The organism is Spirillospora sp. NPDC052269, assembly GCF_040679435.1.
Taxonomy (GTDB): domain Bacteria; phylum Actinomycetota; class Actinomycetes; order Streptosporangiales; family Streptosporangiaceae; genus Spirillospora.
This window is the reverse complement of the sequence record NZ_JBFAUU010000001.1, coordinates 222,278-335,861: the sequence shown is the minus strand read 5'-3', so window position 1 is coordinate 335,861 and position 113,584 is coordinate 222,278. Positions and strand designations below refer to the sequence as shown.

General features: G+C 71.4%; 109 protein-coding genes, 2 pseudogenes and 2 CRISPR repeat arrays (2 of these 113 cut by a window edge). Of the genes and pseudogenes, 63 read left to right on the top strand and 48 right to left on the bottom strand.

Annotation, left to right across the window (positions count from 1 at the left end; translation table 11 throughout):
• Positions 1-746, top strand: the 3' portion of a protein-coding gene (locus tag AB0L06_RS01645) for an ABC1 kinase family protein (RefSeq protein ID WP_500228958.1). It extends 598 nt beyond the left edge of the window; the window shows 746 of its 1,344 coding nt (coding positions 599-1,344); its start codon lies beyond the left edge, outside the window; its stop codon occupies positions 744-746.
• A 222-nt stretch (positions 747-968) separates the two neighbouring features.
• Here AB0L06_RS01645 and AB0L06_RS01640 read toward each other — a convergent pair whose 3' ends face one another.
• From AB0L06_RS01640 to AB0L06_RS01630, 3 genes are all read right to left on the bottom strand, one after another.
• Positions 969-1,154, bottom strand: coding sequence for a hypothetical protein (locus AB0L06_RS01640; protein WP_500228957.1), 186 nt, complete (start codon positions 1,152-1,154; stop codon positions 969-971).
• 91 nt (positions 1,155-1,245) lie between these two features.
• A complete protein-coding gene (locus AB0L06_RS01635) occupies positions 1,246-1,506 on the bottom strand; it encodes a WhiB family transcriptional regulator (protein WP_500229293.1) in 261 nt (86 codons plus the stop codon).
• 143 nt (positions 1,507-1,649) lie between these two features.
• Positions 1,650-2,009, bottom strand: coding sequence for a hypothetical protein (locus tag AB0L06_RS01630; protein WP_500228956.1), 360 nt, complete (start codon positions 2,007-2,009; stop codon positions 1,650-1,652).
• Positions 2,010-2,391: 382 nt separating this feature from the next.
• Here AB0L06_RS01630 and AB0L06_RS01625 point away from each other — a divergent pair, with 382 nt between their 5' ends.
• Positions 2,392-2,934, top strand: a complete 543-nt coding sequence (locus AB0L06_RS01625) for a hypothetical protein (RefSeq protein WP_500228955.1) — start codon at positions 2,392-2,394, stop codon at positions 2,932-2,934.
• Here the strand turns inward: AB0L06_RS01625 and AB0L06_RS01620 are convergent.
• The gene (locus AB0L06_RS01620; protein WP_500228954.1) at positions 2,915-3,844 is read right to left on the bottom strand and encodes an NAD-dependent epimerase/dehydratase family protein; all 930 of its coding nucleotides are present in this window, start codon (positions 3,842-3,844) and stop codon (positions 2,915-2,917) included. The genes AB0L06_RS01625 and AB0L06_RS01620 overlap by 20 nt on opposite strands.
• Before the next feature lie 127 nt (positions 3,845-3,971).
• Between AB0L06_RS01620 and pdxR the strand changes: the two genes are divergently transcribed.
• Together pdxR and AB0L06_RS01610 are read left to right on the top strand one after the other, a co-directional pair.
• Positions 3,972-5,414, top strand: a complete 1,443-nt coding sequence (gene pdxR, locus AB0L06_RS01615; RefSeq protein ID WP_500228953.1) for a MocR-like pyridoxine biosynthesis transcription factor PdxR — start codon at positions 3,972-3,974, stop codon at positions 5,412-5,414.
• 69 nt (positions 5,415-5,483) lie between these two features.
• The gene (locus AB0L06_RS01610) at positions 5,484-5,882 is read left to right on the top strand and encodes a cupin domain-containing protein (RefSeq protein WP_500228952.1); all 399 of its coding nucleotides are present in this window, start codon (positions 5,484-5,486) and stop codon (positions 5,880-5,882) included.
• 59 nt (positions 5,883-5,941) lie between these two features.
• On the opposite strand, the pseudogene AB0L06_RS01605 reads toward AB0L06_RS01610, so the two are convergent.
• Positions 5,942-6,118 (bottom strand): annotated as a pseudogene (locus AB0L06_RS01605) (acyl-CoA thioesterase); the annotation flags it as partial.
• Positions 6,119-7,218: 1,100 nt separating this feature from the next.
• Here AB0L06_RS01605 and cas7g point away from each other — a divergent pair.
• The 5 genes from cas7g (at position 7,219) to AB0L06_RS01580 (ending at position 15,684) form a co-directional block, all read left to right on the top strand.
• Positions 7,219-8,358: a type I-G CRISPR-associated RAMP protein Csb1/Cas7g gene (gene cas7g, locus AB0L06_RS01600; RefSeq protein WP_500228951.1), complete on the top strand. Its 1,140-nt coding sequence runs from the start codon at positions 7,219-7,221 to the stop codon at positions 8,356-8,358.
• A gap of 4 nt (positions 8,359-8,362) precedes the next feature.
• Complete coding sequence (gene csb2 / locus AB0L06_RS01595) at positions 8,363-9,763, top strand: type I-G CRISPR-associated protein Csb2 (RefSeq protein ID WP_500228950.1); 1,401 nt, start codon at positions 8,363-8,365, stop codon at positions 9,761-9,763.
• A gap of 1 nt (position 9,764) precedes the next feature.
• Positions 9,765-12,545 (top strand): type I-G CRISPR-associated helicase/endonuclease Cas3g, encoded by a 2,781-nt coding sequence (cas3g, locus tag AB0L06_RS01590; protein ID WP_500228949.1) that lies wholly within the window; start codon positions 9,765-9,767, stop codon positions 12,543-12,545.
• Positions 12,532-13,500: a type I-G CRISPR-associated protein, Cas3-extension family gene (locus AB0L06_RS01585; RefSeq protein ID WP_500228948.1), complete on the top strand. Its 969-nt coding sequence runs from the start codon at positions 12,532-12,534 to the stop codon at positions 13,498-13,500. The genes cas3g and AB0L06_RS01585 overlap by 14 nt, the downstream gene beginning before the upstream one ends.
• Before the next feature lie 163 nt (positions 13,501-13,663).
• Positions 13,664-14,298: direct repeats of the CRISPR family, unit length 37 nt; unit sequence GTTTCACCGGCCCATGCGGGCCGGTCCTCATTGCGGC.
• A gap of 109 nt (positions 14,299-14,407) precedes the next feature.
• Positions 14,408-14,739: direct repeats of the CRISPR family, unit length 37 nt; unit sequence GTTTCACCGGCCCATGCGGGCCGGTCCTCATTGCGGC.
• Positions 14,740-15,171: 432 nt separating this feature from the next.
• Entirely contained in the window at positions 15,172-15,684 is a 513-nt protein-coding gene (locus tag AB0L06_RS01580; protein ID WP_500228947.1) for a DUF4760 domain-containing protein, read from the top strand.
• A 733-nt stretch (positions 15,685-16,417) separates the two neighbouring features.
• On the opposite strand, the gene AB0L06_RS01575 is transcribed toward AB0L06_RS01580, so the two are convergent.
• Together AB0L06_RS01575 and AB0L06_RS01570 are read right to left on the bottom strand one after the other, a co-directional pair.
• Entirely contained in the window at positions 16,418-17,248 is an 831-nt protein-coding gene (locus AB0L06_RS01575; protein WP_500228946.1) for a protein phosphatase 2C domain-containing protein, read from the bottom strand.
• Positions 17,241-18,080 (bottom strand): sigma-70 family RNA polymerase sigma factor, encoded by an 840-nt coding sequence (locus tag AB0L06_RS01570; protein ID WP_500228945.1) that lies wholly within the window; start codon positions 18,078-18,080, stop codon positions 17,241-17,243. The genes AB0L06_RS01575 and AB0L06_RS01570 overlap by 8 nt, the downstream gene beginning before the upstream one ends.
• 403 nt (positions 18,081-18,483) lie before the next feature.
• On the opposite strand from AB0L06_RS01570, the gene AB0L06_RS01565 reads away from it, so the two are divergent.
• The 8 genes from AB0L06_RS01565 (at position 18,484) to AB0L06_RS01530 (ending at position 22,897) form a co-directional block, all read left to right on the top strand.
• Complete coding sequence (locus AB0L06_RS01565; RefSeq protein WP_500228944.1) at positions 18,484-18,912, top strand: hypothetical protein; 429 nt, start codon at positions 18,484-18,486, stop codon at positions 18,910-18,912.
• 100 nt (positions 18,913-19,012) lie between these two features.
• Positions 19,013-19,288, top strand: coding sequence for a hypothetical protein (locus tag AB0L06_RS01560; RefSeq protein WP_500228943.1), 276 nt, complete (start codon positions 19,013-19,015; stop codon positions 19,286-19,288).
• A complete protein-coding gene (locus tag AB0L06_RS01555) occupies positions 19,288-19,641 on the top strand; it encodes a WhiB family transcriptional regulator (RefSeq protein ID WP_500228942.1) in 354 nt (117 codons plus the stop codon). Before AB0L06_RS01560 ends, AB0L06_RS01555 begins: the two co-directional genes overlap by 1 nt.
• Before the next feature lie 107 nt (positions 19,642-19,748).
• Positions 19,749-20,396 carry a hypothetical protein gene (locus AB0L06_RS01550; RefSeq protein ID WP_500228941.1) on the top strand — a complete coding sequence of 216 codons (648 nt, stop codon included), beginning with the start codon at positions 19,749-19,751 and terminating at the stop codon, positions 20,394-20,396.
• Positions 20,393-20,575: a hypothetical protein gene (locus AB0L06_RS01545; protein ID WP_500228940.1), complete on the top strand. Its 183-nt coding sequence runs from the start codon at positions 20,393-20,395 to the stop codon at positions 20,573-20,575. The genes AB0L06_RS01550 and AB0L06_RS01545 overlap by 4 nt, the downstream gene beginning before the upstream one ends.
• A 267-nt stretch (positions 20,576-20,842) precedes the next feature.
• Positions 20,843-21,178, top strand: coding sequence for a hypothetical protein (locus AB0L06_RS01540; RefSeq protein ID WP_500228939.1), 336 nt, complete (start codon positions 20,843-20,845; stop codon positions 21,176-21,178).
• 87 nt (positions 21,179-21,265) lie between these two features.
• Entirely contained in the window at positions 21,266-21,871 is a 606-nt protein-coding gene (locus AB0L06_RS01535; RefSeq protein ID WP_500228938.1) for a hypothetical protein, read from the top strand.
• Between the two features lie 264 nt (positions 21,872-22,135).
• Positions 22,136-22,897 (top strand): DUF5131 family protein, encoded by a 762-nt coding sequence (locus AB0L06_RS01530; protein WP_500228937.1) that lies wholly within the window; start codon positions 22,136-22,138, stop codon positions 22,895-22,897.
• On the opposite strand, the gene tcmP is transcribed toward AB0L06_RS01530, so the two are convergent.
• Positions 22,866-24,044 carry a three-Cys-motif partner protein TcmP gene (gene tcmP / locus AB0L06_RS01525; RefSeq protein WP_500228936.1) on the bottom strand — a complete coding sequence of 393 codons (1,179 nt, stop codon included), beginning with the start codon at positions 24,042-24,044 and terminating at the stop codon, positions 22,866-22,868. The genes AB0L06_RS01530 and tcmP overlap by 32 nt on opposite strands.
• Positions 24,045-24,173: 129 nt before the next feature.
• On the opposite strand from tcmP, the gene AB0L06_RS01520 reads away from it, so the two are divergent.
• From AB0L06_RS01520 to AB0L06_RS01455, 14 genes are all read left to right on the top strand, one after another.
• Positions 24,174-25,781, top strand: coding sequence for a hypothetical protein (locus AB0L06_RS01520; RefSeq protein WP_500228935.1), 1,608 nt, complete (start codon positions 24,174-24,176; stop codon positions 25,779-25,781).
• A gap of 35 nt (positions 25,782-25,816) precedes the next feature.
• Positions 25,817-26,170: a hypothetical protein gene (locus AB0L06_RS01515; RefSeq protein WP_500228934.1), complete on the top strand. Its 354-nt coding sequence runs from the start codon at positions 25,817-25,819 to the stop codon at positions 26,168-26,170.
• A 332-nt stretch (positions 26,171-26,502) separates the two neighbouring features.
• Positions 26,503-27,057 carry a hypothetical protein gene (locus tag AB0L06_RS01510; RefSeq protein WP_500228933.1) on the top strand — a complete coding sequence of 185 codons (555 nt, stop codon included), beginning with the start codon at positions 26,503-26,505 and terminating at the stop codon, positions 27,055-27,057.
• A gap of 78 nt (positions 27,058-27,135) precedes the next feature.
• The gene (locus AB0L06_RS01505; protein WP_500228932.1) at positions 27,136-27,318 is read left to right on the top strand and encodes a hypothetical protein; all 183 of its coding nucleotides are present in this window, start codon (positions 27,136-27,138) and stop codon (positions 27,316-27,318) included.
• A complete protein-coding gene (locus AB0L06_RS01500; RefSeq protein ID WP_500228931.1) occupies positions 27,306-27,614 on the top strand; it encodes a hypothetical protein in 309 nt (102 codons plus the stop codon). Before AB0L06_RS01505 ends, AB0L06_RS01500 begins: the two co-directional genes overlap by 13 nt.
• A complete protein-coding gene (locus AB0L06_RS01495) occupies positions 27,611-28,690 on the top strand; it encodes a hypothetical protein (RefSeq protein ID WP_500228930.1) in 1,080 nt (359 codons plus the stop codon). Before AB0L06_RS01500 ends, AB0L06_RS01495 begins: the two co-directional genes overlap by 4 nt.
• A 49-nt stretch (positions 28,691-28,739) precedes the next feature.
• A complete protein-coding gene (locus AB0L06_RS01490) occupies positions 28,740-29,090 on the top strand; it encodes a hypothetical protein (protein ID WP_500228929.1) in 351 nt (116 codons plus the stop codon).
• 77 nt (positions 29,091-29,167) lie between these two features.
• Positions 29,168-31,486: a hypothetical protein gene (locus tag AB0L06_RS01485; RefSeq protein ID WP_500228928.1), complete on the top strand. Its 2,319-nt coding sequence runs from the start codon at positions 29,168-29,170 to the stop codon at positions 31,484-31,486.
• A 265-nt stretch (positions 31,487-31,751) separates the two neighbouring features.
• Positions 31,752-32,084, top strand: coding sequence for a hypothetical protein (locus tag AB0L06_RS01480; RefSeq protein ID WP_500228927.1), 333 nt, complete (start codon positions 31,752-31,754; stop codon positions 32,082-32,084).
• Between the two features lie 681 nt (positions 32,085-32,765).
• Positions 32,766-33,743 (top strand): replication-relaxation family protein, encoded by a 978-nt coding sequence (locus AB0L06_RS01475; RefSeq protein ID WP_500228926.1) that lies wholly within the window; start codon positions 32,766-32,768, stop codon positions 33,741-33,743.
• Between the two features lie 81 nt (positions 33,744-33,824).
• The gene (locus AB0L06_RS01470) at positions 33,825-35,933 is read left to right on the top strand and encodes a DUF927 domain-containing protein (RefSeq protein ID WP_500228925.1); all 2,109 of its coding nucleotides are present in this window, start codon (positions 33,825-33,827) and stop codon (positions 35,931-35,933) included.
• 414 nt (positions 35,934-36,347) lie between these two features.
• Positions 36,348-37,412, top strand: a complete 1,065-nt coding sequence (locus AB0L06_RS01465; RefSeq protein WP_500228924.1) for a bifunctional DNA primase/polymerase — start codon at positions 36,348-36,350, stop codon at positions 37,410-37,412.
• 101 nt (positions 37,413-37,513) lie between these two features.
• Positions 37,514-37,732 (top strand): helix-turn-helix domain-containing protein, encoded by a 219-nt coding sequence (locus AB0L06_RS01460; RefSeq protein ID WP_500228923.1) that lies wholly within the window; start codon positions 37,514-37,516, stop codon positions 37,730-37,732.
• Positions 37,733-37,838: 106 nt separating this feature from the next.
• Positions 37,839-39,212, top strand: coding sequence for a tyrosine-type recombinase/integrase (locus AB0L06_RS01455; RefSeq protein ID WP_500228922.1), 1,374 nt, complete (start codon positions 37,839-37,841; stop codon positions 39,210-39,212).
• A gap of 107 nt (positions 39,213-39,319) precedes the next feature.
• Here the strand turns inward: AB0L06_RS01455 and AB0L06_RS01450 are convergent, their stop codons facing one another.
• The 5 genes from AB0L06_RS01450 to AB0L06_RS01430 all read right to left on the bottom strand — a co-directional run bounded on the left by AB0L06_RS01450 (position 39,320) and on the right by AB0L06_RS01430 (position 45,392).
• A complete protein-coding gene (locus AB0L06_RS01450; RefSeq protein ID WP_500228921.1) occupies positions 39,320-40,294 on the bottom strand; it encodes a helix-turn-helix domain-containing protein in 975 nt (324 codons plus the stop codon).
• 1 nt (position 40,295) lies between these two features.
• Positions 40,296-40,571, bottom strand: coding sequence for a hypothetical protein (locus tag AB0L06_RS01445; protein ID WP_500228920.1), 276 nt, complete (start codon positions 40,569-40,571; stop codon positions 40,296-40,298).
• A 1,141-nt stretch (positions 40,572-41,712) separates the two neighbouring features.
• Positions 41,713-42,018 carry a hypothetical protein gene (locus AB0L06_RS01440; protein WP_500228919.1) on the bottom strand — a complete coding sequence of 102 codons (306 nt, stop codon included), beginning with the start codon at positions 42,016-42,018 and terminating at the stop codon, positions 41,713-41,715.
• Between the two features lie 366 nt (positions 42,019-42,384).
• Positions 42,385-43,248, bottom strand: coding sequence for an acyl-CoA thioesterase II (gene tesB / locus AB0L06_RS01435; RefSeq protein WP_500228918.1), 864 nt, complete (start codon positions 43,246-43,248; stop codon positions 42,385-42,387).
• 56 nt (positions 43,249-43,304) lie between these two features.
• A complete protein-coding gene (locus tag AB0L06_RS01430) occupies positions 43,305-45,392 on the bottom strand; it encodes an ATP-dependent DNA helicase UvrD2 (RefSeq protein WP_500228917.1) in 2,088 nt (695 codons plus the stop codon).
• 140 nt (positions 45,393-45,532) lie between these two features.
• On the opposite strand from AB0L06_RS01430, the gene AB0L06_RS01425 reads away from it, so the two are divergent.
• Both AB0L06_RS01425 and AB0L06_RS01420 read left to right on the top strand, forming a co-directional pair.
• Entirely contained in the window at positions 45,533-45,817 is a 285-nt protein-coding gene (locus tag AB0L06_RS01425) for a glutaredoxin domain-containing protein (RefSeq protein WP_500228916.1), read from the top strand.
• Positions 45,818-45,977: 160 nt separating this feature from the next.
• Positions 45,978-46,649 carry a transmembrane-type terpene cyclase gene (locus AB0L06_RS01420; RefSeq protein WP_500229292.1) on the top strand — a complete coding sequence of 224 codons (672 nt, stop codon included), beginning with the start codon at positions 45,978-45,980 and terminating at the stop codon, positions 46,647-46,649.
• A gap of 79 nt (positions 46,650-46,728) precedes the next feature.
• Here the strand turns inward: AB0L06_RS01420 and nudC are convergent, their stop codons facing one another.
• The 3 genes from nudC to AB0L06_RS01405 all read right to left on the bottom strand — a co-directional run bounded on the left by nudC (position 46,729) and on the right by AB0L06_RS01405 (position 49,895).
• The gene (nudC, locus tag AB0L06_RS01415) at positions 46,729-47,625 is read right to left on the bottom strand and encodes an NAD(+) diphosphatase (protein ID WP_500229291.1); all 897 of its coding nucleotides are present in this window, start codon (positions 47,623-47,625) and stop codon (positions 46,729-46,731) included.
• Between the two features lie 126 nt (positions 47,626-47,751).
• Entirely contained in the window at positions 47,752-49,134 is a 1,383-nt protein-coding gene (locus tag AB0L06_RS01410) for a dipeptidase (RefSeq protein WP_500228915.1), read from the bottom strand.
• A 152-nt stretch (positions 49,135-49,286) separates the two neighbouring features.
• Positions 49,287-49,895, bottom strand: a complete 609-nt coding sequence (locus tag AB0L06_RS01405; RefSeq protein ID WP_500228914.1) for an HD domain-containing protein — start codon at positions 49,893-49,895, stop codon at positions 49,287-49,289.
• A 112-nt stretch (positions 49,896-50,007) separates the two neighbouring features.
• Here AB0L06_RS01405 and AB0L06_RS01400 point away from each other — a divergent pair, with 112 nt between their 5' ends.
• Genes AB0L06_RS01400 through AB0L06_RS01385 form a run of 4 tightly spaced genes read left to right on the top strand, consistent with a single transcriptional unit; the run spans position 50,008 to position 56,070 of the window.
• On the top strand, positions 50,008-51,204 hold the full coding sequence (locus AB0L06_RS01400) for an ATP-grasp domain-containing protein (protein WP_500228913.1): 1,197 nt from the start codon (positions 50,008-50,010) through the stop codon (positions 51,202-51,204).
• Positions 51,201-52,847 (top strand): IucA/IucC family protein, encoded by a 1,647-nt coding sequence (locus tag AB0L06_RS01395; RefSeq protein ID WP_500228912.1) that lies wholly within the window; start codon positions 51,201-51,203, stop codon positions 52,845-52,847. Before AB0L06_RS01400 ends, AB0L06_RS01395 begins: the two co-directional genes overlap by 4 nt.
• Positions 52,844-54,430 (top strand): IucA/IucC family protein, encoded by a 1,587-nt coding sequence (locus AB0L06_RS01390; RefSeq protein WP_500228911.1) that lies wholly within the window; start codon positions 52,844-52,846, stop codon positions 54,428-54,430. Before AB0L06_RS01395 ends, AB0L06_RS01390 begins: the two co-directional genes overlap by 4 nt.
• A 47-nt stretch (positions 54,431-54,477) precedes the next feature.
• The gene (locus AB0L06_RS01385; RefSeq protein WP_500228910.1) at positions 54,478-56,070 is read left to right on the top strand and encodes an AMP-binding protein; all 1,593 of its coding nucleotides are present in this window, start codon (positions 54,478-54,480) and stop codon (positions 56,068-56,070) included.
• A 4-nt stretch (positions 56,071-56,074) separates the two neighbouring features.
• Here the strand turns inward: AB0L06_RS01385 and AB0L06_RS01380 are convergent, their stop codons facing one another.
• From AB0L06_RS01380 to AB0L06_RS01365, 4 genes are all read right to left on the bottom strand, one after another.
• Positions 56,075-56,371 carry a hypothetical protein gene (locus AB0L06_RS01380; RefSeq protein WP_500228909.1) on the bottom strand — a complete coding sequence of 99 codons (297 nt, stop codon included), beginning with the start codon at positions 56,369-56,371 and terminating at the stop codon, positions 56,075-56,077.
• 63 nt (positions 56,372-56,434) lie between these two features.
• Positions 56,435-57,220: a class I SAM-dependent methyltransferase gene (locus AB0L06_RS01375; protein ID WP_500228908.1), complete on the bottom strand. Its 786-nt coding sequence runs from the start codon at positions 57,218-57,220 to the stop codon at positions 56,435-56,437.
• A 159-nt stretch (positions 57,221-57,379) separates the two neighbouring features.
• Positions 57,380-60,742 carry an ATP-dependent helicase gene (locus AB0L06_RS01370; protein ID WP_500228907.1) on the bottom strand — a complete coding sequence of 1,121 codons (3,363 nt, stop codon included), beginning with the start codon at positions 60,740-60,742 and terminating at the stop codon, positions 57,380-57,382.
• A complete protein-coding gene (locus AB0L06_RS01365) occupies positions 60,739-63,930 on the bottom strand; it encodes an ATP-dependent helicase (protein WP_500228906.1) in 3,192 nt (1,063 codons plus the stop codon). Before AB0L06_RS01365 ends, AB0L06_RS01370 begins: the two co-directional genes overlap by 4 nt.
• Before the next feature lie 339 nt (positions 63,931-64,269).
• Here AB0L06_RS01365 and AB0L06_RS01360 point away from each other — a divergent pair, with 339 nt between their 5' ends.
• A complete protein-coding gene (locus tag AB0L06_RS01360; protein ID WP_500228905.1) occupies positions 64,270-65,319 on the top strand; it encodes a polysaccharide deacetylase family protein in 1,050 nt (349 codons plus the stop codon).
• Here the strand turns inward: AB0L06_RS01360 and AB0L06_RS01355 are convergent.
• Complete coding sequence (locus tag AB0L06_RS01355) at positions 65,316-65,645, bottom strand: MGMT family protein (protein WP_500228904.1); 330 nt, start codon at positions 65,643-65,645, stop codon at positions 65,316-65,318. The two genes, AB0L06_RS01360 and AB0L06_RS01355, sit on opposite strands and share 4 nt — an antisense overlap.
• 101 nt (positions 65,646-65,746) lie before the next feature.
• Between AB0L06_RS01355 and AB0L06_RS01350 the strand changes: the two genes are divergently transcribed.
• Entirely contained in the window at positions 65,747-67,201 is a 1,455-nt protein-coding gene (locus tag AB0L06_RS01350; protein ID WP_500228903.1) for an MFS transporter, read from the top strand.
• A 22-nt stretch (positions 67,202-67,223) separates the two neighbouring features.
• Here the strand turns inward: AB0L06_RS01350 and AB0L06_RS01345 are convergent, their stop codons facing one another.
• The 7 genes from AB0L06_RS01345 to AB0L06_RS01315 form a co-directional block, all read right to left on the bottom strand.
• Positions 67,224-68,069, bottom strand: coding sequence for a helix-turn-helix transcriptional regulator (locus AB0L06_RS01345; RefSeq protein WP_500228902.1), 846 nt, complete (start codon positions 68,067-68,069; stop codon positions 67,224-67,226).
• Between the two features lie 86 nt (positions 68,070-68,155).
• Positions 68,156-69,403, bottom strand: a complete 1,248-nt coding sequence (locus AB0L06_RS01340) for a S8 family serine peptidase (protein WP_500228901.1) — start codon at positions 69,401-69,403, stop codon at positions 68,156-68,158.
• The gene (locus tag AB0L06_RS01335) at positions 69,397-70,209 is read right to left on the bottom strand and encodes a hypothetical protein (RefSeq protein WP_500228900.1); all 813 of its coding nucleotides are present in this window, start codon (positions 70,207-70,209) and stop codon (positions 69,397-69,399) included. The genes AB0L06_RS01340 and AB0L06_RS01335 overlap by 7 nt, the downstream gene beginning before the upstream one ends.
• 30 nt (positions 70,210-70,239) lie before the next feature.
• Entirely contained in the window at positions 70,240-71,430 is a 1,191-nt protein-coding gene (locus tag AB0L06_RS01330) for a S8 family serine peptidase (protein WP_500228899.1), read from the bottom strand.
• Complete coding sequence (locus AB0L06_RS01325) at positions 71,418-72,149, bottom strand: hypothetical protein (protein ID WP_500228898.1); 732 nt, start codon at positions 72,147-72,149, stop codon at positions 71,418-71,420. The genes AB0L06_RS01330 and AB0L06_RS01325 overlap by 13 nt, the downstream gene beginning before the upstream one ends.
• Before the next feature lie 49 nt (positions 72,150-72,198).
• Entirely contained in the window at positions 72,199-73,758 is a 1,560-nt protein-coding gene (locus tag AB0L06_RS01320) for a S8 family serine peptidase (RefSeq protein ID WP_500228897.1), read from the bottom strand.
• Positions 73,759-73,772: 14 nt separating this feature from the next.
• The gene (locus AB0L06_RS01315) at positions 73,773-74,585 is read right to left on the bottom strand and encodes a hypothetical protein (protein WP_500228896.1); all 813 of its coding nucleotides are present in this window, start codon (positions 74,583-74,585) and stop codon (positions 73,773-73,775) included.
• Positions 74,586-74,793: 208 nt separating this feature from the next.
• On the opposite strand from AB0L06_RS01315, the gene moeZ reads away from it, so the two are divergent.
• The 3 genes from moeZ (at position 74,794) to AB0L06_RS01300 (ending at position 77,606) form a co-directional block, all read left to right on the top strand.
• Positions 74,794-75,975, top strand: coding sequence for an adenylyltransferase/sulfurtransferase MoeZ (moeZ, locus tag AB0L06_RS01310; protein WP_500228895.1), 1,182 nt, complete (start codon positions 74,794-74,796; stop codon positions 75,973-75,975).
• Positions 75,976-76,468: 493 nt separating this feature from the next.
• A complete protein-coding gene (locus tag AB0L06_RS01305; protein WP_500228894.1) occupies positions 76,469-76,771 on the top strand; it encodes a hypothetical protein in 303 nt (100 codons plus the stop codon).
• A gap of 70 nt (positions 76,772-76,841) precedes the next feature.
• Entirely contained in the window at positions 76,842-77,606 is a 765-nt protein-coding gene (locus tag AB0L06_RS01300; RefSeq protein WP_500228893.1) for an SGNH/GDSL hydrolase family protein, read from the top strand.
• A 9-nt stretch (positions 77,607-77,615) separates the two neighbouring features.
• On the opposite strand, the gene ku is transcribed toward AB0L06_RS01300, so the two are convergent.
• Positions 77,616-78,611, bottom strand: coding sequence for a non-homologous end joining protein Ku (ku, locus tag AB0L06_RS01295; protein WP_500228892.1), 996 nt, complete (start codon positions 78,609-78,611; stop codon positions 77,616-77,618).
• Positions 78,612-78,797: 186 nt separating this feature from the next.
• On the opposite strand from ku, the gene ligD (AB0L06_RS01290) reads away from it, so the two are divergent.
• The 7 genes from ligD (AB0L06_RS01290) to AB0L06_RS01260 all read left to right on the top strand — a co-directional run bounded on the left by ligD (AB0L06_RS01290) (position 78,798) and on the right by AB0L06_RS01260 (position 84,203).
• A complete protein-coding gene (gene ligD / locus AB0L06_RS01290; RefSeq protein ID WP_500228891.1) occupies positions 78,798-79,772 on the top strand; it encodes a non-homologous end-joining DNA ligase in 975 nt (324 codons plus the stop codon).
• Positions 79,762-80,718, top strand: coding sequence for a non-homologous end-joining DNA ligase (ligD, locus tag AB0L06_RS01285; RefSeq protein WP_500228890.1), 957 nt, complete (start codon positions 79,762-79,764; stop codon positions 80,716-80,718). The genes ligD (AB0L06_RS01290) and ligD (AB0L06_RS01285) overlap by 11 nt, the downstream gene beginning before the upstream one ends.
• 69 nt (positions 80,719-80,787) lie before the next feature.
• Positions 80,788-82,296, top strand: a complete 1,509-nt coding sequence (locus AB0L06_RS01280; RefSeq protein ID WP_500228889.1) for a dihydrolipoyl dehydrogenase family protein — start codon at positions 80,788-80,790, stop codon at positions 82,294-82,296.
• A gap of 71 nt (positions 82,297-82,367) precedes the next feature.
• A complete protein-coding gene (locus AB0L06_RS01275; protein WP_500228888.1) occupies positions 82,368-82,571 on the top strand; it encodes a hypothetical protein in 204 nt (67 codons plus the stop codon).
• A gap of 185 nt (positions 82,572-82,756) precedes the next feature.
• Positions 82,757-83,380, top strand: a complete 624-nt coding sequence (locus tag AB0L06_RS01270; protein WP_500228887.1) for a TetR/AcrR family transcriptional regulator — start codon at positions 82,757-82,759, stop codon at positions 83,378-83,380.
• Between the two features lie 118 nt (positions 83,381-83,498).
• Complete coding sequence (locus AB0L06_RS01265) at positions 83,499-83,732, top strand: DUF3107 domain-containing protein (RefSeq protein WP_500228886.1); 234 nt, start codon at positions 83,499-83,501, stop codon at positions 83,730-83,732.
• 192 nt (positions 83,733-83,924) lie between these two features.
• On the top strand, positions 83,925-84,203 hold the full coding sequence (locus tag AB0L06_RS01260) for a GlsB/YeaQ/YmgE family stress response membrane protein (protein ID WP_500228885.1): 279 nt from the start codon (positions 83,925-83,927) through the stop codon (positions 84,201-84,203).
• Positions 84,204-84,348: 145 nt separating this feature from the next.
• Here the strand turns inward: AB0L06_RS01260 and AB0L06_RS01255 are convergent, their stop codons facing one another.
• Together AB0L06_RS01255 and AB0L06_RS01250 are read right to left on the bottom strand one after the other, a co-directional pair.
• On the bottom strand, positions 84,349-86,160 hold the full coding sequence (locus AB0L06_RS01255; protein WP_500228884.1) for a serine/threonine-protein kinase: 1,812 nt from the start codon (positions 86,158-86,160) through the stop codon (positions 84,349-84,351).
• Positions 86,157-86,963, bottom strand: coding sequence for a hypothetical protein (locus AB0L06_RS01250; protein ID WP_500228883.1), 807 nt, complete (start codon positions 86,961-86,963; stop codon positions 86,157-86,159). The genes AB0L06_RS01255 and AB0L06_RS01250 overlap by 4 nt, the downstream gene beginning before the upstream one ends.
• A gap of 488 nt (positions 86,964-87,451) precedes the next feature.
• Between AB0L06_RS01250 and AB0L06_RS01245 the strand changes: the two genes are divergently transcribed.
• Both AB0L06_RS01245 and AB0L06_RS01240 read left to right on the top strand, forming a co-directional pair.
• Complete coding sequence (locus tag AB0L06_RS01245; protein ID WP_500229290.1) at positions 87,452-90,685, top strand: DEAD/DEAH box helicase; 3,234 nt, start codon at positions 87,452-87,454, stop codon at positions 90,683-90,685.
• A 160-nt stretch (positions 90,686-90,845) separates the two neighbouring features.
• Positions 90,846-92,921, top strand: coding sequence for a phosphocholine-specific phospholipase C (locus AB0L06_RS01240; protein WP_500228882.1), 2,076 nt, complete (start codon positions 90,846-90,848; stop codon positions 92,919-92,921).
• A 97-nt stretch (positions 92,922-93,018) separates the two neighbouring features.
• Here the strand turns inward: AB0L06_RS01240 and AB0L06_RS01235 are convergent, their stop codons facing one another.
• On the bottom strand, positions 93,019-93,705 hold the full coding sequence (locus tag AB0L06_RS01235) for a glycerophosphodiester phosphodiesterase (protein ID WP_500228881.1): 687 nt from the start codon (positions 93,703-93,705) through the stop codon (positions 93,019-93,021).
• Positions 93,706-93,774: 69 nt separating this feature from the next.
• Between AB0L06_RS01235 and AB0L06_RS01230 the strand changes: the two genes are divergently transcribed.
• Both AB0L06_RS01230 and AB0L06_RS01225 read left to right on the top strand, forming a co-directional pair.
• Positions 93,775-94,662 (top strand): alpha/beta fold hydrolase, encoded by an 888-nt coding sequence (locus tag AB0L06_RS01230; protein WP_500228880.1) that lies wholly within the window; start codon positions 93,775-93,777, stop codon positions 94,660-94,662.
• A 152-nt stretch (positions 94,663-94,814) separates the two neighbouring features.
• Positions 94,815-95,720 (top strand): oxygenase MpaB family protein, encoded by a 906-nt coding sequence (locus AB0L06_RS01225; RefSeq protein ID WP_500228879.1) that lies wholly within the window; start codon positions 94,815-94,817, stop codon positions 95,718-95,720.
• A gap of 132 nt (positions 95,721-95,852) precedes the next feature.
• Here AB0L06_RS01225 and AB0L06_RS01220 read toward each other — a convergent pair whose 3' ends face one another.
• From AB0L06_RS01220 to AB0L06_RS01205, 4 genes are all read right to left on the bottom strand, one after another.
• Positions 95,853-96,770 carry a RecB family exonuclease gene (locus AB0L06_RS01220; RefSeq protein ID WP_500228878.1) on the bottom strand — a complete coding sequence of 306 codons (918 nt, stop codon included), beginning with the start codon at positions 96,768-96,770 and terminating at the stop codon, positions 95,853-95,855.
• A 10-nt stretch (positions 96,771-96,780) separates the two neighbouring features.
• Positions 96,781-97,491, bottom strand: coding sequence for an MBL fold metallo-hydrolase (locus AB0L06_RS01215; protein WP_500228877.1), 711 nt, complete (start codon positions 97,489-97,491; stop codon positions 96,781-96,783).
• A 10-nt stretch (positions 97,492-97,501) separates the two neighbouring features.
• On the bottom strand, positions 97,502-98,335 hold the full coding sequence (locus AB0L06_RS01210; protein WP_500228876.1) for a PHP domain-containing protein: 834 nt from the start codon (positions 98,333-98,335) through the stop codon (positions 97,502-97,504).
• Positions 98,336-98,449: 114 nt separating this feature from the next.
• Positions 98,450-99,088: a DUF6758 family protein gene (locus AB0L06_RS01205; protein WP_500228875.1), complete on the bottom strand. Its 639-nt coding sequence runs from the start codon at positions 99,086-99,088 to the stop codon at positions 98,450-98,452.
• 61 nt (positions 99,089-99,149) lie between these two features.
• Here AB0L06_RS01205 and AB0L06_RS01200 point away from each other — a divergent pair.
• Positions 99,150-99,446, top strand: a pseudogene (locus AB0L06_RS01200) (NUDIX domain-containing protein); the annotation flags it as partial.
• A 46-nt stretch (positions 99,447-99,492) separates the two neighbouring features.
• Here the strand turns inward: AB0L06_RS01200 and AB0L06_RS01195 are convergent.
• Both AB0L06_RS01195 and AB0L06_RS01190 read right to left on the bottom strand, forming a co-directional pair.
• Entirely contained in the window at positions 99,493-100,890 is a 1,398-nt protein-coding gene (locus AB0L06_RS01195) for a CPBP family glutamic-type intramembrane protease (protein ID WP_500228874.1), read from the bottom strand.
• A gap of 156 nt (positions 100,891-101,046) precedes the next feature.
• A complete protein-coding gene (locus AB0L06_RS01190; RefSeq protein ID WP_500228873.1) occupies positions 101,047-101,988 on the bottom strand; it encodes an HpcH/HpaI aldolase/citrate lyase family protein in 942 nt (313 codons plus the stop codon).
• Between the two features lie 43 nt (positions 101,989-102,031).
• Here AB0L06_RS01190 and AB0L06_RS01185 point away from each other — a divergent pair, with 43 nt between their 5' ends.
• Complete coding sequence (locus tag AB0L06_RS01185; RefSeq protein WP_500228872.1) at positions 102,032-102,547, top strand: hypothetical protein; 516 nt, start codon at positions 102,032-102,034, stop codon at positions 102,545-102,547.
• Between the two features lie 24 nt (positions 102,548-102,571).
• Here the strand turns inward: AB0L06_RS01185 and AB0L06_RS01180 are convergent, their stop codons facing one another.
• Both AB0L06_RS01180 and AB0L06_RS01175 read right to left on the bottom strand, forming a co-directional pair.
• On the bottom strand, positions 102,572-103,543 hold the full coding sequence (locus AB0L06_RS01180; protein WP_500228871.1) for an RNA polymerase sigma-70 factor: 972 nt from the start codon (positions 103,541-103,543) through the stop codon (positions 102,572-102,574).
• Positions 103,536-104,093 carry a carboxymuconolactone decarboxylase family protein gene (locus AB0L06_RS01175; protein ID WP_500228870.1) on the bottom strand — a complete coding sequence of 186 codons (558 nt, stop codon included), beginning with the start codon at positions 104,091-104,093 and terminating at the stop codon, positions 103,536-103,538. The genes AB0L06_RS01180 and AB0L06_RS01175 overlap by 8 nt, the downstream gene beginning before the upstream one ends.
• 129 nt (positions 104,094-104,222) lie before the next feature.
• Here AB0L06_RS01175 and AB0L06_RS01170 point away from each other — a divergent pair, with 129 nt between their 5' ends.
• The 4 genes from AB0L06_RS01170 to AB0L06_RS01155 all read left to right on the top strand — a co-directional run bounded on the left by AB0L06_RS01170 (position 104,223) and on the right by AB0L06_RS01155 (position 107,985).
• Positions 104,223-105,530, top strand: coding sequence for a magnesium transporter MgtE N-terminal domain-containing protein (locus AB0L06_RS01170; protein ID WP_500228869.1), 1,308 nt, complete (start codon positions 104,223-104,225; stop codon positions 105,528-105,530).
• Positions 105,527-106,015: a DUF1003 domain-containing protein gene (locus AB0L06_RS01165; protein ID WP_500228868.1), complete on the top strand. Its 489-nt coding sequence runs from the start codon at positions 105,527-105,529 to the stop codon at positions 106,013-106,015. The genes AB0L06_RS01170 and AB0L06_RS01165 overlap by 4 nt, the downstream gene beginning before the upstream one ends.
• 298 nt (positions 106,016-106,313) lie before the next feature.
• The gene (bla, locus tag AB0L06_RS01160) at positions 106,314-107,288 is read left to right on the top strand and encodes a class A beta-lactamase (RefSeq protein WP_500228867.1); all 975 of its coding nucleotides are present in this window, start codon (positions 106,314-106,316) and stop codon (positions 107,286-107,288) included.
• Positions 107,289-107,475: 187 nt separating this feature from the next.
• A complete protein-coding gene (locus AB0L06_RS01155) occupies positions 107,476-107,985 on the top strand; it encodes a DUF6879 family protein (protein WP_500228866.1) in 510 nt (169 codons plus the stop codon).
• A gap of 214 nt (positions 107,986-108,199) precedes the next feature.
• Here AB0L06_RS01155 and AB0L06_RS01150 read toward each other — a convergent pair whose 3' ends face one another.
• From AB0L06_RS01150 to AB0L06_RS01115, 8 genes are all read right to left on the bottom strand, one after another.
• Entirely contained in the window at positions 108,200-108,820 is a 621-nt protein-coding gene (locus AB0L06_RS01150) for a YrhB domain-containing protein (RefSeq protein ID WP_500228865.1), read from the bottom strand.
• Positions 108,821-109,064: 244 nt separating this feature from the next.
• Positions 109,065-109,265, bottom strand: a complete 201-nt coding sequence (locus AB0L06_RS01145; RefSeq protein WP_500228864.1) for a DUF397 domain-containing protein — start codon at positions 109,263-109,265, stop codon at positions 109,065-109,067.
• Positions 109,262-109,453 carry a DUF397 domain-containing protein gene (locus tag AB0L06_RS01140; RefSeq protein ID WP_500228863.1) on the bottom strand — a complete coding sequence of 64 codons (192 nt, stop codon included), beginning with the start codon at positions 109,451-109,453 and terminating at the stop codon, positions 109,262-109,264. Before AB0L06_RS01140 ends, AB0L06_RS01145 begins: the two co-directional genes overlap by 4 nt.
• Positions 109,446-109,643, bottom strand: a complete 198-nt coding sequence (locus AB0L06_RS01135; RefSeq protein WP_500228862.1) for a DUF397 domain-containing protein — start codon at positions 109,641-109,643, stop codon at positions 109,446-109,448. Before AB0L06_RS01135 ends, AB0L06_RS01140 begins: the two co-directional genes overlap by 8 nt.
• Positions 109,627-109,836 carry a DUF397 domain-containing protein gene (locus AB0L06_RS01130; protein WP_500228861.1) on the bottom strand — a complete coding sequence of 70 codons (210 nt, stop codon included), beginning with the start codon at positions 109,834-109,836 and terminating at the stop codon, positions 109,627-109,629. Before AB0L06_RS01130 ends, AB0L06_RS01135 begins: the two co-directional genes overlap by 17 nt.
• A gap of 13 nt (positions 109,837-109,849) precedes the next feature.
• Positions 109,850-110,035, bottom strand: a complete 186-nt coding sequence (locus AB0L06_RS01125; RefSeq protein WP_500228860.1) for a DUF397 domain-containing protein — start codon at positions 110,033-110,035, stop codon at positions 109,850-109,852.
• A gap of 4 nt (positions 110,036-110,039) precedes the next feature.
• Positions 110,040-110,228, bottom strand: a complete 189-nt coding sequence (locus AB0L06_RS01120) for a DUF397 domain-containing protein (protein WP_500228859.1) — start codon at positions 110,226-110,228, stop codon at positions 110,040-110,042.
• Positions 110,225-111,055 carry a helix-turn-helix domain-containing protein gene (locus AB0L06_RS01115; RefSeq protein ID WP_500228858.1) on the bottom strand — a complete coding sequence of 277 codons (831 nt, stop codon included), beginning with the start codon at positions 111,053-111,055 and terminating at the stop codon, positions 110,225-110,227. Before AB0L06_RS01115 ends, AB0L06_RS01120 begins: the two co-directional genes overlap by 4 nt.
• A 118-nt stretch (positions 111,056-111,173) precedes the next feature.
• Between AB0L06_RS01115 and AB0L06_RS01110 the strand changes: the two genes are divergently transcribed.
• The 4 genes from AB0L06_RS01110 to AB0L06_RS01095 all read left to right on the top strand — a co-directional run.
• Entirely contained in the window at positions 111,174-111,509 is a 336-nt protein-coding gene (locus AB0L06_RS01110; RefSeq protein ID WP_500228857.1) for a hypothetical protein, read from the top strand.
• On the top strand, positions 111,506-111,940 hold the full coding sequence (locus AB0L06_RS01105; protein WP_500228856.1) for a hypothetical protein: 435 nt from the start codon (positions 111,506-111,508) through the stop codon (positions 111,938-111,940). The genes AB0L06_RS01110 and AB0L06_RS01105 overlap by 4 nt, the downstream gene beginning before the upstream one ends.
• Before the next feature lie 21 nt (positions 111,941-111,961).
• Positions 111,962-112,264, top strand: a complete 303-nt coding sequence (locus tag AB0L06_RS01100) for a hypothetical protein (RefSeq protein WP_500228855.1) — start codon at positions 111,962-111,964, stop codon at positions 112,262-112,264.
• A 248-nt stretch (positions 112,265-112,512) separates the two neighbouring features.
• Positions 112,513-113,584: the 5' portion of a WD40 repeat domain-containing protein gene (locus AB0L06_RS01095; RefSeq protein WP_500228854.1), read on the top strand. It continues 2 nt past the right edge of the window; only the first 1,072 of its 1,074 coding nucleotides appear in the window; the start codon lies at positions 112,513-112,515; only part of the stop codon is in view: it crosses the right edge, with 1 base visible at position 113,584.

Below are 113,584 nucleotides of genomic sequence, written 5' to 3'. Positions count from 1 at the left end.
TCGAGGAGCTCGACTACTCCATCGAGGCCGAGTCGCAGACGCTCATGCGCGAGGGCTTCCCCGCGGACGACCCCGACTTCTACATCCCCGAGGTCGTCGCGCAGGCGGGGAACGTCCTGGTCACCGAGTGGATCGACGGCACACCGCTCTCGAAGATCATCAGTGAGGGCGACCAGGCCACCCGGGACCACGCCGCCCTGCTGTACTGCCGGTTCCTGCTGTCCGGGCCGAGCCGCTGCGGGCTGCTGCACGGCGACCCGCACCCGGGCAACTTCCGGTTGCTCCCGGACGGCCGGCTCGGCGTCCTCGACTTCGGCGCGGTGGACCGGATCCCCGAGGAGTTCCAGTACCGGATGGGCCGCCTGCTGCGCATCGGCACGCTGGACGACATCGACGAGATCGAGGCCGCGCTCCGCGACGAGGACTTCATCCGCGAGGGCGTCGAGATCGACATCGAGGGCCTGGAGGCGTTCCTCGCCCCGATCACCGAGCCGTTCGTCAACGAGACCTTCAAGTTCAACCGCGAGTGGCTGCGCGACATGGCCGCCCGGGTCACCGACCTCCGTCCGACCAACGTCGTCCGGCAGCTCAACCTGCCGCCGCAGTACGTGATCGTCCACCGCGTCCTGTCGGCGGGCACGGGCGTCCTCTGCCAGCTCGAATGCGAGATCCCCGCCCGCGCCGAGTCCCTGCGCTGGGTCTCCGGCTTCGCCGACGAGGAAGAGGACGTCGAACCGGTCGCCTGAGCGGCGGAAGGACGGAAAAGCAGAGCGGGGCCGCGCACCGATGTAGTGCGCGGCCCCGCCTTTTCGCGTCCGGCCAACGAGAGGGAGAGCCGGGCGCGCGGCGGCCGCATCGGGAGGCTCGCTAATCCGCCAAACCATCCAAGAAAGAACGGATCGGGCCTGCCACCGAGACGGCTGGGTTCCGGGGCCACCTCGCCTCACGAGTGAGGCGGCCGTTTTCGGTCAGTCGAGCGGACGGCGCGGAGCCGGGGCCAGCAAGGCCCGGCTCACGCGCGCGGCACGGAACTGTGCCTGGCGCTTGGCCCGGCGCATGGCCCGCATCCGGGCCGCCCGGAGCTCCGCGGCCTCGGCCGCGTCCGCCGGGGCCGGTATTCGCTCCCGCGAAAGGTCCTGGCTGAGCAAGGTCATCTTCGTCTCCTGGGGGACGGGGCGGCGCGACGCGCGGGTCGCGCCGCCCTGTGCCTCGATGTGAACGGTCGGGATCGTGGTCATCGCCGGGTCACGCGGTCACCTGGTCGGGAAGCGGGTGCTTCCGGGGACGGCCGCGCGGCCGCTTGCGCGGGACGACGACGCCGCGGACGAACAGCTCGCCTCCCCACACACCCCAGGGCTCCTTGCGCTCGAGCGCTCCGGCGAGGCATTCGCTGCGGAGCGGGCACTCCAGGCAGAGCGCCTTGGCGAGCTCGACGTCGGCGGGTGCCTCGGCGAAGAAGAGCTCCGGGTCGGTCCGGCAGGGCAGAGTGAGGTCCTCGTCGCTCATCGCGAGAGCCCCCTGCATCACGGTCACCCTGTTTCCTCTCGTTGGATCTCAACGGGTTCGTGTCGTCGGGTCTGTCTGGACAAAGAGAAAGGCCGCGGATTCCGGTGTCGGAATCCGCGGCCCGGGGGCTCGCCGGTCTGCTTCTAGACCGGTCGTAGCCTCCGGGGGTACGGACCCGACTCGTCGCCCTCCGGGGAGGTGACGTTCACGTGGGTCGTGGCCGGGGCGGTGCGCTGTGCGCCTTCCGCGGGTTCGGCTGCGAGGACACTGCGCCCCTGCTCATCACGGGACACCTGCTGCATCAGACCGCGCAGGCGCAGCCCGTTCCCGAACAGGCCGAAGCCATCGAGATCGGTCATGAACCTGTCGGTCTTCAGCTGGACGCCGCCGCCGAGTTTCGCCACGTCACCGAGAATTCGGGTGTGGACGGGGAGGGCGGTGGCGCCGGCATAGGCGGCCGAGAACGCCGGGCAGGGAGCAGTCCCGCTCTGCCACTGACTCATCGAGTTCATGTTCTTCACCGGACCACACACCACCTTCCTGGTTCTCGTGCCGACCGCCGGATCAAGATCCGCTCGTCGACCTGCCGAATGTTCACAGTGAGCGTACGGCGCTCCGCGGGAAATCAGCAAGATATTTTTGACCTGCGGTTTTGTGGCCCGTCTCACCGGAACCACCACCGCGTCCCGCGCGTCGTACGCTCACTCGACGCTGTGTCCAGAGTAGCGCTCCCCACCGACAATGATCATGTCCGCGTCCACACCCGGCCGTCCCGAATCCGACAGTCCCGGCCGGACCACACGGCGGGCATGGGCGGTCTTCAGTGGGCGGACTTCCGGCTGAAGACCGTCACGAGTGTCGGTGGGGCAGGGCAGGATGTTCGATATGTCCGACAACGAGGCCCTGCTCCGGCGGATCGAGGGCGACGAGAACATCGCCGACATGCTCGTCTGGCCTGGCGACTTCGACATCCGGCGCCGTCGGCCGATCGAGGACGTCTTCCTCGCGTCCGGGACGTCCCTGAACGTGATCGCGGGGGACGGAGCGGGCGGCTCGTTCTTCCTCTGCGGCGGCGTGGACGGCCCCGTGCTCTACGCCGATTCGGAGGGTCAGGCCTCGCTCATCGCCGCCGACCTCGTCCATGCCGTCACCCTCATCGCGGTCCTGCCGTACTGGCGCGACCTCGGCCACGGCTGGTCGGTCGAGGAGGCCGAGAAGGACCTCCTCGAGGAGGAACCGGACCACCCCGAACGCCGCGCCGAGCTCCTCGCCCTCCTCGACCTCACCCCGCCGTCGAACGAGCGGCTCGTCGAGCGCTTCCGCAGCGCCGCGCGGCTCACCGTCCCGGACTTCCAGCCGAAATGCCTGCATGGCGACGGCGACGGCGCCTACGAGGCGACCTACGGATTCATGTTCGAGAGGTTCTGACGCTCTGGCACGTCCAGGGGCAGAACCTCTTCATCTCGGCGAAGCCGGTCCGCCAGCTCGGGTACGCCGGGCGCCAGCCCAGAGCGCCACGGGCGTGGGTGTTGGACGCGCCGCGCTGCCAGCCCGCCCGACCGTCCGCCGGCTCCGGCGGCGGAACGACGAGCGCGTCGGCCAGCACCGGGAGCCACTCGCGGGCCGGCGCGGGCTCGTCGTCGACGATGTTCACCACGCCGCTCGGCCAGTCGAGAGCGTCGACGGCGGCGCAGGCCGCGTCCTCGATGTGGACGAAGGAACCGACCGCGTCGTCGGCCCGCAGCGGCCCCAGGAAGACGGCGGCCTTCTCGTCCTCCGCGCGCCCCGCCAGGCGCTCGGAGACCAGGCCGCCGGGGGCGTACCAGGTCCCGGGGCCGTAGAGGGTGCCGTAACGCAGGACGACGTACTCGTCCATCTCGGCGACCGTCTCCTCCAGGGCCGTGATCCCGGCGATCGTGCTCGACCTCGGCGCCGGCGCGGTCACGTCCAGTGGCGTGTTCTCGTCCGCGGGGGTGTCGCCCGGCTCGTAGGCCCAGGCGATCGACTGCGCGATGACCTTCCTGACGCCCGCCCGCCGTGCGGCGTCGACCAGGACGCGGGTGCCCTCGCGGCGGATCCGCACGTTCTCTGCGGGTGCGCCGCCGGACAGGGCCGTGAGCTGGTGGATCACGACGTCCGGCGCCGCGGCCGCGACCGCCTCGCGCATGCCGTCGGCGTCGAAGGCGTCGACCCGCACGGCGGACGCCCCCTGCGCCCACAGCCGGTCGCGCTGCTTGAGATCGCGCACGACACCGGTCACGTCGTGCTCGGCGTCGACGAGCAGTGGAACCAGGGAACTCCCCACGGCGCCGGTGGCACCGGCGACGAAAATACGCACAACGAGCTCCTCACGATGTTCCTCGAAAGCGCCGCCCGGGCCAGGAGCAGGCGGTGCGGCCGCTCGCCGGGCCAGGGCGACACCAGCCACGTTAGGGAGCGAACGACCGCCTACGATGGGCCATTCAATGAGCAAGACATTGGGCCGTTCTGGCACGTCCTCCCGTCCTGACGCCGCCGCGGTCGGTCCTGAGCTGCTGCTGGAGATCCCGAAGCGCGGCGGCCGGCGCCGGGCGGTGGAGGAGTCACTGCGCGCCGCCGTCCGCGAGGGGCGCCTCGCCGCCGGCGTCCGCCTGCCGTCGAGCAGGGATCTGGCCGCGCAGCTCGGACTGTCCCGCGGCACCGTGGCCGGGGCGTACGAGCAGCTCGTCGCCGAAGGCTGGCTGACCGCGCAGTCGGGCTCCGGAACGCGCGTCGCCGCGGGCGCCGCCGCTCCGGCCTCGCCCGTCCGAGGCCGTGCCGCGGCCCCGGCCGTCCGCCACGACCTGGTCCCCGGACGGCCCGACGCCCGGGCCTTCCCCCGCGACGCCTGGTCCGCCGCGATGCGGCACGTCCTCCGGGAGGCCCCGGCGGACGCGTTCGGCTTCGGCGACACCCGGGGCCGCATCGAGCTGAGGACGACGCTGGCCGCCTACCTCGGCCGGGTCCGGGGCGTCCGCGTCGACCCCGCGCACCTGGTGATCTGCTCGGGGTACACGCAGGCGCTCGACCTGCTCGCCGACGCGTTCGCCGGACTCGGGGTCCGCACGATCGGCATGGAGACGCCCGCGACCGGCGACCACGTCGCCATCGTGGCCGCGAAACTACGCGTCGCGGACATCCCCGTCGACGCGGACGGCCTCTCCCTCACCGCGCTGGAAGCCTCGGGCGCCGAGGCGGCCGTGTGCACCCCGGCCCACCAGTTCCCCCTCGGGATGAGCATGTCGCCCGCCCGCCGGTCCGAGCTGCTGGCCTGGGCGGACGAGACGCTCGGCTGGATCGTCGAGGACGACTACGACGGCGAGTTCCGCTACGACCGCCGCCCCATCGGCGCGCTGCAGTCACGGCGTCCGTCCCGCACGGTCTACGTCGGCTCCACCAGCAAGACCCTGGGTCCGACCGTCCGGCTGGGCTGGATCGCCTGTCCCCCGCACCTCCTCGAACCCCTTGTCGAGGCCAAACGCCGGGCACGCTCGAACGGCCCCCTCGACCAGCTCGCGCTCGCCCGGCTGATCGACACCGGCGCGTACGACCGGTACCTGCGGACCGTCCGCCGCGCCTACCGGACGCGCCGCGACCGGCTCGCCGAGGCCGTCCGGACCGGCCTGCCCGGCGCGCGGCTCCTCGGCATCGAGGCGGGCCTGCACGCGCTCCTGGAACTCCCCGCCGGCTCCCCGGACGAGACGACGATCGCCGCCGCCCTCCGGGACGCGTCGGTCCACGTCCACCCGCTGGGCGCCTACGAGCGTCCCGCACCCCGTCGCGACCGTCCGCCCACCCTCATCGTCGGCTACGGAACCCCGTCGTCCCACGCCTACGAGGCCGCGATCACCGCGTTCACGAACCGCCTCCGGCCACTCATCCCGTCCTGAGAAACGGCCCAATCCAGCGGCCTGGGAACGGCCCAACCGAAGGTTCCATCACGACCTAGGTTCCAGGGCATGGAGAGCGACGAGCAACCGAACACCGTCATCTCGGTCCTTCAGGAAGAGGTCCCCGACATCCCCGACGCACCCCGCGTCATGACCGTCCTGATCGAGCTGCCCCCGGGAACCCCGGGCAGCCCCCCGCACCGCCACCCCGGCCCGGTCTTCGGATACATGATCGAAGGCGAGATGCTCTTCGAGGTGGAGGGCGAACCCGAACGCGTGATCCGCGCCGGAGAGTCCCTCCAGGAAGCGGGCGGCGACCTCATCCACTACCAGGCCGCCAACAACCTCACCGACCGCTGGTCCCGCTTCGTCGTCTTCATGCTGGTCCCCCAGGGCGAACCCTTCTTCACCCTCGTCGACCAGGACGAACTGGACCGCCGCCAACACCTCCGAGCCCCCCGCCCCTGACCCCCAAGACGACGGCCTACGCCGCCCACCGACGCCCCAGGCCCACCGCCTCGCGCAGGTCAGGCGTCGGTTACGCGGATTAGGCCTTCCTGCATGACGGAGGCGACGAGGTCGCCGTCTCGGGTGAAGATTTGGCCTCGGGCCAGGCCTCGGGCGCCGCCGGCGAAGGGGGTGTCTTGGTAGTAGAGGAGCCAGTCGTCGGTTCTGAAGGGCTTGTGGAACCACATGGCGTGATCACCTACTTGATCATCAATCCCCACGATGACCTGCACATACGCGCCACCCTGCCTTCAACGTGCCGCAATCGGCACACCATACGCACAGACATCGCTGTCAGCGGCCCGGAAGGCCGGCCACCCGTCCCACCGGGTGGCCGGCCTTTTTGCGTTTCCGCCCGGGCGCGCTTCAGCGCATCCATCCCCATCGAAGGGCTCGTCGAGCCAACCTCCTCCCGCATGTCTCAGCCTTCAGGCAAGCTGCTCTTCGGAACCCCTAGTGACCATCAGATCCCCAGGAGGTTCCGAAGGACAAACAAGTCAACAGTGGAACGAAGCGGACAGCATGTGCGCGATGAAGCGCTCACGTGCAGCGATATTGCCAGCTCATCTAGCCCGTCCCCGACCCTCAGCGGTCGGCCCTCATTGCGGCCCCGCACGGCTCACATGCAGGTCCACCCGACGATCCGTCACCGACCCTCAGCGGTCGGCCCTCATTGCGGCAGCACGACCGTGCCGCAGTGCGTCGTCACCGTGTCCGGCCCGTCACCGACCCTCAGCGGTCGGCCCTCATTGCGGCTTGCTGACGCCAGTCTCGTTGTTGGTGAGGCGAGACCCCCGTCACCGACCCTCAGCGGTCGGCCCTCATTGCGGCGTCCTGAACACCCATCCGTCGCTGACCATGATCGGTGCGTCCGTCACCGATCCTCAGCGGTCGGCCCTCATTGCGGCTGGATCACCTGGAGGTTCTCGTGATCGCCATGCCCATCCCGTCACCGATCCTCAGCGGTCGGCCCTCATTGCGGCGGCGTGGCCCGGATGACCGTCCAGCATGCGGTCCGGCCGTCATCGACCGTCTGCGGTCGGTCCTCATTTGCTGCTTCTCCCGCCGGTGCGCGTCGGCGAACGTCGCCGCCGTCGGCATCGACCGTCCGCGGTCGGTCCCCATTGCGGCAAGAACGTCCTCTATCAACACCGCGTGAGCGGATCCAGACCGGGCTGGATTCGCTGTGGCGCTGTGCTCGCGACAGGGCAATTTACTGATCTGGGGGTGGTCTGTCGGGGGTGTGTCGTAGCGTCTGCGTTGCGTGTTCGGCGTCACTTCGGATGGGGATGGTCGGATGGTTGCGCGGGTGGTGGAGCGGCTATTGGCCGCTGTGGGTGAGGATCGGGTGGACGCGGGGGTCGCGGTCCATGGGGTGTATCGGCCGGCGGCCGATGACAAGGTGATGCCGCCGACGTTCCCCGGTGGCCCCTACCTGTTGGAGTCGCGGCGCGTGGAGGGTGAGGCGCGGGCGACGGTGGTGCTGGATCAGGTGCCGTCGCAGGCCAACCGGATCGAAGAGGCGCTGCTGGCAGCGCGGGACAAGGGCCGGATCGAGCTGCCGCTGTTCGAGCTGCTGACCGAGACCGAGCGGGGGCGGGTGCGACTGACGTCGCTGGAGTTCCCGCACCGGTATGCCGATGCGTATCTGCGGGACAGCCTGGTGGACGGGGAGCGGTTCGACCGCAGTCCGGTGGGTCAGCGGCTGCGGCAGGTGAGTGCCGAGGATGTGCGTCCGCTGTTCGAGCGCGACCCGGGGTCGTTGATCTTCGGTGCGTGGGACTCGCATCGCAAGGGCCGCTGGCCGAAGTTCGCGCGGTTCTACTCCTCGTCGATGTTCGGCCTGGATCCCCAGGAGGGCGAGCGGCGCAGCATGCGCAAGGACCCGCTGAACCTGTCGGGGGCGATCGACGACAAGACCAAGGCCGAGGGCGACTGGAAGTTCGTCGCGGTCGGGGACAAGGCCAAGGGCAAGCGGCTCAGCGAGATCGGGCACGGTCATGCGTTGAGCGAGAAGACTCCGCCCGGCGGGATGGTGATCAGCGAGGGCCGGCGGGACGCGTGGATCTCGCTGGGTGGGCTGGAGCGGCTGCGGTTCGGGGATGCCTCCGAGGAGGCTGCGCGGTTGGCGCGGGCGACGTTGTTGGCGTTGGCGCTGGCCGGGGACCGGTTGGCGTTCGATCGGCCGTCGGTGTGGTTGCGGTCGGGGTGTGATCTGGTGCGGATGCGCGAGACGTTGGCGTTCGAGCGTGACGGCGGCGAGGTCGAGGAGTTCTCCCTGTCGGCGGCCGAGGCGATCGCGGTGTTCCACGAGTTGCGGGACCGGACGGCCGAGGCGGGGTTGGTGATGGCGTCCGACACGATCGAGGTGACGCCGATGCCGAGTCTGGCCGAGGCGATTCGGTATTCCGTGATGGCGGCTGTCGGCGAGGAGTGAGCCGGTGGCGGTGTCGATCGTGGTGCGGCTGCGTGATGGCCGGTACGACGCGGCGGGGCGTCGGGCCGATGTAGCTGAGTGGCCGCCGCATCCGGCGCGGGTGTTCTGTGCGCTGGTCGCGTCGGCGACCGGTGAGGAGCACTGGGATGCGTTGCGGTGGCTGGAGGCGGCCGGGACGCCGGAGGTGTGGGCGTGTGAGGAGTTCACGCAGGTCCGGCGTGAGGGTTTTGTGGTGGCCAATGCCACCGACAAGAAGGCCAGCAGCCAGCACCGGTTGGGCCGTTCTGGCCGGAAGAAGACGCGGCTGAGCGCCGAGCCTGCGTGTCCGGAGTTCGCTGTGGTGTGGCCGCACGCCTCACCGTCCTCGGATGTGTTGAGGACGTTGGTGCGGTTGGCGCGTGGCGTGCCGTATCTGGGGCGTTCGACCTCGCCGGTGACGCTGAGTGTGGTGGATGAGGTGGTGCCCGAGCGGGCGGAGTGGACGCGGTTCACGCCGGTGCGGCTGGGTGATCCGACTGAGTTCGCTCGGCTGCGGGTGCCTTATGGCGGGTACACCGATCAGTTGCGCAAGCTGTATGCGCAGGGTGAGCGGTCGTGGAACGCCGACCAGGAGATCCCCTATGCCCGTCCGGGTGTTTCGCCGCCGGAGCCGCCTGCGGCGTCGGTGTTCAACGAGTTGCTGGTGTTCGGGTTCGCGTCCGGAATGGTGAAGCCGCCGGGTGATGCGGTGGTGGCGGTGTCGTCGGTGCTGCGGGCGGCGGTGATGGATCGGATCGGCACCGACATCCCGCCCGAGATCAGCGGGCACGGGGCTGACGAGTCCGCGCATGTGGCGTATCTGGCGTTGCCGAACGTCGACAACCCGCATGCTGATGGCCGGCTGCTGGGTGTGGGAGTCGCGATCCCCGAGACGCTGCCGCGGAACGCCTATGCCCGGTTGTGGGGGGCGCTGGTGGAGCGTCCGCTGGAGTACCTGACCTACGGCAACGGCGGCAGGTTGCCGGTGGAGTTCCAGCCGAGTGCGCCGGGTTGGGGGTTGCGGCCGGAGCGGTGGACGGCCGGTCAGCGTCGTGGTGCGCGGACCTGGGTGACGGCGACGCCGATGATGCTGGACCGGTTCCCCAAGCGCCGGCGCGGCGATGACGGGATCCTCAAGGAGATCCAGCGTTCGCTCGAGGTCGCCGGGTATCCGCCGGTGCGGGAGTTGGAGTTCTCGCCCGCGTCGTTGACCCGGGGCGCGGTGCATCGGCCCCGGCGCGGAACGGTGCCGTCCAACCGTCCGCTGCGGCCGTTGGTGCATGTGAAGGTGACCTTCGAGCGGCCCGTGGTCGGGCCGGTACTGCTGGGCTCGATGCGGTACCTGGGCTTGGGGTTGTTCGCGCCGCAGGGAGGCGGACGTGAGTGAGTTGACCGCCGACGACTTCGACGCGTTCGTCCGCGAGGTCCACGGGCACGGACCGTTCCCCTGGCAGCAGGCGCTGGTGGCCGACATCCTCCAGACCGGGTGCTGGCCCGACATGCTGGATGTGCCGACCGGGCTGGGCAAGACCTCGCTGATCGATGTGTTCGCGTTCGTCGCCGCCGCCCGGACGAGCCTGGCGCGGCGCCGATTGTTCTTCGTGGTCGACCGTCGGCTGATCGTGGACGAGGCGTACCGGCACGCCGACCGCCTCGCCCAAGCCCTGGCCGACCCGCCGGGCCCGTATGCGCAACGCGTCGCCCAAGCGCTGCTTCAGACCGGCGACCAGACGCCGCTTCAGGTGACGCGGATGCGCGGCGGGGTGACGTGGTCGTGGCGGTGGCTGGACCGTCCCGACAGGTTCGCCGTAGTGGTCGGCACCATCGACCAAGTCGGCAGCCGCCTGCTGTTCCGCGGATACGGAGTGGGCGAGCACCTGCGGTCCATCGACGCAGCGCTCGTCGGAGCCGACAGCCTGATCGTCCTCGACGAAGCCCACCTGGCCGAACCGTTCCGCCAAACGCTACGCACCATCCAGGAGTTGGAACCGGGCGAGCACGCCCCGCTCCTGGTGACGATGTCGGCCACACCCCCGGACGAGGACGAGGCCAAGGTGCACCGGATCAGTGACGCCGATGAGCGGCATCCGGTCGCTCGGCGCCGGTTGAACGCCGAACGTCGAATGCATCTGCTGGCGCCCAAGGTGACCAAGAAGTCCGCTCCCACGGTGCTGCCGCAGGTCATGGCCCAGTGGGCCACCAGGTTGGCCGGGGCTGAGGGCTCGGGGCGGGTGGTGGCGGTGGTCTGCAACACCGTGGCACGCGCCCGCGCGGTGTTCGACCAGCTCGACGGCGCGGTGATGCTGACCGGGCGCATCCGGCCCGTCGACCGCGACTACCTGCTGCACCGCTACTACGACCGGCTCCGCGCCGGACGCACCCGCGCCCCCGGGCCGCCGCTGATCCTGGTCGCCACCCAGACGATCGAGGTCGGCGCCAACCTAGACGTGGACGCGATGGTGACCGAATCGGCCGATTTGTCAGCCCTGGTCCAGCGGCTCGGACGCCTCAACCGACTCGGCGACCTGCCGACCAGCCACGCCCTAGTCGTCCACGACACCAGCGTCGGCGACGACGACCCCGTCTACGGATCCGCCCGCCAGGCGACCTGGGACTGGCTGTCCGACCATGCCCCCGCCCTGCCCGCAAAGGCAACCGACCTGGGCGACGGGCTGCTGGTGTCACCTACCGCATTGCGGCAGCTCACCGCCGAGATCACTCCAGAGCAGCGCACCCACATGCGGCCGCCTGCGCCCTACACCCCGCAGCTGACCGCCGGAATCCTGGACGCCTGGACCAGGACGTCCCCACCACCTCACCCAGATACGCCCGTCGCGCCGTTCCTGCACGGACTCCAGCGTGGGCAGGCGGACGTGTCGATCGTGTGGCGTGCTGGCCTCCCCAGCGACCCCGCCGCATGGGAAGACTCGCTGCGAACAGTGCCGCCCGCCACCGAAGAGATGCTCCAGGTCCCCCTCGCCGCCGCACGCCGCTGGCTCGCCGGACTGGTCGACGACACCGTCTCCGACCTTGAAGGACAACTCGAAGCTCTCGACGACGCTGAACCCAGCGGGTACGTCGCCGTCCGGTACACGGCCCCGGACAAGTCCACCGCTCCCATCACCGCCGCAGACATCAAACCGGGAGACCTGATCGTGGTCGCCGCCGAACGTGGTGGCTGCGATCAGTACGGATGGAACCCCGCCTCATCCGCCCCAGTGTCCGACGTCGCCGACCTCGCTGAACGCCGTGGACGACCGATCCTGCGCCTGCGTCGTGAGCTGACAGCAGTGCTGGAGCTCTACCATCCCGAACTGATGGAAGGGTTCGCACTGCTGCTGGCGTTGGTGAACGAGCCGGAAGACCCGCCCTCCTCGGCCGTCGTCCGAAGCCAGTTGCCACTGCCGGACACCGATCAGCTTCCGCTTCAGCGGAATTTGCAGCGTCTGCGGCAACGCTGCACCGTCCTCGCCGCTCCCGCCGATGCTGGGCCAGCACTAGTGTTGGCTTCCCGCGGTGGCGGGTTGCGTGGCGACGAAGGTGCTCTCGAGTCCTCCGCTGGCATGCGTCGTGCCGTCCTGTTGGACGACCATCAACGAGAGGTCGCTGAACAAGCTGCCGCGTTCGCCGCCAACCTGGGGCTCACCGAACCGCTCAGTCAAGCCGTCAGCCTGGCCGCGTTGTTGCATGACGAGGGCAAACGCGACCCGCGCTTCCAGGCGATGCTCTATCAGCGGCCCCTGCGGACCCTCCCCAGCGATGTCGCGGCCCGCGCCAAGTCAGGGATGGATCCCGCCGATCGCGCCGCGTTCCGCCGCGCCCGAATCCAGGCTGGGTACCCCGATGGACTGCGCCACGAAGCTCTCTCAGCTCGAATAGCCCAACAGACCCACGTCCTTGACGATGCGGTCGTCCACCTGATCGCCAGTCATCATGGCCGTTCCCGCCCCCTCCTGCCTCCAACGCTCGATCCTGATCCGCAGCCCTTGGCCATCGGCTCTCTGCAGGTCACCGACCACAGCGTCGACTGGAAGGCCCCCGAACGCCTCAATCGCCTCAATCGGCAGCACGGGCGTTGGCAACTCGCGTTACTGGAGGCCATCGTCCGGCTGGCTGACATCTGGTGCTCCGAGCACGACGAGGAAGGACCTGCACTTGAGCAGCGTTGAACTCCCCGCCCTCAACGGGACCGACCCGTTGGGATTCCTCGCCGCGCTCGGTCTGCTGCGCGCCCTGACCGGTGAGCAGTCCACTCCTGTGGAGCTGTCGTTCTCCGACTTCACCGGTCGCGCCGTCCTCCACAGCGACCTGAATTCCACCGACCAGATCGCCAAGGCATTGGAGAAGGTCGTCCAGCAGGCCGGGCCGGACACCGCCATCGTTGGCGTCGACGACCGCTTCCCGCTACGCCGCCCCAGCCAAAACGCCGTCCGCGCCAACAAGCAGGCCGGCGGCGAGAAGGACCCCATGCGTGTCCCCCGCGACCAGTACCCCCAACTGGCCGCCAAGGTCGCCGAACTCGGGGACGAGGCCAGTCGCTGGCTCACCCACCTGGTCACCGACCTCGCGGTCGACGGCAAGGGTCAAGCCGCCCTCACCCCCTACTGCGCCCCCGCAGGCAAACAAAGCCTGCGTTCCTTCTTCGCCACCCCGCTCCAACGGGTACGCACCGAACCCGCATACCTCCACGAGGCACTCACCGCTTGGCGCCGCGTCGACAACTTCACCGGCGAATACCTCGACTACCGCGTCATCCGCGACGCCGCCGACCATCCCCACGGCAAATCCACCGAAGCAGGCGTCCCCGGAGCCACCTGGCTCGCCACTCAAGCCCTCCGCCTCCTCCGCCTCACCGGCGACGGCGACCGCGTCGCCGCCACCCTCTGGCACCGCCACGGCCGCCGCCCCGTCATGATCTGGCCCCTCTGGGCCCAACCCCTCAGCCAGCTCGCCACCCAAACCCTCCTCGAACACCCCGCACTCACCCCCACCTCCGCGCCCGCCCTCACCGTCCCTAGGCGCCCGCTCCAGCAGATGAGCGTGTTCACTGTCGCCGCCGCAGAACGCAGACCTCTCCGCGACACCAAGTCCGCTGGCGTCCTCCTCCCCCTCGCCGTCAGCTGACGACCTGGGGCTTTGTCTCCGGTCCTGTATCCGCTTCGGAACCTCAAGTGCCCACGGATTCCCAGGGAGGTTCCGAAGCACAAACGGGGCTACTAAACCCCAAAGCGGACACAGATAGGGTCGCATGTCAATCACTGAATGTGATAACACCTGCTCATCTACCGTTTCACCGGCCCATGCGGGCCGGTCCTCATTGCGGCACGTCCGGCGACACGGGCATGCTCGCGATCCAGTTGCGTTTCACCGGCCCATGCGGGCCGGTCCTCATTGCGGCTGGATGGACAGGACCCTGCTGGTCCCGTTGTCGTGCGGGTTTCACCGGCCCATGCGGGCCGGTCCTCATTGCGGCGTCACGAACGTGACCGTCTACGGCCCGGAGGGTCCCAGCGTTTCACCGGCCCATGCGGGCCGGTCCTCATTGCGGCTCCTTCGACGCCGTCCGCTCGGCGTGGGCCTGGCGGACGTTTCACCGGCCCATGCGGGCCGGTCCTCATTGCGGCGTCCGGGCGGGCGCGGACCCGGAACGGCTGGCGCAGGCGTTTCACCGGCCCATGCGGGCCGGTCCTCATTGCGGCTTTACCGGCAAGCCGCGAGGCGACGTGGGTGAGGGGTTTCACCGGCCCATGCGGGCCGGTCCTCATTGCGGCGCGCCGACCGCGATGTTCGCGATGCGCAACGTCTTGGGTTTCACCGGCCCATGCGGGCCGGTCCTCATTGCGGCTTCGATTGGGACCACGACGGCGAGGCCGATCACGTGGGCTGTTTCACCGGCCCATGCAGGCCGGTCCTCATTGCGGCTATAGCGGTCTACTCTCGAACCATGACCCCTGAGGACCAGTTTCACCGGCCCATGCGGCCGGTCCTCATTGCGGCCGGACGGACGCCATGTACCTGACCGCGGATCCGGGGTTTCACCGGCCCATGCGGGCCGGTCCTCATTGCGGCGACCCGGCCAAGCTGACCTCGTAGCGCGCGACCACGCTGTTTCACTGGCCCATGCGGGCCGGTCCTCATTGCGGCTGGTCAATCGCCGCCCACAATTGCGGCCGCCCGGCCGAGTTTCACCGGCCCATGCGGGCCGGTCCTCATTGCGGCGGCATGGTGACGGTGGTCGACGAGCCGAGGACGCGGGTTTCGCCGGCCCATGCGGGCCGGTCCTCATTGCGGCCAGGAGTCGCGTGACGGCGGCGCGCCGTTCCGGGGCTTCACCGGCCCATGCGGGCCGGTCCTCATTTCGGCCGGCGTCGTTGAGCCAACGCAGCCACACTGGCTCGATGCGTTTCACCGGCCCATGCGGCCGGTCCTCATTGCGGCGGGGTCCGCGACGTGCTCGGGAGAGCGCGAACCCATGGAAGCCGAGCGCCGAGAATCACCAAGTTGACCAAGGAGCCTGCGATGACCTGCACAGGCCCGTTGCCTGGCCCTCAACTCACCGAGATCGACACCCAAGGCACGATCTGAGGCCGGTTACCAACTCCCCCAGGTGACGGCCATTCCGCTGTCAGGCGAAGCTTCGCCTGCCAACGACGCTGACATGTTCATCGCGCACCGTTCGCAGCAGTCTGTGTCACGTGCATCAGTTTCCTGGCACTCCAAAGGAGATCCTGAAGGAGCGGACCCCTGCTGACAACAGCCGCGCTTGCACCATTGCATATCAGATAGGAGGAGGCCATGAGCCTCTCCTCGCTATTGAGCATAGTCAGTCTGGCCCTGTCCACCTTTTCCGTGATCACTTCTGTTGTTCTTCTGAGTCGACAAACGACCTTCATTCGCCAATCCAACCATCTTCCAGTTTCGGTCGACCTCGCACGCGAGTTTAGATCAGATGATTTTCTGGAGGCTCAAAACTATGTCGTGAATACCTTGAAAACCGAGCACAGTCCCGATGCGGGCGTTTCGGAATTGCCACTGGAGGCCAGGAAGGCAATCGACAAGGTTACTTCATATTTCACCGGCCTGGGCGCGATGGTGGCCCAGGGAATCCTTGACGAGCCGTTTGCCACCAACTTCATGGGGTACCGAGCGAATCTGATTTGGATTGCACTGGAACCATATATTCTCCGTGAGCGATCACTGAGAAATGATAGTGACTATTTGATCTTCTATGAAGACCTGATATGCCGGATCAGGGAAAATTGGCCTCCGAGCGCCGGGCGATTCGACTTGCGTAGCCTTCAAAGGTAGCGCCAGGTCTGCGCATGAGAAGCCTCGTCAATGGCCGATGACGGATGCCTCTGCCAGAACGATTCTGAATGGAGAGAACTGCCACTCCAGTTCAGGGCAGCACGTCATCCTCTGGGCCTACACCGAAGAAGAACTCCGCAAGCCTGGCTCAAGGTCTCAATGCGGCGCCGATAGCGCGCCGAGCCGTACGGTTTGCCAGCTTCTTCGCTTCGCGTACCCGCTGAGCCGCTTCGCCGGGAGGCAGCGACTGGGCCGCTGCGGCCAAAATGCTGCGAAGACGGCCCCAGACATCTTGACCGAGGACGCCCCGACCTCACCGGCGACAGTGTCCTCACTATCAGTACGCAGGCCGCTCCCGCTGAAACCTACCCTGAACCCTGGAGGCTACAAGCAGTGGCCTCACTCAGGATCGGCTGTCACTACTGACGTTCCCGCCCTCGGAACGGTAGCGGCACCAGGATTCCCGGATTGACTCACAGGGCATATCCGAGTAATGAGGCGGGAGTTCGTAGACGTTGAGCTGTTCTGGAAGGGCAATCGGATCCGGCGGTTCAGTAGCGAAGTCGCCCCTGACGACCAAGGCGATCTGTACGAGCTGTTCGTTGATGCGACCGGTCGCGACCCGTTGAGGCGCGGGCGTGATCAGGAGGACTACGAGATACGGATCCGGGTACGCGGCAAGGCCCGAGTCCCGATCACCTACACAGGCCGACGGGGCTGACGCTGAGTGTCGTCACTCGACGTCTTCCAGGCTGATCAGGACCGCGGTGGCGTCGTCGTGGCGCTTGGAGCGTGGCCAACGGGTGCGGTCTGGGTCTGAGTTCTCGATCTCGCGGACGCGTCGGAGCCATGCTGCAGGGCCGTTCTGGGTCAGGTCGTGGAAGCACTCGTCCCAGGTCACCGCTCTGAAGGGCTCCACGGGCCGGGCTCCGCCATCGGAGAACAGGAGAGCGTGGGTCAGGTCTGCCAGTGGGACGTGGCCTGTTAGTGCGTGGTCGGCGGCCTCGGGTTCGCCAGCGGCGATCCAGTAGCCATCGGGATGGTTGCGGAGTCGCCGTTCCTCCGTCACCAGGGCGCTCCACAGCTTCGAGTCCTGACCGTCAGCTCGCCGGAGCGCGGTTCGTTGCTTCACAGCCCCCTGCTTGAGGCGCTGATCAGTGATGACGTCGTTCTGGGCACTCCCCCGGAGTACGAGGAAGGAGTCCCCCAGCACCAGCCATTCCAGGTCCTCGCCGTTTCGGCGAACCGCCACCACCGTGGAGGACGGTGACACCGGGTGGCTCGGATCGCAGGTGTCGGCATGCGCCAGGGCCGTCTTTTCGATCGCCTGCTTCAGGGCCCCCGCCAACGAGCTGCCTGGCTCGCCCGCTGCGTCAACCATGCGGCTCCCCAGCGTGCGCACGAACCAGGGCACCCCGTGTCGGCAGCCTGTCTCCGCACCTGGTGGCACGCCTGATCCGTCCAGCAGAACGACCAGGTCTGGGGCCGCAAGGACGTAATCCTCATTGGGGCGGCCGGGCTGCTTGGCTCGGCTGGCGAACGAGATCTCCACCTCTTCACGCACCTCCTGAGCGACGCAGCGGGCGGGTGAGCGCTCGTGTGGAGAGGATCTCCTCTGCATCGGGGTCGTACTCGGAGATGATCACCATGGAGAAGGGGTCTGTTCCGACCTCGTCATAGAGCTCGGCCAGATGGTCCTTCAGGTAGTGAGAGGCACCAAGGGATCCGATCGCGTGGACGCCCGCGATGTAGAGGAACGTCCCCTGCCCGTCCGGCCGGGGAAGCCGTCCCAGGTATGCGATGTCCTGGTGTCCGGGGTTGTCGGGGTCGTCCGCCGGCGAGACATGCGTCTCGCTGGTCTCCCGCTCGGTGATCGCCCACCGGGCGTCTGGGAGCTGGTGAAAGTCGAGCCGCGGGTCTCCCTGCAGGGCGGCAGCTGTGACGGGTGATGTCTTCGGGCCGCAGATCACCACGAGGTCTTCGCGGTTGAGGTCGATCTCGCCGGTCAACGGGATGTACTCGAGGTCGCCGGCCAGTCCGAGCGATGACGCCAAGCTCAGGACGGTTTGGCCCGTAGCGGCGTCGGCGCGGGCAACGAGGCGACGCCCGCCTGGCCGCTCCGGCACCGCCACGCTGAGCCGCCCGATTCCGAGGAAGGCGCGCTCGGGGGCGGGGCCAGCGTCCTTGAGCTGCGCGACGCGGGCGCGGCTGACTCCCATCAGCCGCGCGACATCAGCCATCGAGCGGCCATGGTCACGAAGCCATTGGATGCTCTCGCGCCGCACGCGAGCCGTCTCCTTCACGGCGTCCTGCAGCTCCGTCATCAACTTCGCCGCCTCACGCGCCCTGACCTCGTGGTCTTCGATCCGTGCCAGGCGCCGAACCTCCTCGATCACGCATCCCCTTCCCTGCCGCTCTCAGCCGCTCACCGCGGATCTCTCCACAGACTAGTGATAAGGGGGGCTTGACAGCACGAGGGGCACGGTGTCACTGTCTTGCTAACCCCCCCTTAACACCAAGGGATGAGGGGAAACGCCCCTGAATGATCAGGGACGACAACTGAAGACGCAGCCCTGTTGGGATGGCGATCCACGAGGCCCCCGCAGCGGTCACCGCGATTGATCGTTTTGGAAGTGCGGCGCTTGCGTCGTCTGGTCCGCATCCAGGGTTCCTCTGCCTGGTGCGGAGCGGTGGACACGAGACCGCGCATCACCCCCCGGTTTGATCTCGGAGGTACTCGTGAAGCACAACGGCCGTTCCCCTATCGCCCTCAGCTCCCTCCCCCTGAACCATGTGACCTTGCGCCGTCCTGACGGCGAATGCTTCGACGGTGAGCGCACGATGATCGTCTGTCCCGACTGCGGTGCCTGGGTGTCCCTCCGGCGGCACATGGTGCTCCCGCACCGGATCAGCCGCTACACCGACGAAGAGATCCACGCCTTCGCCACTGGCCTCCGTCCGGCCCCGCGCTCGCGCCGAGAGGAGCGATGCCCCGGATCCGCTCAGCGGGTGGTCGTCGACCTGACCCATGAGACCTGGCGGGAGCTGCTCACTGAAGCCGACCGCGACGCTTCCACTCGGCGTACTGCCCGGACCGCGGTCAAGCCGACCCCGGCGACTCCGCCGTCTCTGATCCGGATGGCTGCGGCGCGGCGTGATCGCGAGCTCGCTGCCCGGTCCGCCCGCGCGGCCCTGATCGTGGCGTCCCCCCGGGCCGACGCCGTCTAGTCCCCTTCGCACTCCCAACGCGAGCGCCCAGCCGAGCCCCGTTCCCGGGGCGCTGGGCGCTCGCTGCTTCTCCACCCGACATCCTTGATGGGAGATCCCCATGTTCGACCGCACCGTCTCGCGGCTGGTTGACCGCGCCTTCGCGCACCAGCGGGTCCTGGACAAGCTCGCCGGACCGTCCGCCCCGGCCGGCCCCGCTCACGGTTCGTGCCGCCCGCCGCTCCCGGCCTCGCCCTGCTGCGCCGCGCCGTTGACGGGCGGGCCCGCGGTTCTGTGGTGTGGCCAGTGCGGACACCAGATCCACGCCTCCCACCTCGACCGCGAGGTCACCGCGCCCCAGCAGGCCCCGGCCGATGCCGATGGGCGGTGGAAGTGATGAGGACCCGGACGTCCCTGGGCACCCTCCAGCGCATCCACCGTCCCGAGCCGATCGGCTGGGAGGAACGGCCCTGCATCGACACCGGGGACGAGCTGTGGTTCGGCCCCGGTGACGGTGCCGAACGAGAGAGCCTCAAGGAGGCCCGGCGGCGGGTCCAGCTGGCGAAGCAGACCTGCGCCGAGTGCCCCCTGACGCTGCGGCGGCACTGCCTGGAGCAGGCGCTGCAGTTCTCGGCCGAGGACCAGCACGGCGTGTGCGGCGGCCTGGACGCCCGCGAGCGCCGCGCTCTCCTCAACAACCGTGCGCGGTCCGTCGACGAGATCGGCCCCGGCGCGGAGTCGGCGGCCTAGCAGCGCCGACATCCCCCCTACATGTCGAAGGCCGCGTCGCGGCCGACCTCAATTCCGAAGTCATCAGCGACCCATCCCGCGCCGATGCGCGGGAGCAAGGAGTGTCCATGTCCCCCGACTTCCTGCGCGCCCTGGACCCGAGCAGCACCGGCGTGTTCTGGATCAGCGAGGCCGATGACCGTGACCGCGCCAGCGACGGCAAGTCCCGGTACGGCGTCTACCTGCGGCAGAACCTGCACCAGTTCGACCCGTGGGGCGAGAACACCATCGGCACCGACCCGGTGGAATTCGTCGCCGCGGCATGGCAGGTCGCCACAAGCCCGGTCATGTCCCCGCCCTACCTGCACTGCCGCTGGGACCGGCTCCTGTCGACCAGGATCTTGCGCGCCGAGAACGGTGCCGCGTTGGCGAACCTGGAGCTGGTCAGCTCGACACCGTCGCAACTGGAGCTTGCGGGTCTGGCGCGGAGCTGGAACTCCTGGAGCCACAGCCCGAGTTTGGGCGCCTATCTGGAGCCCTCGGAGCAGATGATGGCGCAGCGGCCGACGCTGCTGCCGTGCATGAGCCTGCTGTGTCCGGTGCAGGCCGACCAGCTCTACAAGCCCTCCCCGGCCCTGAACGGGATGCCCACCGAGCAGCTGGACGAGGATCTGCTGACCAGCGAGGCCAAGCACGCCGTCGCGACGCTGGCGACCACCCTGAACACCTTCCTCGAGGGAGTGGTGGATGCCTTCGAGGGCAGGGAGGCGCGATGAGCGCCCGGCTCGTAAAGATCCGCCTGTCCGGCCCGCCCGCCGATCTGCAGCAGGTCATCGACACCCTCGCCGAGCACGTGGACGTGCATGAAGCGTCCGCGCCGTATCCCAACCGCCGCGACCCGGGAGTCCGCCGCTACCTGCTGGTGGAGCTCCCGCCTGCTCAGACGGGCTCGTGAGCGTAGCCCGCTGCCTGAACGCCCAGATGACCGCGCGGGCCTGGCCGGTGCACCACCACCGGCCAGGCCCTGCCGATCTCTTCCAGAACCAACCTGGAGGACCGACATGTCCATCTTCACCCGCCTGCGCGGTGCACGCACCCGTCGGCGGCCCTGCCCCGCATGCGCTGGCCGGAACCGGGTGTGGAACCCGCCGGTCGGCGCGATCACCTGCCCGGTATGCCATCCCGGGACCGCACTCCCGGCCTGGGTGACCAGGGGGACGCCGTGATCAACCCGCTGCGCGACGCCCACGGCATTCCCGATCTGTCCCGGCTGGCCGACTGGACCGCCAGCTGCGATGCCTGCCCGGCCACCATCACTCTGGCCCACATCGACCCCTGGTTCGTCAGCCGCTATGACGCCACGCTCTGCCCGTCCTGCTGGCACGCCGAATCCGACCGGCTCATTCACCTGGCACTGCGCCCAGACGGCCCGCACGGCGCCCTGGCCGATCTGTATTTCCTGTCGACTCGCACCAGGTACCTCGCCCGCCGCCTACTGGCCCGTGCCCGGCTTCACCTCCCCGGCAGACACCCCCGTCGCCTGCGGCCCGCCGCGTGACACCACCCAGCCCTAACCGCCCCGCCTTCACTCCCCGATCCCGCCCGGGACCGGGATCACCTGCTCCGACCGTCCTCAGGAGGTCCGATGCCCCACCCCGAACGCCACCTCGCGCCCATCACCGACCAGTCCCCGCTCACCACCGCCCCCAGCCCGGCCGCCGCCCCCTCACCCCCCGTGCAGCCGACCGGTGACCTCTCTCCGCTGGCCACGGCCTGGCACGAGGCCCTCGACATCGCCGAGCTGCAGGAGGATGAGTTGCGGATGCGCCGCATCCGCTTCGGCTTGGCCGCGGCGTTCTTCACCATGGGCGCGACCGTCACCGGCGCGGCCCTGGCTACCCTGCACCCGATCTCGCACCTTCCGACCGTGACCATCTCCACCGTCCCCGCCGCGATTGTCGCCGTCGTCGCACTCGCGGGCCTGACCCGGATGTTCCAGGACGCCACGAACCGCGTCACCGAGACCTACCGGATCACCCGGAACGGCTGGCGGCTGCGGCTGGCACGGCGCTGGTACGCGCCCGGTTCCTACGTCCGCCTGCGCCACGAACCGCACACGTTCGCCGTCGTCCTGGGCTGGGCCGAGGACCCGGCCTGCGCCCAGCCCTGGGTGCTGATCCAGCAGGACGGGCAGAGCGCCCGCTTCGTCCCCCTGCACCACATCCAGCCAATCCCGCCTCGCAACGGCTGACCCCGACCGGTCACACACGCCCGTTCGACGGCCCGCCGCCTCACCGCCCAGTCGAGACGGCGGGCCGTCCCATTGCGATCCGGATGACCACTCGGCCAGCCGCCAGCGGTGTCCTCGGCGTACCCCGCCTCCCGGAGCCATCAGAAAGGGGGGTTACGGCGGTGCGTCGGGAACATTGCGTCCTTTGTGGGGCCAGCGCTGGCCCCGCCCACCAGAAAGCGATACAGCTTGACCAAGTCCACGATCCAGAAGAGGTGACCATCGTTGGCCACAGCCACCGGCATCGAGTGGACGGATGCGACCTGGAATCCCACCACCGGGTGCGACCGCACGTCCCCCGGCTGCGACAACTGCTACGCCCTCGCCCTGGCCCGAAGGCTCAAGGCCATGGGGGCAGCCAAATACCAGGCCGACGGTGACCCTCGCACTTCCGGCCCCGGGTTCGCGCTGACCCTGCACCCCGACACCCTGAACCAGCCCCGTACCTGGCGGACGCCGCGGATGGTGTTCGTCAACTCCATGAGTGACCTGTTCCACGCCCGAGTCCCCCTGACCTTCATCCAGCAGGTGTTCGACGTCATCGCCGACACCCCCCAGCACACCTACCAGGTCCTCACCAAACGCGCCCGCCGCCTGCACCGCCTGTCCCACGAGCTCGACTGGCCGCCGAACCTGTGGATGGGCGTGTCGGTCGAGAACGCCGATGTTCTGCACCGGGTCGACGACCTACGCGCCGTCCCCGCCACGGTCCGGTTCCTGTCCTGCGAACCGCTGCTGGCCCCCCTCCCGGGCCTCAACCTGGACGGCATCGGCTGGGTCATCGTCGGCGGCGAGTCCGGGCCCGGCCACCGGCCGGTGGACCCGAATTGGGTGCTGGACATCCGAGACCTCTGCCAGGAGGCTGCGGTTCCGTTCTTCTTCAAGCAATGGGGCGGCCACACCCCCAAGGCCGCCGGACGCACCCTGCAGGGACGGCACTGGGATCAGATGCCGATCACGCGGTCCTTGAGGACCGCATCAACGTGATCTCCCGGGTCCGGGGCTTGCTTTTCCCGCCATTGGGCGCACGGGCTGCGAAGCCGAGCTCGACCAAGTCGTCGACCGCCTCGCGGACTGTGCTCTCAGTGGCCACGCCGTACACCTGGCCGAACACCTCCGCCGTGCGGTCCACCAACCGGTAGCCACGGAGCTGATGCAGCAGGCTGGCGAGATTGTCGGTGACCGAGATCAGAGCCTGGTCGGCCTCCCTGGCGATCCTGGCCTCCATGAGATCGGCACAGGTAAACAGCGTGCCAGGTTCTTGCAGGTCCTGGATGCGCGCCAGGTGACGTAGCCAGGCTTGCCGCGCGCGAGCGGCCGCGTCAGCGAATACCCACAACCCATACTTGCTCCGGGTGAAAAACACCAGGTGGTAGATCGGCTGCTGGCCCAGCTTGCGGTAGACCGGCACCAGCACCGCCTGCATCCCGGTCGCCTCGCCCAGCCGCTTGGCATACTCGATCGCCAACGCATTGAGCACCGGCTCGAAGGTGGCGCCGGGGGCTGCCTCCCGAACCTTGCGTACGACCTCGCGCCACCATCCGCCGCCGCACGCGCGGTCCATGGCGTTCTGGTTCTCCAGCCCCTTCAACAACGCCCCTGATACCCGGCGGGACAGGTCGGCGCTGAAGTTCAGCAGCACCTCGGTCTTTGGATCACGACGCGGACCGGTCAGCACTTGGGTCAGCTGGTCAAAGCTCACGCCCTCCCCACACGGGTCCAAGAACATGAACAGCGGCGCGTCTCCCGCACGTTCGACAACCTCAAGCAAGTAGCGCTCCACCCGGCCCTGCCGGGCAGTGACGTTCAGCCCCTGCGCCTGATAGTCCGCAACCACCGTCTTCAACTCCGCGAAGCTGGTGTGGCGACGCTCGATGAAGAACGCCTCCAGTTGCCGCGTCTGCTTCAGCGACGCCATCGCCTTCATGATCCGCTCAGCGGAGGCCGGGCGCCCATCGGGATAGCGGCCTCGTCCGGCAAACCCATCCAGCACCACCACCCGCCGGCCACGTGCGGTTGAACCGGTCATCGCCATGAACGGCTCCAGGTAGGCGCTGAGCAGTTCGTGTTTGAACACCGACTGCGCATGCGGATCGGCCTCATCCAGCAATCCGGCATTGGTGCCTGTCGCCACACGCCCTCCCGCGGCCGTCCGCGACTCACTACCTCAACCGAGATCTACGCCAGCACGACTACGGCGTCAACAAACCCGTCAACCCCGCACCTGCGTGGACACACCCGTCCATCCCTCAAGGAAGCGACCATGGACCTTCCTCACTACCTTTCCGATCACCCAGACCAGGGCATCGCGGCCGCGATCGCCGCCGCCGTCCTCGGTGGGATCGCCCTTTGGCGGTTGTCCCGCGCCGCCCGCAAGCTGCTGGCCGGGCGCCAGGCCGAGGACGTGCTGACGGTGGTCGCCGCGACGCTGGCGACCAGCCTGGCGGCCTCGGGCATGTGGGCCTTCTTCCGTGACGTCCTGCACCTGCCTGGATGGGCGCGGGTCTTGCTGTTCTCGTTCGCTGAGGTCGCCACCATCGCCTCGGCGTTGCGCGCCCGCCGCGCGGTCCGCGACAGCAAGGACCACTCGGCCGGGGTGGACGGCGCGGCGATGTGGGGCTTCACCGCCCTGTCGGCGGTGCTGTCCACCTTGGATGCCGACTCCTTCCGGGCCGGGATCTTCCGCATGTTGGTGCCGCTGGCAGCTGCATGGCTGTGGGAACGGGGCCTGGCCGCCGAGCGGCGTCGCGCGACTGGCAAGTCCCGCAAGGTCCACTCCAAGCTGCACCTGGACCGGATCCTGATCCGCCTGGGCTTGGCCGAACCGGTGGACCGGACGGCCGCCGACGTCGATGCGCACCGGCGCCTCACCCGCGTGGCGCGGGCGGCCAAGCATCTGCGTGCGCTCCGCGCGGCGGGTGACCAGATCAAGTCCCACCGCCTGGTCCGCGCTCAGAAGCGGCTGGACCGGGCAATGGAGGGCGCGGTTGAGCACGCCCACCTGTCCACCGACCCCGACCGGCAGCAGGCGCTGCTGGCGCACCTGGCCCCCCTGTACCACTCGGCCTCGCTCGCCGAGCTCGCGCCTACGGCGCCCTGGGAACTCCCCCAAGAGCAGGTGCAGGAGCCGCGGGCGCTGCCTACCCCGCCGATGCCGCCGCGTAGCGACGGCGAACTGGTGGCACTGGGCTACGACGCGGCGCGTGTACAGGACTTCCTCGCTGAGCGCGGCGTCCAGCTCGACCCCAGCGACATCACCCGTCACCTCCCTGCGGCCCCTCGACCGGAGGCGACTCGGGCAGACACACCCGCACCGGAACAGGTCCCGGACCTCCCCCAGGACGGGACCGGGCAACAGGTCCCGGACCCGCTGACGCCGTCGCCTGGGACCGGGTCCCGTGCGGACGCGGCATCGGGTCCCGCGCCCGCCGCGCCGGACGTCGTAGATGTGGATCCGGACCTGGTTCCCGGACCTAGTACGCAGATCGCTGCCCCGTCGACCGTCGAGCTTGACGCGGACCGGTCCGCCACGGCCGCCCCCGACCCCGGCGAGCGCCCTTCTCCGCTTCCTCCCGCAACTCCCGTGGAGTCAGCGGAGGGCCAGGCGGAGCGGCGGCCTCGCCCGGTCCGACGGCGTCACCGGGCGTCCTCGTCCCGAGCCAAGGCGCGGCAGAAGGCCGAGCCGAGCGACGAGGAGTTGCTGGAGCAAGCACGTGCCGCAGATCAGGCATACCGGGACGAGCACGGCCGACACATCCCCGCCGAGAAGCTCGCCCGCGTCCTGCAGATCCGTAAGGCCCGCGCGACCCTCCTAACCCAGCAGATCCGCCGCCCCGCACTCCACTCGGTCGCCGAGCCACCCGCCGGATGACCTGCACATCCTTCACAACGTGAGGAGTTCATTCGATGTCACGCAACCCGCTTCGTACCGCTTCCAAGCCTGCCGCCGATGAGGACGCATCCAACTCGGCGGGCTGGCTGGGGCGCACCATGGCCCGGCTCGGCCTGCCGGACGCGCTGATGGTGGCCGGTGCCACCGCAGGCGGTCTGTGGCTGCTCGTCACGTACCTGCTGATGATGAGCACCGGACCGGCGATCGTGCTGTCGCTCGCCGTCGGAGTCGGCGTGTTCAGCTGGGCGCTCGCACAGATCGACCGCCACCGGTCCCGCACGCACTCCAGCCCGCCCCGGCCGGACGGGGCCGAGGACGCCGACTCGCAGGCTCCGGACGGGCAGGCGCAGCAGGTCCGGGATGCCTAGCCCAACCGGCCCTCGCTGGCAGGTCCGCCTGGTGCGCCGGACCACTCTTGGGCTGGCGGCATGTGCCGCCGTCACCATGAGCGGTCTCCTGCTCCTTTCGCTCTGCCTCCCCCGGACGCCCAGCGCCGTCGGGAGGGTGTCAACGACCCGAGCCGTCCTCCCGAACTGCCACCCGCCCGGACCTGCCCACTGCGCGGGACCTACGTGGTTCTGGCTGGAAGTCGCCCGAGGCGACGGAAGCAGATTCACGGTCCAGGTCTTCCGGACCGCCTTCACCAAGTGCCCACTGCACCAGCCCTATCCGGCGTGCGCCCACAACGAGAGGTAGCCGCATGACCCCCAACGCCACGACCGCCGAGACGGACCTTGAGCCCTACGGCCAGGCCCTGGAGGGGACGCGAGCCCAGGCCGCCGCCGAGCAGTACGTCGAGGCTGGCCTGATCGCCGAGTCCCTAATCGGGCAGTTCCACGGGCGGCTCCCCGCCACCCGGCGCGCCCAGCTTCTGTACGACCTGGCGGTGCAGCGCGCCGTCCAGGCCGACACCACCACCGCCGCCTATGGCTTCGAGCTGACCACCGACGGGGTCCCGCGCCCGCTGTCGGCCGCGCTGCGCGACGAAGCGGTGCTGATCTCGGCGTTGGCCGCCACCGAGCACGCGCTCGCGACCGGCCAGGCTCGCGTTCCGGCCGCCATCCCGGCGCTGGACGCCCCCATCGCGGCGGTGCTGGACGAGCTCGCGTCCGCCGACGCCCCGGCGGACCGGTTCGACCTGGTCGCCGACCTGTACGAGCCGCTGGAGCCGCTGGTCGGTGACCAGACCGCCCGCCAGATCTGTGAGCTCGGCGACCGATACGCCCTCACGACCGCTCAGGAGCGCACGGCCTGACCCGCGCTCCCCCTTCTTCACTCATTTCGGCCTGGCCGCCCCGACGCGGCCAGGCCGCTTGTCTTCCTAGGAGTTCCGATGACGCTGTTTCTGGTGCTCTGTGGCGTCCTGGTCGTGCTGTTCTGGTTCCAGGCCACGTCGCGCATCGTCATGGTCACGCTCGTCGCCTGGGGGCTGCTGGCCGCCAGCACCTCCATCGGTCGGGCGCTGCTGGGTCCGCTGCACTCGCTGTCCGGCGCGATGGACGGGTGGCTGAAGTGACCACCCGCATCAACAACACCGCCGCGAGCACGCCCGAACCCGGTGCGTTCCGCCAAGCAACGTCGTCCGTCTGGCGGAACCGCCCCACCTGGGGAGCGTGGATGTTCCTGCTCGCGGCCCCGGGCGGGGCCCAACTCGGCCTCGAGGTGCCCTGGTGGATCGTCGCCGCCGTCCAGTGGCCGCTGTACGGCGGCCTCTGGGCGGCCGTGGTGGCCGCCGACCTGCGCCGCCGCCCCGACCACGGGCACCGCGTCCCGCAGGTTCTGTCCGACCCGGAGCACGGAGGTGCGTCGTGATCGAGCTGTTGCTGCTGGGAGCGGGCGGGTTCGCGGGCGGTGTCCACGCCGTCCGCAAGAACCGGGCCCAGCATGGCCCCCAGGCCAATCGTCGCCCGCCGCGGACCGATTCGCTGCTGGTCAAGGCGTGGAATGCGTCCGGTGCGCCCGGTACCAGCGAGACGATGCTCGCCGACGCGCTCGCCGACCTGGGCGGACGAGCCGTCGGCAACGGCACGCGCGGCGCGTGGAAGAAGGGCAAGGCGGCCAAGCCGTGGGCCGAGGCACGCTGGCAGCAGCGCGAGGCCAACGGCGGAACCGCGACGTTCTTCCGCCGCCGCAAGCCCACCCGCTCCGGGAGCTCCGGTCCCGCTCTGCAGGGCAGGGTGGTCCCGCCCGGCGGGCCCCAGCCGCCCGGACCTGCGGGGCCGTCTCAGCCTCGTTCGCCTGGGCCTTCGCCCAAGCCGTCCGGCGGGCCGAACGGGAGCCCGGCCGGGAGCACGCCCGTCCCGGCCGGCCCGAACGGCAGCGGGTCCAGTCCTGTTCCTGGAGGGGCGGGAAATCCTGCGGCCAGCCCGAACGGGTCCCGGCCCGTCCCAGCCGCACCCGGTCGAAGCCCCGCCGCACGCCCTGCCGGGCCACCGCCGCAGGCCGCTGGTCCGGGCGGTGGGCCCGGCGGAGGTGGCGGAGCGGCGGCCAATCGCCCGGCCACCCGGCGCGAGGCCCAGCGGCTGGCCCCGACCGGACGTCGCCGCAACGGCCGCGCCCGGCGTCCCCAGCGGGCACAGACCCGCATGCGAGTGCTGGGTCCGCTGCGCCTGGACGTCCCCGACACCGACGCCGAGTTCCTCGACACCGCCGCCGAGCTGATGCAGATCCTGCGCGGCATCGCCGGCGCCGTGGAGGAGTGGACCGACCAGGTCGCGATCCGCAACCTCCCTCCGATCGTCGTCCGGCCGCTGTACATGGCGTCCGAGGGACTGGTGGATGCCTCGGCCTGCGCCGCGATGGCGACCGTCTCGTTCGAGGTCTGGTTCGCCGAGGCCCGCGAGGTCGCCGACGCCGGGATCGAGTTCACCGGCGACGACCCCGCCTGACCTCCCTCTTCCTCTCTCAACTCCGCTCGCTCTCTGGAAGGGAGTGCTGATGCCTCCACGCCGTCACCGGGGCTACCTGGTGGAATTCGATGATCCCGACAGCGATGGCGAGTTCCTCGCGACCTGCCTGGGGATCGGCGACCTGCTGGCCGTCGCATCCGACCTGGTGGAGGAATGGAGCGAAGGACTCGCCGAACGCGGCCTGCCCGCGCCGGTCCTGGCCCGCGTGGAACAGGCGGCCCTGGAGCTGGAGCAGTCCGCAGCCTTCGCCCGCCAGGCCGCCGTTAACTTCGCCGACTACTTCGAGGACGCCCGCACGGTGGCCGCCCGCGGCCTCCGCATCGTCGGTTCCTCCGGACGCCCCAAACGCGTCCCGAGGCGCTTGCCCCGCCGCACCTGATCCTGCCGAACACGGCACCGTTCCGGAACTCCCGGGACGGTGCCGTTCTGTCCGCCCTCTCGGGAAGGAGATCCCGCATGCATGGTCGTCCGGCCCGACACGGCCGTTCCTCAGTCCAGTTCGCCCAGCTCGCCCGCGTCGGTCAACTCGGCCGGTTCGCCGCCCGCAACGGCCGCCAACGCGGGGCTCGAAGGTCCCGGTACGACGACTTCCCGGTGCCCGAGGCCATGGCGCCGACGTGGGAGACCCAGCGCGGATCGCGCAGGCACCCCAGCCGGTCGGGCCTGGTCGCGCGCGCCGCGATGCGCGGCTACATCCGCTGGGTCGCCCAGTCACCCGACACCCGCGGTCTCGGCACCGGACTCGCTGCCCTCTATCCGGCCGGCCAGCTCAGCCACCACTACCTGGCCCACGACACGCTCACACTCGCCGCGTTCGCGCCACCCGCCGCGCTCGCCGCCTGGGTGGCGACCTACAAGACCCACGGGTCCCCGCGCTACTCCGGTGCGATCGCCGCCATCACCACCGCGATCCCCACCTGGCTGGCCGTGGCCGCCCACACCGGCGTCACCACCCTGCCGGTCCTGCTCTGGTACACGCTGGCAGCCAGCGGCCTGTGGTCGGCCTACACCTGGTCCGACGTCCTCAAGCAGCGCCGCCGGACCGCCGAGCTCCAGGCCCGATGGGAGACCATCGCCGGGCTCGCCGGGCTGGAAGGGTCCCGGCTGCTGGCCACCAAGACCACCCGCGTCGGTGTCCGTTTCAAGGTGGACGTCGGCGTGGACGGCCCGACCGGCGCCCGCCTCGAACGCGGGGACCTCGGCGTCCAGATCGCCCGCTGCTACGGCATCGGCGCCGACCAGGTCCAGGTCGACGAGGAGAAGAAGAACGCCCGCATCATCTGGATCACCATCCGGATGCGCGACATGTGGGCCGAAGAGATCCCGCACCCGGCGCTGGTCGACCAGGGCCCGGCCGAGGCCGCCAAGGCCAAGGGCAGCCGGTCCATCCTGGACGGCCCGTTCGTCCTCGGCACCGACCCCGAGACCGGCGAAGACTTGGGACTGGTCCTGTTCGACAAGGGCGGCGCCCGGCACGCCGAGATCGTCGCGTCCAACGGCGGCGGCAAGTCCAACGTCTTGTCGAACATCGTTCAGCAGGCCGCCGAATGCAACGACGTACTGGTCGTCGCCATCGACCTGGGCAAGGAAGTCATCCCCTCCCTGTGGGGCGCCTACCTGCACGACAAGGCCGGAGTCGGCGAAGAGGCCACCGCAATCGAGATCTTCGAGTGGATCGACGGCCTGCTGGACGAACGCGCGATCGCCTGCGCCGGCGGCACCCACAAGCCGTCACCGACGGCCCCCGCCGTCATCGTCATCGTCGACGAGCAGGACACCGCCTCCGGCTACGACTCCGATATCGCCCCCGAGATCAAGCCGGTCATCGCCAAGATCCACAAACGCGGCCGGTCCGTTGCCATCGCCATGGTCACCGCCAAGCAGCGCAACGTCGTCCAGCACACCGGTGACAAGGAAGGCTCGGCCAACGCCGTCACCACCGTCGTCGGACGGGTCTCCAGCACCAAGGAGATGACCAAGGCCGTCCCCGACTGGGAGTCCCGCGGCTGCCCCGACATGTCCACCTACGGCGACGGTGCCGAAGGCGTCGTCCTGCTGGCCCGCCAGGGCGGCTCCTGGCAGGCCGGACGCACCCGCGCCCTGTACGAGCCGGAGGCAGTGCAGGCTCTGGCAGCCGCCTACGGCCCCGCCGACGCCACTCTGGAACCGGAGATCGCCGCCAATCTGCCCGGCTACGCCGAACGGCACCCCGTCCCGGTGCCCGCGACCGCTGCGGCCGGCCCTTCGGCCACGCCGTCAGAAACTGCGTCGACCTCAGGGCCCGGCGCGCGACCGACACCCCCCGTCGACACCACCTCGAGGCAGTCACCCTCCGAGCCGTCCGACCAGGCTCCCGGCGACGGTGGCCCGCCGGACGGACAGGCTCGGGACTGGGGGTTCGACACCACCGACGAACAGGAGGTCGACAGGGCCGCCCATGGCCTGGTGGACAAGATCGACGCCTACGTCAACTCCGCCGCCGCCCCACCGCAGGAGGCCACCCAACTGGACGACCTGTTCGCCGCACAGCAGGCGATCGACGGAACCACCGTCCCCGACAACGTCCGCAAGTCGATCCTGCGGTTCCTCGCCGACCGCGGCCCGCAGGGCGCCCGCCGGAGCGAACTGGTGGCCTTCCTTGAGGAGCCCGCCTCCACCACCGCCCGATGGCTGGCCGCGCTCTACAAGCACAAGGTCATCGCGCGCGCCGGGCAAGGCCCCGCGACCCGCTACTACCTACCCGGCCACGCCCCCACCGGCGAACACGAACAGTAACCATCAGCGGTGCGGGTTCGTCTCACGAATCGTCTCACCCGATCGTCTCGCGAATCGTCTCACCAGGGCCCAACGCGCGCACGTGGTGGACGAGGCCCCCACCGGCGAGACGATCGAGACGATCCCGCGAGACGATCCCGTCCCCGCACGCACGGTAATGCCCGCCCGCACACGCGGGCCCACCCAAGCACCTTCGCGCGCTCCGGCGCGCCCACGCACGCCTCATCCCACGCGCCTCTGCCACCCGGTCGAAAGCGAGTCCCTCATGGACATCTCTCGCGCGTCCCTGCAACTTGTCCGCCTCATCAACACCGCGCCGCCCAACCCGGCCCCCGCCACCCCGCCCGCTCTCCACCACGACGCGACCGGCGCCGGCGGTCTGCTGTTCCTCGCACTGGTCTTCGGGCTGCTCCTGCTGGGCAGCTACCTGGTCTCCATCCGACGGCACCCCTTCCGCCCCTGCCGGAGCTGCAGCGGCACCGGGAAGAAGCACAGCTCGCACTTCACCGACGCCCACCGCGCGTGCCGACGCTGCGGCGGCACCGGCCGCCAGAACCGCCCCGGTGCCACCGGCCGCTACAACCGCACCCGCCACTGACGCCCGACCGACGACCCCGCCAGCCCGGACGGCCAGCGCCGTCCGGGCTTTTCTTCACCCACCCAAACCCCACCTGGCACACCCGCCGCAGCGCTCCCGCTCCGCGAGGAACGCTTCCCTGCTGAGGAGCGCGCTCCGACCCGCACACGTTCGCGGTGGAGCGCGCGGAAGAAGCACCCCAGTTGTCTTCGCATTTCCGCTGGTTGAAGGACCGTGGCAAGGGGTTGGCAAGGGTGTGTCAAGGGTCCGCTCCTCGCCGAGCTCAGGAGAACCACGGGCGCGTGACGTCCCAGGAGCGCGCTCCTGGTTCGGTGAGGCGCGCTCCTCGGACCGGCGGGAGCGCTCACCTCGGCAGGAGGAGCAATGCGAGGGGGCGCTCCTCGGGAGGTAGGAGCGCCGGGGCGCTCATCGCCGGGGACCAGTCCGGCCCGGGGCAGAAACTCACCAGGATCACCTGTCACCTTCTGGCGAGCCGATGCACCTGTAGTGGGTATGCGAGACGAAACCCGCGGAGCCGAGCCGCTCCGCCGTGCCCACCTGACCGTCGTCGGATCCACTAAACCGCCGCAGACCAGTACCGCTCGCGGTACCGGCGGTGGTGCCGCCGGGGATACCGCAGGCGCTACCGACCCCGATACCAGCCGCAATTCCCGCAGAAGCGGCGTTTCCGCTGGTCACAGCATGCGTGTCAAGGGTACCGAAGGCGGCGACTTCCTTCTCGATCCCGCGATTGGATCGATCAGTCACGGGGGCGCGGGGGCGATGCTGGTGCTCTACCAGTGCCGCATGGCCACCGCCGAACAGCTACGGCGGATCCTCACCCCCACCAGCACCTCATCCCGGTACGTCCGCGCCGAGCTCGGCAAGCTCGCGCGCGCCGGGCTGGTCGGCGCTGTCCGACTGCGCGGCAGAACCCAGGCCAAGGTGTGGTTCCTGACCCGCACCGGAGCGAACGCGGCCGAGGCGGCCTCGGAGATCACCCCGAGGCCGTACCGGATGACGGCGGCCAAAGCTGCGGGCCCCCTGCAGAACCACGCCCTGGCCGTCACCGACGTGCTGGCGGCCCTGCAGTCCTCCGGACAAGCCTCCCTCCTGGACTGCCGGGTGGAGGTCTCCCACGGCCCCGGCAACGCCGTAGACCCGACCGGACTGTCCAGCCGTTCGTTGGTCATCACCGACGCGCTCATCCGCACGTCCCCCGACATGGTCGACAAAGGCGTGCCGCCGGTGCTGTTCGTCGAGGTGGACCGGTCGACCATGAGCGCGTACCGGCTGGCAGACAAGCTGCACGCCTACGCCCGGTATCGCCAGCACCGCCACGCGTCGTCCCGAGCCAGCAGTCCGTCCAGCTGGAGTACCCGCTACCCCTCCAGCGGGTACTGGTTCCCCCCGGTGCTGGTGGTCATCACCGGCCCTGCCGAGCGGGCGGCCCGCCGGATGGACCTGGTGCGGGGCCTGCTGGAGCAGTCCAGGTACAGCGGCTTGAAGAGCGGAGAGGTCGCCGTCGCGGCCGTGCCACACGCGGTCCTGCTGAGCCACCTCGTGCGTGCCGGTGACCTGACCGCGCCGATCTGGATCCCGCTGAACCCGCACGCCCCGGCCGACCCGGTCGCCCTGCCCTACCTGCACGCAGCGGTCCAGCCGCGCGAGCGCATCTGACCGTCCCGCCTCACCCCGCACACGCGTGAAGCCCCCGGGCCTGGGGGCTTCACGCGACACACGCAGCACGAAGGGTCGCACATGACACGTGATCACGACGGTGAAGACGACCGTCGCCGAGACCAGACCGAGGACCCCAGCGACCCCAGCTCCACCGACCACCAGGACCCCTCGGCCGACGCCAAAGGCCGACGCCCGACCAAGCACGACCGGGCCCTAACCCTGCTGACCGAGCACCTGCAGCTGCGGTTCAGCGAGTACGGCTGGCCGTATGCCCGGGTCGGGAACAAGTTGTTCCGGTTCGACCGGGCCGGACGCTCCGACCTGTACGCCGAGGCGCGGCACCTGTGGCGCAAGACCCAGGAGGACCCGCCGCCGGACGAGCGCACCCTCCGCCAGGTCGTCGCCGACCTGCAGCGCGCTGCCCAGGACGCCACCCCCGACGACGCCGCGGCCACCGAGTGGCTGGGCGAGCACGGGGTGGAGGCGCCCCCGGCCGAGTCCGACGCCGAAGGCGGCCTGGCTGCCCTGCTGGAGCTGCCCGGCGCGCCGGTCGACGGCGGCTATGTCATCCCCGACTCCTACACCGTCGCCTCGGATGCGATCTGGCGGTGGCGGATCGACGGTCCGCCCGAACGGGTCGCCTGGGGCCCGGTCTTGGTCACCCGCGTGTTCACCGCCCCCGACGGCGAGGAGCTCGTCGAGCTGGCCTGGTGGCACCGCCACCGCTGGCGCTCGGCGACCGTCCCCCGCGCCATCGCCAAGAGCGGCCGGATGCTCGTCCGCGAGCTCGGCGGGCGCGGGCTCCCGATCACCGAGGCCGACGCCAAGTCCGCCGAACGCTTTCTGGCGGCCGTGGAGACCGCCAACACCGACACCATCCAGGAGGTCACCATCGCGCGCGCACTCGGCTGGCAGGCCGACGGCGAGTTCGTCGCCGCCAGCGGCCAGCCCTACCAGGTCCACGGGGTCGACCACCAGCAGCAGTCGGCCCTGGACGCCCACCGTGAACACGGCTCGCTGACCGGCTGGCAGAACGCCGTCCAGATCACCCGGCGCTACCCGTCCGCGGCCATGGGCGTCTACACCGGACTCGCTGCCTCTCTCCTGCGGATCCTCGGCGTCAGCTCCTTCACCCTCAACTGGGGCGGCACCTCCTCCCGCGGCAAGACCACCGCCGCCCAAGGCGGCCTGTCGCCCTGGGCCGACCCCGACGAGAACAGCGGCGCCATCACCAGCTGGTCCACCAGCAAGGCCTACCGCGAGGCCCGCCTCGCCCTGGCCGGGAACGGCATCCCCGTCCTGTTCGACGAGACCCAGCTAGCGGGCAAGCCCGAGGCCGTCTCCGAGATGCTGTACCAGGTCACCCAGAACCAGGGAAAAGGCCGCATGGGTGACTGGCGCACCTACCGGTGGCGCACCATCCTGCTGTCCACCGGTGAGCGCTCGGCCCTGTCGTTCGCCACCCACCAGGGCATCTCCGCCCGCGTCCTGGACCTGGCCGGGGCACCCTTCGGAAACAGCGAACACTCCGGCCGCGACGCCGAGGCGTTCCGCGAGGGTGTCACCGCCAACTACGGCGTGGCCGGCCCCGCCTTCGTCGCCCGGCTCCGCGAGTACCTGGACACCCACGGCCCCGACAAGCTCCTGACCCGGCACGCCGAACTCACCGCGCTGCACCGCCAGGACGCCACCACCATCGCCCGCCGCCGCGCACCGCTCGTCGCGACCATCCGGCTGGCCGCCGAACTCGCCCACTACTTCGAGATCGTGCCGTTCCCGTCCTTTCCCGACGCCACCTGGCGGACCCTGTTCGTCGCCGACGACCCCCGCGACAACCGCGCCCAGCTCGCCCTGGAGGTCATCAAGGAGTACATCGCCAGCTACTCCGACCGGCTGTACGACTCCGGACGTCCCGTCGCCCCGCCCGGCGGATGGATCGGCGTCCGCACCCAGGTCGGCGACGACACGAACGCCATCGCGCTCCTGCCTCAACGTGTCCACGAAGCCCTGGACCGCGCCGGGTACGTGCTCGAGGCCGTCGTGCAGGGGTGGCGCGAGGCCAAGGCGCTGCACGAGCACCCGCCCGGTTCCAAGCAGCGACCGATCTACCAGATCGCTCGGCGCATCGGCGGGTCCAAGCCCCGCTGCTACGTCTTCCGCGGCGAGTTGTTCAGCGACGACGAGTAGACATCCCCACCCCGTTCGTCCCGTGGAGTCCGGCCGAGGCGCGTACCCCGCGTACCCACATCTACAAGAACTCACATTTATCCAGGTCATACCTGCAAAGAGGTGGGTACGCGGGCCGGGTACGCGCCGGGTACGCACCGCGTCCCCCGATGGGCCTGGGTACGCGCCTTGGCCGGGCCTGGGTACGCGCCATGCGTACCCACCATTTCAGCAGGTCAGGCCCTGTTTTTGGGGTGGGTACGCGCCACTCGAAACACACCCCCTTTACGCGGAAAAAGAGTGGGGATGTCTCCGCGCCCTTCGCACCAGGGCGGCCCGCACTTCCCGGATTTCTTCAGCGGCGCTGTCACTTCCACCGCCCCGCACGCACCTGTCCCCGGTGACCCGCACTCAACCGCCTGGAAGGAGCCCCTGATGGCCGTCACCGAACCGACCGCCGTCCGGCCGGTCCAGCTCGCCCTGAACCTGGCCGCCCTCGGCTGGCACGTCTTCCCCCTGTCCCCCAGCAACAAGCGCCCCCTGGCCAACTGCCTGGACTGCCAGGACAACCCGCACTGCCCCGGCGACGACTACGCCCACTGCCCCTGTCTGCCGGACGGCCAGTGGTGCCACGGCGTCCGAGCCGCCACCACCGACCCCGACCGCATCACCACCTGGTGGCGACGCGCACCCCACGCCGTCCCCGCCATCGCCGCCGGACCGTCCGGCCTCGTCCTCATAGACCTGGACACCCACAGCGACCAACCGCCCGGCGCCCCCGCCACTCAGCTCCTGCCCGGCATCCCGCTGTCCGACGAGCAGGTGCCCGGCGGCTTCGACAGCATCCGCAACGGCATCGACGCCATGCATCTGCTGGCCCGCGTTCGCGGTGGCCGATGCCCCTGGCCGAGCGGACCCGACTACCAGCCCGTCAGCGTCCACACTCCGTCCGGCGGACGCCACCTCTGGTACCGCGCCCCCGACGGCCACCTCCATCAGGCCCTGTCCGCCCTCGGCTGGCAGATCGACATCAAGGCCGGGTGGTCCTACGGCATCGCCCCCGGCGCAACGACGAGCTCCGGGACCTACGCCGTCCACGGCGGATCCCCGCACGCACCCGGCCGAATGCCCGACTGGCTCCTCGAGGAAATCCGCCGTGTCGCAGGCCCGAAGCCCGCTCCGCCACCGCCCACCGTCGTCCCCGCGACACCAGGCCAGGGCAACGCCGCAGGCTATGTCCGCACCGTCCTCGACCGCGGCGCCGCCGAGCTCGCACCCCTCACCGACGGACGCAAGGCCGCACTGTCCGCCCTGGCCTACAAGGTCGGCGGCCTGCTGACCTGGGCGCGGCTCAGCCCCGCCGACGTCGAAGACCAACTCATCTACGCGGGCCTGGCCAGCGGACTCCTCGAACGCCAAGCCCGCCGCATCGTCCACCGCGCCCTGACCAACGGCCTCACCCGACCGCTCCCCGCGCCCCGCGACCGCCAGACCGTGTGAACACCCGAGCAAGCAACCCACCGACTGTGGACGGCCCCGGCAGCGACGCCTGCCAGCAGACCCCGCCGGGGCCGCCACCTCTTGGAAGAGGTATCCCCATCATGACGACGTCTCCCCTGGCCATGCAGGTCAACCCGGAAGAGGGCCTCCCCCTGAACCGGCTCTGGAGCGTGGAGGAGGTCGCCCACTTTCTCCACGTGCCCCTGCAGACCGTCTACGGCTGGCGCCAGAAGAACAAGGGGCCCCGAGGCCGTCGGATCGGCAAGCACATCCGCTACCGCCCCGCGGATGTCCTCGCCTGGCTCGAAGAGCAGACGTGACCTCGCCCCCGCAGCCCCTACCGCCAGCTCCCCGTCACTGACTTATCAAGCCGCTCCGGCCCGCCCCGAACGGGCCGGAGCCCCTCGAAAGCGAGACCACACCACCGTGCGCATCGGCAACGTGCAGTTCTGGAAGACCCAGTTCCGCAAGGGGCGACGCAAGCCCTACCAGGTCCGCTGGACCGTCGACAGCAGGCCCTTCCACCTCTCCTACCTCACCTCCGCACTCGCCGAGCAGTTCAGAAACGACCTGGTCGCGGCGGCCCGCCGCGGGGAGCACTTCGACGTCGACGCCAACGGCCTCCCCCCGTCGATGCGCCCCGAGCTGAAAGCCGTCACGTGGTACGAGTTCGTTCGCTCCTACGCAGCGATGAAGTGGCCCGAGGCGGCGGGCAACAGCCGGCGGAACGCAGCATCCGGCCTCACCCGGATCACGCTGTTCATGCTGTCGTCGCCCTACGAGAAGGCGAACGAAGCGGCTCTGCGCAACGCACTCCGGCACTGGGCTCTTCGTCCCGTCGACGAAGCCGCGATTCCGGCCGAACAGGCCGAGTTGCTGGCGTGGGTTGCGGAGCGGTCGCTACCGATCACCAACTTGAACGAGCTGGACACACTGCGACAGTTGCTGCGCATCCTGGGGACGCTGGACAACGGCTCGATGGCCAAACCCAGCACCCTCGCCCGGCACCGGGCGGTCCTGACGAACGCGTTGAACTACGCGGTCGAGCGAGGGCTGCTGGAGCACAACCCCGTCGACAGACTGGCTTGGCGCCCACCGACCCTGCCGCGCCAGATCGACCCCCGAGTGGTGGCCTCCCCTCGCCAAGTCCGGGACCTGCTCACGGCTGTCACCTACGTGGGCGTCTGGGAAAAGCAGCGTGGACCTCGCCTGGAGGCGTTCTTCGCCTGCATGTACTACGCCGGGCTTCGGCCGGAAGAGGTCGTGGCTCTGCGTGAACAGGACTGCAAGCTGCCAGAGGCTGGCCCTGGCCTTCTCATGCTGTCCAACGCCACGACTCGCGTGGGGGGAGCATGGACCGACGACGGCAAGAAGCACGAGACACGCGGGCTCAAGCATCGCGCAAAGGGAGACGGACGGGACGTGCCGATCCCCCCGAAACTCGTCCGCGCGCTCCACGAGCATATGAGGAAATTCGGGACGGCCAAGGACGGTCGCCTCTTCCCCGGGCCGCAGGGACAGGCTCTGGACTCGACGCGCTACCTAGACACGTGGGCCAAGGCCCGGGAACTGGCCCTGCCGCCCCACCTGGCCTCGTCCCGCCTGGCCGGACGTCCCTACGACTTGAGGCATGCGGCGCTGTCGCTCTGGCTCAACTCGGGCGTTCCCGCACCGGAAGTCGCGCGGCGAGCAGGTAACACCGTGCCGATCCTGCTGCAGACCTACGCCCGATGCATCCACGGCCAAGAGGACACCGACACCCAGCGGATCATCGATGCCCTCGGCGAGGACGACAGCTAATTGTGCCGTCTCATGAGTTTGGGCAACTCCTCCGAGCAAGCGAGAGGGCCCGGCGAAAGCGAACCGGGCCCTCTCACCGCTGAACCAGTCGCTCAGCTACTCAGGGATTACGGCACAGGGTGACTCGGCGGCCGGTCGCCGGAGGTCTCGGGCAGCGCGGCACCGCGCAGAGCCCGACGTCCGACCTTCGCCAGGTTCCGATGCCACTGCTGGTGCCGTGGAACATCGACCATCCAGGCACCGCAGCTTTCACAGACCATGCCGTCAGGAGCGCCAGCGGGCGTGCCGGTGGGTTCCTCATCGGTCGTGTCGACCTGGGAGGGGGTGGGCGCGGGACCTTCGGCGCGCTCGGCTGTCGTGTCGACATGCTCCTTGACGGCGAAGGAGTGCTCGCCGAAGGCGTCGCTGGTGTCGTGCAGGCCGACGGGGTTGCGCTGCTCGAGAGCAAGGAGCCAGCGGCGCCGCCAAATGCCGAACGCCTCCTCGCGGCTAACGCCGAAGCACTCCAGGAGCAACCCCGTCAGTCCCCAGCTGGGCAGCTGCTTGCCGGTAAAGGCTCGGGCGATGGTGGCCTTGGAGACGCCGGTGATCGCGGCCAGCTGAGAGTACGAGCGCTCTCCGCCTCGCCGACGCGCGATGCGGAGCTGGATGGAGAACTCCAGCGTCAGGTCGGCGTCCGGGTCGGGCTGTGGCAGGTCGTCAGAGTCGGTCGGCACGTCCTTCTGGTTCTGTTGGAAGCGTGCGACCGAGACGGCCGTCTGGAACTCGCGGAAGAGCTCCCAGGCGTAGTTGCGCCCGAACCCCGTGGCCGTAATGCGGCTGACTGCGTGCTCCGGCTCGGCGGTGAGAAGAAACTCCAGCCAGGTGATGGGACGGCCCGCGACCGGAGGCTCGTAACTGGCGAGCATCTCCACCAAGCGCATGCCCTTGAGCAGGGCGGACGCGCGCGGCGGGATCATGCCCGTGTGCTGGCAGATCAGCCTGAGGGTTCCCGCCTCGCCATCCTGGGCCGTCAAGACGAAGTACTGGTCGAGCGCAGTGGACCCGGTGAAGCTGAAGGTCGCGGGGTCGACGGCCGTCACGTCACTCCTCCTCCGCATCGGAGGACCGCTTTGCTGTGACCTCGTCGGGCGAGGCGGGAGTGAGCCAGGGCCGCAGGACCGCCTTGCCGATCCTCACCAGCGGGAGGGTGACTCCCCAGCCGCCGGCCGAGGGCGGCATCGCGAGCCGCAGCGCGACGCCGGAGCCAAGCATGAGCAGGAACGCCAGCCCGAAGGCCAGGTACACCGGCTGCCCATGCTTCATGAGGTACACAACGAAGCCGAGGTACATCGAGTGCAGGGCCACCGCGGCGCTCACCCACGGGCCCTTGTTCGCCGAGGCCGGCGGCTTGTTTTTGCTGGTCGGGGGGACGGAATGGAGCACGAGACGCGCCTTTCCGAGTGTCCCTGTCCGGGCTCAGAGTCCGGACAGGGACACCCACATGCTGGTCCAGGTGGAAATTGGGCGCACGTCCCACGTGAAGTCCCCTCGGCGGCAACCGATGGGGCACGCGAGGCATGCGCCTTAAGCCGGCATTGTACGGGCCCCCGAGCGCGAACGCTCGGGACGAGAGAAGCGTGCGAACCGGCGACGGACCACCGTCCCGGGGACGGGGCGACGAAACCCCGGTCGCCGCCGCAGAGATGTGGACTCCGAGTGGAAGATGCCCCGAAGCGTCCGCCCGACTTACGCTCCGCAACCGGTTCAGGTCATAAAAAACGAAGAGGCCCTCCGTTGCCGCGGAGAGCCCCTTCTAATCCCGATGCCCACCTGGACCAACAAGCGGTGATCGGAAAACCACATCTCGCAATGGTAATACAATATTACACTCGGTGGCCGCGTGCCCTCACCAGGACACATGGGCTTCAGAGTGCTGGATACATCATGCGGGTAGCACACCTTTGGGATGCTCATACGAAACGTACTGACACCGAGATGATACCAGTCTGAAACACTTAGATACGTACTGAACCGTACCGTAACGAAAGCGACCGATGCTCTCGACACCTTCAATGCATATTAATAATGACCAAGAAGTGCAAGATGAGTGCATATCAGACTCGATTGTTCTTTCGAATACCGATCGGTATTTCCTGGCATGCCCTTCCGAAAATAAATGCGACCCCGCAGCCAATCATCCCTCTTTCCGACATTTTGCCCATTCTCCTCAGTCGTCCACATACTCTTCCCTGGCATCATTGACAATCCATGTCCAGGAGGGTCGAGCGGCTACTCGGCCTCGTTGCCGAACCGAGTAGCAAGTCCCTTTCAAGATCATCCCCGGCCCGGCAGACAGCGTGAAGTCGCCGTCATGGAGCGACGAAACTAGGATGGGAAGTCTTGTACTTTTCGTCGCCGCGGGGGGCGGTGCGAAGGTGCGACGAAACTCCGCCGTGCCCACCCTCGGAGGCGTTCAATGCCCCAGCCTGACCTGCCGCGATGCCTCAAATGTGGAACGTCACTCACGTACCGCGGCCACGGCCGCCCGCAGAAATTCTGCTCCAAGGGCTGCCGCCAGACCTCCCACCGGGCCCACACCCGCGCGAAGAAGAAGCTCGCCCAGGCCGAACAGGTCCAGGAAGACGCAGCTAAGCAGGCCCAGGAACTCACCCATGCCGCTGCCGCCGTCGTAGCCGCCGCGGCCACCCAACCGGTCTCCCCTCAGTGGGGCGCCGCCCTGCTGGACGCGGCCGAAGAGCTCCAGCGGCGGGCGGCCCACTTCGTGATGTTGGCGAGCAACCACATCGACCTCATGAAGGCCCACCAGGAGAACCTCTCCATAGCCCACGGGCCCCCACCCCAGTCACAGACTGACGGCAACAGCGCACCCCCGCCGAAACCCTCGCCCTGAGTACCTGGGGCAGGGCGTCTCGTGGCCTACCTCGGAATGATCAGGGCCGTGGCACCAACCTCATGAGACGGCACAGCTAATGGTCTAGACCATTAACCAAGGTCGGCACACTTCTGGCACAGAAGTGTTGGTGATCGTCGCGGAACGACGACGAACGACCGGTTGTGTCAGCAATGGCCGAACCGGCCCGTCCGCTCCGATGTACACGGGTCGGTCGCCGGGGCGAGCGGGGCGCTGAGTTTGATCTCCGCCAGGCTCAGCGCCTCACGTTTCTGCAGGTCAGGCGTCCGTGACGCGGATCAGGCCTTCCTGCATCACGGAGGCTACGAGGTCGCCTTCGCGGGTGAAGATTTGGCCTCTTGCCAGGCCTCTCGCGCCGCCGGCGAAGGGGGTGTCTTGGTAGTAGAGGAGCCAGTCGTCGGTTCTGAAGGGCTTGTGGAACCACATGGCGTGGTCCAGGGAGGCGCCCATGGTGCGCTTGTCGCCCCAGGCCAGGCCGTGGTTGAGGAGGACGGTGTCCAGGAGGGTCATGTCCGAGGCGTAGGTCATGAGGCAGACGTGGAGGAGGGGGTCCTCGGGGAGGTCGTCGTCGACCTTGAGCCAGACCTTGGACTCGGGGGTGGCCAGGGTGGTGTCCTTGGCGGCCTCCCAGGTCAGGGGGGTCGCGTGGCGGACGTCGAAGGGGCGGCGGTTGACGAACTCCTCGGCGGCGCGCTCGCCGAAGACCGGGATGAGGCGGTCCAGGGCGGTGGGGAGGGACTCGGGGTCCGGGGCGTCCGGCATGGGCGCGTGGTGGGTCGGGCCGGCCTCGGTGATCTGGAAGGACGCGGAGAGGCTGAAGATCGCCTTGCCGTGCTGGATGGCGAGGACGCGCCGGGTGGTGAAGGAGCGGCCGTCGCGGACGCGGTCGACCTGGTAGACGATCGGCACGGACGGGTCGCCCGGGCGGATGAAGTAGGCGTGCAGGGAGTGCACGGCGCGGGTCGGCGGGACGGTGCGTCCGGCGGCGACGAGGGCCTGGCCGGCGACCTGGCCGCCGAACACCCGCTGCTGCCGGTCCTCGGGGCTGCGACCCCGGAAGATGTCGTTCTCGATCTGCTCCAGATCGAGGATGTCCAGCAGCGCCTTCACTGATTCCTTCACGCGGATCAGTGTCCCAAACGCGGGCGTGTGAGCGGGCTCTCACCCCCGCCGATCGGTCAACGGCCGTTGAGCAGGGACAACACGTCCTGGCCGAAGCGGTCGAGCTTGACGCGGCCGACGCCGGGGATCTGCGCCAGTTCGTCCAGGGAGGACGGGGCGCGCTCGGCGATGGCCTGGAGGGTGGAGTCGGTGAAGACCACGAAGGCGGGTTCGCGGCGCTCCTCGGCGGTGCGGGCGCGCCAGTCCTTGAGCGCGAGGAGGACCTCCTCGTTCAGCTCGGCCGGGCAGTCCTCGCAGCGGCCGAGCTTCTGCTCGATCGCGGCGGTGAGCGGACGGCCGCAGACCCGGCACGGCCGCGGGCCCGAACGGCGGTTGCGGCGGGACGCGGCGCGGTCGACGCGGGCGGGCATGGGGGTGCCGGTCTTGCTGGTCAGGCCGTCCAGGAAGCGGGACGGCTGCCTGTAGCGCTCGCCGCCGGGGTCGCGGGACAGCGCCCACGACAGGTGCAGGTGCGCGCGGGCCCGGGTGACGCCGACGTAGAGGAGGCGGCGTTCCTCCTCGATCTGCTCGGGCGTCTCGGCGTACTTGATCGGCATCATGCCGTCGGTCAGGCCGATGAGGAAGACCGCGTCCCACTCCAGGCCCTTGGTGGCGTGCAGGGACGCGAGGGTGACGCCCTCCAGGGTCGGCGCGTGCTGCGCGGCGGCGCGTTCCTCGAGCTCGGCGACGAAGTCGGGAAGGCCGGCGGACGGGTTGTCGACCGCCATGTCCTCGGCGAGCTGGGCGAGGGCGGCGAGGGACTCCCAGCGGGACCGCGCCGCGCCCGCGCCGTCGGGCGGGGCGTCGGTGAGGCCCGCGCCCATCAGGACGTGCCGGACGGTCTGGATCAGCCCGAGGCCGTCCAGTTCGGCGTCTCCCCCGGCGCGCGCGGCGCCGCGGAGGCGGACGACGGCCTCCCGCACCTCGGGACGCTCGAAGAACCGCTCGGCGCCGCGCACGACGTACGGGACGCCCGCGTCGCTCAGCGCCTCCTCGATGCGGGCCGACTGCGCGTTGATCCGGAACAGGATCGCGATCTCGCGGGCCGGGACGCCCTCCTCGATGAGCTTGCGGCAGCGCTGCGCGACGTCGGCGACCTCGGACGTGTCGTCCCCGTACTCGCTGAAGACCGGGTCCGGGCCGTCCTCGCGCTGGGCGATCAGTTCGAGCTTGTGGCGCTTTGCGGCGTCGCCCCGGGCCCGTCCGATCACGTCGTTGGCGAGCTTCACGACCTGCGGCGTCGAACGGTAGTCGCGGACGAGCCGGACGACCTTCGCCGCGTCGTACCGCTTGGTGAAGTCGAGCAGGTAGGACGAGGTCGCGCCGGTGAAGGAGTAGATCGTCTGGTTCGGGTCGCCGACGACGCAGAGGTCGTCGCGGTCGCCGAGCCAGGTGTCCAGGAGCATCCGCTGCAGGGGGTTGACGTCCTGGAACTCGTCCACCACGAAGAACCGGTACTGGTCGCGGACCTGGCGGAGCACCTGCGGCTCGTCGTGCAGGACGGCGACGGTCAGCTCGAGCATGCCCTCGAAGTCGAGCAGGTTGCGCTCGCGGCGCAGCCGGTCGTACTCGGCGTAGACGCGGGCGACCTCGACCACGTCGGTGGACGGCTTGCGGCCCGCGCGGGACGCGGCGTCCATGTAGTCCTCGGGCCGGTGCTGGGTGACCTTGGCCCACTCGATCTCGGAGGCGATGTCGCGCAGCCGGGACGGGTCGGACTCGCGGATGCCGCACTCGCGCGCCGCGTCCCGGACCAGCCCGAGCTTGGACTCGATGATCTTCGGCGGGTCGCCGCCGACCACCTTCGGCCAGAAGTAGGACAGCTGCCGCAGCGCGGCGGCGTGGAAGGTGCGGGCCTGCACGCCGGGCGCGCCGAGCGCGCGCAGCCGGGACCGCAGCTCGCCCGCGGCGCGTGTGGTGAACGTCACGGCGAGGACCCGCTGCGGGGTGACGACGCCGGTCAGCGTCGCGTACGCGATCCGGTGCGTGATCGCCCGGGTCTTGCCCGTGCCCGCGCCCGCCAGCACGCACACCGGGCCGCGCGTCGCCTCCGCCACCGCCCGCTGCTCGGGGTCCAGCCCCGCCAGCACCGCCTCCGCCTGCATCCCCCCATGGTGTCAGGCCGGACGGAATGCTCGGGGACGTCCGCGTGTTGATGTCCTGGAACGATCGTCCTCGAACGATCGGGCAGAACGTACCCCCCGGCACGATTCCAGTCCGTCCAGGTGAGGAGCCGACGAGAGCGATGACGACGCAGGCCACCGAGAAGTCCGACCAGCAGGGCCGGATCACGATGTACACCACCAAGTGGTGTGGTTTCTGCCGCCGCCTCAAGACCCAGCTCGGCCGGGACGGCATCGAGATGGTCGAGGTGGACATCGAGCGCGACCCGAAGGCCGCCGAGTTCGTGATGAGCGTGAACAACGGCAACCAGACCGTCCCGACCCTGGTGATCAAGACCCGGGACGCGGGCGAGGTCGTGCTGACCAACCCCAGCGCCAAGGAGGTCAAGCGCCTCATCGGCGCCTGATCCCGCCCCAGGTCGGCCGCCGGTCCGGCGCCTGACCGAGGACAGAACTCCGCCGAGGCCCTTCCGTTCGGATAACGGAAGGGCCTCCGGCATTCCAGGGAGATGTCCGTTATGGCAGCCTTGGGCCCCTGCGATGACGCGAAGGGGATTCACGTTGGACGTGGCGGACGTGCTGTCGCTGGGCTCGGGGCTGGCCTGGACGGCGACCTACCTGCTGATCATCTGGACGAACCGGCGCGAGAAGACCTACGGCATGCCGATCGCCGCGCTCGGCGCCAACCTCGGCTGGGAGTTCCTCTTCTCGTTCGTCCGGCCGGGCGACGGGATGCAGCTGGTGGTGAACTACGTCTGGTTCGGGTTCGACGTGGCCATCCTGGGCCTCGTCATCGCCTACGGGCCGCGCGAGTTCCGCTTCCTGCCGCGCTGGGGATTCCTCGCGATGCTGGCGTCCGTGCTGGTCATGGGCTACCTCGGCGTGGACCTGGTGAGCCGCCAGTTCGACCACGGGCTCGCCACGTTCGCCGCGTTCGGGCAGAACCTGATGATGTCCGGGCTGTTCCTGTCGATGCTGATCGCACGCGGCTCGACGCGCGGGCAGTCGGTGTGGATCGCGCTCGCCAAGGGCGTCGGGACGGCCCTGGCGTCCGGCGCGTCCTGGATCTGGGCGCAGGACGAGCCGTGGCGGCACGGCTCGCTGCTGCCCTACCTGATGATCACCACGGCCGTCCTCGACCTGGCCTACCTCGTCGCGGTCTACGCGGTCGCGCGCCACGAGGCGGGCGGCTCGGCGTCCGCGCCGCTCCGCCTCAACCGCGTCCCCGAACCCGTCTGACCCGAACGCAACCGGCCTGCCTCGGACGGAACCCGACGCGATCCGGCCGCGCTCGAACGGCGCCGGGCCGGACGGTGGGTCAGAAGGCGGGCATCTTGGGGAGCGGGCCGCCGTACCAGCGCATGATGAGCTGCGCCGCGATCGACAGCGGGCCGGGCGCGACGATCCGTCCGGCGGCGATCTCCTCGGTCAGCTCGTCGCGGGTGTACCAGGCGGCGTCGCGGATCTCGACCGGGTCCGGGACGAGCGGGGCGGCGCCGTCCGCGACGGCGCTGAAGCCGATCATCAGGCTCTGCGGCAGCGGCCACGGCTGGCTGCCCAGGTAGCGGGCGTCCCGGACCTCCAGCCCGACCTCCTCGCGCACCTCGCGCGCGACGGCCTGCTCCAGGGACTCGCCGGGCTCGACGAACCCGGCGAGGATGGACCGGCGGTCCTCCGGCCACTGCGGCCCGCGGGCCAGCAGGATCCGGTCGTCCTGGTCGGTGACCAGCATGATCACGGCCGGGTCGAGGCGCGGGAAGTGGTCGCTGTCGTCGTGCGGGCAGTGCCGGACGTGCCCGGCCTGCCGGATCTCCGTCCTCGTCCCGCAGCGCGAGCAGTACGTGTGCGTGTCGTGCCAGTGCTCCAGCGAGACGGCGTGCGTCATCAGCCCGGAGTCGCGGTCCGGCAGCAGCGCGCCGACGCGGCGGAGGCCCACCGGGTCGGCGCCCTCGATGACCGGGAGCGGGGCGGCGACGGCGAAGTAGGCGGTGCCGTCGCCGTCCACGCCGAGGAAGTACCGGTCCCCGGACGGCGCGTCCCCCGGAGGCAGCAGCACGAGCGTCGGGTCGTCGCCGACGATGGCGTTGACCTGGCCCTTGCAGACGACCAGGACGCGGCTGCGCGGATCGTTCCACGCGGCGTCCAGGAAGGCGTCGTCGGTGCGGCGGTCGGAGGCCCGGTCGAGGGTGCCGCGCGCCAGCGCCAGCCACTCCAGCGTGCCGCCGCCCGCACCGCCCTTCGCGCCGCCCGTGCCGGTCGTCGCGCGGTCCGTGCCGGTCCGCGCACCGTCCGCCGTGCCGTTCTCGCTGCCGTTCCGGGGGGTTTCGCTCACCCGGTCACGCTAGCGCAGCGCGGTCCCCAGCTCGTCCCACAGGTACGCGGCGGCCTCGGCGCCCTTGAGCAGGAGCGGCATCTCGACCTTCTCGTTCGGTGCGTGGATGCGGTCGTCGTTCAGCCCGACCGCGACGAACACCAGCGGCGCCTCGAGGATGTCGGCGAGGTCGGCCTCCGGGCCGGAGCCGCCCTCGCGGGTGAACAGCACCTGCGTGCCGAACGCCTTCTCCATCGCGCGCCGGGCGGCCTCGACGCCGGCCGAGTCGATCGGCGAGAAGCACGGCCGGACGCCGCCGCCCGGGGTGTGCACCTCGACCTCGACGCCCGCCGGGGTGTTCGCCTCGACCCACGCGACGAACGCGTCCCGGACCTTGGCCGGCTCCTGCCCGGCGACCAGCCGGAAGGAGATCTTGGCGTGCGCCTCGCGCGGCACGATGGTCTTGCCGCCGGGGCCGGTGTGCCCGCCCCACATGCCGTTGATCTCGGCGGTCGGCCGCGCCCAGATCCGCTCCAGGGTGCTGAAGCCCGCCTCGCCGTACGCGGCGCGGCTGTTCCCGGCGGTCTCCAGCCAGGAGGCCTCGTCGAACGGGAGCCGCGCGAACAGCTCGCGCTCCTCGTCGGTCAGCGGGATGACGTCGTCGTAGAAGCCCGGGACCGTGACCCGGCCGTCGGCGTCGTGCAGCTTGGCGAGCAGCTCGACCATGGCGTGCAGGGTGTTCGGGACGGCCCCGCCGAACGACCCGGAGTGCAGGTCGACCTCGGCGCCGCGCAGCGTGATCTCGGCCTCGGTCAGGCCGCGCATGCCGGTGCACATGGACGGGACGTCCGCGGCCCACATGGTCGTGTCGGAGATGATCACGGCGTCGGCGGCGAGGCGGGCGCGGTGCTCGGTCAGCAGCTCGGCGAAGTGCACCGAGCCGGACTCCTCCTCGCCCTCGACCAGCAGCTTGATCGTGACGGGCGGGGCGTCCGTCCCGGCCGCGGCGAGGTTCGCGCGCAGGCCCAGGGTGTGGAAGAAGATCTGGCCCTTGTCGTCGGACGTGCCGCGCCCGACCAGCTGGTCGCCGCGCTCGACGGGGGTGAACGGGTCGGTGTCCCACTCCTCCAGCGGCGTCACCGGCTGGACGTCGTGGTGACCGTAGACCACGACGGCCGGGGCGTCCGGATCGGCGGCGGGCCACTCGGCGTACACGGCGGGCAGGCCGGCGGTCGGCCACACCTCCACCGTCGGAAAACCGAGGCCTCGCAGGTAGTCCGCGAGCCAGTCGGCCGAGCGGCGCACGTCGTCGTGGTGGGCCGGGTCCCCGGAGATGGACGGGATCGCCAGCCACTCCTTGAGATCCGCGAAGAACTGGGCCTTGTTGGCCTGGATGTACTCCACAACGTCCACTGACATGCTCCCTTGCTGATGCTTTGCCCCCGAACTCTAGGGGACGTCAGAGCCGGGCGATGCGCAGGAGAACGGGCGTTGACGCCCGGAGAGTCCGGGATGTTGCCGCCATCGGACGGTGGCATGGTCGGACGGGCCGGAGCGCCGACCGGTCAGGCGTTGAGGAGCATGAGTTCGGTGGTGAGGTTGCGGCGGGCGGCGTCCTCGAAGCGGGCGCGGGCCTCGGGGGTGTGGAAGATCCGCGGAAGGTCGAGGAGGCCGCCCAGGATCTCGGCCCGGCCGGCGCGGAAGATCTCCTCCGGGACGAAGGCGTACTCCTCCCGGACGGCGGCGGAGTAGGCGGCGTAGCGCTCCGGGTCCGCGCCGAGGATCGCCAGGTCGGCGTCGCACAGCACCTGGCCGTTCCGGTCGTCGTCGTCCGGTTCGTGCGTCTCGGTCAGCTCGACCAGCCGGACGACCTCGGCGACGCGCGCGGGCCCGAGGTCGGTGTCGGTGAGCATGCGGGCGGCGAGGCGGGCGCTGCGGGCCTCGTTGTCGGCGCGCTGCGGGTCGTAGACGGCGTCGTGGAACCAGGCGGCGAGGCGCACGGCGTCGGGGTCGCCCGCGTGCGCGGCCAGCTCGTCCACGAGGTCGAGGACGTCGATGAGGTGCGCGAGGGCGTGGTGCCTGCGGTGCGGCTCGGCGTAACGGGCGGCCAGCGCCTCGCCGATGTGCCGGGTGGCCGGTCCGGCGAGGGCGACCCAGCGGTCGACGGGCTCCATGCCCCCATCCAACACGCGGCGTCGCCGTTCTTGCACACCGGGCGGGGTCCGGTCACTATGGTGGCGATTCGAGTTAGGCAAGGCTAACCTCACTTGCTGTGGGAAGGGTGCCGTGACCGTCGCGCTCCACCTCGTCTCCGGGAAGCTCACCGACTCCGTCGCGCACGGGTTCCTCCCCGCCGCCGCCGCGCTCGGCCTGGACGTGACCGTGCTGACGGACCGTCCGGACGCGCACGCCGAGGTCTTCGGCGGCCCGATCGTGCGGTGCGACGTCTCCGACTTCCGCGAGATCCTCGCCGAGGGACGGCCGGACGCGGCGGCGGGACGGCCGGACGCGGCGGCGGGACGGCCGGACGCGGCGGCGGGACGGCCGGACGCGGTGTTCACGAACTCCGACTTCCTGCAGGCGCCGGTCGCGCTCGCCGCCGCCTACCTCGGGCTGCCGGGCAAGGACTGGCGGGCCGCCGTCCGCGCGAAGAACAAGCAGGAGACGCGGCGCGGCCTGGCCGCCTTCGACCCGGTGTTCGCCGCGCCCGCCGACCGCGTCCCGCCGGATGCGCCGTACCCGCTCGTCCTCAAACCGCGCGAGGGCGTGGCCGGCGAGGACGTCGTCCTGGTCGCGGACGCCGCCGAGCTCGCCGCCCGGCGCGCGCGGATCGGCACGGGCCGCCCGCTCATCGTCGAGGAGTACCTGCCGGGGGACCTGCACACCCTCGAGACGCTCGGCGACGGCCATGAGCTGCGCGTTCTCGGCTCGTTCCGGACGCGCCTGTCCCCTCCCCCGCACTTCGTCGAGGAGCGCCTGGAGTGGGCCCCGCCGCCGCCCGAGACGCCGCAGGTCCTCGCACAACTGGACGCGCTGGGCGTCGGGTTCGGCGCGTGCCACACCGAGTTCGTCGTCCACGAGGGGCGGGCGCGGATCATCGAGGTCAACTACCGGGCCATCGGCGACCACTGCGACTTCATGCTCGCGGACCTGCTCGAGGTGCCGCTGTTCGAGTGGATCCTCCGCGTCCACCTGGGCGAACGCCTCCCGCCGGCGCCTCCACGCCCGGACCGGCACGCGGTCGCCGACTGGGTCCTCGCGGACCGCGCGGGCACGCTGACCTCCGCACCTGAGGCCCTCGACCAGAGCGACGGCGAAGTGCGGCTGACCTACCGTCCGCTGCGTCCGGTCGGGGTGGACGCGCCGCTGACCCGCACCAACCGCGACTACCTCGGGACGATCCGGGCGATCGGAGCGTCCCGGCACGCGGTCGAGGACGCCGTCGACCGCTTCCGCGCCGCGCACACCTGGACCATCGCGTGACCCCCGGATCCGCCCTCGGCGGTGGCCCCGGCGGCACCGCCGGGCCTGACGCGCGGCGGGCCGGCCTTCCGGAGTCGCCTTCCCTCGGCCGGGCCCGCCGCGTCCCCCACCCGTCGGCCGAAGGGATTCTCGCGGCGCGCGCCATGGACGCCCTGCTGCGCGAGGACTACGGCGGCCTGCGCTCGTACGCGCGCGATGGCGTGCTCACCCCGCCGGGCTCCGCGCCCATCAGACTGCGCACGGACGCCTCGGCGGGCGGCCTGCATCCGGGTTTCTTAGCGCGCGCCGTCGTCGACGTCCATCAGGAGCTTCGCCTCACCGATGTGCTCGCGATCGCGCGCCGGGTCGCCGACCCTCGGGACGACGTGACGGCGTTCGTCCGCGAGTGCCGGGAGGCGCTGACGGCGACGCTGCTCGGCGAGGGCACACGTCCGGAGATCATGCGGCGGCTCGCGGGAGCGGACCCGCTCGGGCCCGGCGTGTTCTACGAGACCCTCGCCGCGCACACCGAGCATCCGGTGTACCCGTGTTCGCGCGCCCGTGCCGGGCTCACCACATCTGACCTGCGACGATACGCACCCGAGTACGCGCCGGAGTTCCCGCTGCGCTGGGCGCGGGTGCCCGGCGGGAAGGCCACGGCCGCCGGGAGGCTGCCCGCCTGGTGGCCCGATCCCGAGCTGTTCCCGGTGCATCCGCTGGCTGTTTCGGCTGTGCGGAAGCGTGCGGAGTTGCTGCCGAAGGCGTTCCGTCCGGTGCGTCCGACGCTGTCGATGCGGACGCTCGCCGCCGGTCCGCGCGTCCATGTGAAGGTGCCGCTGCCGACGAGCACGCTCGGGCTGCGGAACCGGCGGACGATCGTGCCGGGCACGCTGCACGACGGCGCGCTCGCCGAACGGCTGCTGCGCCGCGTCCTCGCCGAGGAGGACCATCCCGTCCTGCTGGCCGACGAGCAGACATATGGGCACGCCGGGTCTCCGCTGCTCGGCTACCTCGTGCGCCGGTTCCCGGACGAGACGGAGCACGCGCACGTCATCCCGGTCGCCGCGCTCACCGCGCCGCATCCGGGCGGCGGCCTGGTGATCGAGCGCTGGGACGTCCGCGACCTGTTCGGCCGGTACCTGGACGTCCTGCTGGCCTGGAACGTCGCGCTGTTCCGGCGCGGGATCGCGCTGGAGGCGCACCAGCAGAACGTCGCGCTCGTCCTCGCGCCCGGCGCGCCGCCGCGGCTGCTGCTGAAGGACAACGACGGGATGCTCGTGGACCCCGACGTCCTCGGCGCGCCCTGCCCGTTCGAGGACCACCGGATGCGCACCGCCGACCGCGAGGCCCTCGCCCGCGTGTTCATCACGATCACCCTGCACCTGTGCGCCGCCGCGCCCGCGTTCGCACTGGCCGAGCACGGCCTGCTGCCCCGCGCGACCGGCCTGGCGATGATCCGCGACCGGCTCGACGCGCTGCTCGGACGGCGCGGTGGCGGCCGCGCCGACGCGTTCCTGCGCGCCCGCGTGCTGGACGCGCCGACCCTGCCGGGCAAGGCGATGGTCACCGCCGGAACCCTGGTCGACAAGGTCCGCACCGGCGCCGCCGACATCAACAAGCACTACGGCCCGGACGGGCCGAACTACCTACGGGACCTCACGTGACGCTGACCCACCCGGCCGCCGTGGCCTCCGCCGCGGACGGCACGTCCGCCGCGCTCCTGAACTGCCTCGTCCGCGAGGTGTGCGGGCCGGATCGGCAGCTCTTCCCCGGGGACGGCCACCTGGTCATGCGCCTGCCGCGTGTCGGGGTGCTGCTGCGCGCCGGGCTCGCGCGCCCGCCGCACGGGCCGACGTTCCGGATCGTCCCGCCGTTCGAGGAGCGGCGCGACGGCGGCTGGATCGCGGCGGACTGGGCGCGGCTGGCGTCCCTGATCGCCGGTGAGCTGGAGTTGTCGACCGGACACGCGAACCCCGAGTTCGTGGCGCAGGTCGAGGACGGCCACCGCGCGCTCGCCGCCATCCTCGCCGCGCGGTCGCGGACCCGTGAGGGCGACGACGCCTACCTCGAATCCGAGCAGTCGCTGGTGTTCGGGCACCGGTTCCACCCGTCGCCGAAGGCACGGCAGGGCGCGCCCGAGGAGTGGCTGGGGTACGCGCCGGAGGTCCGGGCGCGGTTCCGGCCGCGGTGGCTGGCCGTCCCGGAATCGCTGCTGGTCGAGGAGGGCGACCCGGGCGCGTTCGCGACGCTCGAACCGTTCGCCGCCCCGCCCGGATGCCGTCTGCTGCCCGCGCATCCCTGGCAGCTCGATCTGCTGCGGGACGATCCGCTCCTGCGCCGGGCGTTCGCGGACGGTCTCGTCCGCGACCTCGGTCCGGGGCCGTCGGACGCATACCCGACCTCGTCCGTCCGGACGGCGTACCTTCCGGACGCCGACGCGTTCCTGAAGTTCAGCCTGGACGTGCGGATCACCAACTGCGTCAGGAAGAACGCCTGGTATGAGCTGTCCGGCGCGGTCGCGCTCGACCGGCTGCTGCGTCCGGTGTTCGCCGCGCTGGACGCGACACTCCTGGCAGAACCCGCGTACCGGACGCTCGCCCTCGCCGGTCGCCGCCTGTACGAAGGGCTGGGTGTGATCGTCCGGCAGGGTGTGCGGGGGCTGCGCGGACGTCCGCTCCTCGCCGCCGCGCTCGCCACCCCGGACGGCCTGGCCGCCCTGCCCGCCGTCCACACCGACCCGCTGACCTGGTGGGACGCCTATGTCGGGCACGTCGCGCCACCCGTCCTGCGCGCGTATCTGGAACATGGCGTCGTCCTGGAGCCGCACCTCCAGAACGTGCTCGTCTGCGTGGACGACAACGGAATGCCCGTCCAGGCGGCGTTCCGCGACCTGGAAGGCACGAAACTCGTCGCCGGACGCTGGGACCTCGGCCACCTCCCCGCGCGCGTGCGCGAGGCCGTCACCTACGACGCGCACCAGGGCTGGGACCGCGTCATCTACTGCCTCCTCGTCAACCACCTGACCGAGGTCGCCGCCACACTCGCCGACCTGCACCCCGACCTTGAGCCGGACCTGTGGCGGACGGCCCGGACGCACTTCGCAGGCGACCATCCCCGCGTGCGCGCGCTGCTCGCCGGTGTCCCGGTTCCGGCGAAGGCGAACCTGCGGACGCGATGGTCCCGGTCCGCCGACCGCTCGGCCGGATATGTCCCGGTCGCCAACCCGCTGCGGGTGGAACAGCCATGATTGAGGGGTATTGATCCCGGATCATCCCCCGTCGAAGGAGAGAGCCCGTGGCGTTCGAGCTGGTGCGAGCGGCGGCGCGGTTCCCCCGGGCGGTCTGGGACGCGGGCGTGCTGCATCCGGTGCGTCCCGACCGGGCCCTCCGGATGCCGCTCCAGTACGTCCGCTACGGCGCGACACCGGGCACGGTCGAGGCGATGTCCGCACTGCGCTTCCCCAACCGCACCGCTCTCCTGGACGACCGTGGCGCCCTCACCCACAGCGAACTGGAACGCCGCGTGGCCGCCTTGGCGACCGCCCTACGCGCGCACGTGGAGGAATCCGACCGGGTCGGCGTCCTGTGCCGGAACCACCGCGGCTTCGTTGAGGCCGTGCTCGCCGCGTCGCGCCTGGGCAACGACGTCGTCCTCCTGAACACCGACTTCTCCGCGCCCCAACTGCGCGAAGTCGCCGCGCGCGAGGGCGTGGGCGTGCTCGTCCACGACCAGGAGTTCGACGGCCTGGTGGACGAGTCCGGCTTCACCGGACTCCGCGTCCACGCCTGGCAGGACGACCCGGACGGCAAGCACACCTCGATCGACGAGTTCGTCGCGGCGACCGTCCCTGTGCCGCACAAGCCGTCCCGGACGAGCCGCGTGATCATCATGACGTCCGGGACCACCGGCGCCCCCAAGGGCGCGCGGCACGACCTCGGCCCGGCCATGCTGCTGCCCGCCGGGCTCACCCACATGATGCGCGTCCCGCTGAGATCCGGCGCGCCCCTGGCGATCGCGCCGCCGCTGTTCCACCTGCTCGGCATGGCCTACTGCTTCGCGGGTCTCGGCCTCGGCATGCCCCTGATCCTGACCCGCCGCTTCGACGCGGCCCGGCTCCTGCGCCTCATGGACGAGCACCGCGCCGGGGCGCTGGTCGCCGTCCCGGTCATGCTGGCCCGCGTCCTGGACGTCCCGGACGGCCCGCGCCCGCCGTCCCTCAAGGCCGTCGTCTGCGGCGGCGCGGCCCTCCAGCCGCACCTGTCGTCCCGCTTCATGGACGCCTTCGGCGACGTCCTCATCAACATCTACGGCGCGACCGAGACCGGCTGGGCCACCATCGCCACCCCCGCCGACCTCCGCGCCGCCCCCGGCACCGTCGGCAGGCCGTCCCTCGGCCTCACCATCAAGATCCTGGACGAGCAGGGCGCCGAACTACCGCAGGGCGAGATCGGCGAGGTCCACACCGGCGGTGGCCTGCGGTTCACCGGCTACACGGGCGGCGGCTCCAAACCCGTCCGCGACGGCCTGACCGCCAGCGGCGACCTGGGCCACTTCGACGCCCGCGGCCGCCTCTTCATCGACGGCCGCGCGGACGACATGATCGTCTCCGGCGGCGAGAACGTCTTCCCCTCCGAGGTCGAGGACCTCCTCGCCGCGAACCCCGCCATCGCCGAGGTCACCGTCCGCGGCGTCGACGACGACGCCTTCGGCCAGCGTCTGGCCGCCTGGATCGTCCTGCGCGCCGGCGCGTCCCTCACCGAGGACGCCGTCAAGGACCACGTCCGGACCCGCCTGGCCCGCTACAAGGTCCCCCGCGACGTCCACTTCGTGAACGACCTCCCCCGAACCAGCACCGGCAAGGTCAAGCCCCGGGCGCTGCCCGAATAGCCGGTCAGGCGGCGGCGCCTGTGCGGGCGGCCATGCAGATGCGGGCGAGGTCGTTGAGGGCCTCGGCGCGGCGTTCGTCCAGGGAGCGGTCGTCGCCGGGCTTCGACTCGGCGAGGGTGTCGATGACCAGGGAGAAGACGGGCCACTCGGCGGGGCCGATGGCGCCGCGGAAGTCGACCTCACCGGCCGCGAGGTCGTCGAGGTCGAGGTTGCGCGCGAAGGTCGCGAGGGCGGCCTCGGCGGCGACGATCCCGATCCGCATCGCGAGCGCGGCCGGTTCGCGCTCCAGGGGAAGAGCCATGGCGGACAACATAGAACACGTGAGCGAAGATCGTCGAACGTTTGGTCGAGAAACCGGTCCGGTTCAACCCGCTATCGCCTGAATGAAGGCGTGCGCGTGCGTGAAGTGGAGGTTGCCGTCCATGAAGGTGGGGCGCATGCCCGTCGGGGCGCCGCCCGCGAGCTCGGCCTCCAGCTCCCCGCGGATCGCCGCGGACGTCTCGGCGGAGGTCCCGGTGAACGCCAGCCAGGGGTCGAGCGGGCGGACGACGTCGAAGCGGTCGGTGCGGCGGACCTCGGCGCCCGCGGCGGCGAGCATCGCGGCGATCTCGGCCTCGGTGCGCAGGGTCGCGTGGGACGGGTCGCGCAGCCGTTCGATCCGGTCGGGGTCGCCGGCCGCGCCCTCCGGGCGGACGATGTCGGCGACGACGATCGCCGCGCCGGGCCGGGCGACGCGGACCATCTCGCGGACGACCGTCTCCGGGTCGTCCACCTGGTGCATCGAGAACCGGGTGAGGACGAGCGTGAAGGAGCGGTCGAGGTAGGGCAGGTCGTTCGCGTCTCCCCTGGTGAACGTCATGTTCGTGACGCCGGACGCGTCGGCGGCGCGCTTGCCCTCGGCGAGCATCGCGGGGGTGAGGTCGAGCGCGGTCACGTGCCGGACGCGCGCGGCGACGGCGCGGGAGACCAGGGCCGTTCCGGCGGCGACCTCCAGGACGACGTCCTCGAGGTCGAGCTCGGGCTCCACGAATTGAACGAGCCGTCCGAGCTGGGCGGTGAAGGCCGAATTGCGGCGCGGGTCGGCGAAGCCCTCCGCCTGCCTGGTGAACTCGCGCACGATCATGTCGCCGTGCTTTTCGACAGGGGTCACCGCCACGTCGGCCTCCTCAGGGTTCTCCGGGATCTTCCCCGTTTCCCCCTGCTCTGAACGGCGCGGCGGCCACCTGTTGCGGTCGGCCGACCAGGCGGCGAACGGGCCGCCGGTCAGGCGGCGAACGGGCCGCCGGTCAGGCGGCGAACGGGCCGCCGGTCAGGCGGCCGGGATCCTGTCGAGCAGCGCGGCGAGGCCCGCGACGTCGAGCAGGTCGGCCGGACGGATCGTGTGGTTCGCCTTCACATAGTGGAAGGCGGCGCTGACCTGCTCCAACGGGACGCCCGCGAGCTCGGCCCAGGCGACCCGGTAGGCGGCGAGCTGGACGGCGGCGGCGTCGGCCTTGGGGCCGTCCGGCGGGAGGCCGGTCTTCCAGTCGACGACCTCGTAGGTGCCGTCGGCGTTGCGGAACACCGCGTCCATGCGGCCCCGGACGAGCCGGTCGCCGATGATCGTCTCGAACGGGACCTCGACGTCCAGGGGTTCGCGGTTCGCCCACTCGGACTCCTCGAACATCTTCTGGAGCCGGTCGAGCTGCGAGTCGTCGGACGCGTCGTCGTCGGCGGAGCCGGGCAGTTCGCCCATGTCCATGAGGCGCTGCTGCCCCCACCGGCTCTCCAGCCAGGCGTGGAACGCGGTGCCGCGGCGGGCGTAGGGGGCGGGCTGGCGCGGCATCGGCCGGCGGATCTGCCGGGCCAGCGCTCCCGGATCCCCGGCCAGCGTGACCAGGGACGACACGGTCAGGTTCGCGGGCAGCTCGACCAGCGGGCCGTCGCCCGAGCGGCCCCGGTCGCGTTCGGCGAGCAGCAGTTCGACGTCGCGCGCCCACGCGGTCATGCGGCCCCGGTCGTCGTCGTTGAGGCCGCCCGTGCCCGCCCACAGGCCGGTGCTGCCCTGCATCGCGTCCCGGACCATCCCGGCGGCCTCGACGATCGCGTCATACCGGGCACGAGCGGACGAATCCGAATTGCTAAGGTCGCCGGGCGCGACCGGCCACTCGGCCTCCTGATCCTCGGTGAGCAGCGGGTTGGTGTCGTCCTCGCCGGGCGGGTCGGTCCAGACCGCGACGGTGCCCGCGCCCGCGACGCACACCTCGCGGACCTCCTCCAGGTACGGGGACGGCCCGACCGGACGGCTCGACCCGCCCCACCAGTACCCCGTCGCGATCAGCAGCGCGGACGCCCGGGTCAGCGCGACATAGGCGAGGCGCCGCTCCTCCAGCAGGTCGCGCCGGATGGACTGCTCCTCGAACCGGGCCAGGTCGTCCTTCTCCAGCCCGTTGAGTTTCGGCAGGTCGGCGTAGTCGCCGCGGAGCGGGAACGGCAGGACGCGCGGGTTGGCCGTCCAGCGCGTGGTGTTCTGCGGCGGGGACGGGAAGATCGAGCCCTTCGCCGGAGCGCCGTTCTTCTGCTCCATCGACGTCAGCCCCGGCACGACGACGACCGGCCACTCCAGCCCCTTGGACGCGTGGACGGTCAGCAGCTTCACGCTGTTCGTCTCGCCGACCCGTCCCGCCTCCAGGCCGAACTCCTCGGACTCGGCGGCGGTCAGGTAGGCGAGGAACGCGCCGAGCGTCGGGTCCTCGGCGTCCCCGGCGAAGTCGGCGGCGGCGCCGACGAACGCGTCCAGGTCGGCGCGGGCGGTGACCGGGTCGAGCCCGGACCGCGCGGCGACCTCGATGTCCAGGCCGAGCGCCCGCTCGACCTCGGCGACCAGGTCGGGCAGCGGCAGTCCGGCCTGGGACCGCAGGTGCCGCAGCTCGTCGCGCAGGCGGCGGAGCCGTCCGAAACCCTCCGGCGAGTACGCGGACGGGTCGCCGAGGTCGTCCAGCGCGTCGACCAGGCTGCCGGTCTCCTGGTTCAGCTCGGACACGAGCTGCCGCAGGGGGTCGGCGTCCGCAACCGGGGTTTCGGACGTTTCGGAAGGCGCGTCCTCGGGCGAGGGCTCAGGCGGCGTGACGTCGCGGCCCTGCTCGTTGGCGAGCGCGCGGGCGCGGCGGCCGAGCGCGACCAGGTCGCGGGGACCGAGCCGCCAGCGCGGGCCGGTGAGCAGCCGCGCGAGCGACGCCCCGGCGGTCGGGTCGTGCATGACGCGCAGCGACGCGACGACGTCCTGCACCTCCGGGACGGTCAGCAGGCCGCCGAGCCCGACCACCTCGACCGGCACGTCCCGCAGCTCGAGCGCACGCCTGAGCAGCGGGAACTGCGAACGCTTCCGCGCCAGGACGGCGATGTCGGACCACTTCAGCGGTTCGTCCCCGGCCGGGCCGCCGTCCGGGGCGTACTCGGTCGGGCCCATCAGCTGGACGATCCGCTCGGCGATCCGGTCGGCCTCGTCCTCGACCGTGGCGAACAGCGCGCACTCGACCCGGCCGCGTCCGTCGCGTCCGGCGCCGGGGACGAGGACGGGCACGTCGCGGGCGTCCTCGCGCAGCTCGGCCTGGACGCGCGCGGCGGCGTCCAGGATGCGCTCGCCGTTGCGGAAGCTGCGGCTGAGCTTGTTGATCGGCGCGGGCTCCGCCGGGACCGTCCCGGCCGCCGGACGGCGCGGGAAGTCGTGCGCGAACCGCAGCAGGTTGCCCGCGCTCGCGCCGCGCCACCCGTAGATCGACTGGCACGGGTCACCGACCGCCGTCACCGCGTGCCCGCCGCCGAACAGCGAGGTCAGCAGGACGAGCTGGGCCTGGCTGGTGTCCTGGTACTCGTCCAGCAGGACGACCGAGAACCGGGACCGCTCGATCATCCCGACCTCGGGGTGGTTGCGCGCGATCCGCGCGGACAGCGCCATCTGGTCGCCGTGGTCGATGACCTCGCGGTCGCGCTTGGCCTGCTGGTAGCGCTCGATCAGCGGCATGAGCTGCAGCCGCACCTCGTGCTTGGCGAGGATGTCCTTCTGCGCCTTGAGCGGCTTCTTCAGCGCGGCGAACATCGTGTCGAGGCGGTCGCCGACGCGGCGGACGTCCTCCGGCGTGCGCAGGTGCTCCGACAGGTCGCCGCCGAGTTCCATGACGGCCTTGGTGACCGTGTCCGGCGACCATTCGATCTTGTCCATCGGGCCGGCGTAGGCGTCCACCACACGCGAGCAGAGCTGCCAGGCGACCGCCGGGGAGATCAGCCGCATCGTCGGCTCGAGCGCCTCGCGGAGCGCGTGATCGCCGAACAGCCGCGCCGCGTAGGCGTGGTAGGTCGAGACCATCGGCTCGCCGTCGAAGATCTGCTCGCCGCCGAGCCGCTCCAGCTCGTGCGCGGGCAGCTGCTCACGCAGCGTGTCGAGCCTCTTGCGGACGCGCACGCCGAGCTCGGCCGCCGCCTTCCGGGTGAAGGTCAGGCCGAGGACGCGCTCGGGCCGGACGAACCCGTTCGCGACCAGCCAGACGACCCGCGCCGCCATCGTCTCGCTCTTGCCGGACCCGGCGCCCGCGATCACCGCCATGGGCGCGAGCGGGGCCTCGATGACCCGCGCCTGCTCCTCGGTCGGCTCCGGCACCCCGAGCAGCCGCGCCAGCTCCGCCGGAGTGATCATGGACCGACCTGTCCCCCCGTCTCGTGCACTGGGCAGCAGGACCGTACCGGGCAGGTCCGACACTTGTCGTTCGCCCGCGCCTGGAAGACCTCGCTGGCCATCCCGGTCGCGACGATCTCGACCAGCTTCTTCGGCCACTCGGGATCGGGGTCGTCCGAGGGCGGCGGCTGCTCCTGCTCGCGGACGCGGTTCGCGAACGCGGCCTTCCCCACCTGGACCAGCTTCGCGCCGCCCGGCTCGACCAGCCCGTGCCGCTGGAACGCGCCGAGCATCACCGCGTACTGGTACACGCCGAGCTGCGGGTGCCGGGCCAGGTCGTTCTTCCCGACGGCCGTCGTGGAGGTCTTGATGTCGATGATCACCGCACGGCCCTCGGCGTCCCGCTCGGCGCGGTCGATGCGTCCCTTGATCACCACGCGGCCGAGGTCGACCTTGAACGACTCCTCCAGCGCGACGACCTCGTTCGGGTTCTCCCGGTTCCAGGTCAGGAACTTGTCGACCATCGTCGCGGCCTGCTCGCGCTGCTTCTCGGAGTACCAGGACGACCGGAAGTCCAGGTCGTTCCAGATCTCGTCCAGGCGGCGCGCGACGTCCACCTCGGTGACGCCCTCGTCCGCGCCCGCCATCTCGGCGACCGCGTGCACGACCTTGCCCATGGTCGAGTACTCGTTCGGCCCGCCCTCCTGGGCGCCGACCGCCGAGGTCAGGAGCCAGCGCAGGCCGCAGGTCGTGAACGTCTCGACCTGGGACGGCGAGATGGTGATCTGCTCGTCCTCGGTGAACGCCGGGCCCGCGTCCGACAGCGCCGTGATCGCGTACCAGTTCTCTGGACGCGCGCCCCGCACTCCCGCGCGCGCGAGCCGCGCCAGGTGCCCGGCCGCCGCCCTCCGCATCGGCTCGGGACGGCTCGGATCGGCCACCACCGAACGCAGGTCGGCGACCAGCGCGGACAACGACAGCCAGCGCGTCTTCTCGTCCAGCTGGGACTGCTCGATCGCGCCGGGCAGCAGCTCGTTCAGGAACCGGGACGGACGCTCCTCGGTGTCGTCCCCGCCGACCGCCGTCACGACCAGCCGCCTACGCGCGCGCGTGACGGCCACGTAGAACAGGCGGCGTTCCTCGTCCAGCATCTTCGCCGACAGGGACGCCCCGGCCGCCGCGCCCTCGTCCGGCACCTGCGAACCGGCGGCGTGCTCCACCAGCTCCTCGACGCCGAGCAGCGAACCGCGGAGCCGGACGTCCGGCCAGACGCCCTCCTGGACGCCCGCGACGACCACCACGTCCCACTCCAGGCCCTTCGCGCGGTGCGCGGTCAGGATCCGGACGGCCTCGCCGTCGGGGGCGCGCTCGGCGAGGGTGTCCCCGGCGATCTCCTGCGCGGAGATCGTGTCGACGAACAGCTCCGGGCCCGCCTGCGGCAGCCGGTCGACGAACCGCGCGGCGGCGTCGAACAGCGCGACGACGGCGTCCAGGTCGCGGTCGGCGGACGCGCCGCGCATCCCGCCGCGGACGCTCTGCTCCAGCAGGACGTCCGCCCGCCCGGACTCCCTCCACACCTCCCACAGCACGTCCTCGGCGCTGCCGCCCTCGGCCGCGCTCCGCCGCGCCACCTCGATCAGCGACGCGATCCGCTCGGCGGGCGCCCGCACCTTCTCGTGGACGAGCACCAGCTCGCGCGGGTCGTCCACGGCCGCGACGAGCAGCTCGGCCAGGTCGCGGCGTCCGCCGGAGATCTCCTCCAGGTCGCGCAGCGCGCGCTTGAGCCGCCGCATCGCCAGGGCGTCGGCGCCGCCGAGCGCGCTGGTCAGCAGGTCCTCGGCGACGACCTCGTCGAGGAAGTCCTTCTTGAGGGCGGCGCGCAGCAGCACCAGGAACGGCCGGACGGCGGGCTCCCCGACGAGCGGCACCTCGTCCCCGGCGACGACGACGGGCACGCCCGCCTGCGAGAGCGCGCGGCGCAGCGTCGGCACCTGGCGCGCGGCGCTCCGGACGAGCACCGCCATCCGCGACCAGGGCACGCCGTCCAGCAGGTGCGCGCGGCGCAGCTCGTCCGCGACGAGCGCCGCCTCCTGGGACTCCGAGTCCGCGATGACGGCCCGGACCTCCCCCGCGATCCCCTCGTCCGCCTCGGCGGGACCGCCCGGCGCGTCCGGGAGCTCGGACGGGTGGAGGAGGGCGCGGTGCTCGGCGGCGAGGGCCGTCCCGGCGGGGAGGCGGCGCGCGATGCGGCGGGACGCGGCCAGCGGCTCGGGGGCCATGCGGCGGCAGGTGCGCAACGCGACGACCGGCGCTGGTTCGCCGGTCAGGGTGCGGAAGCGCTGCGGGAACTCCAGAATGCCCCGGACGTCCGCGCCCCGGAAGCCGTAGATCGACTGGTCCGGGTCGCCGACGACGACGAGGTCGCGGCCGTCGCCCGCCAGGTGCCGGAGCAGGTCCTCCTGGGCGGGGTCGGTGTCCTGGTACTCGTCGACGAACACGACGTCGTAGGCGTCCCGCTCGCGGAGCCGGACCTCCTCGTCGGCCAGCGTCCCGGCCGCGATGTGGATCAGCTCGCCGTAGTCGAAGGTGGGCGTCGGGTCGAGCGCGAACCGGTCGCCGTACCGGTCGACGAACCCGGCGACGGCGGGCCAGTCGTCGCGTCCGCGCATCCGGCCGAGGCCGTCCAGGTCCTCGGGGAGGACGCCGCGCTCGCCCGCGCGGAGCATGAAGTCGCGCAGCTCCTCGGCGAACCCGCGGGTGGCGAGGGTCTCGTGGAGGCGCTGGGGCCAGCCGCGCGCGCCGTCCATCAGCTCGCCCTGGAGCAGCCGCCGGACCTCCAGGAGCTGCTCGGGGCCGGTCAGCAGCCGGGGCGCGGGCTCGTCGTTCAGGACGGCGTCGCGGCGCAGCAGCGCGTAGGCGTAGCTGTGGAAGGTGAGCGCGAGGGGCGTGCGGGTGGTGCGGCGCATCCGGCCGGTGATCCGCTCGCGCAGCTCCCCGGCGGCCTTGCGGCTGAACGTCAGGACGAGCACCCGCTCGGGGTCGACGCCCCGGTTCTCGATCCGGTCGACGACCGCCTCGACGATCGTGGTGGTCTTCCCGGTGCCGGGCCCGGCCAGCACCAGGAGCGGCCCGCCCGCATGCTCGACGACCGCGCGCTGCCGCTCGTCCAGAGCGGGCGCGGCGGTGCGCGCGGGACCCGCGCGACGCACGAGACGATACGAGGCTGCTGACACGACCCTTCATTGCAGCAGATCATCGGGACTCCCCCGACCACATCCGCCGCATGTCGCCCATGTCCCGCAGGGTGAACACCCGAACACACGCCTCCCACCTGCGACGGAACGACAGAGCGTCGTGAGATCGTCACACACTCGGGGGCGGGAGCGGGCGGCAACGTCGATCTTCGGCATGGATTCAGCTCGCATTCAGCATCTTTCCCGTTGATTCGGGGGTTTCATCGGGGCCCCGCGGGCACGTTGGCGGTACGGTGCCCGCACATCGACCGCCCGCGGACCGACGCCCGCGGGCCGACGACCACGTTCGAAGGGGTGGGAACGACGGACCCGCGCGACCACGGCCAGACCCCCGATCCGGACGCGACCCGCGGCGAACCGGCCCCCGGCGCTCCCGCTCCGGACCCCGCCGCCACGCCGGGGGACGCGGAGACGCCCCGGCCCGGATCCGATCCGACCCGGCAGGACGTGCCGCTCCCGGACGGCGCGTCCGGCTTCTCGGACACGCGGGTCGGCGACCCCTCGCTCAGGCCGCCGCCTCCGCCCGGGCGGCGGATCAGCCGGCGGGCGATGCTGTTCGGCGGCATCGGCGCCGCCGGGCTCACCGCGGTGACGGCGTACGCCGCGGACGAGATCTTCTCGCGCGGATCGTCCGTCCGGCACAGCGCGGGGCACGCCGCCGGCATGGCCGGGCCGCGCCCGAGCGTCCCGGCACAGCGCACGGCGCCGCCCGCGAGCTGGACGAACGCGCCGATCCAGTCGAGCCGGACGCCCCTGTTCGACCTGCGCGAGCTGACGCCCCCGGCGCCGCCGACGGCCGTCACGCTGACCATCGACGACGGCCCGCACCCCGTCTACACGCCGATGATGCTCGACCTGCTCGCCGAGAACGGGATCAAGGCGACGTTCTCGCTGATCGGCATGCAGGTGAAGATGTTCCCGAAGCTCGTCGCGCGGATCGCGGCGGACGGGCACCAGATCTCCAACCACTCGCAGAACCATCCGAGCCCCTTCACGGCGATCGGGCACGACCGCATCCGCCGGGAGATCATCGAGGCGAAGGAGCGGATCGAGAACGCGGCCGGGTTCTCCCCGAGGTTCTTCCGCTCGCCCGGCGGCGACTGGAACCGGTACGTCTTCGAGCAGTGCCGGAGCCAGGGCATGATGCCGATCGCGTGGAACATCGACCCGCGCGACTGGTCCCGTCCGGGGACGCCGCACATCCGCCGCGCGATGCTCGCCGCGAAGGCCGGGGACGTCCTGCTCTGCCACGACGGCGGCGGCGACCGCCGCCAGACGCTCGAGGCGCTCCGGACCGTCCTGCCCGCCCTCAAGAAGCGCGGGCTGACCTTCGTGACCCTCTAGCCCTCGGGCCGGTCCTCGAGGTCCGGGCCGTCCCAGCGGGCGCGGCGCATGTCGACGCGGCGCCCGTCCGGACGGAGCGGGGTGCCCTCGACGCGGTACTCCTCCATCGCGCGCACCTCGTGCCCGGACGCCGGGCTGCCGTCGGCGCGCACCACGCGCCACCAGGGAACGCCGCCGCCGAACAGCGACATGACCCGTCCGACCTGGCGCGGACCGCCCACGCCGAGCATCTCGGCGATGTCCCCGTAGGCGAGCACCCGGCCGGGCGGGATGCGCTCCACGGTGTCGAGCACGAGCTCCGCATACTCGTCAGGTTCCGACATCATCCGGGGATTCTCCCGCACCTCGGCGGCGGAGCCTGCACCTGACAGTGGTACCCCCAGCAGCGTTCTGGTTGGCCGCCTCCGGGGAGCGCACCGTAGTCCCCATGGCGACCTCCACCGACACCGCGGGGCTCGGACTCCGCGGGTGGCTCATCCTCCTCACGCTCTGCGGCGCGACGTTCATGACCGGGCTCGACTACTCGATCGTCACGGTCGCGCTCCCCGAGATCGGCCGGAGCCTCGGCTTCGCGAGCGCCTCGGACCTCCAGTGGGTCGCGACCGCGTCCCTGCTCCCCACGGCCGCGCTGATGCCGCTGTTCGGCCGCGCGTCCGACATGCTCGGACGGCGGCGGCTGTTCATCGCGGGCGTCGTGATCTTCACCCTCTTCTCCCTCCTCGCGGGGCTCGCACCGAACCCCGGGCTGCTGATCGCCGCGCGCGCCGGGCAGGGCGTGGCGGCGGCGATGATCGGCCCGACCGCGCTCGCGCTGATGACCGCCGCGTTCCCCGAGGGGCCGCAGCGGACGCGCGCCCTCGGCGTCAACGGCGCGCTGCTCTCGCTCGGGTTCGTCATCGGGACGATCGGCGGCGGCCTCATCACCAGCGGGCTGAACTGGCGCTGGACGATGCTCATCCTGTTCGGCATCGGCGCGCTGGTCGTGACCGGCGCGGCGACGGTCGTGCCGGAGCCGTCCGGACGGTCCCGGGCACGGCTGGACGTCCCGGGCGCGATCCTGGCGAGCGGCGGCCTGTTCGCCCTGGTCTACGGCATCTCCGACGGCGGCCGGGCGGGCTGGGGCAGCGTCCGGACGATCACGACCCTGCTCGTCGCGGCCGTCCTGCTCGGCGCGTTCCTGGTGGTCGAGGCGCGGCACGCGGCCCCGCTCGTCCCGCCGCGCCTGCTCCGCCGCCCGACGGTGAAGTGGGGCATGACGGTCGGGCTCGTCACGTTCGGGATGTGCGGCGGCGCGACCCTGCTGCTCAGCCTGTACATGCAGGACGTCCTCGGGTACTCGCCGCTCGCGACCGGCCTCGGCTTCCTCGGCGAGGGCGCGGCGGCGCTGCTCGGCGGAACCCTCGTGGCCCGGCTGATCAACGCGCGCGGCACGGTCGCGACGATCGTCCTCGGGCTGACCGTCCAGGCGCTCGGCACCGCCGCGATGGCGCTCCTGCCCGCACACGGCGGCCTGGTCCTGCTGCTGGCGTCCTCGGCCGTCATGGGGTTCGGGCACGTCCTGACCGTGGTCGCGGCGATCACCACGATCACCTCCGGCCTGGACGAGGCGGACCAGGGCGTCGCCGGGAGCCTCGCCCAGATGCCCACCTTCGTCGGCGCGGTCGGCGTCGCCGCCCTGACCGCCGTCGCGTCCGCCCGGACCGCGGCGCTCGCCCCGTCCACGACCAAGGCCCTGGCGATGCTCGGCGGCCTCCACACCGCCTTCCTCACGGCGGGCGCCGTCGCCCTCCTGGGCGCCGTGGCGGCCGCCCTGCTCCTCCGCAAGGCCATGGGCACGGCAGCCGAGCCCGCCGAGCCCGCCGCCGAACTCGCGGCCCGGTGACCGCCGCCCTTCGCCGCCCCCGCTACTCGGCGGGGGCGGCGACCGTTTCCGCGAGCCGCCGCAGCCGCTCCTGGGACGGCGATCCGGCCTCGGCCTGGAACAGCGTCACGCCCTGGCCCTCGTCGTCGGGGGTCCGGAGCAGTTCGGCGGTGAGCGTCATGAGGCCGACCTCCGGATGCCGGTACTCCCGCGAGATGGACGCGCAGTTGCTCACGGGATGCTCGGTCCACATCGCCTTGAACTCGGGGCTGAGCGCCAGAAGCTCCTCGACGAGCGCGGTCAGGCCCTCGTCCCCGGGGAACCGGCTCAGCGATCCCTCCAGGTAGGCGATGTCGTCCTGGGCCTTCTGCTCCCAGTCGGGATAGAGGGCGCGGGAGAACTCCGTCTCCAGGAAGTCCATGCGGACGAAGTTCGGCTTCTCGTCCGCGTCGAAGTCCCAGTGCGGGGCCAGCAGAGCGTGCGCGGGCCGGTTCCAGGCCAGGAAGTCGCCGCGGCGGCCGACCGCGACGGCGGGGACCTCGGTCATCGAGTCGACCATCATCCGGATGCCGGGCCGCAGGCGCTCGGGCGGTGCGCTCCCCCGCGCCCGCGCGAGCCGGGCCAGCCGGAGCATGTGGGCGGACTCGTCGGTGTCCAGGCGCAGGACGCGGGCGATGGCGTCCAGGACCTCGTCCGAGACGTTCGGGCTCTGCCCCTGCTCGAGCCGCGTGTAGTACCCGACGCTGACCCCGGCCAGCGGCGCCAGCTCCTCGCGCCGGAGCCCGGCCACGCGCCGGTGCCGGAGCCCGGGGTTCAGCCCGACGTCCTCGGGGGCGACCCGGGCGCGCCTCGACCGCAGGAACTCGCCAAGTGCAGAAGCGGGATACATGCCGTCAACTCTTCCAAACACTCATCTCCCGCAAAAGGGACCGGCCCGGCAGGACGCGCGTCCGCGCGCCCGCCGGGCCGGCTGAGTCACGCCTCGTCCGGGACCGGAGGCGGCGGCACCGCCTCGTCCCCGACGGCCGGACGGCGACGCACGATCAGCCAGACCGCGGCCCCGATCATCAGCACCCCGACCCCGGCGAGAACCCCGAAGCCCCCGAACCACGGCAAGGTGACCGGCACCGCCCGCACCCGCCCGGGTGCCTTCCCCCCGAAGTGCGCGTTGCCGGCGACGGCACGGTCGGCCTTCTCAGCGGGCGGAGGCCGCTTGGCCATGGTCGCGGCCTTGGTCAGCGCCCCGGACGCGTTGAGATAGCCGAAGCCCAGGTCGGTCGTGTAGTGCCCCTTCGGGTGGCGCGCGGACGACGTGATCGCCTCGGTGACCTGCGCGGCGGTCAGTTTCGGGTATGCCGCGCGGACCATGACGGCCGCGGACGCCACGAAGGCGAGCGCCGGTCCGTCCCCCCAGAACGTCCAGCTGCCGCTGCCGTCGCTGCCGACGCCCGGGAACCGGTCGCCGTAGGCGGACACCAGCAGCGCGCTGGACGCCTGGGAGTACTTGTCGTAGCGGTCGCCGTTCCGGTCCACGTCGCCGACGCCCAGTACGCCGGGCGTGCTGGTGAACACGCCGGGCTCGTTCGGCTTGCGGATTCCGACGGGGGCGACGACCAGGACGTCCTTCGACTGGGCGTACGCGATCGCCATGGCGGCCCTGCCGCGGTCGTACATCCAGCTCTCGGCGACGGCGATGACGCGGGCCCCGTGGTCGACGGCGTAGCGCATGCCGTCGCCCAGCGCGCGGTCCAGCCTGTCCGAGGACACGGACCGATCCGGCCCGCCCGGGCCGTCGTCCGGCTGGACGCGGACGGGCAGCAGTTCGGCGTCCTTGATCAGGCCGGGCAGCGCCAGCTCCCCGGCGTCCGCGATCCCGCCCTCCCCGCCGAACATCACCGACGCCAGCAGGGTGCCCTGTTCGCGCTTCGGGTGGGCCGTGCGGATGAAGTCCTTCTCGTCCTGGACGTGGACGCCCTTGGCGAGGACGTCCGCCACCCCGTCCGACAGGAGCGCGATCTTCGTCCCGCCGCCGTGGGTCTGCCGACCGGCGTCCCGCAGGTCGCGCAGCATCTGCTTCACGCTCGGGTCCAGGGTGTCCGCGTGTGCGGCCGGTGCGAGCGGCGGAGCAAGGACGGTGGTGAGCGCCGCCGCCAGCGCGGCCGCGAGGCCCCGACGCAGGATGCGGGTGCGGCCGTGGGTGCGGCCGTGGGTGCGGGTCAGCATCGCACGCCCTTCCGGAGGCAGGGCGTGTCGTCGCCGGCGAACTTGGCCATGATCTGGTCCAGGATCTCCGGCGCGAACTCGAGGTTCACCAGCTCGCCCGGCTTGAGGCGGCCCTGCGGGAGCAGCGTCCCCTCGGCTCGCAGGAAGAGGTAGGGCGTGTGGTTGGTCATCGACTTGAGCGACTGCCGGGACGCGTCGTCGAAGCGCTCGACGGCGGTGCCGGGGAACGTCGCGACGCGCAGGCCCGCGCCGGAGGCCCCCTTGCCGCCGGTCAGCCCGGCGAGGCCGGTGGCCGCGTCGTCGGACGACCCGCTGTCCGGGAAGACGGCGACGCCGACGGCGAGGGCGCGCGTTCCGCTCGGGTCGAGGTAGGTCGCCCGCAGGACGGTCCTGCAGCCGTGCTTGGTGAGGATCGCCGCCGTGGGCTCGTCCACGGCGGCGGCGCAGGTCCCGGGCGCGGCGATGCCGACCCGGTGGACCTGCGCGAGGGTTCCGGACGGGTCGTCCTCCTTGGCGAAGCGGACCCGTTCAGGGAAGAGGTCGGCCGCGGGGATGCGCTGCCAGCGGGTGGCGAGCTCTCGGGTTCCGGCCTTGTCGATCTCGGCCGCGGTGGGTTTGCGGACGAGCTGGTAGGCGATCGCCCCGCCGCCGCCCGCGAGGGCCAGGAGGCCGAACACCAGCAGCAGGGTGATGGCCGCGCGGGGACGACGGCGGTTCTTGGGCTGGACGGGCGCGGAAGTGAGTGAGGGCCCGTCCTGGGCTTGGAGGGGCCCGTTGGACTCCTCCACTGAGGGTATTTCTGACACAAACCGGACTTTAACCGGAACCCATTCCGCTCAGTCGCTGAATGTCATATACGGTCGATACTTAAGGATGGTTACGGACAGGACCAATCCGGCCAGGGCGAGGACGCAGGCGACCGAGCACCCCACGATGAGCGGCCCCGGATGCCGGACGACCCGGACCCGCGACCGGAGGTCGACCGCACGGTCCGGGGCCGCGCCCAGACCGGCCGTCCGGGCCCCGACCAGGGAGTCCGACGCATCGAGCGCGGCGGCGGCGTTCACCGGGCCGAACCCGACACCCAGGTCGTACCCCCCGGACGGACGGCTCCGGGCGCTCTCGACGAGCGCCTGCGCGACCAGCGCGGGCGGCATTTTCGGATGTCTCGAACGGATGAGCGCCGCGATTCCGGACACGAACGCCGTCGCGGGGCTCGTCCCGTCCCCGATCCAGTACCGGTCGCCGGGGCCCGCGCCGATGATCCGGACGCCGGGCGCCGACAGCACGACCGCAGAGTTCCGGTTGGAGAAACCGGCGTGGCGTCCGCCGGAGTCGACGGCGGCGACCGAGATCACGCCGGGGAAGGACGCCGGGTAGGTGAACGGCGCGCGGCCGTCGCCCTTGGCCGGACGGTCCGCGCCGCCGTTGCCCGCCGCCGCGACCACGACCACGCCCTTGCTGATCGCGTAGGCGACGGCGTCCCGCTCGGCCGGGAGGGGGTACGCGCGGCCGAGGGACAGGTTGACGACGTCCGCGCCGTGATCGGCGGCGTAGCGGATGCCGCGCGCGATCGTCCCCTCGTAGCGCTTGTCGCCGCCGAACGTGCCGTAGCCCGGCTCGTCCCGTTCGAGGACGACCCGCACCGCCAGGACACCGGCCTCGGGAGCGACGCCCATCATGCCGTCCGCGTTCCCGAAACCATGGCCGTGACCTGCGATGATGGACGCCATGTTGGTGCCGTGCAGCCGCTTGGGGACGGTCCCGGACGGCGCGGCCCCGGCGGTGTAGTCGGGCCCGGTGACGACGCTCCCGGCGAGGTCCGACTGCGACGCGTCCACGCCGGAGTCCAGGACGGCGACGGTCACGCCGCGTCCGCGCGAGGCGGCCCAGGCGCGCGGCACGTCGAGCGATTCCAGGACGGGCGCCATCTCGTCCCGCACCCGGTCGGCGTGCGCGGGCTCGACGGGAAGCACGCAGGTCAGCGCGGCCGGCAGGACGGCGAGGAGGATCCTCAGCACACCCACTGCCGCTCCCCGCAGCGGACGGCGGCGGGCGCGGCGAGGGGACGCAGCACGCCCTCGACCAGCTGCGGGCCGAGCTGGGTGAGATCGTCCTGGAGCTGCCTGGCGCGCAACGTCGGACGCCCGTCGGCGTAGCCGACCGTGGCGGCGACCAGGTACGGGCCGCGCTGGGCGAGCGCCGCGGCCTGCCGGGACGCGTCGCCGAACCGTCCGGCGACCGAGCCGGGGAAGCCGAGCGCGCGCAGTCCGGGCGCGACCGCGCCGTGGCGCGGGAACCAGGGGGCGGCGGCCCGCGCGGACGGCTCGTCCGGGAAGGCCACGACGCCGAGCGTGACCGCGATCCCCTGGAGCTGGTCGAGGTAGGTGGCGCGCAGGGCGCCCCGGCAGCCGCGCACGGCCAGGGACGGGCCGAGCGCCGCGTCCACGGCGTCCTGGCAGGTCGTGGACGGGGCGATGCCCACGCGGCGGGCGTACTCGGGGCCGCCCTGGTCGAGGCTGTAGCGGAGCGCGCCGGGGAAGATCCGTCCGGCGGGCCAGGCGCGCCAGCGTCCGGCGAGCTCGGCGGACGACGCGGCGGAGCGCTCGGCCGCCGTCGGCCCGCGCAGCAGCTCCCGCGCGAGCCGGGCCCCGGCCGCGACGAGGACGGCCAGGCACACGACGGCCGCCGCCTGCAGCATGCGCCGGGATCCGAACCCGGCCGTCGTGATCTCGGCACGGGCCACGCAGCGGAGCGTAGCCGATCAGACGATCTTGAAACGACGTCCGGCCACGTCAGTGCCGAGGCGGCGCACCCCAGATCGGCGGCGGCCCCTCCGGCGGCTCCCCCTGAGACACCACACCCTCCGGCTCCACAGGCCCACCCTGCGGCGGCACGTACCCCGACTCCGCAGGCGTGCCCTGCGGCGGCATGTACCCCGGCTCCGCAGGTGTGCCCTGCGGCGGCATGTACCCCGGCTCCGCAGGCGTGCCTTGCGGGGGCATGTACTCGGGTTGCGCGCCCGGCGAGGGCATGGCCTGCGGCGATGCGCTCTGCGGGACGATGACCTGCGGTGTCGGCGGGGGCGCCATGCCCTGCGGGTGCGGGGTCGGCGGCGGCGTGGACGACCTCGGGTGGCGGCGGGCGAGCGTCACGGCGATCGCGACGGCCGCGGCCGCGCCCCCGACGGCTCCCAGGATCACCACCACGATCACGATCTTCGCCCAGGCCGGACGCGGGATCACGGTCACCGGCCGGGGCTCGCCGCCCGCGCCGAACCGGGTGCCGTCGGGCTTGCCCTGGACGTCCTTCGGGATCGCGGCGAGCCGGTCGGCGGCGTTCAGCGCCTTCACCGCGTTCACCTCGCCGTGCCCCAGGGACGCGTCGTACGACGCCCCGCCGTCCGGCGTGCTCGCGACGAGCGCCTGCGCGACCAGCGCCGGGGCGAGCCTGGGGTGCTTGGAGCGGATCAGCGCCGCGATCCCGGAGACCAGCGCGGTCGAGTCGCTGGTGCCGTCGGTGACGTAGTAGGCGCCGTGCTCGGGGCCGACGCCGGGAAGGCTCACGCCGGGCGCGGCGACCAGCACCGAGAAGTTCCGGTTGGAGAAGCCCGCGCGGACGTGCCTCTGGTTCGTCGCGGCGACGGCGATCACGCCCGGGTAGGACGCCGGGTAGGAGTAGGGCGCGTAGCCCTTGCCGTCGAAGCCGCTGCGCTTGTCGCCGTCGTTGCCGACGGCCGCGATCACGACGACGCCCTTGGAGACGGCGTAGCCGATGGCGTCCCGCTCGTCCGGCTGCTCGTCGTAGCGCCCGATGGACAGGTTGATCACGTCGGCGCCGTGGTCCACGACGTAGCGGATCCCGCGCGCGGTCGCGCCCTCGCCCTTGTCGGTCGTCTTGTAGGTCCGGTAGGACGCGTCCTCCGGCTCGGCGATGGCCCGCACCGCGAGGATCCTCGACTTCGGCGCGACGCCGATCACGCCGTCCCCGCCGCCCGGCCCGCGGCCCTTCCCGGCGATGAGCATCGCCATGCTCGTGCCGTGCAGCCGGGCGGGCTTCGTCCGGCCGTCGACGTTGGCGAGCATGTCCGGACCGGTCGTGACCTGGCCCGCGAGCTCCGGCTGGCCGGTCTGGACGCCGGAGTCGACGATCCCGACGGTGACCCCCGCCCCGCGCGTGATCTTCCACGCGGACGGCACGTCCATCGCGGTGAAGGCGGGCTCCTGGGCGTCCCGCACGGGATCGGCCCACGCCACGCCCGCCCCGCCGGGCGACCCGCTGAACGATCCGGCGCCCGTCCCGGCGAGCGGCCAGGCCAGCGCGAGAGCCGCCGCGACCGCCCCGGCCCGTCTCACCGAACGCCTCAAGATCAGCACTTCCATTCGGGGCGGGAGCAGTCGGGCATGGCCTGGGCGCCGAGGGTGTGCGCGATCTGGCGGGCGAGCTGCGGGGCGACCGCGAACGGAAGGTTGGGACGGCGCTCGGCGACGGACGCGGCGGGCCGTCCGTCGGTCTCGCCGGACGAGGTCAGCACCAGGTAGGGACCGCCCCGGTCGGCCGTGGAGTCCTGCCGGACGGGGTCGGTGAACTTCGCCGCCGCCGTCCCGGGGAACGCCACGGCCCGGACGCCGTTCCTGACCGGCGTGCCGTCCTTGTCGGTCGGCGTCTGCTGCAGGACGCGGTCGGCGGTCGTGGCGTCCGGCAGGACCGCGATCCCGACGGTCACCGCGACGCCCTGGATCTGGTCGACGTAGGTGGCGCGGAGCACGGCCTTGCAGCCGTTGCGGCCGAGGACGCCCGCGACGGACGGGTCGACGGAGGTCGCGCAGTCGGTCTCCGGCGCGATCCCGACGCGGCCCGCGTACTCGGTCCGGCCGCGCCGCACGTCGTAGGCGATCCGGTCCGGGAAGATCCGCTCCACGGGCCACGCCTCCCAGCGGCGCGCGACCTCGGCGCGCGCGGCGGTCTGGAGTTCGGCGTTGGTCGGGCCGCGGGTCAGCGACCTCGACGCCGACACCAGCGCGATCCCGCCGACGAGGGCGAAGACGCAGCCGAGGGCGGCGGCCACGAGCATCCACTGCCGCGCGCGCAGCCCGAGGACGACGGCCGGCGGTGGCCCCGGCGGCTCCGCCGGGCGGCCGTGGAGGGGCGGAGGCTGCTGTACGGGGGGCTGGAACGCCACAACCGGAAAGGCTAACCCGGCGAAGTACCGATCCAGCCCATCTCACAGGGAACCCTCAGATGTCCGGCAACTTCCAGAATGCCGTGTGAGGCGTCCCACCTGGGCAGTCGCTGCCGGGAATGCCCCGGGGCATGGCAAGGTTGTCCCGTGAGAGGACGATGGCGTCCGCCCCCGTAAACCGCAACGCGTCAGCACAGGAGCACCCACCGTGTCGTTGCCACCGCTGGTCGAGCCCGCTCCGGAGCTCACCCGTGACGAGGTCAACCGCTACTCGCGGCACCTGATCATCCCCGACGTCGGGATGGCCGGGCAGAAGCGCCTGAAGAACGCCCGCGTGCTGTGCGTCGGCGCGGGCGGCCTAGGCTCGCCCGCCCTGATGTACCTGGCCGCGGCCGGGGTCGGAACCCTCGGCGTCATCGACTTCGACGTCGTGGACGAGTCGAACCTGCAGCGCCAGGTCATCCACCGGCAGTCCACGCTCGGCCTGCCGAAGGCCGAGTCGGCCGCCGCGACCGTCCGCGAGATCAACCCGCTGATCGACGTCGTGGTGCACAACACCGCGCTCGACCGCGACAACATCCTGGACATCTTCGGTCAGTACGACCTGATCGTGGACGGCACCGACAACTTCGCCACCCGCTACATGGTGAACGACGCGGCCGTCCTGCTCGGCAAGCCGTACGTCTGGGGCTCGATCTACCGGTTCGACGGCCAGGCGTCGGTGTTCTGGGCCGAGCACGGCCCCTGCTACCGCTGCCTCTACCCCGAGCCCCCGCCGCCCGGCATGGTGCCGTCCTGCGCCGAGGGCGGCGTGCTCGGCGTGCTGTGCGCGTCCATCGGCTCGATCCAGGTGAACGAGGCGATCAAGCTGGTGACCGGCATCGGCGAGCCGCTGGTCGGCCGGCTGATGATCTACGACGCCCTGGAGATGAGCTACCGGGCGGTCAAGGTCCGCAAGGACCCGGAATGCCCGCTCTGCGGCGAGAACCCCACCATCACCGAGCTGATGGAGGACTACGAGGCGTTCTGCGGCGCGGTCTCCGAGGAGGCCAGCCTGGCCGCCAAGGAGTCCACGATCTCCGTCCACGACCTCAAGGCCATGCAGGACCGGGACGAGGACATCTTCCTCGTGGACGTCCGCGAGCCGAACGAGTACGAGATCGTCTCGATCCCGGGCGCGACGCTGATCCCGAAGGGCGAGTTCCTCAACGGGTCCGCCCTGGAGAAGCTGCCGCAGGACAAGAAGATCGTGCTGCACTGCAAGTCCGGCGTGCGGTCGGCCGAGGCGCTGGCCGTGGTGAAGAACGCGGGCTTCGGCGACGCCGTCCACGTCGGCGGCGGCATCGTGGCGTGGGTCAACCAGATCGACCCGAGCCTGCCGTCCTACTGACGCGCCGCCGTCTTGCCGACGCGCTGCCGTCTTACCGACGCGCTGCCGTTTCACTGACCGATCGGTGACCGGTTCCGGCCACCGGACCGAACGCGAGGCCCCCGGAGTCCACTCCGGGGGCCTTCGGCGTTCCCGGGTGCGACTCCCGGCCGGTTCCGACCGGACCGGATCGCCTCCAAGGCCCGCGTCCCCCTCGTGACCTGCGAGGTTTCGGGAGACCGGCGGGAGGGCAGAGGCGTTCCGTCAGGTTTCTGTGACCCGAACCGCTTGTGATCTGGGTCACCGCTGGTCAGACTGAACGCGTTTCCGGTCCCGCCGCCCGCACGAGCGCGGGCCGCCAACGCCGCGACCCGACGTGCTGGCCGGGCCGCGCACACCGCGCCGTGACCGGCGACCACATTCCTTGTGCCCCGCACGCCGGCCCCTGCTCCCGCAGGGGTCGGCGTCTCGGCCGTGGCCGCCCGCCGCGTCCCGCACCGCACTTGGAGGAACCATGTCCATTCGGGTCACGACCGATGCCGAACGGGCCCTCGGCCACCTGGAGCACCTCGTCGACCGGCTGCGCTCGCGCGGCTGGCTGGTCGAGGTCGCGGCCCCGGGCGACCGGTGGCCGACGGCCCTGGTCAGCAACATGGAGCTGCCCGGCCTGAACGAGAGCGTGATCGCCGCCCCGGACCACTCCGGCGGCGACTGGTTCTACTACTTCGGCTGGGGCGAGCGGATCTCGCCGTGCGCCGAACCGGACCGCGCCCTCGCCACGCTGGCCCGCGTCCTGGCCGTCCACACCGACCTCTGAGGACCGCACCCGGCCACCAGGCCCCACGGGAATGGACGACGCGTGTGAGCTGGCCAAATACGATGGGGCCATGGCTTGGACGCGTTATGTTGCGATCGGCGACTCCTTCAGCGAGGGCATCGGGGACGAGTATCCGGACGGCCGTCCCCGAGGGTGGGCCGACCGGGTCGCCGAGGCCCTCTCGGAGCGGGAGGACGACTTCACCTACGCCAACCTCGCCGTCCGCGGGAAGCTGCTCGGACAGATCATCGAGACGCAGGTCCCCGCCGCGCTGGAGCTCGGCCCCGACCTGGTGACCGTGTCCGGCGGCGGCAACGACCTGCTCCGCCCCGGGACGGACGTGGCCGACCTGGCCGTCTCCATGGACGCCGCCGTCGCGCGCCTGCGGGCGTCCGGCGCGGACGTCGTCCTGTTCACCGGGGTCGACCCGGCCGACTCGGCCGTGATCCGGCTGACCCGCGACCGGGTCTCCCGGTACAACGACCACCTCCGCGAGATCGCCGCCCGCCACGGCGCGTTCGTCGTGGACCAGTGGACCATGGACGTCCTGCGCGACTGGCGCTCCTGGGGGGTCGACCGCCTGCACATGTCGCCGGAGGGCCACCGCCGCGTCGCGCTGGCCGTCCTCGCGGCCCTGAACGTCCCGGACGCGGGCGACTGGCGCGAGCCGAAGCTCGCCCCGCTGCCCGAGCTCAGCCGGGGCGCGCGGCTCCTCTTCGACGCCCGGTGGGCGCGCGCCCACCTGCTGCCGTGGGTCGCCCGCCGCCTGCGCGGCCACTCGTCCGGCGACACCGTCACGGCCAAGCGCCCCACCCTGGAGCCCGTCGACCACTAGCCCGCGCGGCTAGGCGGATTTGCGGGCTCGGGAGCGCGGTTTGGGCGTGGCGGCCTTCTTGGCGCTCTTGCGGGCCGTTCCGCCTCGTGTGGACGTTCCGCCCCGCCCTGACGTCCCACCGCCGGACGAGGCGGCCTTCCCGGTCGACGCCGCCTTCTTGCCAGCGGCTGCCTTCTTGCCGGATGCGGACTTCTTCGCCGGGGCGCGCTTCTTCGGCGCGGCCGCGGAGCCGCGTTCCTTCTTGGCGGCCTCGACGCTGGCGCGCAGGGCGCTCAGCAGGTCGGCGGCGGGCTCCGCGCTGGGCTCCTCGACGGGCTGGACGACCTCGCGCCCCTCGACCTTGGCCTCGATGACGGCCTCGAGGGCCTCGCGGTAGGCGTCCTTGTACTCGGCCGGGTCGAAGTCGCCGGACATGCTGTCGATGAGCGAGGTCGCCATCGACAGCTCCTGGTCGCGGACGTCGACGTCCTCGTCCAGGAGGGGGAAGTCGGGGATGCGGACCTCGTCCGGCCAGAGCATGGTCTCCAGAACGAACACGCCGTCCCGGACGCGCAGTGTCGCCAGCGACTCGCGCTGCCGCAGCGCGACCTTCACGACCGCGACCCTGCCGGACTCCTCCAGCGCGTCCCGCAGCAGGACGTACGGCTTGACGCCCTGGGAGTCGGGCTCGAGGTAGTAGGTCTTGTTGAAGTAGATCGGGTCCACGTCCTCGGCGTCCACGAACCGCAGGACGTCCACGCGGCGGCTGCTGGTCAGCGGCAGGTCGGCGAAGTCGTCGTCGGTGAGCACGACGATCTCCCCGGACGGCAGCTCGTACCCCTTGGCGATGTCGGAGTAGGCGACCTCCTGGCCGTCGATCGTGCAGACCCGCTTGTAGCGGACGCGCCCGCCGTCCTCACGGTGGACCTGGTGGAAGGACACGTCCCGCTGCTCGGTCGCCGAGTACACCTTCACCGGGATCGTGACCAGGCCGAACGAGATCGCGCCCTTCCAGATGCTGCGCATACTTCGGTGCTTACCCTCCTGAGCCGTCCACAAGCGGGCGCCGGGGTCCGCGGACGTGCACGTTCACCTGTCCCAAATAGCCATATCTGCGTGCAGATCACGTCGATGTGGCGAACCGGTTCGTTTCGCCCACACGGCGGCGGGAGATCCTTTTCCAGGACGCGGGCCGGGGGTAGAAACGGCTCTATGACCATGCCGTGGCCCGTGGAACCGATGACGGCCGTCACCGGCGATCTCCCCGACGACACCGCGCGCTGGGGCCTGGAGCTCAAGTGGGACGGCGTGCGCGTGCTGACCGGCGTGTCCGCGGACGGCGTGCGGGCGGTGTCCCGGCGCGGCACGGACGTCCTGTCCCGCTACCCCGAGCTGTCCGGGCTGGCCGACCTCCTCCCCCAGCACGACGTGGTCCTGGACGGCGAGGTCGTCGCGTTCGAGCAGGGCCGTCCGAGCTTCGGCCGGCTGCAGCGGCGGATGCACGTGGCGCACCCCGGCGCCCGGCTGATCCGCGAGGTGCCCGTCCGGTACGTCGTGTTCGACCTGCTCTTCCTGGACGGCCGGACGCTCTTCGACGTCCCCTACGCGGAGCGGCGCGCGATGCTGGGCGAGCTCGAACTGGCCGCGACCGGCCCCGTCGAGGCCCCGCCCTACCTGGACGGCTCGGACACCGCCCAGGTCACCGAGCTGCTCGACTTCACCCGCGAGCAGCGCCTCGAGGGCCTGATGGCCAAGCGGCTCGACTCGCCCTACCGGCCCGGCCGCCGGGTCGACTTCTGGCGGAAGATCAAGAACTTCCACACCCAGGAGGTCGTGGTCTGCGGCTGGAAGCCGGGTCGCGGACGGCGCGAGGGCGGCGTCGGCTCGCTGCTGCTCGGCGAGTACGACGCCAAGGGGCGGCTGTGCTTCGTCGGGCACGTCGGCACCGGTTTCACCGAACGCATGCTGGACGAGCTGTACGACCGGCTGTGGCCGCTGCGCCGCCCGTCCAGCCCGTTCGACGACGAGGTGCCGCGCGACGTGGCCCGGGACGCGCAGTGGGTCGAGCCCCTGCTGGTCGGGGAGGTCGCCTACGCCGTCCGCACCCGGGACGACCGGCTGCGGTTCCCGTCCTGGCGCGGGCTGCGCGACGACAAGGACCCGCAGGAGGTGACCCGTGAGCCCTGAGGCACCCAAACAGGCCGCGGGGAGCGGGCAGGCGGCGGGAGGCAGGCAGACCGTCCAGGTGGACGGGCACGCGCTGTCCCTGTCCAACCTGGGCAAGGAGCTGTATCCGGGCTTCACCAAGGGCGAGGTGATCGACTACTACGTCCGGATCGCCCCGGTGCTGCTGCCGCACCTGCGGGACCGTCCCGCCACCCGCAAGCGGTTCCCGGACGGCGTCGACGGCGGCTCGTTCTTCGAGAAGAACGCCCCCTCGCACACCCCGGAGTGGGTGCGGCGCGCGACCGTCCCGACGCCGGGCAGCTCGAGCGGCCGCGACAGCCTCGACTTCGTCGTGGTCGACGACCTGGCGACGCTGGTGTGGTGCGCGAACCTGGCGGCGCTGGAGCTGCACGTCCCGCAGTGGAAGGTCGGGCCGCGCGGCGCCCTGCGCCCGCCCGACCTGATCGTCTTCGACCTCGACCCCGGACCGCCCGCGACGATCATGGACGCACGCGAGGTCGCCGTCCTGCTGCGGGACCTCCTCGACGAGGACGGCCTGACCTGCCACCCGAAGACCAGCGGGAAGAAGGGCCTGCACCTGTACGTCCCGGTCGAGGAGACCGACCGGACGTCGGAGTACGCCAAGGCGGCCGCGCAGCGCCTCGCCGCCGATCATCCGGACCTGGTCGTCGCGAAGATGGGCCGCGACCTGCGCAGGGGCAAGGTCTTCGTGGACTGGAGCCAGAACAGCCCGTCCAAGACGACCGTCGCGCCCTACTCGCTGCGCGCGGCGCCCCGTCCGTCGGTGTCCACGCCCGTCACCTGGGACGAGCTGGAATCCGCCGCGAGCGCCGCCGACCTGGTCTTCGGCCCCGCCGACGTGCTGGAACGCGTCGAGCGGGACGGTGATCTCCTCGCGCCGCTCCTCGGCGGCGGACCCGCGGACGCACACCACCAGCTTCCCTGACCGACCGGGACGAATTTCCACCGCCGATTGTGTTCGAACCGCCACTCTCCGGCGTCGGATTCCGCCACCATGAGGGACGGGGACTCACGAGCGGTGCCGGAGGCGGAGTTGTTGTCGATGTCGCAGAACCACTTCGACGTGATCGTGCTGGGCGGTGGGACGGCCGGGGAGAGCGTCGCGGCCGACCTCGCCCGTGCCGGGCGGTTCGTCGCCCTCGTGGAGAACCGCCTGGTCGGCGGCGAGTCGCCGTACTTCGCGTGCGTCCCGTCCAAGTCGCTGCTGCTGTCCGCGCGGCGCGGCGAGACGTGGGAGCTGGCCATCGCGCGCCGGGACGAGGTCACCGGCAACCTCGACGACGACCGCGCCGTCGCCCGGATGGCCGAGGCCGGGGTGACCGTGCTGCGCGGCTGGGGCCGCGTCACCGGTCCCGGCGTCCTCGACGTGGACGGCGTCGAGCACCGCTTCACCGACCTGGTCGTCAGCACCGGCAGCGAACCGGCCGTCCCGGCCGTCGAGGGCCTGGCGGGCGTCCCGGTCTGGACGAGCGACGAGGCGCTGACCGTCCCGGACCTGCCGCGCCGCCTGGTCGTCCTCGGCGGCGGGCCGGTCGGCTGCGAGATGGCCCAGGTGTACGCGGCGTTCGGGTCGGCGGTCACGGTGGTCGAGGCGTCCGGGCGGCTGCTGACGGGCGAGGCCCCGTTCGCCGGGGAGATCCTCGCCGAGGCGCTCCGCCGCGGCGGCGTGGACCTGCGGCTCGGCGCGGAGCCCGCGCGGGTCGAGCGCGGCCCGGCCGGGCTGCGGCTCTGGCTGTCGGACGGCGGGGTCGTCGAGGCCGACCGGATCCTCGTCGCCGCCGGGCGCCGTCCCCGGGTCGAGGGCCTCGGCCTGGAGACGCTCGGCATCGCCGTCCGGGGCGGGCTCCCGCTCGCGGTGGACGGGACCTGCCGCGTCCGGCCGTTCGGCGGCGCCGGGGCCTCGGGGGCCTCCGGCGCCGCCGGAGCCGGGGCGGAGGCCGGGGACGACGGCGCCTGGGCCCCGCAGAACGCCCACGAGGCCGCCCAGGGCCGCCCCCAGGGCGCGGCGCTGATGCCGGAGCCGGGCGGCGGCGTCTGGGCCGCCGGGGACGTCACCGGCGTCGCCCGCACCACGCACGCGGCCCGCTACCAGGCCCGCGTGGTCGTCTCGAACATCCTGGGCAAGGTCCGCGAGGCCGACTACCGGGCGATCCCGCGCGTCGTCTACACGGCCCCGACCGTCTACGCCGTGGGCGTCAGCCCCGTCCACGCCGAGCGGATCGGCATGCACCTGATCATGGCCGGCTGCGACCTGTCCGAGACGGCCCGCGCGTCCGTGGAGGCCGAGGACCGGGGCCGGGTCGAGCTGTACGCGGACGCCGAACGCGGGCTGCTCGTGGGGGCCGCCGCGGTCGGGCTCTACGCTGAAGAGTGGATGAGTGAGATCGCGCTGGCGATCCGGGCGGAGACGCCGCTGAGCCTGCTCACCGACGTCGTCCACGCCTTCCCCACGTTCGGGGAGGCCGTGGAGACGCCGCTGCGCGAGCTGGCCGGACGGCTCTGACGCCCGGCTCCCCGGCGCGTCCGGGGGCACTCCGCCCGCACTCCCGCCCGCACGAGGGGGATGAACACGCGATGAGCGAGACCGAGGACCGGCGGCCCGTTCCCGAGCCGCCCGCGCCGTCCTACGACCGGAACGACGCCGACGCCGCCGAGCAGGCGGCCGACATGCGCTCCGACGAGGAGGGCCCGAAGGGCCAGCCTCCGATGGACGTGGACGAGGCCGACTTCGTCGAGCAGGGACGTGTCGTCCCGGAGGACGAGGAGGACTACCGCTGACCACCCCGTACCGCCCCTGACCTGCCCGGACACGGGTAGGGCGGGTGTGACGGACGAGACACGCGCAGCGACACGGATCCGCCCGTGGGTGACCTTTGAGGTTACCGGCGCGTAGGATGGTGGGATTGTTTCCCGCGGCGGACGATCCCCCGGACCGCCGCATCGAACGGTGATCGGAGAGTGTGGTGACCGCGACCCCGGACGCCCGCCCCCGTGGCACGCGCCTGCCGCGCCTGGCGCGGCGCAGGCAGCTGCTCGGCGCTGCGCAGGAGGTGTTCGTCGCCCAGGGCTACCACGCCGCGGCGATGGACGAGATCGCCGAGCGGGCGGGCGTCAGCAAGCCCGTGCTCTACCAGCACTTCCCGGGCAAGCTGGAGCTGTACCTGGCGCTGCTCGACGAGCACGCCGAGGCGCTGGTCCGGACCGTCCGCGAGGCGCTGGCGTCCACGAACGACAACAAGCTGCGCGTGCAGGCGGCCATGGCGGCCTTCTACGACTTCGTGGCGGGCGACGGCGAGGCGTACCGGCTCGTCTTCGAGTCCGACCTGCGCAACGTGGCCCCCGTCCGGGCCCGGGTCGAGCGCGCCAACCTGCAGTGCGCCGAGATGGTCGCCCAGGTGATCGCCGAGGACACCGGCGCCGAGAGCGACGAGGCGCACCTGCTCGGCATGGGCCTGGTCGGCATGGCCGAGGTGAGCGCCCGCTACTGGCTCGGCCAGCACGGCAAGATCCCCAAGGACACCGCCGAGAAGATGATCGCCCGCCTCGCGTGGCGCGGCATCTCCGGATTCCCCCGCAGTTCCTCCTGATCCGCACGTTCCGGCGGACGCTCCGACCGGGCACACTCGGACGGAGGAACCCGACGGAGAACCGGCGGCGAACCTGACGGAGAGCCCGACGGTGAGCCCCGGACAGAAGGAGCGTCGCGTGCAGGTACGCATCGGGGTGCAGTTCGTCCCCAAGGAGCTGGTGGTCGAGACGGGGCTGACCGCGGACGAGGTCCAGCGCCTCCTCGCCGAGGCCCTCGCCGAGACCGGCGGCGTGTTCGTGCTGGAGGACCGCAAGGGCGGCCGCATGGTGGTCCCGGCCGCCCACGTCGGCTACCTGGAGATCGGCGAGGACGAGGGCCACTCGGTCGGCTTCGGCACCACCTACACGTGATCCGGCCGCACCTGGCCCGGCCGCACGGGGCCCGGCGACACGTGACCCGGTCGTAGGTGGTCCGGCCGCAGGGGATCCGGGCCCTCGCCTGACCCGCGGGATGTTTGAAGCCCGCACCGGGGGCATACCGTCCACGGACAGGCCGCCTCGCACCGGCGGGGCGTCCCAACCACGGAACGGTGATCGAAAGTCATGCTCACGGTCCTCTGGTTCATCATCGTGGGAGCGGTGATCGGTGCGCTGGCGCGTCTGCTGGTCCCCGGCCGCAACCCGATCGGAATCCTGCTGACCATCGGCGTCGGAATCGTCGGCTCAATCCTCGGCGGGCTGATCGCCGGCGCCCTCGGCGCCGGATCGCTGATCGCCTTCATCTTCAGCGTGATCATCGCGGCGGTCGGCGTGGTCGCCCTGACCTCGCACGGCACCGGCCGCTGGGGCTCGGGCGGCAGGCGCCGCCGCTCGTACTTCTGACGCACGCCCGAAGCCCCGGGGACGGCCGGGCCACCACCCGGCCGGCCCCGGCCGCCCGCCCCGCTCGTTCGGAGCCCCCGTGCCCGCACACGGGGGCTCCGGCACGTCCGGGCCCGCGCATGGGGGCTCCGGCGCGTCCGGGCCCTCAGCCCCTGGTCACGGCCTTGAGGACGTCAGGTCGCAGCGTCCCGCGCAGTTCCCCGTAGGGAACCTTGATCGACGGGTCCTCGCGGTTGCACGCCATGTCGTAGCCGAGCTGGAACATCGGGATGTGGAACTCCACCCCGGACGGCGTGAGCAGCGGACGGACGTACCCCTTGTCGACCGTCTCGGCGGTCAGGTAAGGGTCGCCGGTTTCGGGGTGCTTGTCCCTGCCGCAGAACGCGCCGTGCGGGGTCTGCCGCTCGAGCAGGACGGTCAGGTCCCGTGCGCCCTGTGCGGTGTCCACGGCCGGAAGCAGCAGGTCGCGGGTCCGCGCCTCCCTCCCGGTCGCGAGATCGATGGTGAGGACGGATTTGCCCGACGTGTTCCGCCAGGCCGTCACCGGCCGGTACCGGACGGAGAGGTAGCGCGGCCCCCTCACGCCGAAGTCCACGGCCGAGGACGGGCGGAAGGCCGGTCCCGAGGGCGGCGACGCCCCGACGAAGGAGGCGTAGTCGTCGCGGACGGACTTGGCCCACAGATCGGCCGGGTCGCGGAGGAGCTTGTTGACGCGGTTCTCGATCGCCGCCGACGCGAGCCCGGTCACGTGCGGATAGGCGACGGTCGCGGTGACGTCCGGCCGGGTGAAGGTCTTGGTCTCGCTCAGCAGCGTGACCCGGACCGCCTTCGGGGACGGGCTCGCCGCAGGATGCCCGCCGTCCTGCGTGGCCACGTAGGTGCCCGCTCCACCTGCGATGACGGTGGTCGCGATCGCCGCCACCGCGATCTTCGCCCCGGTCGCGGCCAGCAACCCGCCCCCGGCGGCCGCACCCGTCGTCCCGGCAGCGCCCGCCGTCCCCGCCGCGGTGGCGGCGCCACCCGCGGTAGTGAGGGCGGCGAGGGGGAAGGCGGCGGCCAGGGCCATGGCGAGCCCGGCCAGGGCGCGGACGCCGCGGGTCTCCCACTCCGGCCCGTAGGCGGCCGACGCGGCGGCCTCGAGTTCGGCGGCGAAGTCGGAGGCGGACGCCGGACGGTCCGACGCGTCCTTGGCGAGGCCGCGTCCGGCCAGGGGACGCAGCGACTCGGGCAGCCGGTCGAGCGGCGGCGGGGCCGTGAGGTGCAGGTTCGCGAGCGCGGCCCGGCTCGCGGCGGCGAAGGGCCGCTCGCCTGTGACGGCCTCCATGAACACGCAGGTCGCCGCGTACACGTCGGTGGCGGGCGAGGCGGGCCCGCCGCGCCACTGCTCCGGCGCCATGTACGCGGGCGTGCCCACGGCGGACGCCTCGCCGACCGGGACCGCGATCCCGAAGTCGACCAGCTTGCTGAGCCCGTCCGGCCGGACGACCACGTTGCCCGGCTTGTAGTCGCGGTGGACGATCCCGGCGGCGTGCGCGGCGGCGAGGCCGCGCAGCGAGCCCTTGAGAACGGTCAGCGCCGCCTCGGGCGCGAGCGGGCCGTTCTCGGCCAGGACGCGCGCCAGCGGGACGCCGTCCACCGCCTCCATCACGAGCGCCGCGCCCGGCCCGCCGCCCCCTGGGGCGTCCTCGGGCGCGGTCACGAACCGGAACAGCCGCACCACGTGCGGGTCGGCGACCCGGCCGAGCATGACCGCCTCGTCCCGCAGCCGGGCGAGCCGCCGCTCCCGCTCCTCCGGATCGCCGGCGGGGACGTCGAGGTACTTGATCGCGACCGGCGTCCCGTCGCCCTCGTGCCGCGCGAGGACGACCCGTCCCTGCGCGCCCGCCCCCAGCTCGCGGACCTCCTCGAACCCCGCGACCCGCCAGCTCCGCCCGGCGGGCCCGCCGCCAGAGGTCATTTCTTGGACGCGGCGGCCTGGAGCCGGGACAGGACGTCCGGCTTCACGATGTCCTTGAGCTTGGAGTACGGCGCGTTGAAGGAGAAGCTCGAGCAGTCGGTGCCGATCGTCGACCAGACCAGGTTCATGCCGTTCCGGTCGAAGAACAGCCCGGCGCTCGGCGGCGTCTCGACCGGCCCCTCCTTCTTGCCGGGCAGGAAGTCCTCACGCTTGATGTCGGACAGATCGCACTGCTTCCAGTCGTCCTTCGGGCCCGACAGCTTGTCCCAGAGGTCCTTGGTGTCGTCGAGGGTCTTGCCGGTCAGCACGTCCTGCGCGGCGAGGGCCTTGCCCGCCTTGACGTCCACGGTGACCGGGACGGTCGGCAGCGCCTCCTCGCTCTCGTAGCAGGGGATCATGGTGAACGCGCTGGTCGCGGACACGATGTCCGGGCCGCCGAGGCCGAACCGCACCTTGGTCTGCACGATGCTCGACTTGCCCTGGCACTGCTTGCGCCGGTCGGCGTCCAGGGTCGCGCCGAACCACTTGACCGCCCAGTCCAGCGGGGCGCGGAACTCCTGCCCGATGCGCTCCTCGGCGGCCTTGTCGGCCAGCCCGCCGACCTTGACGTACTCGGCGTCCTTGAACTTGACCAGCTGCTGGGGGTGTTCGCTGTTGTCCTGGAGGACGACCGTCCCCTTCGCCGGGACGTCCGCGGCCGCCGGGCCGCCTCCACCGCCACCACCTCCGGACGAGCACCCGGTCAGCGCCATCCCGACCACCGCGACCGTGACCGTCGCCACACTGCGCATGACCGTCCGCATGCGTTCCGCCTTCCTCGCCTGTGAACCTGGGCGCATCACAGAATGTCAGGATCCCGCCGGAACGGCGGCCAGTCCCGGCCACCTGGAAGGCGGAAAACCCCGGTACCGCAGGGCATGGGGAATACCCCAGATCGGGGAAACGTTGGGACAGGTGATCGGCTATTGGTGTAGTAACACCACCGCCGGTACACTGCGTCGCGGAGTGTGACCGCACGCAGCCACATTGAGTGACTGCTTTCAACCCCTGACTGCGGTCGCCGTAAGGAATTGATCGACGGCTGGTCCCTCCCGCGCGAGCGCGCGGCCACGGAAAGCGACCGGCGGGCAAGCGGCCTGCCGGGTACGCAGCCGTGCGAGGTCGGCCCGGAGCACCGGCGAACGGGCTCCGGCGGAGCCGACGGCGCTGCGCCGCGAACGGGAGCGAGGACCCCGCATATTGGAGGCTGGAAGCCCTGACTACCTTTGCTGACCTCGGGGTCGTCCCCGAGATAGCCGACGCCCTGAAAGCCGAGGGCATCGTCGACGCGTTCCCCATCCAGGAGCTCGCCCTGCCGATCGCGCTGGGCGGCCACGACATCATCGGCCAGGCCCGCACGGGCACCGGCAAGACGCTCGCGTTCGGCATCGCCGCGCTGCAGCGCATCGAGCACGGCCACATCAAGCCCCAGGCCCTGGTCATCGCCCCGACCCGCGAACTGGCCCTGCAGGTCACCGACGACCTGCTGGTCGCGGGCGGCAAGCTCGGCACCCGCGTGCTGTCGGTCTACGGCGGCCGCGCGTACGAGCCGCAGATCGAGGCGCTGCGCTCCGGCGTGGACGTCGTCGTCGGCACCCCGGGCCGGCTGCTCGACCTCTGCAAGCAGAAGTACCTCGACCTGTCCGAGGTCAAGGTGCTCGTGCTGGACGAGGCCGACCGCATGCTCGACCTCGGGTTCCTGCCCGACATCGAGCGGATCATCAAGCGCGTCCCGGAGAAGCGCCAGACGATGCTCTTCTCGGCCACCATGCCGGGCGAGATCGCCGCGCTGTCCCGCCGCTACCTGACCCGCCCGACGAACGTCCGGGCCGAGGCGCACTCGGAGTCCGAGGCGACGCCGCAGGTCCAGCAGTTCGTGTGGCAGGCCCACCAGATGGACAAGCCGGAGATCGTCGCCCGCCTGCTCCAGGCGGAGGGCCGCGGCCTGACCATGGTGTTCTGCCAGACCAAGCGCGCCTGCGACCGCGTCGCCGCCGACCTGGTCCAGCGCGGCTTCGACGCCGCCGCCGTCCACGGCGACCTGGGCCAGTCCCAGCGTGAGCGCGCGCTCCGCGCGTTCCGCAGCGGCAAGATCGAGGTGCTGGTCGCCACGGACGTCGCCGCGCGCGGCCTCGATGTGGACGACGTCACGCACGTGGTCAACTTCGAGTGCCCGGACAGCGCGGAGACCTACGTCCACCGCATCGGCCGCACCGGCCGCGCGGGACGCGAGGGCACCGCCGTCACCCTGGTCGACTGGTCGGACATCCCGCGCTGGAAGCTGATCAACACCACCCTCGACCTGGACTTCGCCCAGCCCGAGGAGACCTACTCCAGCAGCCCCCACTTCTTCGAGGCCCTCGGCATCCCCAAGGGCACCCGGGGCACCCTCCCGAAGGACCGCCGGCACGGCCGCGCCGGTCTGGAGGCCGAGGAGCTGGAGGACATCGGCGAGACCGGCAAGACCCGCTCCCGTGACCGCGACCGTGACCAGGACCGCGACCGTGGCCGAGGCCACGACCGCGACCGCGACCGGAACCGCGAGCACGAGCGGGACGAGGACCGTCCTCGCCGCAACCGCCGCAACCGCTCCCGCACGCGCACCCGCAGCGGGCGTCCGCTCGCCGAGGAGCAGGCCGAGACGCAGGCCATGACGAAGTCCGTCGTGGAGCCCGCGACGAAGCCCGTCGTCGAGCCCGCGACGAAGCCCGTCGTGGAGTCCGCGACGCGCCCCGCCGCGCAGGAGGAGCCCGCCGAGACCCCGCGCCGCCGCAAGCGCAACCGCGGCCGCAAGGACCGGCAGCCGGTCGTGTCCACCCCGGACACCGCTCCCGTGGTGTCCACCCCGGACACCACGGCCCCGGCCGAGGCTCTCGTCGAGGACGCCCCCAGGCGTCCCCGCCGCCGCGTCACGACGTCCCAGGACGAGGTCCTGGCCGCCGAGCGCGAGGCCATCCGCAAGGCCAAGCAGGCCGTGGAGGCCGAGCCGAGGCGCACGCGCACCCGCAGGGACGCGGAGGCCCCGCGCACCCGTTCGCGCAGGTCCACCGCGGGTGAGGCGTCCGCCGAGGCCGTCCCCGCGCGCCCGCAGGACGTGACCGCCGAGGCCGCGCCCAAGCGCACGCGGACGCGCAAGCCCGCAGCCGCCGAGGCCGGTCTCGACGCGACCACCCCCGAGGTGGACGCCGCCGCGACCGCGCAGGCCCCGCCGAAGCGCACGCGTTCGCGCAAGGTCACCTCGACCGAGGTCGCGACCGAGGCATCCGCCGAGGTCACGGCCACGCGGGCGAGTGCCGCCGCGACCGCCGAGGCAGCGCCCAAGCGGACGCGCACCCGCGCGGCGACTGCGACCGAGGCTCCCGCCGAGGTCACGGCCACCGCGGATGTGACCGCCCAAGCCGCGCCGAAGCGCACGCGGACGCGCAAGCCCGCGGTCACCGAAGCCGGTCTCGACGCGACCACCCCCGAGGTGGACGCCACCGCGACCGCGCCCAAGCGGACCCGCACCCGCAAGGTCACCGCGACCGAGGCTCCCACCGAAGTCACGGCCACGCCGGACGCGACGGCCGAGGCCGCGCCGAAGCGCACGCGGGCCCGCAAGGCCGCCACGGCCGAGGCTCCCGCCGAGGTCACCGTGGACGCGACCGTCGAAGCCGCGCCCAAGCGCACGCGGACCCGCAAGGCCGCCGTGAGCGAGGTCGCGACCGAGGTTCCGGCCGCTGCGGACGCGACGGCCGAGGCCGCGCCGAAGCGCACGCGCACCCGCAAGGCCACCGCGACCGAGGCACCCGCCGAGGTCACGGCCACCGCGGACGTGACCGCCGAGGCCACCGCGCCAAAGCGGACCCGCACGCGCAAGGCCGCCGCGACGACCGAGGTCGCGACGGAGGCCGCCGCCGAAGCCGCGCCGAAGCGGACGCGCGCTCGTAAGAGCGCTGCCGCCGAGGTCACGGCCGCGGCGGACGTGTCCGTCGACGTGACCGCGACGGCTGAGGCCGCGCCGAGGCGCACCCGGGCTCGCAAGAGCACGGACGCCGAGGCCGTGGCCGAGGCTCCGGCCGAGGTCAAGCCCCAGCGGACCCGCAAGGCCGCGGCGGACGAGACCGTCGCCACGGCTGAGGCCGCCCCCAAGCGCACGCGGGCTCGCAAGAGCACCGCGGGTGAGGGTGCGGCGTCCGCCGAGGGCACGGACGCGCAGGCCGCCGCCGAGGCCGCTCCCAAGCGGACGCGGGCTCGCAAGGCCGCCGTCGAGGCCGAGGCCGCTCTCGTGGCGGACGGCGCCGAGGTCAAGCCCAAGCGCACCCGGAAGGCGGCCGCTCCGGCGGACGTGACCGAGGCGGACGGCGCGACCGAGGCGGCGCCCAAGCGGACGCGGGCCCGGAAGGCGACCCCGGACGTGACCGCCGACGCGGCGGAGGCCGAGGCCAAGCCGCGGCGCGCACGGCGTCCGGCCGGGGCTCCGGTCGAGGAGCCGCAGGGCGTCTGACCCAAGGAGCAAGAGCGCTGAAACGCCGGTCCCGAACCACTCGGGACCGGCGTTCTTCGCGTCCGGGGCCGTCCGGGGAACTGAAGAGATTTCATGTCCGTTGCCGGGGCGATACCGGCCCGCCGTTCTCCCGTTACCGGGTGAGATCACCGTTCTCGGCATGAACTCCGGTCCCTCTCGCCGCCGTTTCCTCGCGTCCGGCGCCGCCGTCGCCGGGGGCGCGACGGCCGCGTCCCTGCTCCCGCCGTCCGTCCACGCCGCCCTGGCCCGTCCGCTGCCTCCGGGCGGGATGAAGGCGATCAAGCACGTGGTCTTCCTGATGCAGGAGAACCGCAGCTTCGACCACTACTTCGGGACGTTGCGGGGCGTGCGCGGGTACGCCGACCGGAACGCGATCGAGCTGCCCGACGGGCACCCGGTGTTCCAGCAGAAGGGCCTGCTGCGCCGCGAGACGCCGTTCCTCGCGCGGGACGCGGTCGGCCACGGCCCGCTCGCCGACGTCAACTACATCGCGGGCCTCGACCACTCGTGGGACGGCGGCCAGAAGGCGCGCGGGGACGGCTGGAACGACGGCTGGATCGCCGCCAAGCAGCTGCCGACGATGGTCCACTACGACCGCCGCGACCTGCCGTTCCAGTACGAGCTGGCCGACACGTTCACGATCTGCGACGCCTACCACTGCTCGGTGTACGGCCCCACGAACCCGAACCGGACCTACCACTGGACGGGCACGATCGGCGTCGAGCCGAACGGCCGCCGCGCGGTCGAGAACGACGCCTACGACGAGGACACGCACCCCGGCTACGCCCTCACCTCGTACGCCGAGCGCCTGTCCAAGGCCGGGGTGGGCTGGCGGGTCTTCCAGGAGTGGGACAACTTCACCGACAACCCCCTGGAGTTCCTGGTCACGTTCAAGGGGGTCATGCGGAAGGCGCTCGGCTCGTTCAGCCAGTACAAGAGCCTGACCGCGTTCTACGAGGACGTCGCGAAGGCCGCGCCCGCCGACCGGGCGACGATGCTCGCGAACCTGGACAAGGCCGTCGCCGCGCTCCCGCCGAACGAGCGGGACCTCTTCGAGCGCGCGCTGCGCCGCGTCGACGGCGGGACGCTCGCCCAGACCTTCCGGGACACCGTCGCCAAGGGGGACCTGCCCCAGGTCTCGTACATCGTGGCGTCCGCGGCCGAGTCCGAGCACCCGGGCGCCGGCAGCCCGATCCAGGGCGCGGGGATCACCTACGAGGTCCTGGACGCGCTGGCCTCACATCCCAAGGTCTGGGAGTCCACGGCGCTGTTCCTGCTGTTCGACGAGAACGACGGCTACTTCGACCACGTCCCGCCGCCGGCGCCGCCCGAGTCGGCCAAGGACGAGTGGGTGGACGGCGAGCCGATCGGCCTGGGCTTCCGCGTGCCGATGATCGTCGTCTCGCCCTGGACGGCGGGCGGCAGCGTCTGCTCGGAGGTCTTCGACCACACCTCGACGATCCGCTTCCTGGAGCGCTGGCTGGGCGTCCGGGAGCCGAACATCAGCGCCTGGCGCCGGACGGTCGCGGGCGACCTGACCTCGGCGTTCGACTTCACCCGGCGGACGCGTCCGACGCTTCCGGACCGGCCCGCGACGCCGCCGAAGTTCTACTACCGCTGGCCCGCGCTGCCCCCGGTCGTCCAGAAGGACCCGGTCGTGGAGCCCGGCGCCAAGCCGTCCCGCCCGCTCCCCTACCGGCCCGAGGCGAGCGCCCGCCTGGACGGCGGCGCCCTCGTCCTCTCCCTTGAGGACCGCGGCGCGACCTCGGCCCACTTCGCGCTCTACCCGTACGCGAAGGAGTTCGCGAAGCCGCGCCACTACGACGTCGCCAAGTCGCGCACCGACCGCATCGCCCTCCAGGACGGCCGGTACCGCCTGACCCTGACCGGCCCGAACGGCTTCCGCCGCGAGTTCGCCGGGACGACCGCCGGCAAGGCCGCGAAGGTGGACGTCCACTCGTCCGGAAAGGGCGCCCGCACCCTGGCGATCACCCTGGAGAACAAGGGACCGGACGCCCTGACCTTCACGCTGGCCGCCCTCGCCTACGGAACGTCCACCGAGAAGGTCACCCTCGCCCCCGGCAGGTCCCGCACGCTCACCTGGCCCACCCGCGACGGCTGGTACGACGTGGAGATCAAGGCCGCCGAGGACGCCACGTTCCGCCGCCGCCTCATGGGCCGCCTGGAGGACGGCCGCCCCGGCACCACCGGCTAGCAATCCCTCGTGACCACCGGGCCCACCGGTCAGGCGGCGCCGACACGCGAGTCGGCCGCCGCCTGACCCGCCGCCGCAGGCCGGGCGGAACCGCAGGTCAGGAGGAGCCGTCGCGCAGGTCGAGGGCCCGGCGGGGGTGGTCGGTGATCAGGACCTCGACGCGCGGGTCGGCGAGGAAGCGGCGCATCTGGGGCTCGGCGTTGACCGTCCAGATCATCGCCGGGAACCCGGCCCGGGCGATCTGGGCGAGGACGCCGACCCGCGCCAGCCGGTGGTTCAGCGCGACCAGGTCGGCGCCGGACGCGCGGATCGCGCGCACCGGGAGGAAGTCGCGGTGCGCGCCGGGCTCCCACAGGCTGCGCCCGACCGACATCGCGACCCGGACGTGCGGGAAGTCACGCTTGATCTGCCGGATGCTGGCGACGTCGCGGGTGGTGACGACGAAGCCGTCCGGGCCGAGCGCCGCCTCCGCCAGCTCGACCAGCTCGGTCTCGCAGCCGCGCTCCTTGAGGTCCAGATGGCCCCGGGCGTTTCCGGCGATGATCTCCATCGCCTCGCTGACCAGCGGAATCGGGTGGTCGGCCAGCTCCTTGGCGCGATCGTGGGAGAGCCGGGTGAGCGGCAGGTCGCCGACCGTGGCATCGTGATGGACGACCAGCGCGCCGTCGCCGGTGCGGCGGACGTCGATCTCGACGTAGTCGGCGCCCGAGCGGGCGGCGTCGTGGAGTCCGGTCAGGCCCGCCGCGTCACGGCGGTGGGCGGAGACCGCCGGATGCTGGGCCACGGCTCGAACGCTACCACCGAAGCGTCTTCGGAGGTGTTCCGACGGGAGCGTTCAGTATGCTGACGGCCCGTGAGTACGCCCCGGTTCCTGACCTTGCCCTCCGGAGTGCGCCGGACGTTCGTCGAGACCTCCCGCGGGAGGTTCGCGGCGCTCGAGGCGCTGCCCGGCTCGGGAGTCCCCGAGCGCTGGCCCGCCCTCCTGGTGCCGGGCTTCACCGGGAGCAAGGAGGACTTCCTCTCCGTCCTGCAGACGCTCGCCGCGTCCGGACGGCGCGTCCTCGCGATCGACCTGCGCGGCCAGTACGAGACCCCGGCCGGGGCGGGCCCCGAGTCCTACACGCGCGCCGAGCTCGGCGCTGACGTGGCGGCCCTCGCGGCGACCCTCGGCGAGGACGGCGACTGGCCCGTCCACCTGGTCGGGCACTCCTTCGGCGGCCTGGTGACGCGGGAGACCGTCCTCTCGCGGGCGGCGCGGGTGGCGTCGTTCACCCTGATGAGCTCGGGTCCGGGCGCGCTGACCGGGCCGTCCGCCGACAAGGCCCTGCTGCTGCGCGACTCGATCCCGCAGCTCGGCATGGAGCAGATCTGGTCCCTCGCGCTGGAGCCGGACGCCGCCTCCCGCGGCGTCCCGCCGGAGATCGTCGCCTTCCTCAAGGCGCGGACGCTCGGCAACTGCGAGACCGGCCTGATCACCATGGCGACCGAGCTGACGTCCTGCCCCGACCGCGTGGACGAGCTGGCGAAGTTCATGGCCGACGAGGGCCTGCGCACGCTCGTCCTCTACGGCGAGGACGACGACGTGTGGGACCCGCGCGTCCAGGCGGCCATGGCCGAGTCCCTCGGCGCGGAGAAGGTCGTCATCCCGAGCGCCGCGCACTCCCCCGCCGTGGACGCCCCGGAGACCACCGCCGCCGCCCTCACCGACTTCTGGGCCGCCGCCGAACGCGCCCTCCGCTGACCGCCCCCTCCTGACGCGCACCGCCGACCGCGCCTGAGCGTCCGGGCTGAGCAGGCGCTTCGCCGGGCGCGGTCCGCTGCACGCACCCCCGCTGGCCGAACTCGATTCTGTAATGACACACTTACTTGAGTTTGTCTCACCGGAGGTGCGTGATGGCGGCAACGGTCGTTCCCCCCGAAAGCGTCACCTGGCGCGTGCACATCGACCGGTCCATGTGGGTCGGCGGCGTCCGCGGGCTCATGCTGCAGGCCCTGCACCCCGTCGCCATGTGGGGCGTCTGGCAGAACTCCACCTTCCAGGAGGACCCGTTCGGGCGGCTCCAGCGCACCGCCGACTTCGTCGGGATGGCGACGTTCGGCAGCCGGACCGAGATCGAGGAGCTGGCGGCGCGCGTCCGCGGCATCCACCGCAGCCTGCGCATCCTCAACCACGACACCGGGAGGAGGGAGCGCCTCGACCAGCCCGAGCTGCTGCTCTGGGTCCACTGCGCCGAGGTCTCCTCCTACCTGGACGTCGCGCGCCGCTCCGGCCTGCCCCTCACGGACGCCATGGCCGACCGCTACCTGGACGAACAGCGCCAGACGGCCACGTTCGTCGGCCTGCACGCCGAGGACGTCCCCGGCAGCGTCCGGGAGCTGGACGAGTACCTCAACGACATGCGGCCGCAGCTCCGCGTGACCGAGGAGGCCGCCGCGACCGTCCGGTTCCTGCTGTGGCCGACCCTGCCGGAGAACCTGCGCTTCCTGTCGCCGGGCAAGCCGGGCTACTTCCCGTTCGGCGCGCTCTGCTACTACTCGCTGCCGGTCTGGGCCCGCCAGATGTACGGCGTTCTGCCCGAAGTGCCGCAGCCCGCCGTCACGGCCGCCCTGCGTTCCTTCCGTACGGCCCTGAGCACCGTTCCTGAGCGTCTGCACGACTTCGCCTTCGCCAAGCCCACCCGCGACATGCTGGAGCGCGCACGGCGGCGTCTGGGGGCCGAGGGCTACGACACGCGCCACGGCCTCTACGGCCTCCGCGACCCCCGCCGCTGGCCCGAACGGACCCCGGCCAACACCTGACGCCCGGCCGGGCAGCGCGGACGGCGGCGCGGACGGCGGCGCGGTCGAGCTTCTCATCCTGTTCGGCCCGCAAGGCGTGCGGTCAGCCCTCGGGAACGGCGGGGCACAGGGGAGCACCCCGCTACCAGGGGTCTAGGACTCGGGCTGGGAGGCGGCTTCGGCGGCCTCGGTGGCGTCGAGGGACGCCCAGGGGTCCTTGCGCGGCGCGGCCCGCAGCCCCTCGGGGCAGTGGCGGGCGAAGTCGCAGTACGAGCACAGGTTGCCGGGACGCGGCGGGAACAGCTCGTCCCACGGCTCATGATCGACGGGCGGGGCCTCGCCGGTGCGCGGACGCGGCACCCGGGACGCCTTGTAGGCCTCGTCGGCGGCGGACGCCTCGTCCGCGATCTGCTCGGCGCGCGTGATGTGCCGGCCGAGGGACTCCTCGGTGTGCTCCCACACCGCGACCCCGTCGGACGGCAGGTGGTGCAGCTCGACCCGGTGGCACGGCTTGTGCAGCACCCGGGACGCGGCGACCGCGTAGATCGCCAGGGCCAGGGAGCCGCGCGCGTCGTCGGGGGTCAGGACGTGCCGCCCGGTCTTGTAGTCGACGACGACCAGTTCGCCGCCGCGCTCGTCGAGGCGGTCGATGCGTCCGGACACGGCGATCCGGGACGTGCGGGTCGCGACCGTCCGCTCGACGCCGACCGGCTCGTCCGCCGGGTCGATCCGGGCGACGTACCGCTCGACCATCGTCCGCGCCCGGACGCGCCAGCGCGCGGACTGCTCGCCGTCCCGGAACCCGTCGGTGAGCCAGCCGCGCAGCAGCAGCGTGCCGACGGCCTCGGGGGTGCGCTCCTCCAGCGGGAGCTTCCACCAGTTCGCCAGGGCGTTGTGGACGCTCGCGCCCACGCTGTTGTGCGCCCACGGCGGGCCCTTCGGCGGGGCCGGACGGTCCAGGTAGGTCATCCGGTACCGGCGGGGGCAGTCCAGCCAGGCGTTCAGCCGCGACGGCGTACACGTGTACAGCCGTCGCGGCATGCCCTCGAAGCCGAGTTGCTCCTGCGCCAAGGCCGGAGGACTACTCGTCGTCGCCCTCGGTGGCGAGCGCGCCCCAGCTCTCCCAGCGGGCGTCCTCGTCGCCGACGGTGGTCTCGTCGCCCTGGCCCGGCAGCACCCGCAGCTCCTTCGGCAGCGGGGTGAGCAGGGCGCCGATCGAGTTCAGCTGCTTGCGCAGGTCGTCGTAGGCGCCGCCGATCGAGCCCGGCCGGCCGCGGTGCAGGGTGTCGCCGGAGAAGAGCACGCCGAGCTGCTCGCAGATCACACTCACGCTGCCCGGGGTGTGCCCGGGGGTGTGCATGATCTCCAGCTGGGCCTCGGCGATCTCGAAGACGCCGCCGTCCTCGAGCCAGATGTCGGGCTCCAGCGAGCGCATGGCCTTGGCGTCCTCCTCGTCCTCCTCCTCGCGGGCGAGGCGGCCGAAGTAGTCGCGCCAGAGCAGCCGGTCGGCGCGGTGCAGGGCGATCGGGGCCCAGTTCTCCTCGTCCTCCTCGCCGGCCGCGGCGACCTCGAGGACCACGCTGAGGCGGTGCTCGTTGCCGTCGGTCAGCAGGACGGCCATGACCTCGCGGTCGCCGACCTCCTTGAGGATGGCCTCGGCGTCGTTCGCCGGGTCGATCACGATGACCTCGTCGTCGTCGCCGACGATGTAGGTGTTGGTCTCGACCTCGTACTCGGTGTCGTCCAGGGTCACCTGACCCGACGTCACCACCTGTTCGATGCGCGCGTCCACGCCCCGCACCCTACCGCGCCCCGCCCGCGCGGGCGACGAGCCGCCGGAACGCCTCCGGATCGGTCGTCTCGCAGCCGATCCGGTCGCCGCTCAGCTCGCCGTGATCGTCGCTGGCGCCCGTCCCGACCAGGCCGAGTTCCGCGGCGAGGACGCGCAGGGCGTCCCGGTCGTCCGGTTCGTGGCCGGGATGGTCGATCTCCACGCCGGAAAGGCCGGCCTCGGCCAGCCTCCGGATCACCGCGTCGTCGAAGACCTCACCGCCCCGCCGGACGCGCGGGTGCGCGAGGACCGACACACCGCCCGCGTCCCGCACCAGCCGAATGGCCCGCACCGGGTCGAGCCCGTAGCGGGACACGTAGGCGCGGCCGTCCCCGCCGATCCACTCATCGGTGAACGCGTCTTCGGGGTTCTCCACCGTTCCCGCCTCGACCATCGCACGCGCGATGTGCGGACGGCCGATCCGCGCGCCGTCCGCGATCCGCTCGACCTGCTCCATCGTCACGGACGAGCCGAGCTCGCGCAGCCGCTCCACCATCTCGCGCCCGCGCGTATCCCGGGCCTCCTGGATGCGCACGAGCTCGGCGCTCAGTTCCGGGTCGTCCGGGTCGAAGAGGTAGGCGAGCATGTGCAGGCTGCGGCCGTCCAGCTCGCAGGACAACTCCATGCCGGGGACGAAGGTCAGGCCTTCGGGGAGCGCGGCACGCGCCTCGTCCCAGCCCCGCGTGGTGTCGTGGTCGGTCAGCGCCACCACGTCCAGCCCGGCGGCCGCCGCCCGGCTCATCACCTCGGCGGGCGGACGCGTTCCATCGGACACGCTGCTGTGGGTGTGCAGATCGATCCGCATGCCCCGAGGCTATTGCGTGCCGTCCCGGGAGGGCGCCGGTCCAGTCGTCCGGCGAGGGACGTCGGCCAGCCGTCTGGGGGGCCGGTGTCGGTCAGCCGTCGGGGAGGGCGTCGGTCAGCCGTCCAGGAGCGGGGACGGGGCGCCGAACGGGACGTTGATCTCCATGCCGGGCTCGCGGAGGTCCAGGAGCGGCGGACGCTCCAGCATCAGCGCCCCGGCCTCGGCGGGCCACAAAACCGTCCACAGCCACAGGCCCTTCGCCTCGCCCACGTAGGCGGCCCGGTCCTCCCCGGACGGCACGGCCCACATCGACACGCCATGCCCGGACGCGCCGCCCGCCTCGAGTTTCACGTGCGGCGGATCGGCGTCGAAGCCGAGACCCGGATCCGGGCCCGGCAGGCCTGCGAAGTGCGCGCCGAGCCCCACGCCCGGCTCCTCGGCGACCAGGAGCAGGTCGGCGGGCCCGTGCAGGAGTCCCGGCCCGGCGAGCGCCACCGCGACGGCACGCGCCCCGGTCCGGTCGTCCCCGACGGTGGTGAAGCCGGTGACCAGCCAGCCCTTCGGCAGCGGCCACGGCAGCCACACCGGCACCCGCGCGTCCCGGACGACCGCCGTCATGCCGTCCCGGTTCGGCCGCTTCGCGGGCTGACGCGGCAGGACGGCGCCGTGCGTCGGACACCACCAGTCACTCGACCAGGCGTTCGGCGCGCGCAGTCTCCCGGCGCAGCGCGGGCACGCCGTATCGGCCTTCATAAATACCCACGGTGGTTCGCCGTCCTCGCGAACGTCAAGGTCGGCCTGGTCAAATGTGTCTATGCGTGTTCTTTGCGTGGGTGGAATCGTGCGGGACGGCCAGGGCAGGCTGCTGATGGTGCGGCGCGGGCACCCGCCGGGCGAGGGATTGTGGTCCGTCCCCGGCGGACGCGTCGAGCCCGGCGAATCCGACGCCGCCGCCGTGGCGCGCGAACTGCTCGAGGAGACGGGCCTGGTCGTCTCCGTGGGCGCCCTCGCGGGCGTTGTCGAGCGCCCCGGCCCGGACGGCGTCACCTTCGTGATCCGCGACTACGCCGCCACGGCCGTCGGGGGCGTCCTTCGCGCGGGCGACGACGCCGCCGACGCCCGCTGGGTGTCCGTCCCCGAGCTGGGCGCCCTGCCCCTCACGCCGGGGTTGCTGGAGGCTCTGCGCGAGTGGGGGATGCTGCCCTCGCCCCCTGCTGGGACTCCGGGGCGTCCTGAGGCTCCTGGGACACCGGGTACGCCTGGGACGACTGAGGCTCCTGGGACGGACGAGGCTCCTGGGGCGCCTGGGAGTCCTGGGGACGGTCGGCCTCCGGGGACGGGGTCCGGTTCGTGATGCCCATCCGGCGGGCCAGCCAGGCGACGGCCAGGGCGTAGAGCGCGAGGGCCGTCACGTCCGCGAGGACGGGCAGGAAGCCCACGCTGCCCTGGTCCAGGTCGAGCGTGCCGAGCGCGGCCGGGAAGAGGAACGACATCAGGTTGTTGAAGGTGTGCACGGCCATGCCGGACTCCAGGCCGCCCGTCCGGACGGCCAGCCAGCCGAGGATCGCGCCGAACAGGAAGATGTCGACCGGGCCCCAGCCGGTGTAGTCGTGCCCGAGGGCGAACGCCACGCCCGCGACGATGATGCCGGGCCACGGCGTCCGCAGCACGCGGCTCAGGGCGCGCGCGAAGGGTGCGGTGCGTCCTTCCAGCGTGTACGCGCCGACCGCCTGGACCAGCCAGCCGCGGAACACGACCTCCTCGGCGGACGCCTGGAACGGCACCAGGACGAGCACGATCACGGCCGGGACCAGGAACCTCCCCCAGCCGACCCAGTGGCCGCCGTCCCCGCCGTCATCGCCGCCGCCGAGCATCCCGACGGCGAGCGAAAGCCCGAACGACAGGGCCAGGAACGCCAGTGACAGGCCGCAGCAGACCAGCAGCCAGCGCCACCGGATCCGGCCCGTCACCGATAGCAGCGTCCCCGGACGGCGGCGCTGGATCCACCACGCCGCGAAGCCCGCGACCGGGATCAGCAGCGCCAGCCCGGCCAGGTTGAAGACCAGGTCGGCGTTGGTGTTCCCGAAGATCGTGCCGCTCTTGCCCGAGTCGTCCAGGCTGTGCCCGGACGCGGACCAGACGATCACCATCGGGGCCAGCAGGACGAACATCGCGACGAACGCCCCGGCCAGCACGAACAGCGACCCGACCAGCGGACGCCACCACCGGTTCCGCTCCGTCCGGGCGAGCTGGTGGAAGGGCTTCCCGGGCGGCGGATCGTCCGTCCAGGACTGCTTGACCTGCGGGTATCCGTAGCCGTAGGGGTACGGGCTCGGGCCCTGCGGGCCGTACCCGTAGCCGTACGGGTACGGATGCGCGGGCGCCTGCGGCCCTGGAGGGTACTGGCCCTGCGGGGCTTGCGGCTGGGACGTCGGCGCGGGCGAGCCCTGCGGCCATGCGTCCTGCGGCGGCTGAGCCTCCGGCCTGGCCCAGCCGTCCGAGCCGGGCCGATGCGGCGAGTCGGACGGATCCGGCTGCCCTGGATGCTCCGACACCTGCGTCTCCCCCGGTCAGCGGCAAGAAAGGGTCCCCGGTCGATAGTACGGTCGCGTCCCGGCGGACAGCCCGAACGAGCGCCGACCTTTCAGGAGGTTCGCAGCTGGAGCTCAGCTTTCCGGACGGTTCGGACCGCCTTCCGAACGGCCCTCCGCTCAGCTTTCGGGCGACTCGAAGGATTTCGTCCGGGAAAGTCCGGCGGCGCGTCCCTTGGCGGCGATCACCAGCGCCATCTTCCGGGACGCCTCGTCGATCATCTCGTCGCCGAGCATGGCCGCGCCGCGTCCCTCCACGGACGTGGCGTGCTCGTAGGCGTCCAGGATGAGCTCGGCGTGGTCGTAGTCCTCCTGGGACGGGGAGAACACCTCGTTCCCCGCGTCCACCTGGGACGGGTGCAGCACCCACTTGCCGTCGAAGCCGAGCGCCGCCGAACGCTGCGCCACGCGGCGGAACGCGTCCACGTCCCGGACGTTGAAGTACGGCCCGTCGATGGCCTGCAGATCGTGCGCGCGCGCAGCGAGCAGGATGCGCATGAGGATGTAGTGGTAGGCGTCGCCCTCGGTGTATCCGGGCGGCTGCTCCCCCACGACCAGCGTCTTCATGTTGATCGACGCCATGAAGTCGCCCGGCCCGAAGACCAGCGTCTCCAGGCGGGGCGAGGACGCGGCGATCGCGTCGATGTTGGTCATCCCGCGCGCGTCCTCGATCTGGGCCTCGATGCCGATCCGTCCGACAGGCAGGCCCACGGCGCGCTCGATCTGGGTGAGCAGCCGGTCGAGCCACTGCACGTGCGAGGCGTCCTGGGCCTTCGGCAGCATCAGGCAGTCGAGGTTCGCGCCCGCGCCCTCGACGACCTCGATCACGTCCCGGTAGGCGAACGGAGTGTCGAGGTCGTTGATCCGAACGACGCGGACCTTGCCCGTCCAGTCGCCCTCGTTGAGCGCCGCGACGACGTTCTTGCGCGCGTCCGCCTTGGCCGACGGCGCGACGGCGTCCTCGAGGTCGAGGAAGATCTCGTCCACCGGGAGCCCCTGGGCCTTCTCGATGAACCGGGGATTGCTGCCGGGAACGGCCAGGGTGGTGCGTCGCGATCGCATGGCGCGGATGCTACCCAGGCGCGGCGTGTGAGACGCTGGCGGCATGGGTGACACGCGATCGGCCCTGATCGAGGAGGCTCTCAAGAAGTCCGGCATGTTGTGGCTGGTCCTCTCGGGACTCCCGCAACCGCGCGCGGCCTGGCACGTCTGGCATGACGGGTCGGCCTACGTGCTCACGGGCGGTGAGGGCGAACAGCCCCTCCCCGGCCTGCCGGACGCGACACGCGCCACCGTGATGGTCCGCAGCAAGGACAAGGGCGGACGCCTCATCACCTTCACCGCGGCCGTCGAGATCGTCGAACCGGGCACCGAGCTCTGGGACGAGATCACTCCGGTCATGGCGAAGGAACGGCTCAACGCGCGCTCGCACGAGGGCCAGATCGACGCCTGGGCCACCGATTCCTGGATCGTCCGGCTCACCCCGACCGAGGAGGTCGAGGAGGAACCGGGCGACTACGACGACTCCTACGCCGTCGTCCGCCCGGTGCCGACCCCCGCGACGACCGCGGGCTCCCCGCCCCGCCTGATCGGCTCCCGCCGCCGCCGAGCCGACCGCTGACCCGCCCCCTTCCCCCTCCTCCCGCTATCCGCCGAGAGTGCGCCCGTCGCTGACGGCGTGAAGCTTGTCGGGATTGCCGACCATGTGGAGGGTCGTGATCAGGCCGTCCTCGTTCGTCGTGACGCCGATCGTGCCGAGCACGCGGCCGCCGCCCTCGAGGATCAGCCCGGGCGCGCCGTTGATCTCGGCCCAGCTGAAGCTCCAGTCGCCCACCGGGACGTCCTGCCAGGGCCGTCCCATGACGGCGAGGGTGAACCGGGCGATCTTCTCCGGGCCGTGGATGACGCGCAGCGGGGCGCGCACCTTGCCGCCGCCGTCCGTCCAGAGCGCGACGTCCGGCGCGAGGACGGCCATCAGCTCGTTGATGTCGCCGCCGACCGCCGCCTCCAGGAACCGCTCGACCGCGGCGCGCTGCTCGTCCGCGCGCGCGTCGAAGCGGGGCCGCCGCGCCTCCACGTGCTTGCGGGCGCGCGTCCCGAGCTGCCGAACGGCCGCCTCGGACCGTCCGACCACCGTCGCGATCTCCGGGTAGGGGAACCCGAACGCCTCGCGCAGCACGAACACGGCGCGTTCCAGCGGCGTCAGCGTCTCCAGGACCACCAGCAGCGCCGTCGACACCGACTCGGCCACCTCGACGTGCTCCGCCACGTCCGGCGAGGTGATCACCGGTTCCGGCAGCCACGGCCCGACGTACTGCTCCCGCTTGGCCCGGACGGACCGCAACCGGTCCAGCGCGAGGTTCGTCGTGACGCGCACGAGGTACGCCTCGTCCTCGGCGACCGTGTCCCGATCGCCCGCCGACCAGCGCAGCCAAGCGTCCTGGACGACGTCCTCGGCGTCGGTGACCGTCCCGAGCATCCGGTAGGCGACCCCGAACAACCGGTCCCGATGCGCCTCGAACCGCTCCGCGATCCCTCCCCGCGCCTCGCACGCCTCCGAGGCCGACAGGACGGGCTCGGCCACGGTCGACGGCGACGGCGGGACGCGGTCAGCCACGGCTGGCGGGGACGTCGCAGCGGTCCTTGAAGCCCTGGCCGGTGAGCCCGGCGGCGGCGTTGAAGCGCGAGCGCATGTTCTCCACGGCCACCATCATGGTCAACTCGACGATCTGCCTCTCGCTCAGGAACGTCCGAAGGTCCGCGGTCAGCTCGTCCGTCACCTCGGGCGGGTCGGCGCACATGGCCTCGGCGTACTCCATGACCAGGCGTTCCTTCTCGTCGAAAAGGTCGGAGTCGCGCCACGCCGGGACGGCCTCCAGCTTCTCCAGCGGGATCCCGTGCGTCGTGGCCGCCCAGGTGCCGAAGTCGACGCACCAGGAGCACCCGATCCGCACGGAGGCCGCCATCTCGGCGAGGTCCTTGTACTTGTGCGGGAGCGCCTTCCAGCGCCCTGCCTGGATCTCGAACAGCGAGTACGCGGTCGAGACGCCCATGTGGTGTCCCATCGCGCGCACGGGGTCGAGTTCCTTGCCGTACATCCGGCGGGCGATCCAGGCGCCCGCGCGGTAGCGGAGCGTCCTGGGCGGATTGAGGGAGATACGTGCCATGTCGGTCCTCCTTACCCTTCACCTGGTGGACGACCCGACGTCTCCCAGTGTGACATCTGGGGGAAAACGCGTGGTTAACGTTGGTTAGGCGACTCGGGTGCCGACGACGATCATGGGTAGGCTCCGGGCATGAGCGGAGCTCCGAGCAGGGTCTTCATAGCGCGGCTGGCGGGCATCGCCGTGTTCGACCCGGCCGGCGACCAGATCGGCCGGGCGCGGGACGTGGTGGTCGCGCTGCGCCCGGACGAGCGCTCTCCGCGCGTCCTCGGCCTGACCGTCGACGTCGCCCCCCGCCGCACCGTGTTCCTGCCCATCACCCGGGTCACCACGATCGAGGCGGACGCGATCATCTTCGACGGCCGGCTGAACGTGCGCCGGTTCCAGCAGCGCGCGTCCGAGACCCTCGTCCTCGCCGAGATGCTCGACCGGACCGTCCGGCTGCGCGAGACCGGCGACCCCGTCTCGGTCGTGGACGTCGCGATGGAGCCGACCCGCACCCGCGACTGGCTGGTGGCCAAGGTCGCGATACGCCGCTCGACCAGCCGCGGCCTGCGGCGGCGCGGCGAGACGTCCGTGGTCGACTGGGACGCCGTGGAGGGCTTCGCGACGATCGAGCACGGGCAGGGCGCGGCCGGGCTGATCGCCGCGTTCGAGAACATGAAGCCCGCCGACCTCGCCAACTTCGTCCACGACCTGCCGGAGAAGCGCCGCACCGAGGTCGCCGTCGCGCTCGACGACGAGCGGCTGGCGGACGTCCTGGAGGAACTGCCCGAGGACGACCAGGTCGAGATCCTCGGCAAGCTGGAGGTGGAGCGCGCCGCCGACGTCCTGGAGTCGATGGACCCCGACGACGCCGCCGACCTGCTCGGCGAACTCCCCACCGACCAGCGCGAACGCCTGCTGACCCGGATGGAGCCGCACGAGGCCGCGCCCGTCCGCCGCCTCCTGACGTACGCGGACAACTCGGCGGGCGGCCTGATGACCACCGACCCCATCGTCGTCCCGCCGGACGCGACCGTCGCCGAGGCCCTCGCCATGATCCGCAACCCCGACCTGAACCCGGCCCTGGCCGCGCAGGTGTACGTGTGCCGTCCGCCGACGACCACCCCGACCGGCCGCTACCTGGGCACCGTCCACTTCCAGCGGCTGCTGCGAGAACCTCCCCCGACCCTGGTCAGCGGCATCGTGGACGCGGAACTGGACCCGCTGCGCCCGACCATGTCGCTGGAGGCCGTGGCGACGTTCCTGGCCACCTACAACCTGGTCGCGGGCGCCGTGGTGGACGAGACGGGCCACCTGCTCGGCGCGGTCACCATCGACGACGTCCTCGACCATCTGCTGCCCGAGGACTGGCGCGAGACCGTCATGGACGCCGCCCGTCCCGAGGAGTCCGCCGACCCCGAAGAGGAAGCCCTGCGCGCCGGGGGCATCGCATGACGTCACGCCTGGACCAGCCACGCGAGCTCCGCCGCACCGTCATCCCCCGCGTCCACTACGACCCCGAGTCGTTCGGCAGGCTCTCCGAACGCATCGCCCGCTTCATGGGGACGGCCCGGTTCCTCGTCTACATGACGGCCGTGATCGTCGTGTGGATCGTCTGGAACGTCCTGGCCCCATCGGCCTTGCGCTTCGACCCGTACCCGTTCATCTTCCTGACCCTGGTGCTGTCCCTCCAGGCGTCCTACGCGGCCCCCCTGATCCTGCTCGCGCAGAACCGCCAGGACGACCGGGACCGCGTCCAGTACGAGCAGGACCGCTCCCGCAACGAACGCAACATCGCCGACACCGAGTACCTCACCCGGGAGATCGCGGGCCTCCGCATGGCCATCTCCGAAGTCGCCACCCGCGACTTCCTCCGCTCCGAACTGGAACGCATCATGCGAGACCTCGACAACAAGAACGGCCGCCGAGACCCCGCCTGACCGCCCCCCTTGAAAAGGTCCTCGCTCCGCGAGGGCAGTCCTACTTGGGGCTCCCGCCCCAACCCCCAAGCTGGGGGCTCCGCCCCCAGACCCCCGAAAACGAGGGGCTATAGCGGACGCGCAGGTACCGTCGCCCCCGAATCTCTCCCACGGTCCCGTAGGAGTAGGGCCCTGCTCACCTGCACTGATATGTAAATCAATATCGGTACACGACTCATATCAATATTGGACACGATGTGACGGCGTCTGGTCTGCTCATGGCTCGATGAAGATCGACAACGAGAGCAGGGGGCCGAAAATGCGACGTGTCCGTGAACCGAAGGTCCGGATGAAGCTCGGAATCTCCGTACTGGCGATCTCCACGATGTTCGCGGGAACCGCCTGCGGCGCGGGGACCAGGACGGCGACCGGTGAGCAGGTGGCGCACGACATCGCCGTCACAAAGACGCTCGCGCCCGGCGACGTCCAGAAGGAGCTCAGCAAGCTGGAGACCTCCTACCAGGGACGGATCGGCGCGTACGCGATCGACACCGGCACTGGCAAGACCGTCGGCTACCGGACGCATGAGCGCGTGCCCAGCAACTCCACGTTCAAGGCGATCCTGTGCGGCGCGGTCCTCCACAAGGCCCGCACCACCGACCCGGGGCTGCTGAAGCGTACGCTCCACTGGACCAAGGACGATCTCGTCGAGAGCTCTCCCGTCACCGAGAAGAAGAAGAACCTCAAGCACGGCCTGACCGTGGCGAAGCTGTGCGAAGCAACCATCACCACCAGCGACAACACGGCGGCGAACGTCCTGCTCAAGCAGGTCGTCGGCGGACCTGCCGGCATGACGCACTTCTACCGGTCCCTGGGCGACCCGGTCGGGCGCCTGGACAGGTACGAGACCGAGCTCAACGACTGGCACCCCGGCGAGACGCGCGACACCATCATGCCCGTGTTCATGGCCCGCGACCTGGAGAAGCTCACGGTCGGCAACGCGCTGGTCCCCGAGGACAGGCAGCAGCTGATCAAGTGGATGAAGGCCACCATCACCGGTGACGAGCGCATCCGCGCCGGCGTCCCCAAGAACTGGACCGTCGGCGACAAGACCGGCACCGCGGAAAGCTTCTACGCCGCCGCCGACGACATCGCGATCGCCTACCCCCCGGGCCAGGCCCCGGTGATCATCGCCGTCTACACCCACCGCAACACCAAGGGCCTGCCGGTCGACAACCGCATCCTCGCCCAGACCACCACGATCCTGATGCGCGGCCTCGGCAAGATGTCCTAACCGTCCACGCCGCGCCCCGGCGCGCGGCATAGTCAAAGGTCCTCGCTCCGCTCGGGCCCTCTCCTTGGGGCTCCCGCCCCAACCCCCAAGCTGGGGGCTCCGCCCCCCGGCCCCCGGGGACCAGGTGGACGAGGACCGACCAACCGGGATCGCGAAGAGTCCGTCCGCAAGTACGTCAGGGAGCGCAATGGAGTTGATCTCGGCGGAACAGCGGGCGGCTCTGCTCTGGGCCGGTCGCCCTTTCCTGAAACTTGAGCTTCGCGACAGCTATGCCTTCGACGCTGAGCTGTTCGACGCATGGAGGCGGGGAGACCGAGAGGTCATGGCCCGCACGGTTGAAGGGTGGCGCGGCAAGGTCGCCTCCGAGGTCGCCGCAGGCAGGCGACTTCGGAGGGTGCGCGTGGTCTCCGAACCGCTCTCGGAGTACCAGCGCATGGCTGTGCAGATCAGCGGGTCGGCGGTCGAGGCCGGGGAAGAGCTGCGCTGGCTTCCCCGTCGGCTCGTCTCCACGCTTCCGCTCCCCGGCAATGACTGCTTCGTCCTGGAAGACCTGGTCATCTTCAACGTGCTCGGGGGTTCAGACGAGCGCGTGGAAATCCAGCTCCACCGAGACCCGGACGTGGTCGAGTTCTGCCAGACCGCATTCGAGGCGGCCTGGAAACTCGCCACCCCTCATCGCGAGTACAGACCCGCCTGACCACCCCGTCACCCCACATCCGTCCAACAAGGTCCTCGCTCCAAGCCCCAAGCTGGGGGCTCCGCCCCCATCCCCCCCGAATTGCGGGATGGGGAACTAGCGACGGTGCGCCTCGGGACTGCACGGGAACAGATCCAGGACTGGCCTGAGAACACGTCAGGCTGAGCAGCGACCCGCAAAGTGAGTCCGGACGTGCAGGCGAGCTTGTTCGGACTTACTTTGCGGTTTCGACAGAGTCCGCCGCCCGCGCACTCCCTGCCGCATCTGCGGATGCCGGGTTCGGGCCCGTGAGGGTCGTGATGCCGAAGGGCCGAGGGAAGGGCTCAGGGGGCCGAGCCAGATCGAGCAGGGGCGCCGGTGGGTGCTCACCAACCGCGATCGCGATGACGTACTGGTTGGCCTGAGCCATGTTCAGGGCGCGGACGCGGCGTCGAAGAAACCGGATGGCGGCGATCCGCCCTTCCCCGTCGAGAGTCTCGCGAAGCTCGGCCGCGAAGGGGACCTCGCTCCAGGGGTCTGGTTCGATGTTCTGCGGAGGCTTGATGCGCTGCTCGTAGTCCTCTTCCCAAAGGTCATGGGTGTAATCGGCGCTGGGAATGTGGTGGACGCTCCCGTCGTAGCGATCGACGAGATAAGCACCGGTATCCATGAGCACATACCGCACGTCACCGCTGTCAAGGTACGCCTGGGATTGCCAGAGCCCGATCCAACCGAGGCGGTGCTCGATGATCTTCTTGATGCCGAGAGGCACCACAGCGCCTCGCTCGGCGAACCGGCGTTCTTCCGCACGCAACTGATCCTCGATCAACCGGACGGCATGCTGTCTGTCGATCACACCGTCATCATGTGGAAGAACCCAGGCCGCTCGCCAACGGTTTCTTCGGGATCACCGAAGGGGAAGTCCGAGCAGGGGACTGCATAAGGCCGCCAAAGGCGGGCGTCCAGACCGTCTCGGACGACACGGCGTGGCGTTGGTCGCGGGTGGACGCCCAGCGCCACCGAGGACGTGGGGTCGGGCACCTCACACAGATGAGCCCCGGCTTGCTGCGCCGGGTCTCGCAGGACGGATTGCCGACAGCTCAGCCCGTCGCCTCGTCCCGCCTCAGGCGCTCTGCAAGCGCCGCGAAGCTCGTGCTGTCGAGCGAAAGGTGGCCGGACGCCGAGGCCTTGGAATCCCGCAGGCCAACCATCCGAGAAACCAGCGCGACCTCCACGCAGTCCTGACCACCTGCAGTGCCAGTGCCGCTGTAGCTGGACTTCCGCCACCTTGACGCAGTCATCCCTCGCCTCTTTCTTCGTCCTTCAGACGGATCGCAAGGCCAGCCAGGGCAGTGAACTCGATCCGCAGATGACCAGCCGATGGATTCTGTGAGTCGCGGATACCGACGCCATCGGTCATGCGAGCAAGTTCGACGCAGTCCTCTTGGCCAGAGCTGGCACTGTGACTGGACTTACGCCACTCAACCACGGCCAGATCCCCGGATGTCCACAAGTTTCACGTGGCTCACCGGGGCCGCGAAGGTTTCGAGGTCCAGCGGAAGGTGCCCCGCGTCAGGCTCCTTGCTGTCGCGGATGCCAACGGAAGCTCCCAGGACAGCGACCTCCACGCACTGACCGTGGTCGTCGCCGCTAAAACTGGACTTACGCCACCGCAGCATGGTCGCCCTTCCCTGCGCCCTCGGTCTTCACATGAGCAACCAGCCCAGCGAAGTCGATGTCGTGGAGGGACAGGTAGCCCGACACCGGGTCCCTCGAGTCACGAACACCGATGCGACCGTTCACGCGAGCGAGCTCAACACAGTCCTCTTGCCCGGAGTTGGCGCTGTAGCTGGACTTACGCCAGTTGATCACAGGAACCACCTCGCTACGTCGTCTGCTTCACGTGCTTCACAAGCAACCCGAAGCACGCAGCTCCAAGTGTCAGATGACCCGAGTCCGGCGCCCTACTGTCCCTGATTCCAACGACAGTTCCCAGGTCGGCCACCTCAACACACTGCCCGTGATCGCCGCCGCTGTAGCTGGACTTACGCCAGTTGATCGCGCGCACCATCTCGTCACCTCGTTTGCTTCACCCGCTCTACAAGCGACGCGAAGCCTGCGGCACCGAGTGCCAGATGACCCGAGCCAGGGGCCTTGCTGTCTCTGATCCCAACAATATTTCCCAGGTCAGCAACTTCAACGCACTGTCCGTAGTCACTACCGCTGAAGCTGGACTTGCGCCACACAACGGATGGGCCGGTCATAGCGACTCCCGAATGTCTCTGATCATGCGCGCGGACTCCACTGCCGATGAGGCCGCCGCCCTAATCAGATCATGCACGTCTCGAAGGTCCCCGACAACCTCACGCTCGTGCAGAAACTGTCCCGCACCCCCAATCGGCCCCTCGACGTAGGCGACGTCATCCGCACCGCCGAACGAGACCAAAGTGAAACCCGCCGTCAGCCCGGCATATGCACCAGTTACTTCCGGGACGATCTGGATCGTGATACGCGGGTGTTCGACAAGTTTCTCAAGATGAGCGAGTTGCTCCTTGAGCACGCCTGGCCCACCGACCGGGCGCCGTAGGGCGGTCTCGTCCATAACGGCCAAGATGCGTGGCGTAGCGCCAGACTCAAGGATTTGCTGCCGACGACGCCTGTCCTCCCAAATGTCGTCGACCTCTTGGGCGCGAATACTCGCTTGGACGAAAGCTCTGGCGTAGAGCTCGGTCTGGAACAGCCCGGTGATCCGGCACGGCTCGTAGATCCGAAGGTGGGATGCCTCTGCCTCGCTCTGCGTGAGGCTCCGTGCGGACTCGGGAACCTTCGCGGCGTGTTCCTTGCGGACCAGCGGGGCGTGGGTCTCGAAGTAGTCACCGGACTCGAGTGCCTGGTCGAGGAGCTTGCCCGTCCCGTCCCAAGGGGCCTGCTTGCCGAGTTCGAGTTTTGAGACGCCGTCCTTGGTCTCGCCGATGCGCTTGCCGAGTTCGGTTTGCGACCAACCGCGGCCTTCCCGCAAAGTCCGGATTTTCTTCCCATAGCACGAGGTGAGCGACTCGGTCGGATCAATGGGCTTGCCCGGGCGTCCCATGCCGCCTCCGCGTTTTAGTCGAACTTCATCCGACGAAAAAGACCTCTGGCTCAAGGTAACCCGGCACGAGCACGCTGGAGCGACGAACCGAACACATGAGTCCATGGGACGGAGAGCAATGTTCGTCGACAAGATCAAGCAGGCGTCAGCGGCCACGGATCTTCCGTTGCCGTCGAATCAGCGGCGGGCTTTTCTGGAGGTGCTGCATCAGGTGATCAAGGAGACGCAGGCGGGTGTGAAATCGACGCTCGTTTTGCGGGCGGGATGTCAGGTTTTGTTTGTCTTCGACGCCGCCGATCCCGCGCGGAGCGGTGAGGTCGGGTGCGACTTCGACCGGGCTTCCGGCTGGGCCTTCACGTGGGTTGCGGACGGGAGCGTGCTCGGCCGCGTCCAGGACGTCCACGCCGTGGCCGCTGCGGTCGCCGCCCGGACGTCCGGTTGGGGGCGGCGATGACGGGCACACGAGTCGAGCGCGGGACGCTGAGCCTCGCCGCCGAGATCGTCCAGGCCGCCTACGAAGAGGCCATGCGCCAGCACGGGATGCTGAGCAGCACCATCTCGGTCGTCTCGTCCTACGCGCAGAAGAACCTTGCTGCACTGGACGGCGTTGCCGAGCCCGACGCCGACCTCCCCGACCTGGAGCTGCTGCGCGATGCGATCGCGTCCGCCACGCCTCGCGTCAAGAGCAGTCTTCGCACCGGGCCGGACGGGCGGCTCCTCCTGCACGTCAACAATCCCGAGATCGGCGGGCGCTTCTGCGAAGACGTCAGCGTGCGGGACGTGCGGCACTACCTCTGGTCGTGGGGCGACACGATCGCGCCCGCTTCCGCGCCGTCCATCGCCGCCAGTCGGATCGCCCACGTCCTCGCCACGAACCCGGGCTGACCAGCCCCACGAAAGGACCCCATGAGCCCCGCACTGTTCTGGGCCCTGACCTTCCTCGCGCTGATCGGCATGGCCGTCCTCGGCGAGATCGTCGGACGGAAGCGCATCACCCTCGCCAAGGACGACGCCAGGACACGATGTATCGAGATCCAGCTCGACGTCCTCCGCTCCGAGACGCGGGCCGGGTTCGCGACGCTCGACGCGGCGCTCAGCGCCAAGGCCGAGATGCGGCACGCGGAGATCCTGGCGGCACTCGCGTCACTGCCCGGCCATCCCCGAAACCTGGACGACACGCTGCTCGGCGCACCCACCGGCGGCGTCTAGGGCGGCCTGCTCGTCGCGTTCAGATTGGGTGGACGTCGTTCCCTGAGTGGCGCTCAGACCGCACTCACCTGCATGTCGTGGCCGAGGTCGTCAACGACGGGAAACTCCGGTTCCGACGACGTCCACCCATGCGTCGATATTGGGCTGGGGGCGGAGCCTCTGGCCTTGGGGTTTGGGGCGGAGCCCCGATGAGGCGGCCCGAGCGGAGCGAGGTCCTTTCGTCCGTGGGGCGTGCGAGCATTTCGCTCATGACGGATGCCGCGTTGTCCGACCATCGTGTCCTCTACGTCGATCCGGACTGGCTGGACGATCCCGACGCCCATGGCGTCGAGGACGTCGACACCGACGATCAGCCCGACTTCGGCTCGGGGGTTCACGCCGTCGCGGCGTCCTCGGATCTGAGCCGGTTCGCGCTCACCACTTCGTCCCAGGGCAACAGCGAGAGCGGCCAGGCGTGCTTCTTCGACGTCGCGTCCAGTGCCTGGCACTGGCGGGAACTGGACGAAGGCCGGCCCTTCATCGGCGACGGCGAGCAGATCGCGTTCTCTCCCGACGGCTCGCTGGTCGCGGTCGCCACCTCGACCGACATGAAGGCGATCGTCTGGCGGACGGCCGACATGTCCATGGCGTGGTCCGCGGAACCGGGCCCTGCCTGGGGACATGTGCCCCGACGAGGGCAGACAGAGGACGTGCGTCCCACAGGGCTGTTCACTCACATCGCGTTCAGCGGCGACGGCCGATCGGTCGTCGCGACGGGCGGCAGCCCCTGGACACCAGAGCCCATCGAAACCCCCACCGAGCGCATCGTCGTGGCCGAGGCCTCGACGGGAGAAGTCGTCTACGCGGCAGACGTCCCGATCCGGGGCGGCGCCATCCTCGATCAAACTGGGGAGACCCTCGCCCACATCGGCCTGGACGACGAGATCGTCGTCCAGGACCTGCCTTCGGGTGCGGTCGCGCACCGGCACCCCAGCGAAGTGCCCGGAGCCCGCGTTCTCGCCTACTCACCTGATGCGGGCGCGGTCGCGGTCGGCGGCGATGGGGTCGTCCAAGTGGTCCAGCTCCGGGACGGCGCATCACCCGGGATTCAGCTCGGCGAAGGAACGACGTGCACGGCCATGCACTGGTCCCCGAACGGGTTGCGCATCCTGGTCGAGGACGACGAGCACGCGACCGTCCTGGACGCCGACAACCACACCCTGTGGACGCGCCCCAAGGACCACCTCGCGGCGGCCTTCACTCCCGACGGCCGCACGCTGGTCACCGTCCACGACGACACCTGGGTACGCGCCTGGTCCCTCACGCCACGACGGCGTCCGT

What these genes read in the sequence shown, in the direction of transcription:
- AB0L06_RS01510 (WP_500228933.1), top strand. Translation starts at nt 26,503, where the DNA reads ATGACCCCCAACGCCACGACCGCCGAGACGGACCTTGAGCCCTACGGC.
- AB0L06_RS01105 (WP_500228856.1), top strand. Translation starts at nt 111,506, where the DNA reads ATGACGGGCACACGAGTCGAGCGCGGGACGCTGAGCCTCGCCGCCGAG.
- AB0L06_RS01145 (WP_500228864.1), bottom strand. Translation starts at nt 109,265, where the DNA reads ATGACTGCGTCAAGGTGGCGGAAGTCCAGCTACAGCGGCACTGGCACT.
- AB0L06_RS01560 (WP_500228943.1), top strand. Translation starts at nt 19,013, where the DNA reads ATGTTCGACCGCACCGTCTCGCGGCTGGTTGACCGCGCCTTCGCGCAC.
- AB0L06_RS01345 (WP_500228902.1), bottom strand. Translation starts at nt 68,069, where the DNA reads ATGTATCCCGCTTCTGCACTTGGCGAGTTCCTGCGGTCGAGGCGCGCC.
- AB0L06_RS01515 (WP_500228934.1), top strand. Translation starts at nt 25,817, where the DNA reads ATGTCACGCAACCCGCTTCGTACCGCTTCCAAGCCTGCCGCCGATGAG.
- AB0L06_RS01370 (WP_500228907.1), bottom strand. Translation starts at nt 60,742, where the DNA reads ATGATCACTCCGGCGGAGCTGGCGCGGCTGCTCGGGGTGCCGGAGCCG.
- AB0L06_RS01425 (WP_500228916.1), top strand. Translation starts at nt 45,533, where the DNA reads ATGACGACGCAGGCCACCGAGAAGTCCGACCAGCAGGGCCGGATCACG.
- AB0L06_RS01185 (WP_500228872.1), top strand. Translation starts at nt 102,032, where the DNA reads ATGGGTGACACGCGATCGGCCCTGATCGAGGAGGCTCTCAAGAAGTCC.
- AB0L06_RS01155 (WP_500228866.1), top strand. Translation starts at nt 107,476, where the DNA reads ATGGAGTTGATCTCGGCGGAACAGCGGGCGGCTCTGCTCTGGGCCGGT.
- AB0L06_RS01255 (WP_500228884.1), bottom strand. Translation starts at nt 86,160, where the DNA reads ATGACCTCTGGCGGCGGGCCCGCCGGGCGGAGCTGGCGGGTCGCGGGG.
- AB0L06_RS01125 (WP_500228860.1), bottom strand. Translation starts at nt 110,035, where the DNA reads ATGGTGCGCGCGATCAACTGGCGTAAGTCCAGCTACAGCGGCGGCGAT.
- AB0L06_RS01120 (WP_500228859.1), bottom strand. Translation starts at nt 110,228, where the DNA reads ATGACCGGCCCATCCGTTGTGTGGCGCAAGTCCAGCTTCAGCGGTAGT.
- pdxR (WP_500228953.1), top strand. Translation starts at nt 3,972, where the DNA reads ATGAGCAAGACATTGGGCCGTTCTGGCACGTCCTCCCGTCCTGACGCC.
- AB0L06_RS01475 (WP_500228926.1), top strand. Translation starts at nt 32,766, where the DNA reads ATGCGTGTCAAGGGTACCGAAGGCGGCGACTTCCTTCTCGATCCCGCG.
- AB0L06_RS01460 (WP_500228923.1), top strand. Translation starts at nt 37,514, where the DNA reads ATGACGACGTCTCCCCTGGCCATGCAGGTCAACCCGGAAGAGGGCCTC.
- AB0L06_RS01115 (WP_500228858.1), bottom strand. Translation starts at nt 111,055, where the DNA reads ATGGGACGCCCGGGCAAGCCCATTGATCCGACCGAGTCGCTCACCTCG.
- AB0L06_RS01135 (WP_500228862.1), bottom strand. Translation starts at nt 109,643, where the DNA reads ATGCTGCGGTGGCGTAAGTCCAGTTTTAGCGGCGACGACCACGGTCAG.
- AB0L06_RS01485 (WP_500228928.1), top strand. Translation starts at nt 29,168, where the DNA reads ATGCATGGTCGTCCGGCCCGACACGGCCGTTCCTCAGTCCAGTTCGCC.
- bla (WP_500228867.1), top strand. Translation starts at nt 106,314, where the DNA reads ATGCGACGTGTCCGTGAACCGAAGGTCCGGATGAAGCTCGGAATCTCC.
- AB0L06_RS01225 (WP_500228879.1), top strand. Translation starts at nt 94,815, where the DNA reads ATGGCGGCAACGGTCGTTCCCCCCGAAAGCGTCACCTGGCGCGTGCAC.
- AB0L06_RS01580 (WP_500228947.1), top strand. Translation starts at nt 15,172, where the DNA reads ATGAGCCTCTCCTCGCTATTGAGCATAGTCAGTCTGGCCCTGTCCACC.
- AB0L06_RS01260 (WP_500228885.1), top strand. Translation starts at nt 83,925, where the DNA reads ATGCTCACGGTCCTCTGGTTCATCATCGTGGGAGCGGTGATCGGTGCG.
- AB0L06_RS01190 (WP_500228873.1), bottom strand. Translation starts at nt 101,988, where the DNA reads ATGCGATCGCGACGCACCACCCTGGCCGTTCCCGGCAGCAATCCCCGG.
- AB0L06_RS01100 (WP_500228855.1), top strand. Translation starts at nt 111,962, where the DNA reads ATGAGCCCCGCACTGTTCTGGGCCCTGACCTTCCTCGCGCTGATCGGC.
- AB0L06_RS01380 (WP_500228909.1), bottom strand. Translation starts at nt 56,371, where the DNA reads ATGGCTCTTCCCCTGGAGCGCGAACCGGCCGCGCTCGCGATGCGGATC.
- AB0L06_RS01405 (WP_500228914.1), bottom strand. Translation starts at nt 49,895, where the DNA reads ATGGAGCCCGTCGACCGCTGGGTCGCCCTCGCCGGACCGGCCACCCGG.
- AB0L06_RS01430 (WP_500228917.1), bottom strand. Translation starts at nt 45,392, where the DNA reads ATGCAGGCGGAGGCGGTGCTGGCGGGGCTGGACCCCGAGCAGCGGGCG.
- AB0L06_RS01205 (WP_500228875.1), bottom strand. Translation starts at nt 99,088, where the DNA reads ATGAAGGCCGATACGGCGTGCCCGCGCTGCGCCGGGAGACTGCGCGCG.
- AB0L06_RS01165 (WP_500228868.1), top strand. Translation starts at nt 105,527, where the DNA reads ATGACGTCACGCCTGGACCAGCCACGCGAGCTCCGCCGCACCGTCATC.
- AB0L06_RS01170 (WP_500228869.1), top strand. Translation starts at nt 104,223, where the DNA reads ATGAGCGGAGCTCCGAGCAGGGTCTTCATAGCGCGGCTGGCGGGCATC.
- AB0L06_RS01505 (WP_500228932.1), top strand. Translation starts at nt 27,136, where the DNA reads ATGACGCTGTTTCTGGTGCTCTGTGGCGTCCTGGTCGTGCTGTTCTGG.
- AB0L06_RS01240 (WP_500228882.1), top strand. Translation starts at nt 90,846, where the DNA reads ATGAACTCCGGTCCCTCTCGCCGCCGTTTCCTCGCGTCCGGCGCCGCC.
- AB0L06_RS01175 (WP_500228870.1), bottom strand. Translation starts at nt 104,093, where the DNA reads ATGGCACGTATCTCCCTCAATCCGCCCAGGACGCTCCGCTACCGCGCG.
- AB0L06_RS01275 (WP_500228888.1), top strand. Translation starts at nt 82,368, where the DNA reads ATGAGCGAGACCGAGGACCGGCGGCCCGTTCCCGAGCCGCCCGCGCCG.
- AB0L06_RS01480 (WP_500228927.1), top strand. Translation starts at nt 31,752, where the DNA reads ATGGACATCTCTCGCGCGTCCCTGCAACTTGTCCGCCTCATCAACACC.
- AB0L06_RS01520 (WP_500228935.1), top strand. Translation starts at nt 24,174, where the DNA reads ATGGACCTTCCTCACTACCTTTCCGATCACCCAGACCAGGGCATCGCG.
- AB0L06_RS01635 (WP_500229293.1), bottom strand. Translation starts at nt 1,506, where the DNA reads ATGAGCGACGAGGACCTCACTCTGCCCTGCCGGACCGACCCGGAGCTC.
- ligD (WP_500228891.1), top strand. Translation starts at nt 78,798, where the DNA reads ATGACCATGCCGTGGCCCGTGGAACCGATGACGGCCGTCACCGGCGAT.
- AB0L06_RS01110 (WP_500228857.1), top strand. Translation starts at nt 111,174, where the DNA reads ATGTTCGTCGACAAGATCAAGCAGGCGTCAGCGGCCACGGATCTTCCG.
- AB0L06_RS01340 (WP_500228901.1), bottom strand. Translation starts at nt 69,403, where the DNA reads ATGCTGACCCGCACCCACGGCCGCACCCACGGCCGCACCCGCATCCTG.
- AB0L06_RS01470 (WP_500228925.1), top strand. Translation starts at nt 33,825, where the DNA reads ATGACACGTGATCACGACGGTGAAGACGACCGTCGCCGAGACCAGACC.
- AB0L06_RS01350 (WP_500228903.1), top strand. Translation starts at nt 65,747, where the DNA reads ATGGCGACCTCCACCGACACCGCGGGGCTCGGACTCCGCGGGTGGCTC.
- AB0L06_RS01300 (WP_500228893.1), top strand. Translation starts at nt 76,842, where the DNA reads ATGGCTTGGACGCGTTATGTTGCGATCGGCGACTCCTTCAGCGAGGGC.
- ku (WP_500228892.1), bottom strand. Translation starts at nt 78,611, where the DNA reads ATGCGCAGCATCTGGAAGGGCGCGATCTCGTTCGGCCTGGTCACGATC.
- AB0L06_RS01490 (WP_500228929.1), top strand. Translation starts at nt 28,740, where the DNA reads ATGCCTCCACGCCGTCACCGGGGCTACCTGGTGGAATTCGATGATCCC.
- AB0L06_RS01610 (WP_500228952.1), top strand. Translation starts at nt 5,484, where the DNA reads ATGGAGAGCGACGAGCAACCGAACACCGTCATCTCGGTCCTTCAGGAA.
- AB0L06_RS01630 (WP_500228956.1), bottom strand. Translation starts at nt 2,009, where the DNA reads ATGAGTCAGTGGCAGAGCGGGACTGCTCCCTGCCCGGCGTTCTCGGCC.
- AB0L06_RS01625 (WP_500228955.1), top strand. Translation starts at nt 2,392, where the DNA reads ATGTCCGACAACGAGGCCCTGCTCCGGCGGATCGAGGGCGACGAGAAC.
- AB0L06_RS01555 (WP_500228942.1), top strand. Translation starts at nt 19,288, where the DNA reads ATGAGGACCCGGACGTCCCTGGGCACCCTCCAGCGCATCCACCGTCCC.
- AB0L06_RS01280 (WP_500228889.1), top strand. Translation starts at nt 80,788, where the DNA reads ATGAGGGACGGGGACTCACGAGCGGTGCCGGAGGCGGAGTTGTTGTCG.
- AB0L06_RS01355 (WP_500228904.1), bottom strand. Translation starts at nt 65,645, where the DNA reads ATGATGTCGGAACCTGACGAGTATGCGGAGCTCGTGCTCGACACCGTG.
- AB0L06_RS01305 (WP_500228894.1), top strand. Translation starts at nt 76,469, where the DNA reads ATGTCCATTCGGGTCACGACCGATGCCGAACGGGCCCTCGGCCACCTG.
- cas7g (WP_500228951.1), top strand. Translation starts at nt 7,219, where the DNA reads ATGGTTGCGCGGGTGGTGGAGCGGCTATTGGCCGCTGTGGGTGAGGAT.
- AB0L06_RS01465 (WP_500228924.1), top strand. Translation starts at nt 36,348, where the DNA reads ATGGCCGTCACCGAACCGACCGCCGTCCGGCCGGTCCAGCTCGCCCTG.
- AB0L06_RS01545 (WP_500228940.1), top strand. Translation starts at nt 20,393, where the DNA reads ATGAGCGCCCGGCTCGTAAAGATCCGCCTGTCCGGCCCGCCCGCCGAT.
- AB0L06_RS01550 (WP_500228941.1), top strand. Translation starts at nt 19,749, where the DNA reads ATGTCCCCCGACTTCCTGCGCGCCCTGGACCCGAGCAGCACCGGCGTG.
- AB0L06_RS01535 (WP_500228938.1), top strand. Translation starts at nt 21,266, where the DNA reads ATGCCCCACCCCGAACGCCACCTCGCGCCCATCACCGACCAGTCCCCG.
- AB0L06_RS01250 (WP_500228883.1), bottom strand. Translation starts at nt 86,963, where the DNA reads ATGCGGACGGTCATGCGCAGTGTGGCGACGGTCACGGTCGCGGTGGTC.
- AB0L06_RS01210 (WP_500228876.1), bottom strand. Translation starts at nt 98,335, where the DNA reads ATGCGGATCGATCTGCACACCCACAGCAGCGTGTCCGATGGAACGCGT.
- AB0L06_RS01640 (WP_500228957.1), bottom strand. Translation starts at nt 1,154, where the DNA reads ATGACCTTGCTCAGCCAGGACCTTTCGCGGGAGCGAATACCGGCCCCG.